The sequence below is a fragment of the Mesorhizobium shangrilense genome, assembly GCF_028826155.1.
Classification (GTDB): Bacteria; Pseudomonadota; Alphaproteobacteria; order Rhizobiales; family Rhizobiaceae; genus Arvimicrobium; species Arvimicrobium flavum.
Map to the genome: position 1 here is coordinate 2,348,242 of NZ_JAQGPN010000001.1, position 111,527 is coordinate 2,459,768.

At 65.2% G+C, this 111,527-nt stretch carries 110 protein-coding genes and 2 other RNA genes (1 of these 112 running past the window's edge); 78 read left to right on the forward strand and 34 right to left on the reverse strand.

Annotation, left to right across the window (positions count from 1 at the left end; all coding sequences use genetic code 11):
* The first annotated feature begins 122 nt into the window (after positions 1 to 122).
* The 4 genes from PD284_RS11380 to PD284_RS11395 all read left to right on the forward strand — a co-directional run bounded on the left by PD284_RS11380 (position 123) and on the right by PD284_RS11395 (position 4,780).
* A complete protein-coding gene (locus tag PD284_RS11380; RefSeq protein WP_274628312.1) occupies positions 123 to 1,205 on the forward strand; it encodes a DUF930 domain-containing protein in 1,083 nt (360 codons plus the stop codon).
* Between the two features lie 138 nt (positions 1,206 to 1,343).
* Complete coding sequence (locus PD284_RS11385) at positions 1,344 to 2,771, forward strand: patatin-like phospholipase family protein (RefSeq protein ID WP_411956265.1); 1,428 nt, start codon at positions 1,344 to 1,346, stop codon at positions 2,769 to 2,771.
* 174 nt (positions 2,772 to 2,945) lie between these two features.
* Entirely contained in the window at positions 2,946 to 4,067 is a 1,122-nt protein-coding gene (locus PD284_RS11390) for a beta-ketoacyl-ACP synthase III (protein ID WP_274628314.1), read from the forward strand.
* Positions 4,068 to 4,147: 80 nt separating this feature from the next.
* Positions 4,148 to 4,780, forward strand: coding sequence for an MOSC domain-containing protein (locus tag PD284_RS11395; RefSeq protein WP_274628315.1), 633 nt, complete (start codon positions 4,148 to 4,150; stop codon positions 4,778 to 4,780).
* Between the two features lie 34 nt (positions 4,781 to 4,814).
* Here the strand turns inward: PD284_RS11395 and PD284_RS11400 are convergent, their stop codons facing one another.
* Both PD284_RS11400 and tsaA read right to left on the reverse strand, forming a co-directional pair.
* Complete coding sequence (locus PD284_RS11400; protein WP_274628316.1) at positions 4,815 to 5,132, reverse strand: DUF2293 domain-containing protein; 318 nt, start codon at positions 5,130 to 5,132, stop codon at positions 4,815 to 4,817.
* Entirely contained in the window at positions 5,129 to 5,626 is a 498-nt protein-coding gene (gene tsaA / locus PD284_RS11405) for a tRNA (N6-threonylcarbamoyladenosine(37)-N6)-methyltransferase TrmO (RefSeq protein ID WP_274628317.1), read from the reverse strand. Before tsaA ends, PD284_RS11400 begins: the two co-directional genes overlap by 4 nt.
* Before the next feature lie 109 nt (positions 5,627 to 5,735).
* Between tsaA and PD284_RS11410 the strand changes: the two genes are divergently transcribed.
* Both PD284_RS11410 and metF read left to right on the forward strand, forming a co-directional pair.
* A complete protein-coding gene (locus tag PD284_RS11410) occupies positions 5,736 to 6,749 on the forward strand; it encodes an ArsR/SmtB family transcription factor (RefSeq protein WP_274628318.1) in 1,014 nt (337 codons plus the stop codon).
* A complete protein-coding gene (gene metF, locus PD284_RS11415; RefSeq protein WP_274628319.1) occupies positions 6,749 to 7,672 on the forward strand; it encodes a methylenetetrahydrofolate reductase [NAD(P)H] in 924 nt (307 codons plus the stop codon). Before PD284_RS11410 ends, metF begins: the two co-directional genes overlap by 1 nt.
* A 445-nt stretch (positions 7,673 to 8,117) precedes the next feature.
* On the opposite strand, the gene PD284_RS11420 is transcribed toward metF, so the two are convergent.
* Positions 8,118 to 9,041 carry a DMT family transporter gene (locus tag PD284_RS11420; protein ID WP_274628320.1) on the reverse strand — a complete coding sequence of 308 codons (924 nt, stop codon included), beginning with the start codon at positions 9,039 to 9,041 and terminating at the stop codon, positions 8,118 to 8,120.
* Between the two features lie 207 nt (positions 9,042 to 9,248).
* On the opposite strand from PD284_RS11420, the gene PD284_RS11425 reads away from it, so the two are divergent.
* Positions 9,249 to 10,472, forward strand: a complete 1,224-nt coding sequence (locus PD284_RS11425) for an alanine racemase (RefSeq protein ID WP_274628321.1) — start codon at positions 9,249 to 9,251, stop codon at positions 10,470 to 10,472.
* 113 nt (positions 10,473 to 10,585) lie between these two features.
* On the opposite strand, the gene PD284_RS11430 is transcribed toward PD284_RS11425, so the two are convergent.
* Together PD284_RS11430 and PD284_RS11435 are read right to left on the reverse strand one after the other, a co-directional pair.
* Entirely contained in the window at positions 10,586 to 11,767 is a 1,182-nt protein-coding gene (locus PD284_RS11430) for a lytic murein transglycosylase (RefSeq protein ID WP_274628322.1), read from the reverse strand.
* Between the two features lie 121 nt (positions 11,768 to 11,888).
* Positions 11,889 to 12,695 (reverse strand): glycoside hydrolase family 25 protein, encoded by an 807-nt coding sequence (locus tag PD284_RS11435; RefSeq protein WP_274628323.1) that lies wholly within the window; start codon positions 12,693 to 12,695, stop codon positions 11,889 to 11,891.
* 208 nt (positions 12,696 to 12,903) lie between these two features.
* Between PD284_RS11435 and PD284_RS11440 the strand changes: the two genes are divergently transcribed.
* The 4 genes from PD284_RS11440 (at position 12,904) to PD284_RS11455 (ending at position 15,699) form a co-directional block, all read left to right on the forward strand.
* Positions 12,904 to 14,283, forward strand: coding sequence for a serine hydrolase domain-containing protein (locus PD284_RS11440; RefSeq protein WP_274628324.1), 1,380 nt, complete (start codon positions 12,904 to 12,906; stop codon positions 14,281 to 14,283).
* 123 nt (positions 14,284 to 14,406) lie between these two features.
* Positions 14,407 to 14,736, forward strand: a complete 330-nt coding sequence (locus PD284_RS11445; RefSeq protein WP_274628325.1) for an ArsR/SmtB family transcription factor — start codon at positions 14,407 to 14,409, stop codon at positions 14,734 to 14,736.
* Positions 14,733 to 15,218 carry an SRPBCC domain-containing protein gene (locus PD284_RS11450; protein ID WP_274628326.1) on the forward strand — a complete coding sequence of 162 codons (486 nt, stop codon included), beginning with the start codon at positions 14,733 to 14,735 and terminating at the stop codon, positions 15,216 to 15,218. Before PD284_RS11445 ends, PD284_RS11450 begins: the two co-directional genes overlap by 4 nt.
* Before the next feature lie 91 nt (positions 15,219 to 15,309).
* Entirely contained in the window at positions 15,310 to 15,699 is a 390-nt protein-coding gene (locus tag PD284_RS11455; protein WP_274628327.1) for a cupin domain-containing protein, read from the forward strand.
* Between the two features lie 12 nt (positions 15,700 to 15,711).
* Here PD284_RS11455 and PD284_RS11460 read toward each other — a convergent pair whose 3' ends face one another.
* Positions 15,712 to 19,440, reverse strand: coding sequence for a hydantoinase B/oxoprolinase family protein (locus PD284_RS11460; protein WP_274628328.1), 3,729 nt, complete (start codon positions 19,438 to 19,440; stop codon positions 15,712 to 15,714).
* 103 nt (positions 19,441 to 19,543) lie between these two features.
* Between PD284_RS11460 and PD284_RS11465 the strand changes: the two genes are divergently transcribed.
* Positions 19,544 to 20,059 (forward strand): winged helix DNA-binding protein, encoded by a 516-nt coding sequence (locus PD284_RS11465; RefSeq protein WP_274628329.1) that lies wholly within the window; start codon positions 19,544 to 19,546, stop codon positions 20,057 to 20,059.
* A 395-nt stretch (positions 20,060 to 20,454) separates the two neighbouring features.
* Here PD284_RS11465 and PD284_RS11470 read toward each other — a convergent pair whose 3' ends face one another.
* Positions 20,455 to 21,399: a DMT family transporter gene (locus tag PD284_RS11470; protein WP_338036647.1), complete on the reverse strand. Its 945-nt coding sequence runs from the start codon at positions 21,397 to 21,399 to the stop codon at positions 20,455 to 20,457.
* 85 nt (positions 21,400 to 21,484) lie between these two features.
* Between PD284_RS11470 and PD284_RS11475 the strand changes: the two genes are divergently transcribed.
* The 4 genes from PD284_RS11475 (at position 21,485) to rnpB (ending at position 24,380) form a co-directional block, all read left to right on the forward strand.
* On the forward strand, positions 21,485 to 22,201 hold the full coding sequence (locus PD284_RS11475; protein WP_274628330.1) for a J domain-containing protein: 717 nt from the start codon (positions 21,485 to 21,487) through the stop codon (positions 22,199 to 22,201).
* Complete coding sequence (locus tag PD284_RS11480; protein WP_274628331.1) at positions 22,198 to 22,962, forward strand: N-acetylmuramoyl-L-alanine amidase; 765 nt, start codon at positions 22,198 to 22,200, stop codon at positions 22,960 to 22,962. Before PD284_RS11475 ends, PD284_RS11480 begins: the two co-directional genes overlap by 4 nt.
* 189 nt (positions 22,963 to 23,151) lie before the next feature.
* Positions 23,152 to 23,838 (forward strand): lytic transglycosylase domain-containing protein, encoded by a 687-nt coding sequence (locus tag PD284_RS11485; protein ID WP_274628332.1) that lies wholly within the window; start codon positions 23,152 to 23,154, stop codon positions 23,836 to 23,838.
* Positions 23,839 to 23,931: 93 nt separating this feature from the next.
* An RNA gene (gene rnpB / locus PD284_RS11490) (RNase P RNA component class A) lies at positions 23,932 to 24,380 on the forward strand.
* Positions 24,381 to 24,567: 187 nt separating this feature from the next.
* On the opposite strand, the gene PD284_RS11495 is transcribed toward rnpB, so the two are convergent.
* On the reverse strand, positions 24,568 to 25,683 hold the full coding sequence (locus PD284_RS11495; protein ID WP_274628333.1) for a cystathionine gamma-lyase: 1,116 nt from the start codon (positions 25,681 to 25,683) through the stop codon (positions 24,568 to 24,570).
* A gap of 378 nt (positions 25,684 to 26,061) precedes the next feature.
* Between PD284_RS11495 and mraZ the strand changes: the two genes are divergently transcribed.
* From mraZ to PD284_RS11615, 24 genes are all read left to right on the forward strand, one after another.
* Positions 26,062 to 26,520 (forward strand): division/cell wall cluster transcriptional repressor MraZ, encoded by a 459-nt coding sequence (mraZ, locus tag PD284_RS11500; RefSeq protein WP_274628334.1) that lies wholly within the window; start codon positions 26,062 to 26,064, stop codon positions 26,518 to 26,520.
* A complete protein-coding gene (rsmH, locus tag PD284_RS11505) occupies positions 26,517 to 27,533 on the forward strand; it encodes a 16S rRNA (cytosine(1402)-N(4))-methyltransferase RsmH (RefSeq protein ID WP_274628335.1) in 1,017 nt (338 codons plus the stop codon). Before mraZ ends, rsmH begins: the two co-directional genes overlap by 4 nt.
* A 4-nt stretch (positions 27,534 to 27,537) precedes the next feature.
* On the forward strand, positions 27,538 to 27,909 hold the full coding sequence (gene ftsL / locus PD284_RS11510; protein WP_274628336.1) for a cell division protein FtsL: 372 nt from the start codon (positions 27,538 to 27,540) through the stop codon (positions 27,907 to 27,909).
* 2 nt (positions 27,910 to 27,911) lie between these two features.
* Positions 27,912 to 29,612 carry a peptidoglycan D,D-transpeptidase FtsI family protein gene (locus PD284_RS11515; RefSeq protein ID WP_411956266.1) on the forward strand — a complete coding sequence of 567 codons (1,701 nt, stop codon included), beginning with the start codon at positions 27,912 to 27,914 and terminating at the stop codon, positions 29,610 to 29,612.
* 56 nt (positions 29,613 to 29,668) lie between these two features.
* Positions 29,669 to 31,117 carry a UDP-N-acetylmuramoyl-L-alanyl-D-glutamate--2,6-diaminopimelate ligase gene (locus tag PD284_RS11520; RefSeq protein ID WP_274628338.1) on the forward strand — a complete coding sequence of 483 codons (1,449 nt, stop codon included), beginning with the start codon at positions 29,669 to 29,671 and terminating at the stop codon, positions 31,115 to 31,117.
* On the forward strand, positions 31,114 to 32,547 hold the full coding sequence (locus tag PD284_RS11525; protein ID WP_274628339.1) for a UDP-N-acetylmuramoylalanyl-D-glutamyl-2,6-diaminopimelate--D-alanyl-D-alanine ligase: 1,434 nt from the start codon (positions 31,114 to 31,116) through the stop codon (positions 32,545 to 32,547). The genes PD284_RS11520 and PD284_RS11525 overlap by 4 nt, the downstream gene beginning before the upstream one ends.
* Positions 32,548 to 32,572: 25 nt before the next feature.
* Positions 32,573 to 33,655, forward strand: coding sequence for a phospho-N-acetylmuramoyl-pentapeptide-transferase (gene mraY, locus PD284_RS11530; RefSeq protein ID WP_274628340.1), 1,083 nt, complete (start codon positions 32,573 to 32,575; stop codon positions 33,653 to 33,655).
* Entirely contained in the window at positions 33,652 to 35,052 is a 1,401-nt protein-coding gene (gene murD, locus PD284_RS11535) for a UDP-N-acetylmuramoyl-L-alanine--D-glutamate ligase (RefSeq protein WP_274628341.1), read from the forward strand. Before mraY ends, murD begins: the two co-directional genes overlap by 4 nt.
* Entirely contained in the window at positions 35,052 to 36,203 is a 1,152-nt protein-coding gene (gene ftsW, locus PD284_RS11540; RefSeq protein ID WP_274628342.1) for a putative lipid II flippase FtsW, read from the forward strand. The genes murD and ftsW overlap by 1 nt, the downstream gene beginning before the upstream one ends.
* 14 nt (positions 36,204 to 36,217) lie before the next feature.
* Positions 36,218 to 37,345 (forward strand): undecaprenyldiphospho-muramoylpentapeptide beta-N-acetylglucosaminyltransferase, encoded by a 1,128-nt coding sequence (murG, locus tag PD284_RS11545; protein WP_274628343.1) that lies wholly within the window; start codon positions 36,218 to 36,220, stop codon positions 37,343 to 37,345.
* Positions 37,342 to 38,748: a UDP-N-acetylmuramate--L-alanine ligase gene (murC, locus tag PD284_RS11550; RefSeq protein WP_274628344.1), complete on the forward strand. Its 1,407-nt coding sequence runs from the start codon at positions 37,342 to 37,344 to the stop codon at positions 38,746 to 38,748. The genes murG and murC overlap by 4 nt, the downstream gene beginning before the upstream one ends.
* Entirely contained in the window at positions 38,745 to 39,710 is a 966-nt protein-coding gene (gene murB / locus PD284_RS11555; RefSeq protein WP_274628345.1) for a UDP-N-acetylmuramate dehydrogenase, read from the forward strand. Before murC ends, murB begins: the two co-directional genes overlap by 4 nt.
* A 300-nt stretch (positions 39,711 to 40,010) precedes the next feature.
* Entirely contained in the window at positions 40,011 to 40,937 is a 927-nt protein-coding gene (locus PD284_RS11560; RefSeq protein ID WP_274628346.1) for a D-alanine--D-alanine ligase, read from the forward strand.
* Complete coding sequence (locus tag PD284_RS11565; protein ID WP_274628347.1) at positions 40,925 to 41,863, forward strand: cell division protein FtsQ/DivIB; 939 nt, start codon at positions 40,925 to 40,927, stop codon at positions 41,861 to 41,863. The genes PD284_RS11560 and PD284_RS11565 overlap by 13 nt, the downstream gene beginning before the upstream one ends.
* Positions 41,860 to 43,167 carry a cell division protein FtsA gene (gene ftsA, locus PD284_RS11570; RefSeq protein WP_274628348.1) on the forward strand — a complete coding sequence of 436 codons (1,308 nt, stop codon included), beginning with the start codon at positions 41,860 to 41,862 and terminating at the stop codon, positions 43,165 to 43,167. The genes PD284_RS11565 and ftsA overlap by 4 nt, the downstream gene beginning before the upstream one ends.
* A 64-nt stretch (positions 43,168 to 43,231) precedes the next feature.
* Complete coding sequence (gene ftsZ, locus PD284_RS11575) at positions 43,232 to 44,887, forward strand: cell division protein FtsZ (RefSeq protein WP_274628349.1); 1,656 nt, start codon at positions 43,232 to 43,234, stop codon at positions 44,885 to 44,887.
* A gap of 272 nt (positions 44,888 to 45,159) precedes the next feature.
* Complete coding sequence (gene lpxC / locus PD284_RS11580) at positions 45,160 to 46,110, forward strand: UDP-3-O-acyl-N-acetylglucosamine deacetylase (protein WP_274628350.1); 951 nt, start codon at positions 45,160 to 45,162, stop codon at positions 46,108 to 46,110.
* 186 nt (positions 46,111 to 46,296) lie between these two features.
* On the forward strand, positions 46,297 to 47,154 hold the full coding sequence (locus tag PD284_RS11585; protein WP_274628351.1) for an outer membrane protein assembly factor BamD: 858 nt from the start codon (positions 46,297 to 46,299) through the stop codon (positions 47,152 to 47,154).
* A 10-nt stretch (positions 47,155 to 47,164) separates the two neighbouring features.
* On the forward strand, positions 47,165 to 48,832 hold the full coding sequence (gene recN / locus PD284_RS11590; protein WP_274628352.1) for a DNA repair protein RecN: 1,668 nt from the start codon (positions 47,165 to 47,167) through the stop codon (positions 48,830 to 48,832).
* Between the two features lie 139 nt (positions 48,833 to 48,971).
* Positions 48,972 to 51,116: an NAD-dependent DNA ligase LigA gene (gene ligA, locus PD284_RS11595; protein ID WP_274630609.1), complete on the forward strand. Its 2,145-nt coding sequence runs from the start codon at positions 48,972 to 48,974 to the stop codon at positions 51,114 to 51,116.
* 108 nt (positions 51,117 to 51,224) lie between these two features.
* Complete coding sequence (locus tag PD284_RS11600; RefSeq protein WP_274628353.1) at positions 51,225 to 51,950, forward strand: AzlC family ABC transporter permease; 726 nt, start codon at positions 51,225 to 51,227, stop codon at positions 51,948 to 51,950.
* Positions 51,947 to 52,243, forward strand: coding sequence for an AzlD family protein (locus tag PD284_RS11605; protein WP_274628354.1), 297 nt, complete (start codon positions 51,947 to 51,949; stop codon positions 52,241 to 52,243). The genes PD284_RS11600 and PD284_RS11605 overlap by 4 nt, the downstream gene beginning before the upstream one ends.
* Positions 52,244 to 52,307: 64 nt before the next feature.
* Positions 52,308 to 52,556: a BrnT family toxin gene (locus tag PD284_RS11610; RefSeq protein ID WP_274628355.1), complete on the forward strand. Its 249-nt coding sequence runs from the start codon at positions 52,308 to 52,310 to the stop codon at positions 52,554 to 52,556.
* A complete protein-coding gene (locus tag PD284_RS11615) occupies positions 52,553 to 52,858 on the forward strand; it encodes a BrnA antitoxin family protein (RefSeq protein ID WP_274628356.1) in 306 nt (101 codons plus the stop codon). The genes PD284_RS11610 and PD284_RS11615 overlap by 4 nt, the downstream gene beginning before the upstream one ends.
* A gap of 10 nt (positions 52,859 to 52,868) precedes the next feature.
* Here PD284_RS11615 and PD284_RS11620 read toward each other — a convergent pair whose 3' ends face one another.
* A complete protein-coding gene (locus tag PD284_RS11620; protein ID WP_274628357.1) occupies positions 52,869 to 54,695 on the reverse strand; it encodes an aminopeptidase P family protein in 1,827 nt (608 codons plus the stop codon).
* A 215-nt stretch (positions 54,696 to 54,910) separates the two neighbouring features.
* Here PD284_RS11620 and PD284_RS11625 point away from each other — a divergent pair, with 215 nt between their 5' ends.
* Positions 54,911 to 55,090, forward strand: a complete 180-nt coding sequence (locus tag PD284_RS11625) for a hypothetical protein (protein ID WP_274628358.1) — start codon at positions 54,911 to 54,913, stop codon at positions 55,088 to 55,090.
* A 6-nt stretch (positions 55,091 to 55,096) separates the two neighbouring features.
* Here the strand turns inward: PD284_RS11625 and PD284_RS11630 are convergent, their stop codons facing one another.
* Genes PD284_RS11630 through PD284_RS11640 form a run of 3 tightly spaced genes read right to left on the reverse strand, consistent with a single transcriptional unit; the run spans position 55,097 to position 56,784 of the window.
* Complete coding sequence (locus tag PD284_RS11630; RefSeq protein ID WP_274628359.1) at positions 55,097 to 55,969, reverse strand: 50S ribosomal protein L11 methyltransferase; 873 nt, start codon at positions 55,967 to 55,969, stop codon at positions 55,097 to 55,099.
* 43 nt (positions 55,970 to 56,012) lie between these two features.
* Positions 56,013 to 56,591 carry an SCO family protein gene (locus PD284_RS11635; protein WP_274628360.1) on the reverse strand — a complete coding sequence of 193 codons (579 nt, stop codon included), beginning with the start codon at positions 56,589 to 56,591 and terminating at the stop codon, positions 56,013 to 56,015.
* A gap of 34 nt (positions 56,592 to 56,625) precedes the next feature.
* A complete protein-coding gene (locus PD284_RS11640) occupies positions 56,626 to 56,784 on the reverse strand; it encodes a hypothetical protein (RefSeq protein WP_274628361.1) in 159 nt (52 codons plus the stop codon).
* A gap of 154 nt (positions 56,785 to 56,938) precedes the next feature.
* Between PD284_RS11640 and PD284_RS11645 the strand changes: the two genes are divergently transcribed.
* On the forward strand, positions 56,939 to 57,430 hold the full coding sequence (locus PD284_RS11645; protein WP_411956195.1) for a CreA family protein: 492 nt from the start codon (positions 56,939 to 56,941) through the stop codon (positions 57,428 to 57,430).
* Between the two features lie 36 nt (positions 57,431 to 57,466).
* Positions 57,467 to 58,099: an LbetaH domain-containing protein gene (locus PD284_RS11650; RefSeq protein ID WP_274628362.1), complete on the forward strand. Its 633-nt coding sequence runs from the start codon at positions 57,467 to 57,469 to the stop codon at positions 58,097 to 58,099.
* Between the two features lie 43 nt (positions 58,100 to 58,142).
* Here the strand turns inward: PD284_RS11650 and PD284_RS11655 are convergent, their stop codons facing one another.
* A complete protein-coding gene (locus PD284_RS11655) occupies positions 58,143 to 59,051 on the reverse strand; it encodes a CPBP family intramembrane glutamic endopeptidase (protein ID WP_274628363.1) in 909 nt (302 codons plus the stop codon).
* Positions 59,052 to 59,167: 116 nt separating this feature from the next.
* A complete protein-coding gene (locus PD284_RS11660; protein WP_274628364.1) occupies positions 59,168 to 61,810 on the reverse strand; it encodes an ATP-dependent helicase in 2,643 nt (880 codons plus the stop codon).
* A 303-nt stretch (positions 61,811 to 62,113) separates the two neighbouring features.
* Between PD284_RS11660 and PD284_RS11665 the strand changes: the two genes are divergently transcribed.
* On the forward strand, positions 62,114 to 62,686 hold the full coding sequence (locus PD284_RS11665; RefSeq protein WP_274628365.1) for a glyoxalase superfamily protein: 573 nt from the start codon (positions 62,114 to 62,116) through the stop codon (positions 62,684 to 62,686).
* A gap of 30 nt (positions 62,687 to 62,716) precedes the next feature.
* Here PD284_RS11665 and PD284_RS11670 read toward each other — a convergent pair whose 3' ends face one another.
* The 3 genes from PD284_RS11670 to PD284_RS11680 form a co-directional block, all read right to left on the reverse strand.
* Complete coding sequence (locus tag PD284_RS11670; protein WP_274628366.1) at positions 62,717 to 63,628, reverse strand: acetamidase/formamidase family protein; 912 nt, start codon at positions 63,626 to 63,628, stop codon at positions 62,717 to 62,719.
* A 157-nt stretch (positions 63,629 to 63,785) separates the two neighbouring features.
* Complete coding sequence (locus tag PD284_RS11675) at positions 63,786 to 64,325, reverse strand: OmpA family protein (RefSeq protein WP_274628367.1); 540 nt, start codon at positions 64,323 to 64,325, stop codon at positions 63,786 to 63,788.
* A complete protein-coding gene (locus tag PD284_RS11680) occupies positions 64,322 to 64,996 on the reverse strand; it encodes a L,D-transpeptidase (RefSeq protein ID WP_274628368.1) in 675 nt (224 codons plus the stop codon). The genes PD284_RS11675 and PD284_RS11680 overlap by 4 nt, the downstream gene beginning before the upstream one ends.
* Positions 64,997 to 65,078: 82 nt before the next feature.
* Here PD284_RS11680 and PD284_RS11685 point away from each other — a divergent pair, with 82 nt between their 5' ends.
* From PD284_RS11685 to PD284_RS11700, 4 genes are all read left to right on the forward strand, one after another.
* Positions 65,079 to 66,293: a DMT family transporter gene (locus tag PD284_RS11685; protein ID WP_274628369.1), complete on the forward strand. Its 1,215-nt coding sequence runs from the start codon at positions 65,079 to 65,081 to the stop codon at positions 66,291 to 66,293.
* Positions 66,294 to 66,418: 125 nt separating this feature from the next.
* The gene (locus tag PD284_RS11690; RefSeq protein ID WP_274628370.1) at positions 66,419 to 67,597 is read left to right on the forward strand and encodes a TMEM43 family protein; all 1,179 of its coding nucleotides are present in this window, start codon (positions 66,419 to 66,421) and stop codon (positions 67,595 to 67,597) included.
* A gap of 104 nt (positions 67,598 to 67,701) precedes the next feature.
* The gene (locus PD284_RS11695) at positions 67,702 to 68,577 is read left to right on the forward strand and encodes a dienelactone hydrolase family protein (protein WP_274628371.1); all 876 of its coding nucleotides are present in this window, start codon (positions 67,702 to 67,704) and stop codon (positions 68,575 to 68,577) included.
* A gap of 17 nt (positions 68,578 to 68,594) precedes the next feature.
* Positions 68,595 to 69,107 carry a cupin domain-containing protein gene (locus PD284_RS11700; RefSeq protein WP_274628372.1) on the forward strand — a complete coding sequence of 171 codons (513 nt, stop codon included), beginning with the start codon at positions 68,595 to 68,597 and terminating at the stop codon, positions 69,105 to 69,107.
* A gap of 15 nt (positions 69,108 to 69,122) precedes the next feature.
* Here PD284_RS11700 and PD284_RS11705 read toward each other — a convergent pair whose 3' ends face one another.
* Together PD284_RS11705 and PD284_RS11710 are read right to left on the reverse strand one after the other, a co-directional pair.
* The gene (locus PD284_RS11705) at positions 69,123 to 70,298 is read right to left on the reverse strand and encodes a hypothetical protein (RefSeq protein WP_274630611.1); all 1,176 of its coding nucleotides are present in this window, start codon (positions 70,296 to 70,298) and stop codon (positions 69,123 to 69,125) included.
* Between the two features lie 24 nt (positions 70,299 to 70,322).
* Positions 70,323 to 70,814, reverse strand: coding sequence for a thioesterase family protein (locus PD284_RS11710; RefSeq protein ID WP_274628373.1), 492 nt, complete (start codon positions 70,812 to 70,814; stop codon positions 70,323 to 70,325).
* 103 nt (positions 70,815 to 70,917) lie between these two features.
* Here PD284_RS11710 and PD284_RS11715 point away from each other — a divergent pair, with 103 nt between their 5' ends.
* From PD284_RS11715 to PD284_RS11725, 3 genes are all read left to right on the forward strand, one after another.
* Entirely contained in the window at positions 70,918 to 72,330 is a 1,413-nt protein-coding gene (locus tag PD284_RS11715; protein ID WP_274628374.1) for an FAD-binding oxidoreductase, read from the forward strand.
* A 93-nt stretch (positions 72,331 to 72,423) separates the two neighbouring features.
* Positions 72,424 to 76,269 (forward strand): AsmA family protein, encoded by a 3,846-nt coding sequence (locus tag PD284_RS11720; protein WP_274628375.1) that lies wholly within the window; start codon positions 72,424 to 72,426, stop codon positions 76,267 to 76,269.
* Between the two features lie 289 nt (positions 76,270 to 76,558).
* Entirely contained in the window at positions 76,559 to 77,038 is a 480-nt protein-coding gene (locus PD284_RS11725; protein WP_274628376.1) for a VOC family protein, read from the forward strand.
* A gap of 81 nt (positions 77,039 to 77,119) precedes the next feature.
* Here the strand turns inward: PD284_RS11725 and PD284_RS11730 are convergent, their stop codons facing one another.
* From PD284_RS11730 to PD284_RS11745, 4 genes are all read right to left on the reverse strand, one after another.
* Entirely contained in the window at positions 77,120 to 77,404 is a 285-nt protein-coding gene (locus PD284_RS11730) for a ribbon-helix-helix domain-containing protein (protein WP_274628377.1), read from the reverse strand.
* Entirely contained in the window at positions 77,401 to 77,592 is a 192-nt protein-coding gene (locus PD284_RS11735; RefSeq protein WP_274628378.1) for a DUF4169 family protein, read from the reverse strand. The genes PD284_RS11730 and PD284_RS11735 overlap by 4 nt, the downstream gene beginning before the upstream one ends.
* Before the next feature lie 3 nt (positions 77,593 to 77,595).
* Positions 77,596 to 78,120 carry an SspB family protein gene (locus PD284_RS11740; RefSeq protein WP_274628379.1) on the reverse strand — a complete coding sequence of 175 codons (525 nt, stop codon included), beginning with the start codon at positions 78,118 to 78,120 and terminating at the stop codon, positions 77,596 to 77,598.
* 133 nt (positions 78,121 to 78,253) lie between these two features.
* Complete coding sequence (locus PD284_RS11745; protein WP_274628380.1) at positions 78,254 to 78,907, reverse strand: TetR/AcrR family transcriptional regulator; 654 nt, start codon at positions 78,905 to 78,907, stop codon at positions 78,254 to 78,256.
* Positions 78,908 to 79,061: 154 nt separating this feature from the next.
* Between PD284_RS11745 and PD284_RS11750 the strand changes: the two genes are divergently transcribed.
* Entirely contained in the window at positions 79,062 to 80,261 is a 1,200-nt protein-coding gene (locus tag PD284_RS11750; protein ID WP_274628381.1) for a multidrug effflux MFS transporter, read from the forward strand.
* A 50-nt stretch (positions 80,262 to 80,311) separates the two neighbouring features.
* Here the strand turns inward: PD284_RS11750 and PD284_RS11755 are convergent, their stop codons facing one another.
* Positions 80,312 to 80,875, reverse strand: coding sequence for an AAA family ATPase (locus tag PD284_RS11755; RefSeq protein WP_274628382.1), 564 nt, complete (start codon positions 80,873 to 80,875; stop codon positions 80,312 to 80,314).
* A 104-nt stretch (positions 80,876 to 80,979) separates the two neighbouring features.
* Positions 80,980 to 81,347: a transfer-messenger RNA gene (ssrA, locus tag PD284_RS11760) on the reverse strand.
* Positions 81,348 to 81,441: 94 nt separating this feature from the next.
* Between ssrA and PD284_RS11765 the strand changes: the two genes are divergently transcribed.
* From PD284_RS11765 to PD284_RS11805, 9 genes are all read left to right on the forward strand, one after another.
* The gene (locus tag PD284_RS11765) at positions 81,442 to 82,416 is read left to right on the forward strand and encodes a glycerophosphodiester phosphodiesterase family protein (RefSeq protein ID WP_274628383.1); all 975 of its coding nucleotides are present in this window, start codon (positions 81,442 to 81,444) and stop codon (positions 82,414 to 82,416) included.
* A 78-nt stretch (positions 82,417 to 82,494) separates the two neighbouring features.
* Positions 82,495 to 83,289 (forward strand): thymidylate synthase, encoded by a 795-nt coding sequence (locus tag PD284_RS11770; RefSeq protein WP_274628384.1) that lies wholly within the window; start codon positions 82,495 to 82,497, stop codon positions 83,287 to 83,289.
* Between the two features lie 24 nt (positions 83,290 to 83,313).
* Positions 83,314 to 83,865, forward strand: coding sequence for a dihydrofolate reductase (locus tag PD284_RS11775; protein ID WP_411956196.1), 552 nt, complete (start codon positions 83,314 to 83,316; stop codon positions 83,863 to 83,865).
* Positions 83,866 to 83,996: 131 nt separating this feature from the next.
* A complete protein-coding gene (gene hflK, locus PD284_RS11780) occupies positions 83,997 to 85,100 on the forward strand; it encodes an FtsH protease activity modulator HflK (protein WP_274628385.1) in 1,104 nt (367 codons plus the stop codon).
* The gene (hflC, locus tag PD284_RS11785; protein ID WP_274628386.1) at positions 85,100 to 86,059 is read left to right on the forward strand and encodes a protease modulator HflC; all 960 of its coding nucleotides are present in this window, start codon (positions 85,100 to 85,102) and stop codon (positions 86,057 to 86,059) included. The genes hflK and hflC overlap by 1 nt, the downstream gene beginning before the upstream one ends.
* 10 nt (positions 86,060 to 86,069) lie before the next feature.
* The gene (locus tag PD284_RS11790) at positions 86,070 to 86,255 is read left to right on the forward strand and encodes a DUF2065 domain-containing protein (RefSeq protein ID WP_274628387.1); all 186 of its coding nucleotides are present in this window, start codon (positions 86,070 to 86,072) and stop codon (positions 86,253 to 86,255) included.
* 113 nt (positions 86,256 to 86,368) lie between these two features.
* Entirely contained in the window at positions 86,369 to 87,871 is a 1,503-nt protein-coding gene (locus PD284_RS11795) for a DegQ family serine endoprotease (RefSeq protein WP_274628388.1), read from the forward strand.
* 154 nt (positions 87,872 to 88,025) lie between these two features.
* Positions 88,026 to 88,355, forward strand: a complete 330-nt coding sequence (locus tag PD284_RS11800; RefSeq protein WP_274628389.1) for a PIN domain-containing protein — start codon at positions 88,026 to 88,028, stop codon at positions 88,353 to 88,355.
* Positions 88,348 to 88,599 (forward strand): type II toxin-antitoxin system HicB family antitoxin, encoded by a 252-nt coding sequence (locus PD284_RS11805; RefSeq protein ID WP_274628390.1) that lies wholly within the window; start codon positions 88,348 to 88,350, stop codon positions 88,597 to 88,599. The genes PD284_RS11800 and PD284_RS11805 overlap by 8 nt, the downstream gene beginning before the upstream one ends.
* Positions 88,600 to 88,623: 24 nt before the next feature.
* Here PD284_RS11805 and PD284_RS11810 read toward each other — a convergent pair whose 3' ends face one another.
* Positions 88,624 to 89,190, reverse strand: coding sequence for a GNAT family N-acetyltransferase (locus tag PD284_RS11810; RefSeq protein WP_274628391.1), 567 nt, complete (start codon positions 89,188 to 89,190; stop codon positions 88,624 to 88,626).
* Complete coding sequence (serB, locus tag PD284_RS11815) at positions 89,187 to 90,074, reverse strand: phosphoserine phosphatase SerB (RefSeq protein ID WP_274628392.1); 888 nt, start codon at positions 90,072 to 90,074, stop codon at positions 89,187 to 89,189. The genes PD284_RS11810 and serB overlap by 4 nt, the downstream gene beginning before the upstream one ends.
* Between serB and miaA the strand changes: the two genes are divergently transcribed.
* Complete coding sequence (miaA, locus tag PD284_RS11820) at positions 90,058 to 90,993, forward strand: tRNA (adenosine(37)-N6)-dimethylallyltransferase MiaA (protein WP_411956197.1); 936 nt, start codon at positions 90,058 to 90,060, stop codon at positions 90,991 to 90,993. The genes serB and miaA overlap by 17 nt on opposite strands.
* 149 nt (positions 90,994 to 91,142) lie before the next feature.
* Positions 91,143 to 91,934 (forward strand): GGDEF domain-containing protein, encoded by a 792-nt coding sequence (locus PD284_RS11825; RefSeq protein WP_274628393.1) that lies wholly within the window; start codon positions 91,143 to 91,145, stop codon positions 91,932 to 91,934.
* 40 nt (positions 91,935 to 91,974) lie between these two features.
* Here the strand turns inward: PD284_RS11825 and PD284_RS11830 are convergent, their stop codons facing one another.
* Together PD284_RS11830 and PD284_RS11835 are read right to left on the reverse strand one after the other, a co-directional pair.
* Positions 91,975 to 93,798 (reverse strand): ATP-binding protein, encoded by a 1,824-nt coding sequence (locus PD284_RS11830; RefSeq protein ID WP_274628394.1) that lies wholly within the window; start codon positions 93,796 to 93,798, stop codon positions 91,975 to 91,977.
* Positions 93,799 to 93,939: 141 nt separating this feature from the next.
* Positions 93,940 to 95,745: an NAD(P)/FAD-dependent oxidoreductase gene (locus PD284_RS11835; protein ID WP_274628395.1), complete on the reverse strand. Its 1,806-nt coding sequence runs from the start codon at positions 95,743 to 95,745 to the stop codon at positions 93,940 to 93,942.
* A 179-nt stretch (positions 95,746 to 95,924) separates the two neighbouring features.
* Between PD284_RS11835 and PD284_RS11840 the strand changes: the two genes are divergently transcribed.
* Positions 95,925 to 96,491: a helix-turn-helix domain-containing protein gene (locus PD284_RS11840; RefSeq protein WP_274628396.1), complete on the forward strand. Its 567-nt coding sequence runs from the start codon at positions 95,925 to 95,927 to the stop codon at positions 96,489 to 96,491.
* A gap of 20 nt (positions 96,492 to 96,511) precedes the next feature.
* Positions 96,512 to 96,802, forward strand: a complete 291-nt coding sequence (locus tag PD284_RS11845) for a hypothetical protein (RefSeq protein ID WP_338036648.1) — start codon at positions 96,512 to 96,514, stop codon at positions 96,800 to 96,802.
* Positions 96,803 to 96,854: 52 nt separating this feature from the next.
* Here the strand turns inward: PD284_RS11845 and PD284_RS11850 are convergent, their stop codons facing one another.
* Entirely contained in the window at positions 96,855 to 97,250 is a 396-nt protein-coding gene (locus PD284_RS11850) for a VOC family protein (RefSeq protein ID WP_274628398.1), read from the reverse strand.
* Positions 97,251 to 97,586: 336 nt separating this feature from the next.
* Between PD284_RS11850 and PD284_RS11855 the strand changes: the two genes are divergently transcribed.
* The 8 genes from PD284_RS11855 to PD284_RS11890 all read left to right on the forward strand — a co-directional run bounded on the left by PD284_RS11855 (position 97,587) and on the right by PD284_RS11890 (position 103,060).
* A complete protein-coding gene (locus PD284_RS11855; protein WP_274628399.1) occupies positions 97,587 to 99,368 on the forward strand; it encodes an acetolactate synthase 3 large subunit in 1,782 nt (593 codons plus the stop codon).
* Positions 99,369 to 99,448: 80 nt separating this feature from the next.
* The gene (gene ilvN, locus PD284_RS11860) at positions 99,449 to 100,021 is read left to right on the forward strand and encodes an acetolactate synthase small subunit (RefSeq protein ID WP_274628400.1); all 573 of its coding nucleotides are present in this window, start codon (positions 99,449 to 99,451) and stop codon (positions 100,019 to 100,021) included.
* Positions 100,022 to 100,083: 62 nt separating this feature from the next.
* Positions 100,084 to 100,392 (forward strand): AbrB/MazE/SpoVT family DNA-binding domain-containing protein, encoded by a 309-nt coding sequence (locus PD284_RS11865; protein WP_274628401.1) that lies wholly within the window; start codon positions 100,084 to 100,086, stop codon positions 100,390 to 100,392.
* The gene (locus PD284_RS11870) at positions 100,370 to 100,708 is read left to right on the forward strand and encodes a type II toxin-antitoxin system PemK/MazF family toxin (protein WP_274628402.1); all 339 of its coding nucleotides are present in this window, start codon (positions 100,370 to 100,372) and stop codon (positions 100,706 to 100,708) included. Before PD284_RS11865 ends, PD284_RS11870 begins: the two co-directional genes overlap by 23 nt.
* Positions 100,709 to 100,780: 72 nt before the next feature.
* Complete coding sequence (locus PD284_RS11875) at positions 100,781 to 101,377, forward strand: LysE family translocator (RefSeq protein ID WP_274628403.1); 597 nt, start codon at positions 100,781 to 100,783, stop codon at positions 101,375 to 101,377.
* Between the two features lie 60 nt (positions 101,378 to 101,437).
* Positions 101,438 to 102,061, forward strand: a complete 624-nt coding sequence (nthA, locus tag PD284_RS11880) for a nitrile hydratase subunit alpha (RefSeq protein ID WP_274628404.1) — start codon at positions 101,438 to 101,440, stop codon at positions 102,059 to 102,061.
* Positions 102,058 to 102,717 carry a nitrile hydratase subunit beta gene (nthB, locus tag PD284_RS11885; RefSeq protein ID WP_274628405.1) on the forward strand — a complete coding sequence of 220 codons (660 nt, stop codon included), beginning with the start codon at positions 102,058 to 102,060 and terminating at the stop codon, positions 102,715 to 102,717. The genes nthA and nthB overlap by 4 nt, the downstream gene beginning before the upstream one ends.
* Positions 102,704 to 103,060, forward strand: a complete 357-nt coding sequence (locus tag PD284_RS11890; RefSeq protein WP_274628406.1) for a nitrile hydratase accessory protein — start codon at positions 102,704 to 102,706, stop codon at positions 103,058 to 103,060. The genes nthB and PD284_RS11890 overlap by 14 nt, the downstream gene beginning before the upstream one ends.
* Positions 103,061 to 103,162: 102 nt before the next feature.
* Here the strand turns inward: PD284_RS11890 and PD284_RS11895 are convergent, their stop codons facing one another.
* From PD284_RS11895 to minC, 4 genes are read right to left on the reverse strand one after another with little or no spacing between them, the layout of a single operon-like run.
* Positions 103,163 to 103,336 carry a hypothetical protein gene (locus PD284_RS11895; RefSeq protein ID WP_274628407.1) on the reverse strand — a complete coding sequence of 58 codons (174 nt, stop codon included), beginning with the start codon at positions 103,334 to 103,336 and terminating at the stop codon, positions 103,163 to 103,165.
* A 58-nt stretch (positions 103,337 to 103,394) separates the two neighbouring features.
* Complete coding sequence (gene minE / locus PD284_RS11900) at positions 103,395 to 103,658, reverse strand: cell division topological specificity factor MinE (protein WP_274628408.1); 264 nt, start codon at positions 103,656 to 103,658, stop codon at positions 103,395 to 103,397.
* Positions 103,655 to 104,470, reverse strand: coding sequence for a septum site-determining protein MinD (gene minD / locus PD284_RS11905; protein WP_274628409.1), 816 nt, complete (start codon positions 104,468 to 104,470; stop codon positions 103,655 to 103,657). Before minD ends, minE begins: the two co-directional genes overlap by 4 nt.
* A gap of 32 nt (positions 104,471 to 104,502) precedes the next feature.
* A complete protein-coding gene (gene minC, locus PD284_RS11910) occupies positions 104,503 to 105,249 on the reverse strand; it encodes a septum site-determining protein MinC (protein WP_274628410.1) in 747 nt (248 codons plus the stop codon).
* A gap of 497 nt (positions 105,250 to 105,746) precedes the next feature.
* Here minC and PD284_RS11915 point away from each other — a divergent pair, with 497 nt between their 5' ends.
* From PD284_RS11915 to PD284_RS11935, 5 genes are all read left to right on the forward strand, one after another.
* Positions 105,747 to 106,874, forward strand: a complete 1,128-nt coding sequence (locus PD284_RS11915; protein WP_274628411.1) for an ATP-dependent DNA helicase — start codon at positions 105,747 to 105,749, stop codon at positions 106,872 to 106,874.
* A gap of 120 nt (positions 106,875 to 106,994) precedes the next feature.
* Positions 106,995 to 107,735, forward strand: a complete 741-nt coding sequence (locus tag PD284_RS11920; protein ID WP_274628412.1) for a pyridoxine 5'-phosphate synthase — start codon at positions 106,995 to 106,997, stop codon at positions 107,733 to 107,735.
* 103 nt (positions 107,736 to 107,838) lie between these two features.
* Positions 107,839 to 109,761 carry a potassium transporter Kup gene (locus tag PD284_RS11925; protein ID WP_411956198.1) on the forward strand — a complete coding sequence of 641 codons (1,923 nt, stop codon included), beginning with the start codon at positions 107,839 to 107,841 and terminating at the stop codon, positions 109,759 to 109,761.
* A 379-nt stretch (positions 109,762 to 110,140) separates the two neighbouring features.
* The gene (locus PD284_RS11930; protein WP_274628413.1) at positions 110,141 to 111,349 is read left to right on the forward strand and encodes an alpha-hydroxy-acid oxidizing protein; all 1,209 of its coding nucleotides are present in this window, start codon (positions 110,141 to 110,143) and stop codon (positions 111,347 to 111,349) included.
* Between the two features lie 118 nt (positions 111,350 to 111,467).
* Positions 111,468 to 111,527: the beginning of a TetR/AcrR family transcriptional regulator gene (locus tag PD284_RS11935; RefSeq protein WP_274628414.1), read on the forward strand. The gene runs 594 nt beyond the window's last position; 60 of the gene's 654 nt are visible here — the first part of the coding sequence; it begins with the start codon at positions 111,468 to 111,470; its stop codon lies beyond the right edge, outside the window.

A 111,527-nucleotide genomic window follows, 5' to 3' on the forward strand; every position in this document is an offset into this window, starting at 1 on the left:
CCGGATGCGAACTCCGGACGCATGGGGGGCGGCATGGTTGAACCGTGCCGGCTGCGGGCGTCGCAAGTGAACGCTTGATGCCGCCGACGATTCGTCCCACATCGGGTCCGATGAAGGATGACATGAGAGACCAGCCTCGGCGGCTCGGAGCGGCATTGCCTGCCTCTCTCGTCCTGCATCTGCTGGTCATCGCATTTCTGCTGTTCGAACTGCCGATATCGCTCCCGCAGCCGCAGCAGGAGGAGACGATATCGGTGGATCTGGTGCCGCCGCCCGAAGCGCCGGAAGAAGCCAAGGCCGAACCGCCGCCTGCGCCGGAACCCGAGGCGGAGAAACCGCCCGAGCCGGAGCCGGAGCCGCAAACGCCGCCGCCGGCGAGCAGCGCCGAGCAGCAGCCCTTGCCGTCCCTGAGACCCGTCTTCCAGTTCGGTGAAAGGGATGCAGGTCCGCGCGAGTCCCTGGAGGGCAACAGCGCGCAGGACGGTTCGGGGCCTCCGGTCCCCGAGCCCGAAGAAGCGGAGCTTGCGGAAGGACCGCCCGACCAGCCTGTCGAAGCCTCCGAGAAACCCGCGGAGACACCCGAGACGCCGGTCAAGGCAGAAGAACAGGCGGCCCAGCCCGAGGAAGCCGAGACGGCGGCATCCGAGTCGGCTGGCGCAACGGCGAACGAGAGCGGTGACGACGGTTCGGCGTCACTGGACGTCTTGCATGACCCGCAACTGGATCCTGCGGCGCAACTGCCAGCCCCCACGGACAACGAAGAGATCGACGTTGCGCTGCCCAAAGAAGCCGAAAGGCCGATGCCGAGGCCGGCGAATCCTGCCGCGCCAAGAGGTGGTTCGAAGCTTCAGGAAGCCGAGAGGCTGTTCTCGCAATCGACAATCCCCGCTCGGATCGCCACGACTGCGATGGGCGGCTTGCCGCGCGAGGTGCGGGGCACGCAGCTCTGCGTCACGGAGTTGCGCGAACAGTTGCGCAACGCGTCGCCCCCCTATTTTCCGGATCTCCTGCCTTCCTATCCATTGGGACCCGGCACCGTGCTTGACGTTTCGGAAGCAGCCTTCCGCGTCAGCGGACAGTGGTTCAATCTGAGCTTTCGCTGCACGGTCGACAAGGACGCCACGAAAGTCGTCTCCTTCGCCTTCCATGTCGGCGAGCCGATTCCGCGCAGCCAATGGGCCCGTCGTGAGCTGCCCTCGCAATAGTAAGGGCACGATCTGGCGCACACGCTGCAACACCGGGCTTGCAGCGCTGCGCAATCCCGCCCACGGTCCGAATCGGCCCTGACGCCGCCCCGATGGCGCGCCATGGCCGAAGGTGCACGAGGGACTTTCGGTTTGCATTTGTGGCGGCACATCTGCGCGGGCATGGTTGGGCTCGCCGTTCTCGCGGGTTGCGCGGCGCGGGACGTCGGGCCGATCAACACCCCCGTGGAACGCGCGCTCGCGGGTTCGCCGGAATTCATCCCCGATCCGGGCGACGACGGGTCCACGCTGGTGGGGCTGGCATTCTCCGGCGGCGGCATGCGAGCGTCGGCGTTCGCCTATGGCGTGCTCCAGGGACTGGACGAGATCGTCATCGACGAAAAACCCTATCGGCGCACCCTGGTGGATGACGTGCGCACCGTTGCCGGCACGTCGGGCGGCTCAGTGGTCGCGGCCTATCTCGGCTACAAGGGCAAGGACGGCTATGGCGATTTCCGCGAGCGCTTCCTGCTGCAGAATCCCGAGGCCTACATGTCGACCTCGCTGCTGTCGCCGGCGGCATTGACTCGGGCGTTTTCCGGCGGAATGAACGACCGCAGCGGCCTGGCGCGCTGGCTGGACGAGCGGCTTTTCGAAGGCGCCACCTTCGAGGCGATGAAGGGCGGAGACCGGCCGATCGTCTGGATCACCGCCTCCGACATCTACAACAACACGCCGTTCCTCTTCACCTACGACACCTTCGCCGCGCTGTGCAGCGATCTCGACCAGCTGAAGGTTGCCGACGCGGTCGCCGCTTCCGCCGCCTTTCCGGTCGCCTTCATGCCGCTGAGGCTCGATACACCGCAGAAAGACTGCGCCTATGAGAGGCCGGTATGGCTGACCGACGCGCTCGGGTCCACAAGGACGCCGCTGCGGCTGCAGGCCTATGCGCGGGCGCTGGAGACCTACCGCAACGGCGAGACGCTGAAACATGTGCGACTGCTCGACGGCGGCCTCACGGACAATATCGGGGTGACGGGATTGGCGCTGGAAAGGGCGTCGGCGACCACGCCATACGGACCGCTGTCGCGCGCAGAGGCGGTGAAGATCCGGAACTTCCTCTTCATCGTGGCCGATGCCGGCCTGTCGACGGACTACGCCTGGGGCGCGAACCGGACCGGTCCCGGCCTGCCGAGCGTCATGCGCGCGGTTTCCGACACCGCGATCTCTGCAGCCACTCGCAACGGGTTTGACGCGCTCGACCTCGCGCTGGAGCAATGGCGGGACGAACTGATCCGCTTCCGCTGCGGCCTGCCGGCGGAAGAGGTACGCCGCCATCGGGGAACGCTGGCGGGCTGGAACTGTCGCGACGTGAAGATCGTGACCGAGCATCTCTCGTTCCGTGATGCTGCACCGGAAGAACGCAAGAAGCTCAACGCGGTGCCGACCCGGCTGCGCCTCGAGCCCGACCAGATCGACCTTGTGGTCGAGGCCGGACGCAGTGCGGTGCTGGGGAACGCGGGGGTACAGGCCGTTTCGAGGGAGACGACGCGACACGCCGGGGTCCGGCGCCAGGCGGATGATTGAAGCCCGGCAACCTGGGTGTGGTAACGCCCGATCGCTCGTGCTGATAGATGTCGTGATGGGCGCGCCCCTTCCCAAGGTTCCCGCGGCGGACTAAACGAGCAGGTGACAAAAACCAGCGTTTGAGCGACCGGCGCTTTCCGCAGGCAGAATGTCACCGCGCGGAAAAGAACGGACATGCATCGCGTCATCATCAGCGGCATAGGCGTGGCGATCCCTGACGCCTCCATTACCAACGAGGAGTTGGTGGAGAGCTTCAACACGTGGGTCGATGACGAGAACATGCGGCGGCGCGACGCCGGCGAGGAGCCGCTGCAGAAGTCGAATTCCGAATTCATCGTCTATGCGTCGGGCGTGAAGCGGCGGCACGTGCTCGAACGCGACGGCATCCTCGATCCTGCCCGTATGGCGCCACGCATCCCCGAAAGGCCCGACGACGAGCTCTCCGTGATGGCGGAGTTCGGTGTCGCCTCGGCGCAGAAGGCGATCGCGGACGCCGGTATCGAGCCTTCGGAAATCGATCTGGTCATCTGCTCGGCCTCGCATCAGCAGCGGCCCTATCCTGCGCTCGCGATCGAAATCCAGAACGCGCTCGGCACGGGCGGCTCGGCCTTCGACATGAGCCTCGGCTGCTCGTCTGCGGCCGCCGCGCTCCACGTCGCCTACAACCTGGTGCGGGCAGGCGCCCACAAGCGCATCCTGATCGTCTCGCCCGAGATCATCACGGGGCACCTCAACTTCCGCGACCGGCAGACGCATTTCATCTTCGGCGACGCCTCCGCCTCGCTCGTCGTCGAGGCGATCGGCGACGACGAGACCCGGCCGGGGAAATTCGAGGTCCTGGGCACCGACACCTGGACCCAGTTTTCCAACAACATCCGCACCAATTTCGGCTTCCTGGTGCGCGCCGGGCAGGAGGACACCTCCGTCGTGCGCATGGAAGGCAACATGATCAAGCAGGTCGGCAACAAGGTGTTCAAGGAAGTGACCGTCGCGGCCCACCGCTTCGTCGTCGATTTCCTCGCCCGCAAGGGGCTCAAGACCGCCGAAATGCGCCGCTTCTGGCTGCATCAGGCGAATGCGCGCATGAACGCCATGATCCTGAAGATGGCGCTCGGGCACGAGGTCGACCACGACCGCGCGCCGATGGTGCTGGAGCGGCTCGGCAACACGGCCGCGGCCGGCGCGGTGATCGCGCTCAAGGAAAACCACGAGGACATGGCCGCCGGCGACCACGGGCTCTTCTGCGCGTTCGGCGCGGGATACTCGATCGGCGCAGCGCTCCTGAAGAAGCACTGACCGACGCTTCAGCCCTGCGCATGGGTTCATCAGACCTTTGGCTGGACCTGCAGACGCGCGCTGGACATGGTGCGGCCCGAATGAAAGGTAACCCCATGGCCGACCAGCTCAGCCTCCTCGGAACAGACACGGAGATCGTGCCGGCCCGCAAGATCGCGGCCCGCGTCGCGGGACTCTATGCGGCGCGATCGAACGATTTCGTGTCCGCAGCGACCGCCGCCCTGACGCTCGGCTTTGACGGCATCGAGGGGGATTTCCACGCCGGGCAGACGCGCAGGTCTGGCGGGAGGGAGCCTTGGTATCCGCGCGGCACTGAGATGCGCAACGAGCGGCAACTCTCCATCATCGCTGCCGATGAGATGGCGCAAGTCGCCCGGCGCATGGAAATTGCCGAGATCAAGCCGGAGTGGATAGGCGCCAATCTCGTGATCGAGGGCGTACCGCGCCTCTCCATGCTGCCTGCCGGCGCGCTGATGTTCTTCAAGGGCGGGGTGACGCTGAAGGTCGACGCGCAGAACGGCCCCTGCCGCCTCGCGGGTCGCTCGGTCGCCGAGCATGCGGGCATGGCGGACGTCGAGGCGGGCGCGCTGCTCTTCCCGAAGGCCGCCAAGCGGTTGCGCGGGCTGGTCGCGTGGGTGGAGAAGCCGGGCCGGATCGTCGCCGGCGAGGAGATTTCCATCCGCGTTCCCGAACAGTGGATCTACAGGGGCTGAATGTCGGAAACGCCGTGCGCATTTCCAAGGCGCGTTAGGCGTCCTCGTCGTCCGCGTCGAGCAGCCGGGTCGCGCGCCAAGTGGTGAGCACGTCGTTGATCTGCTCCAGCACGAAGAAGCGCGCGGCGTCGCGGTCGTAGCCTTCCTCCAAAAGGCGGTCGTATTCGGTGTGCTGGTGGCGGACATGGGCGACGGTCGCCAGCCAGACCGCGATGGAGGGCGGCAGCGTCTTCATGTGCTTCGACCCCGCGTCCTGCCGGATCTGTTCCGCATCGATGAAGGGCGCCATGGGGATGAGCAGCGTCAGCGCCTTGTCGATGGCGCGCCTTCGCTCGGTGGGGGCAGGTTTCATTCGGAGGTCCGCACCGCGTCGGGGAAGGCGTCGGTGGACGCGAAATAGGGTTTCAGGTCGATCACCGGCGTGCCGTCGAGCAGGTCGATGGCGTCGAGCGTCAGCAGGCCCGCCTCCATGTCCAGCGCGACGAGACGCGCAACGTGCAGCCCGATCGGGTTCGGCCTGACGGGCGAGCGCAGCGCGAAAACGCCTTTCGCCTCAGAAGCATGGCGTGGCTTCTGAATAATCAGATTCCGCGCGGCGCGATCGAACCACGACAGCACGATCACGTGGCTGGCGCGCTCGAGCCCGGCGAGACCGGGGCGGAACGCCGGGTCGATCTCGATGGTCGCCTGGGCATCGCGTTCGCGCGCCGCCGTCATGTTCTTCGGGCAGTCCTGACGTGAGAGCCAAGGCGAGCGCACGCGCCCGATGAAGTGGACGCGCCCGTCCTCTGCCGTCGTCGCCGGATCGAAGGGGAGTGCGATCTCTCCTTCCCTGGCTTCGGTCATGGTGCCTCCCGCCGCCCGAGCGGCATTTTCTGTTTTCTGTGCGACATCCTGCGTTGCCTTGGTGCCAATTATCGCATAAAGATATCTTTATATGTCTCTGGAGCAGGCCATGCAGAAGCGGTCTCAGGTTGGACTATCGACACTTGTTGATACATTGAAGGCGGCGGCCGAATCCAGCCGGCTGCGCATCCTCGTGCTGCTCTCCCGCGGCGATCTCACCGTTTCCGACCTGACCGAAATCCTCAACCAGTCTCAGCCGCGCGTCTCCCGGCACCTCAAGCTCCTGCTCGAGGCCGGATTGATCGGCCGCTACCAGGAAGGGTCCTGGGCGTTCTTCAGGCTGGCCGACACCGAGGACGAGCGCGGCTTCATCCACAGCCTTGTCGGCCGCGTGCGGAGTTCCGATCCCCAGGTGGAGCGCGACATGGAGCGCCTCGCGTCGGTCAAGCGGCGAAGGCAGGAGAGGGCTTCGGAGTACTTCCGCGAGAACGCGGCAGGCTGGGACCATGTCCGCTCGCTGCATGCCTCGGAAAGCGCGGTGGAGGCGGCGATGCTTAAGCTGGTCGGCGACCGGCCGTTCCAGGCGATGCTCGACCTCGGCACGGGTACCGGCAGGCTGCTGGAGCTGTTTGCGCCGCTGTACAGGCGCGGCGTCGGCCTCGACATGTCTCGCGAAATGCTGGCCGTGGCGCGCGCCAACCTGGACCATGCCGGCATCGCCCATGCGCAGGTGCGGCTCGGCGACATCTATGCGCCGCCGGTCGAGCGGGACGCCTACGACCTCGTGACGATCCACCAGGTGCTGCACTATCTCGACGATCCCGCGCATGCGATCCGGGAGGCGGCACGGCTGCTGCGGCCGTCGGGGCGGCTGCTGATCGTGGACTTTGCTCCGCACACGCTGGAGGCGCTGCGCGACGAGCATGCGCACCAGCGCCTCGGCTTCTCCGACAGGCAGATCGCCGAATGGTTCGGCGAGGCGGGGATCGAGCTTGAGAAGACGCAGGAATTCGCGCCGGACGCCAGCCAGGGCGGGCTGACGGTGAAATTGTGGATGGGTCGGGACCGGCGGCTGCTCGTCGCCGATCCGAGTACGACAGAGTTTGAGAGGGAGATCGCGTGATGAGTCAGTTCCGTCTGTCGCGCCGGCCTGATATCGGGGACAAGATCCGTGTTTCGTTCGAGTTCTTTCCGCCGAAGTCGGACGAGATGGAGAAGCGCCTGTGGGACACGGTGACCCGGCTGGAACAGCTGCGGCCGCGTTTCGTGTCTGTCACCTACGGCGCAGGCGGCTCGACGCGCGAGCGTACCGCGCGCACCGTAAAGCGCATCCTCAACGAGACGTCGCTCACGCCCGCCGCCCACATGACGTGCGTGGACGCATCGCGGGCCGAGGTTGATGCCGTGATCCGCGAGTTCGCGGAGATGGGCGTGAGCCGCTTCGTGGCGCTCCGCGGCGACCCGGCCGAAGGCGTCGGTGCGGCCTACCAGCCGCACCCGGAAGGCTACGCCAACGGCGCGGAGCTGGTCGGCGCCATGCGCGAGATCGGCGACTTCGACATCTCGGTATCCGCCTACCCGGAGAAGCATCCCGAAAGCCCGGATTTCGCCACCGACATCGACATGCTGAAGCGCAAGGTCGACAACGGGGCGACGCGCGCGATCACCCAGTTCTTCTTCGACAACGACATGTACGAGCGCTACGTGGAGCGCGTACGCCGGGCCGGACTCTACATCCCCATCGTTCCGGGCATCCTGCCGGTTCACAACTTCGCTCAGGTGGCCAACTTCTGCTCGCGCTGCGGGGCGCACGTGCCGGCGTGGCTGGCCGAACGCTTCGAAGGACTGGCGCAGGACCCGCAGACCCACGCGCTGGTGGCGTCCGCGGTCGCGGCCGAGCAGGTGCTCGATCTGGTCGAGCGCGGCGTCAGCGACTTCCATTTCTACACGATGAACCGGGCAGACCTCGTGTTCGCGATCTGCCACATGATCGGAATCAGGGCGCATCCGGTCGAGGAGAATGCGGCGGCGTCCGCTGCGGCCTGAACGGTCGAAGACCACTTCGAAATCGGGCGGCGGATAACAGATGCCACCGCTCACTGACAAAGCAGTCGGGCTGCGAATCAGGAGAAGGGGGCAGGGCCTCCCAGAAACGAAGAAGGCCGGCTTTTGCCGACCTTCTTCAACCCATCGTCATTGCGAGGATCGGTGCTGCTATCGCCAGGCGATCAGGGCAGCACACCCAGTATCAGGGCGCCAATGAAGGCAAACGCAGCACAAATCATGAGAGCGTTGATCGGTCGCGCTAATCCCATAAACATAGCCTCCTCATGGTGACTGGGGCAGAGTCTAGGGGAGTTTGACCGACAGGCAAGCCAAAACTGTGCTGCAATGCGACACGATTGTGGAAATTGCGACCGAATTGCGGCAGCTACAGCGCGGTTTTTTCTGACCAATTTGCCGTCCAGTCGGGCTTAGCAGAAATATTTTATTAACTGGTCAATCTATTTCCGAACAAACGGCCGTCGATCGTCAACAATCCCAATCCAATCAACGCGATACCGGCGAATTCGACCAAACCCATGCGTTCGCCCAGAAACACCGCCCCGAGCAGGATCGCGCTGGCGGGCACGACAAGCGTGACGAGCGACGTGTTGGTCGCGCCGGCAGTGGCTACCAGGTTGAAGAAGAGGATGTAGGCGAAGGCGGTCGAAAGAAGCGCCAGCGCCAGGACGGCTGCCCAGACATGGCCGCTCGCCGCGAACAGACCGGCCGGGCCATGCGTCAAAAGCACAACGGGAGCCATGACGATGGTCGAGCAGGTGAGCTGCGCCGCTGTGATGACGGTCGGCTGGAGCCCGCGGAAGCGCTTCGCGACCATCAGCGCGAGCGCATAGGAGAGCGACGCGCCGATCAGCGCGAACTTCGGCCAGATCGGGCCGCTGAATCCGGCGAACAGGTCCGGGCCGATCATCACGGCGGTGCCGGCTATACCCAGCGCCACCCCGGCGACCTTGTTCCACGATATCTTCTCGTCGGCGGTCAGAGCGTTGGCGAGCACGATCGTCCAGAACGGCGTGGTCGCGTTGAGCACGGACGCTATGCCCGCGCCGAGCTGGGTCTGGCCCGCGAAGATGAGGGAGAAGGGAATGACGTTGTTCAGCAGCGCGAGACCGAAGAAGCCCGCCGCATAGGGCAGGGCGGGCCGGAAGGAAATGCCTCGCACGCGCAGGTAGATGTGGAGGGCGGCCGCCGCGATTGCGACCCGGAAGAGCACGAGTACCAGCGGATGCATCTCGGCGATGGCGATGCGCGCGAAGAAGAACGAGCCGCCCCAGATGGCGCCAAGCAGCAGGAGCTGCGCCCAGGCGGCGGTCGACATGGGTCTGGCGGCTGTGCTCGTCACGGCTGACATGGGATCTCCGGGTGGCCGATGGCGGATCTCCTGGCGGCCGACGGCACCAGCCATACGAAGGGCCGAGGGAAAGGGCCACCCGATTCGCATTCCTGCCGTAGCAGATTTTTCGACCATGGCTCAGGCCGGCAGGGCAACCAAGGCCCGCCGATGTCATTCCGCTTTTGTCTATGTTCGTTTATGCAAAGCCGGGACCGAGGGTTGACGATGCAGCGATTCGAGAATGCGCGGGCAGCCGCCCACAAGCTTCGCCCGGACGATCCGGTCTATTGCTTCCGACCTGCCGTGCTCAAGCAGGACTGCCGGCAGTTCATGGACATGTTCCCCGGCAAGACCGCCTATGCGGTGAAGACCAACGGCGAGCCGATGGTGCTGAAGACGCTGGTCGAGGCCGGCGTGACCGCCTTCGATGTCGCCTCGCCCGGCGAGTTCGAAGCGGTTCGGGCCGTCGCCCCCGACGCCGAGATGCTCTACATGCATCCGGTCAAGGCGCAGTCCGACATCCGGCTGGCGCTGGAGAAGTACGGCATCCGCGTGATTGCGCTCGACCATGAGGACGAGATCACCAAGCTCACCCGCGTGGTGAGGGCGCTGGACATCGATCCGGGCCAGATCACCATTTTCGTACGCATCCAGACGAAGGGCTCGGCGGCGTACGAATTGTCAAAAAAGTTCGGCGCCGGGCCGGCTTACGCCGTGGAACTCGCCGATCGCCTGAACCGCAACGGCTACAAGGTCGGGCTCTGCTTCCATGTCGGCAGCCAGATCGAGGACCCCGACACCTACGAGAGGGCGCTGGCCTCGGCCGACTGGGTGCGCAACCGGGTGAGCTTCGACATCGCCGGGCTCGACGTCGGCGGAGGCTTCCCGGCCGAATACGGCCATGACCCCAGAAGCCGCAAGCCGGACATGCCCTCGCTCGGGCAGATCATGTCGCGGCTGCGCGGAGACATTGCCGAATATGGCTTCGACCAGGTGCCGCTGGTGGCGGAGCCCGGACGCGTCATCGTCGCGCGCGCCTTCTCGCTGATCGTCAGGGTGCTCCTGCGCAAGGGCAGGCGGCTCTACATCAACGACGGCATCTGGGCGTCGCTGTCGGATTCCTGGACCGGCAAGATCACACTGCCGGCGCGCTTCATCCCCGACCCCGCGATCCGCTCGCGCAACGGCAACGAGGCGACCATCGTGCCCTTCAAGGTGTGCGGCGCGACGTGCGATTCCGTCGATATCCTGTCGCGCCCGTTCTGGCTGCCCGAAACGATCGACACCGGCGACTGGATCGAGATCGGCCATATCGGCGCGTACTCGCTGTCGCTGAGGACGCGCTTCAACGGCTTCTATCCGGACACGTTCGTCGAGGTGACGACGCCCTTCGAGGAGGGTGACGCGCCGCCTGAAAGTTTCGCGAGCCTGGAGACGATGGCTGATTAGGGGAGTAGGGGAACAAGGGAGTAGGGGAGTAGGGGAGTAGGGGAGTAGGGAAGCCTGATCTCGTGACCTCTTCCCCTACTCCCTTGTTCCCCTATTCCCTTACCTACTTACGCCTACACCTGAGCCAGCAGTTCCTGCGTCGGCCAGCCGTCGATGGCTAGGCCGAGCCGCTTCTGCTCGCTGCGCACCGCCTCGCGGGTGTTTACGCCGAGGATGCCGTCGACTTTGCCTACGTCGTAGCCCTTGTCCTGCAGCTTCTGCTGGAGAAGCTTCATCTCGTCGAAGGACAGCGGGCTCTCCGGGGCGCGCTTGTCGAAGGCGGGAGCTCCGTCGAAGCGGGCGGCGAGGTTCGCGGCGGTCAGCGTGTAGGTCGCCGACTGGTTCCACTCGAGATAGACGTCGTAGTTGTCGTAGGTGAGGAAAGCGGGTCCCCTGCGGCCCATCGGCAGGACGATGCCGGCCTTGAGCCCATTATCGACGAGCGGGCTGCCGTCTGGACGGGTGACGCCCCAGGCCGCCCACTGCGCCAGCGGCAGCTTGTTGGTGCGGCCGGTTTCCTCCCACGGCATCTCGTCGGGGACGCGGACCTCCTGGATCCATGGCTGGTCGCGCTTCCAGCCGCGCGACAGGATCTTCTTGCCGGTGGTCATGATGACGTCGGCCGGGGTGCCGCGCAGGTCGACCTTGCCGTCGCCGTCTCCATCGACGCCGCGCGCCAGATAGTCGGAGGGCAGGATCTGGGTCTGGCCGATCTCGCCGGCCCACGCGCCCTTGGTGTCGGCCGGAAGCACGCCCTGGTCGATCAGGGTCAGCAAGGGTACGATCTGGGGACGGAAAAGGTCGGGGCGGCGGCAGTCATGCGCCAGCGTCACCAGCGCGTTGAGCGTGTTGAAATCGCCCTGGACAGCGCCGAAATCGGTCTCCAGCGCCCAGAATGCGGCAATGACCGGGGCCTGGACGCCGAACTCCTGGTCGGCGCGCGCGAAGACGTCGGCGTATTTGGCGAGCACGTTCCGTCCCTGCTTGAGACGGTAGTCGGAGATCATGCGGCCCGAGAACTCGATGAAGGTCTGCGTAAAGACGCCCTGGGCGCGGTCGCGCTTGAGCACCTTCTCGTCGATCTGTGCGGCATCGAGGGCTGCCATGCCAGCAGGACCGACGCTGGCGGCGCTCGCCTCCACCCTGATGGCGTCCTTCCAGGGGGCGAAATCCCCGCCGCAGGCCTGCGCGAACGCGTGGACAGGCGTGAGGGTGAGCAACAGGGAAATGGGCGCAGCGCGCAGCAAACTGGGCAAGATCGATCCTTCTTTGGCAACCGGGGCTACTTGGCGCGGCCTTTTGGCAAAATTGAGCCCGCGCGGGAAGGTGGCCCAAGTACAACTCAAGATCACATCTGCGCGGGTGAGGCCAAAAGCCTCAGTGCGCGTTGGCTCTCAGCCATTTGTTCCAGGCCGTGGTGCTACCGTTGAAGACGTTGATGTCAGCGTTGCCCCTGATGCCGGGGATCACGCCGGTGCCTGTGTACTGCCAAAAGGTGAAGGGATGGCTGCCGTACCTGTCATTCGGATGATTGGCGACCGAACGGAGCCAGTAGGGATAGCCGAGGAACGTCGACAGGTTGTTGTCCTCGAAGAAGTCGATCGAGGTGTAGATGATCGGCTTCTTGCCGTAGTGCCGTTCGACGATCTCGAGGAACGTCTTCATCTCGCTGCGCACCTTGGAGGCGGGCGGACGCAGCTTGCAGGTCGGCGAATCCGGGTTCCACTCCATGTCGAGGATGGGCGGCAACGAGCCCTTCTCGCGCGGCACGTTGCGGATGAACCAGGCCGCCTGCTGGTGCGCGGGACGGCAGAAATAGAAGAAATGGTAGGCGCCGCGCGGCACGCCGGCGGCCTTGGCGCCGCGCCAGTGTTCGGCGAAATAGTCGTCGACGCGATCGCCGCCCTCGGTCGCCTTGACGAAGGCGAAGGACACGCCGCTGGCCCTGGCGGTGTGCCAGTCCACGCTGCGCTGGTATTTCGACACATCGGTGCCGTGCACCGCGTATTGTGTCGGCTTGCGGGCTTGCCAATCGTGCGGGTCGTTGTCGTCGAAGCGCGGATAGGCGACGGCCACCTTGGTCGAGATCGTCGTCGTCGTCGAGGACGACATAGGCTCCATGATATCGGCAGTCGTGCAGCCGGCAAGAAAGCCCAACACCGACAGGATGGCCAGAGCACGCATCGTTGTCCCCACTTCACCAGATCCGGCCAGTCCCTCCGCGGCACGCTCCACCGCGGTCCTCTCTTCAAAGCCTGCCGGACTTCAAAACTCCCCTCAGGTATTCACTCAACATAGTTGATTTTCGGTTGATCGGCGCTGGTGCGCCATGTCGAAATGTGTGCCAAATCTCGGCTTTTCCGTGGCCGCAGGCGGCAAAAGGGGGGCGAACGTGAGGATTGTCTCGAAATTCGTGAAGGGGCTGGCGCTCGCCGTGGCGATAGCTGCGGTCGTTCTCGGCGGTTGGCTCTATCTCGCGCCGCCCGAGTTGATCCGCGTCGGCAGCGCCTACTCGGCCAAGATCGTCTGCTCGAACGTCTTCCTTGCCGGACGCGACCCGCAGCAGGTGCTTGCCGACGACGTGCAGGCGCCGGGCCATCCGCTGCTTCGGATCATGCGCGTCGATGTGGACGACGAGGCCAGGACGGTGACGGCCGGGCTGCTCGGCATCTTCGGCACGAGCGTCGCCGTCGCGCGGGACGGGCGCGGCTGCACGTCGGTGCCCGATGGCAGGGCCGAGGCGGTGGAGGCTGTCGCGACCGTGGCGGCCGAACCGCCGGCAGACCCCGGCGCGCCTTGGCCCGAGGGCGAGAACGTCGACGCTCCGAACGATGCCGCTATCGCGGCTATCGCGGCGATCCTGGAGGACCCGGAGCTTGCCGGGCCCGGCATGCGCGCCGTCCTGGTCGCGCACAACGGACGCATCGTCGGCGAGCGGTATGGCGAGGGCTTCTCGCCTGCGACACCGCTGCTCGGCTGGTCGATGACCAAGACGGTGACCGCCGCCATCATCGGCACGCTGGTGAAGGACGGCAGAATGAAGATCGACGAAAGCGGTCTCCTGGATACCTGGCAGGGCGACGGCCGCAAGGCGATCTCGACCGCCGACCTGATGGCGATGTCGAGCGGACTGGAGTTCAACGAGGACTATGGCGACGTCACCGACGTGACGCGCATGCTCTTCCTCGAGCCCGACATGGCAGCTTTCGCCGCGTCCAAGCCGCTCGCCGGCGAGGTCGGCAAGATGTGGAGCTATTCCAGCGGGACGTCGCTGATCCTGTCGCGGATCTGGCAGCATGCAGCCGGCGCGGATGCGCCAGGCTGGCCGCAGAAGGCACTGTTCGGCCCACTCGGCATGAGGAGCGCCGTGCTTGAGGCCGACGAGGCGGGAACGTTCGTTGGGTCGTCCTATCTCTACGCCACCGCACGTGATTGGGCGCGTTTCGCGCAGTTCCTGCTGCAGGACGGGGTATGGAACGGCCAACGGATCCTGCCAGCCGGCTTCGTCGCTTGGATGCGCGAGGCGGCCCCGGCTTCGGACGGCGTCTACGGCAGGGGCCAGCTCTGGCTGCGCGGGCCGGGGCCGAAGGACGATCCGGCGAATGCTGCGCTGCCAGACGACACCTACTGGCTGAGGGGCCATGACGGCCAGACCATCGCGATCATCCCGTCCCGGAAGCTGATCGTGCTGCGCATGGGGCTGACCCCGTCGAAACTCAACTACCGGCCGCAAGCGCTGGTGGCGGCAGTGGCGTCGCGCCTGGCCGACTGAAGCGCTTCACACGTTGACCGCTCCAGATTGCCATCGGCGACGAGCGATGCCGGGGAAGGGGACCGACACCTATTTACATATCAAGGTAGTTATATTAGAGATTTGTTATATAAGGAAATCGTGATGCGCGGCCTCGACGCAACCTTTTCAGCCCTTTCAGATCCGACGCGTCGCGCCATTCTCGCTCGGCTGTCGCTGGGCGAGGCGACCGTGATGGAGCTGGCGCAGCCTTTCGCTATGACGCAGCCGGCGGTGTCGCGCCATCTTAAGGTGCTGGAGAGCGCCGGCCTGATCACGCGCCGGATCGAGGGCAGCAAGCGGCCGTGCCGCATCGCGCCGCACGGCATCGCCGAACTCGACGCGTGGCTGAGCCAGCTCAAGTCGGCGCTGACGAGAAACTACGAGCGGCTGGACCAGTTGCTCGCCGAGATGACAACGGAGGAAGAACGATGAGCAAGCTGACGCTGAAGACCGAGGGCGACCGCTGGGTGGTGGTCACCCGGCGCTTCGCAGCGCCGTCAGAGACCGTGTTCCGCGCCCACACCGAGCCGAAGCTGATCCAGAAATGGCTGCTCGGCCCCGGGGGCTGGACAATGCCGGTCTGCATCAGCGAGGCGAAGCCGGGCGGGAAGATCCGCTTCGAATGGTCGGACGGGCAGGGCAACGGCTTTCACCTCACCGGCGAATATGTCGAGCTCGACCCGTTCAGGCGCATTGTCCATGTCGAGCGCATGCATCTGCCTGATCCGACGCCCGACAATCAGGTCGAGACCCGTTTCGAGCCGGATGGCGACGGCACGCTGATGACGATGCGCATGACGCTGCCCGATGCCGAGACGCGCGCCGCCATGCTCGCTACCGGCATGGACCAGGGCATGGAGGCGAGCTACGCGCGGCTGGAAGAGATGGTCGGCGCCGGGGAGATGGCAGGATAGAGTCATGTCCGCGGAGAGGCGGCTTGCGCCAGCCTGTCGCCTCAACCATCCTCAGGCCTCGGCGGATTCTGCGCCACAACCGGAGCAGCACATGGCCCGACGCGACTTGGATCCGGCAACCGTCGTTCCCGACGGTCGTCCGCCCGCCAAGGCAAGGCTTTTCGATGGCGCGCTCGTGGGCCCTCATCGCGGGTCGGTGAATGGCGAAGTGCTGGGCACCCAGGTGACCGTGCTGACCTATGGCAATGATGAACCGGGCAAGGGGCCGGTGCTGCACGTGCATCCCTATGACGAGATCTTCGTCGTCCAGGAGGGGCGCGCGAGGTTCTTCGTCGGCGAGCAGGTGATCGACGCCGAGGCCGGCGAGACCGTTCTTGGGCCCGCCGGCGTGCCGCACCGGTTCGTCAATCTCGGCCCCGGACGGCTCCAGACTCTCGACATCCACCTGTCACCGCGCTGGATCCAGACGAATCTGGAGTAGGGGACCGGGTTCCTACCCGCGGCCAAAACCTCCCGCCGTCGGCGTGGTGACGATCACGGCCTCGCCGGCGTCCAGAACAGTCTGGTCGCAGGCCTTGAGTGTTTCGATGTTGCCGTCGTTGCGGCGAACCTTGGTCGATCCGACTTCGCCGTCACCGCCGCCCGCGATGCCCTGCGGCGGGCGGTTGCGGTGCGACGAGAGGATCGCGCACTCCATCCGCTCCAGGAAGCGGATCGTGCGCCGGGTGCCGTCGCCGGCGCTCCACTTGCCCTTGCCGCCGGACCCCTCGCGGATGTGGAAATCTTCGAGCAGGACCGGGAAGCGCAGTTCCAGGATCTCGGGATCGGTGAGGCGCGAGTTCGTCATGTGGGTGTGGACGCCTGATGTGCCGGCAAAACCGCGCCCGGAATTCATCTGGCCGGCCGGCGAGCCTGAGCAGATCGTCTCGTAATACTGATACTTTTCATTACCGTAGGTGAGGTTGTTCATGGTGCCCTGCGCATTGGCGAGCGCGCCCATGGCCCCGAACATGGCGTTGGTGACGTGCTGCGACGTCTCGACGTTGCCGGCGACGACGGCGGCCGGGTAGCTCGGCCGCAGCATGCAGCCGTCGGGGATGACGATGTTGATCGGCCTGAGACACCCGGCATTCATCGGGATGTTGTTCTCGACCATCACGCGGAAGGCGTAGAGCACGGCGGCGCGGGCAACCGGCTCAGGCGCGTTGAAGTTGTTCTTCATCACCGGGGAGGTGCCGGTGAAGTCGACCGTCGCCTCGCGGTTCTCGCGATCGACGGTGATCTTCACCTTGATCGCCTGGCCGGTGTCGGTCGGGTACTCGTACTCGGAACTGTCGGGCAGGCGCTCCAGCACGCGGCGCACGCTTTCGGCCGCATTGTCCTGGACGTGCCCCATATAGGCGTTGACGACGTCCAGGCCGAAATGGGCGACCATCTTCCTGAGTTCTGCCACACCCTTCTCGTTGGCGGCGATCTGCGCCTTGAGATCGGCGATGTTCTGGTGCGGGTTGCGTGCCGGGTAGGCGTGGTCGGTGAGAAGGTCGTGCAGTTCCTTCTCCCGGAACCTGCCGCGCTCCACGATGCGGAAGTTGTCGAACAGCACGCCTTCCTCGTCGACGGTGGTCGCAAGCGGCGTCATCGAGCCCGGAGCGGTGCCGCCCACATCGGCGTGATGGCCGCGCGAGGCTGAGTAGAAGAGGATCTCCTTGCCGGCGTCGTCAAACACCGGCGTCACCACCGTAATATCAGGCAGATGGGTGCCGCCGTTGTAGGGTGCATTCAGCGCGAAGACGTCGCCAGGATGGATGTCGCCCTCGTTCAGCCGGATGATCGTCTCGACGGAACGGTCCATGGAGCCCAAATGCACCGGCATGTGCGGGGCGTTTGCGACGAGCGCGCCGTCCCGGTCGAAGACGGCGCAGGAGAAATCCAGCCGCTCCTTGATGTTGACCGAATAGGCGGTGTTCTGGAGCGTCACGCCCATCTGTTCGGCGATCGACATGAAGAGGTTGTTGAAGACCTCCAGCATCACCGGATCGGCCTCGGTGCCGAGCGCCGCCTGCCGGCGCTTCTTCTCGACGCGGCGCAGAAGCACGTGATCCTTGGGCGTGATCTCGGCCTGCCAGCCCGGCTCGACGACGATCGTCTGATGGCTCTCGATGATGAGGGCGGGACCGGCGATGCGGCAACCAGGGTCTAGGTTAGGCGTCCCATCGTCATATCTGCGGAAATACACGCCCGCCTTTTGCCAAGCACCGTCCACAAACACATCAATGTCGCGGTGTGGGGGCCGTGAGTGCGTTACGCCGTCCAAATCACGTTCATCACGGCCCTTGGTGCTGGCGTCAGCGCCCTCGACGCCGACCGCCTCCACGATCATCGGCTTGTTCTCGTAGATGAAGCCGAACTGCGCCTTGTGCGCGGCCTCGAAGTCACGCCTGGCTTCCGCGATCGAGCCGTGGGCGAAGGCAACGGGCAGGGCGGTATCCGTACCGTCGTAGCGGATCTGCAGCACCGGCCGCGTTGACGCCGAGGTCTCCGCGACGCCTTGCGCTGCCAATTCGTCGAGCACGGCGGCGCGCAGCGTGCCGATGAGGTCCTCGATCTGCCCTAACGATTCGCCGGCCAGCGGCTGGAGCAATGCCTGCTGGCGCGAGGCAAAGACCGAGGCCAGCCCGATGCCATAGGCCGAAAGCAGGCCGGAGAAGGGATGGATCAGCACGGCCTCCATGCCGAGAGCGTCGGCCACGAGGCAAGCATGCTGGCCGCCGGCGCCGCCAAAACAGTTCAGCAGGTACTCGGTGACGTCGTAGCCGCGCTGGACGGAGATCTTCTTGATGGCGTTCGCCATGTTCTCCACGGCGATGGTGATGAAGCCCTCGGCCACGGCTTCCGGCGTGCGGCCGTCGCCTATTTCGGCAGCAAGCGCCTCGAATTTCTCGCGCACGACGGCGATGTCGAGGGGCTGGTCCTGTTCGGGTCCGAAGATGGCGGGGAAGAATTCTGGCCTGAGCTTGCCGAGCATCACGTTGGCGTCCGTCACCGCCAGCGGGCCGCCGCGGCGATAGCATGCGGGGCCGGGATTGGCGCCGGCGGAATCAGGACCGGCGCGGAAGCGGCCGGCCTCGAAATGCAGGATCGAGCCGCCGCCAGCCGCCACCGTGTGGATGCGCATCATCGGCGCGCGCACCCGCACGCCGGCGACCTCGGTATCGAAGGCGCGCTCGTATTCGCCGTCATAGTGGGCGACGTCTGTCGATGTGCCGCCCATGTCGAAGCCGATCACCTTGTCGAACCCGGCGAGTTTTGCCGTCTCGACCATGCCGACGACGCCACCGGCTGGACCGGAGAGCAGGGCGTCCTTGCCCTGGAACATGTCGGCTGCGGTGAGGCCGCCGGACGACATCATGAACATCAATCTTGGGCTCACGGCCGCGCGCTCGCTTCGCTCGCTGGCCTCCGCCGGGGCGGCCGACGACGGCCGACGCGCAGTCGCGCTTGCGGGCTTCGCCTGTTCCGATTCGATTCCGAGTTCCTCCGCGACCTGGCCGACGTAGCGCGACAGGATCGGCGACAGGTAGGCGTCGACCACGGTGGTGTCGCCGCGGCCGACGAGCTTTACCAGCGGCGAGACCTCGTGGCTGACGGAAACCTGGCCGAAGCCGAGGTTGCGGCAGGCGCGGGCAACGACCTGCTCGTGCTCGGGGAACTTCCAGGCATGCATGAAGACGATGGCGATGGCGTCGATGCCGTCGGCCTTTGCCTGCGCGATAGCCGGCTGCACGGCAGCCAGGTCGAGCAGCTTCTCGACCGTGCCGTCGGCGCGCACGCGTTCCTCGACCTCGATCACGCGCTCGTAGAGCTGCTCGGGAAGGATGATCTCCTTGGCGAAGATGTCGGGCCGGGCCTGGTAGGCGATGCGCAGGGCGTCCCGAAAACCCTTGGTGATGAGGAGCGCGACCCGGTCGCCCTTGCGCTCCAGCAACGCATTGGTGGCGACTGTCGTGCCCATCTTGATGTCGCCGATCAGCCCCGCAGGGATGGGGGCGCCGGCGGTGACGCCGAGGAGGTCGCGGATGCCCTGGATGGCTGCGTCCCGATAGGCCTCGGGGTTCTCCGAGAGCAGCTTGCGCGGATGCAGGCTGCCGTCCGGCGCGCGCCCGACGATGTCGGTGAAGGTGCCGCCACGATCAATCCAGAAATCCCAGGTCTGCGCGGTCATGGCACTCTCTCCCTGCTGGACAATCGCCTGTTTGGCGACTAAAAAGCAAATCACAGACAAAACGTCAACATTTTATCTATGAAATGGAAGCGAGGCTTCGCGCATGAACCCTGGCTCGCTTGGCCCCGTCGTATCGGCAGCGCATCTCGCAGACGGTGCGCTGCCGGCCCTCTCGGAGATGGAATACGCGCTGACGCTGCTGAACAACGCCTTCCACCGCTGGATCGTGCGCTGCACGACCGCGGCGGGAGTGCCAGGGCTCGCGGCGATCGACGTGCTCGTGCTGCACGCCGCCAATCATCGCGGGCGGGAAAAGACGCAGGCCGACATATGCCTGATGTACAACATCGAGGACACGCACGTTGTCGCCTATGCGGTAAAGAAGCTTGAGGCGCTGAAGCTGCTGGAGACCGGCAAGCGCGGCAAGGAGAAGACGGTAAAGGTTACGAAGGAGGGCGCCGAGGCGTGCCGGCGCTACCGCGAGGTGCGCGAGGAACTGCTAGTGGCGGGCGTCGCCGACATGCAGTTCGGCGACGGCAAGCTCAGCTCGGCGGCCGCATTGTTGCGTGCGCTGTCGGGCCAATACGACCAGGCGGCGAGGAGCGCGGCCAGCCTCTAGGCGCGACGGATTGCCGAGTATTTCGGGAAGTCGTGTGCTGACGCCCTGTTACAGAATGTAAGCGTAAGTGAAGCAACCTCACGCACTTGTGCCCATTTCCTGATCAACCGTCCCGATGAGGGGCTTGTTGAGAAGGAGAGTTGTAGTGAAAAAATTGATTCTTGCGTCGGTTTCCGCTCTCGCCCTGTTTGGCATTGCTGCCTGCAGCGACAGCGGGACCGGGTCGGATGCGACCACGACGCAGAGCACGAACCCGCCGGCTACCGAGCAGCCGACGACTCCGCCGGCCACGACGACCGAGCCCATGAAGCCCGCTGAGCCGGCTCCGACCGCGCCTGCAAACTGAGGGTTCGCGACGGACTGTAGATGGAAGGTGGCCGGGTTTCCCGGCCACGCTATCTCGCGACGCGCGCCTTGCGGCCGAGCATGACCACTGCCACCACCGCCACCGCGAAGACAATCGTGCTGCCGGGGATCGTTTCTCCGAGTAACGCCGCCGAGAAGGTCAGCGTGAAGAAGCTCTGAAGGAGCTGCACCTGGCTAACCCGCGCTATGCCTCCCATCCCCAGGCCGATATTCCAGGCGAAGAATCCCAGAAACATCGAGCCGAAGCCCAGATAGAGGAAGGCGATCATTTGCGAAGCCGTGGCGTTCCCATATTCCGGCTGGACGATGAGCATCGTCGCTGGGATCGAGACCGGCGCTGTCAGGACCAGCGCCCATGAGATGACCTCCCAGCCCGGCATCTTCTGCGAAAGCCTTCCCGATATGACGTAGCCGAGGCTCGCGGCGACGGCAGCGCCCATCAGCCACAGATCGCCGGTCGTCAGGGTGAAGCCGTTGTCGGTGATCGCGAATGTGACGACCAGTGCCGCCCCGGCCACCCCGCACAGCCAGAACAGCGGCGAGGGGCGCTCGCCGGCGATCAGCGCCGCGAAAATGCTGGTCGTCAGGGGCAGGATGCCCAGCACCACGCCGCCGTGCGAGGCCGGCACGGTCTGCATGGCGATGGACGACATGATCGGAAATCCGAACACCAGAAGGACGCCGGCAGCGGCGAGCGCGGGGATGTCGGCGCGCGGCAAACGGCGTCGCAGCAGGAGGAGGAGCACCGCGGCCGCTACGGATGCGACCGCCGCCCGGCCGAACGTGACGAAGGAGGGACTGAAGATCTCCAGCGCCACTCGCGTGGCCGGCAGCGTTCCCCCGAATATGGCGACGCCAAGCAGTCCGAGGGCCAGGCCGGCGGTTTCTCGGGAGCGGGAGGGAGTAGAGCCAGTGGCGGACGCGAGGGTCATGTGCGCCACGTAAACGCTGCGGTCCGCGGCCGTCTTGGCCAATCTATTGGTCCAGAGCCCTGCGCAGGATGACGCTCACCCCATGCTTTCTCTTCAACAGGCGCGCGAAACCTCCTATGGAGGCAAAATGTCAATTTGGACCCGACTCGGCGAATTCGCCCGGCGCGTCGCCTCCACCGCGAATGCCGGGGTGGTGGACGTGGCCGCAGCGCTGCGCAATGCGTTTCTCGGCGACCCGGAACTGCATCGCAAGGTTGCCTTCTCGGTAGCCATGATCGCGCTCTCGGCCAAAATGGCGAAGGCCGACGGGGTGGTGACGCAGGACGAGGTCCGCGCCTTCCAGCAGATTTTTTCCATCCCGCCCGGGGAGGCGCGCAACGTCACGCGGCTTTACACCCTGGCGCAGGCCGACATCGCCGGCTTCGAGAGCTATGCGGCGCAGATGGCGAAGATGTGCGGCTCGGGCAAGCCGAACTGCCGGATGCTCGAGGACATCCTGGACGGGCTGTTCCACATCGCCAAGGCCGACGGCGTACTGCACGAGCGGGAAGGGCGATTCCTTCACACGATCGCGCATATCTTCAAGATCGAGGACACCCACTACGAGACCATCCTGTCGCGGCACGTCAGCCTGGGCTCGGCCGACCCATATGTGGTGCTGGGCATCGAGCGCGGGCGCTCCTTCGACGAGGTGAAGAAGCATTACCGCAAGCTTGTCGCCGAGAACCATCCGGACCGGTTGATCGCGCGCGGCGTGCCGGAGGAGTTCATCGCGATTGCGACGACGCGCATCGCGGCGATCAATGCGGCCTATGAACTGATCGAGAAGGGGCTGCGCCTGTGAGCGGGTTCCTGGCCGACCAGCCTGGCGCCGAGGTGAGGGTCTCGCCGAATTTCGGCCAGCGCCGCGAGAGCATTCGAACGGACATGATCATCCTCCACTACACAGGCATGAAGTCCGGCGCTGCGGCCGAGTCCTGGCTGTGCGACCCGGCGAGCGAGGTTTCGTCCCACTACCTCGTGCACGAGGACGGACGCATCGTGCAGATGGTGCGCGAGAGCGATCGCGCGTGGCATGCCGGCAAGAGCTCGTGGCGCGGCGTCACCGACATCAACTCGTGTTCGGTCGGCGTCGAAATCGTCAACCCCGGCCACGAGTTCGGCTATGTCGACTTCCCCGACGACCAGATCGCGGCCGTCATCGGGCTCTGCAAAGGCATCTCGCAGCGTCATGGCGTGCCCTGTGAAAGGGTGCTTGCGCATTCGGATGTGGCGCCGGGACGCAAGGTCGACCCGGGCGAGCGTTTCCCGTGGGAGAAATTGTTCCGCTCGGGGCTTGGTCATTTCGTCGCGCCGGAGCCGGTCGGCGGGGAGCCGCGACTTGCCCTCGGCGACCAGGGACAAGCCGTGGAAAACCTGCAATCCATGCTCGCCCTGTATGGCTACGGCATCGAAATCACCGGCGTGTACGAGTCGGCCACACGGACGGTAGTGAACGCATTTCAAAGGCATTTTCGCCCCGGACGAATCGACGGGATCGCCGATGGGTCCACGAGCCTGACGCTGAGGAAGCTGCTCGAGGCGCTTCCCGAACCGATCGGCTGATCGGGCGTTTTCTTCGATCACCTAATATATCAATACGTCATGCAACGTGACTTGGTGGGTCACGTTTGACGCCAATTCCGCCTTCAATGGGCCTGCTGTCCACGCCGGGCCTGCATTCGACGGGCCCAGAATCACAGCCCAGCCACTGCCATCCGTAGCAAGTGGCGTTGAGAAAGACACCGGAAAGTAATGAAGAAACTGTGTGTTTTGACGGCGGCCCTTGCCGCCGGCCTGATGAGCTTTGCCGCAAACGCCCAAGACCGCGTTACCGATGCCTCGAAAGCAGGCGCCAAGGTGGTAAGCGACAAGGTCGATCTCGCAGCGGCGTCAAAGCCATCCAAGCCGAACGCGGTGATCGGGGAAAAGTGCCCGTATCTGCTCGGATGCGGCGACACGACCGCGGGCAAGAGCGCCGACAAGGCCGCCAGCAAGGCCATCGACAAGACGAAGACCGCCTCGATCGGCAAGAAGGCAGCCAACACGACGAGGTCGTCGGCCTCCGGCCGTCCCTTCGCTTCCATCGTAGCGAAGTATGCCGCCACCTATGGCGTTCCTGCGGACCTCGCCCATGCGGTGATCCATGTCGAAAGCAGCGGCCGTCCCAACGCCCGCGGCAGCGCCGGCGAGATCGGCCTGATGCAGATCAAGCCCGCCACGGCGCGCATGATGGGCTACTCGGGGTCGGCCAGCGGCCTGTTCCACCCGGAGACCAATATCAAGTTCGGCATGAAGTACCTTTCCAAGGCGCACGAGCTTGGCGGAGGCACCACCTGCGGCACCATCCTGAAGTACAACGCCGGACACGCCGCCAAGCGGATGAACAAGATCTCGTCCGCCTACTGCGCCAAGGTACAGCGCCTGCTCGGCAGCATCTGAGCCGACGGGACCAAAGCGGCCCCGCCGACGAAAACGCCCGCTCCGGCGGGCTTTTCTGTTGCATTCGCCGACGGCGTTGCATAACTGCGCTTGCCAGCTGGCTGGGCGGCCGCACCCATCAACGCCGAAAGGTGGTGGGTGAGGAAAGTCCGGGCTCCATGGAAACACGGTGCCGGCCAATGGCCGGCGGGGGCAACCCCAGGGAAAGTGCCACAGAAAGCAGACCGCCCCGCCTTTAGTTCGGCTGGCCTCCGTGGCCTGCATCCAGCGATGGAGCCGAAGTAACGGCGGGGTAAGGGTGAAAGGGTGGGGTAAGAGCCCACCGCGCGACCGGCAACGGAAGCGGCACGGTAAACCCCACCGGGAGCAAGACCGAATAGGGACGGTGCGAAGGGAAACCTTCGGGGGCGGTTTTCAGCCCACTGTCCGGGTAGGTTGCGTGAGGCATCCGGCAACGGATGCCCAAGATGAATGGCCGCCACGTTCCGCCGCCGCAAGGCGACGGGGCCATACAGAACCCGGCTTACAGGCCAGCTGGCACACTCTTCACGAAAAGTCTGGGAATCGAATGGCTTGCCGGCAACGGCTGCGATTCCGATTCCGCGTCTTCATGGATCGAATCAGGGCGACGAGCCGGCAGCCCTGCTTCGAAGGCGATCATTTCTCACCATGCGCATCCGGACGTGCTTCGCGACAAGTGTGGGGGAGCCTGGAGCACGAGGAAGTCGGCTAGTCCTGGTCCGCCCCATCCAGCGCCGTCTCCAGCGCCTTCCAAAGTTCCTCTGTCGGTTCGCAGCCGACCGAGAGCCGTACGAAGCCCGGCGCGACGGCGTCGCCCCAACGGGCGCGGCGTTCAGCCGAAGTGTGGACGCCGCCGAAGGATGTCGCCGGCTGGATGAGTGCGCACTCGTTGATGAAGCGCTCGGCGGCGCTTTCGGAGGCAAGCGTCAGCCCGATGAGGAAGCCGAATCGCTTCATCTGCGTGCGGGCGAGATCGTGCGAGGCGTCCGTCGGCAGTCCGGGGAAGCGGATGTTCCTGACGGCGGGATGTGCAGAAAGCCGCGGCGCGATCGTCTCGGCGGTCCGGCACATGCGGTCGAAGCGGACGTCGAGCGTCTCTAGCCCGCGATGGACCAGCCATGCCTCGAAGGGACCCGGTATCGAGCCGGACAGTTTTCGCCACTCGCGGACCGCGGCGACGATGGTCGGGTCGTTGCTGGCGACGTGTCCGAACAGCGTGTCCGAATGGCCGTTGGGCGCCTTGGTGTCGGCCGAGACGACAACGTCGACCCGGAATTCCAGCGGCCGCTGGCCGTAGGGGGTCATCGTCGTGTTGTCGGCGACGACGAGCGCGCCGGCCTCATGGGCGGCCGAGGTCACCGCAGAGAGATCGCACAGGTCGAGCCCGGGATTGGATGGGGTTTCCACATAGACCAGCCGGTAGCCGTCGAAGCCACCCTCCATGAAGCTGGCGGTGGGCCGCAGGTCGGTCGTCACGCCGAAGGATTTCAGGAAGCGTTCTGCCAGTACGCGGGGCGTATAATAGGCGTCGGATGGCAGCAGGACGCGGTCGCCCGCACGCAATAGGCCGAAGAGCACCGCGGAGATGGCCGCCATGCCGGACGGGAAGGCCACGGCCTCGGCATCCTCGAGATGCGACAGCATTTCCTCGACCGCCTCCCAGGTCGGATTCTCCGAGCGCCCGTACTGGTGGAAATTGCCTGGTTCGCCCGGGAGGTGGAACATCGCAGCCATGGTGAGCGGAGGCGGGACGGGGTCCCCTTTGGCGAGGTGCCGACGGCGGATGTGCGCGACTTCCGCGGCGCGCTGCTGGAGATCGGTCATGTGGCCATCCTGATTTGGTGGATCAGGTCTACGACCGCGCCGGCGCCGCACGCAATGGGCCATGACGCACGGCTTCATAACCCTTCGTTAGGCTTAATGGATCATAAATGCCGGCAGGGCGGGAAAACCCTGTCCCTCCCGCGATTTACGCCTGTTGTGAAGGCTTCTCCCGTTGACGCCCATGCCGCCCCATGATACCCCATCTGCCTAATCAATATCTTGTTGCAGTAGCGGGTGACGCGTTCGCCGAACTTCCGGTCTCGAGGGGCGGAGGGTCAGGCGCATTCTTCTGTGGCGGGGCAGTGCGGGGACCGCGCCAAAGCGGTGCGGCACGACAAATGGAACGGGGCATGGCGGCACTCGAGGCCGTCGCGGCGCATGGATCGTTTTCTGTCGAGTGCGGTGAACAGGATAGACGCGAAGGGCAGGGTTTCCGTGCCCTCCGGCTTCCGCGCGGTCGTCCAGAAGCGCGGCTATTCCGACCTCTACGCGATACGGCAGCTGGACCTGCCGGCCCTGGATGTCGGCGGGCCGGATCTGCTCGACAGTTTCGAGCAGCGGATCGCGCAGGAGGACCCGCTGCTACAGGCGTCGGACGACCTGGCCTATTTCTACTACGGAGACGGCGCCTTCCTGAAGCTCGACCAGGACGGGCGGATCACGGTCACCGATTTCATCAGGGAGCATACCGGCATCACCACGGACGTCGCTTTCGTTGGCAAAGGCAAGGTCTTCCAGATGTGGGAGCCGGAACGGTTTCGCGCCTATGGCGCAGAAGTGAGGGCGAGACTGCTGAAGCGTCGGCAGGACGCTGCAGGCTCGGGGAGATCGGAATGATGGCGGGCCACGGCGACGAACACCTCGCCGTTGGCGGACCGGCTCGCCACATTCCGGTTCTCCTGAACGAGGTGATGGATGCGCTTGCGCCCAAACCGGGCGATCTTGTCGTGGACGGCACGTTCGGCGCCGGCGGCTACACGAGCGCGATCCTGAAGACCGGCGCCTCCGTCGTCGCCATCGACCGCGACCCCGATGCGATCGCTGCTGGCGCGCCGATGGTCGCTGCGTCGGCCGGACGTCTGCGACTGGTGCACGGCGCCTTCTCGCATCTCGATGAGGCGGCCGATGCGGTCGACGGCGTCGTTCTGGATATAGGGGTCTCGTCGATGCAACTCGACGAGGCGGAGCGGGGCTTTTCCTTCCGCGCCGACGGACCGCTCGACATGCGCATGGCGCAGGCCGGGCCGACCGCGGCCGACGTCGTCAACCGGCTTAAGCCGCAAGACCTGACGCGCATCTTCGGGCTGCTCGGCGAGGAACGTCATGCGGGCCGCATCGCCCGCATGATCGAGAGGCGCCGGGCGTCGAAGCCGTTCACACGGACGTTGGAACTCGCCGACGCGATAGAGACTCATATCGGGCGCAATCCCAAGGACAAGATCCATCCCGCCACGCGCGTGTTCCAGGCGCTGCGCATCTTCGTCAACGACGAACTCGGCGAACTGGCGCGCGCGCTGTTTTCAGCCGAACGCGCGCTGAAGCCCGGCGGGCGACTGGTCGTCGTCACCTTCCATTCGCTGGAGGACCGGATCGTCAAGCGGTTCATCGCCGACCGATCGGCAAACCCGGCCGGTTCGCGCTACCTGCCCGAGGTGAAGGTCAACGCGCCCACCTTCGAGAAAAAGGGCGGCGCGGTGGGCCCGACTGAAGCCGAGGTGGAAACCAACCCCCGCTCGCGTTCCGCCAAGCTGCGGGCGGCCGTGCGCACGGCCGCGCCGGCGCGGGCGGGCGATCCAGCGATATTCGGCCTGCCAAGGCTTCCCGAACTCTTGCGTCCGGAAGAGAGGTAACAGCGTGTTCCGCACCAGCGACATGATCATGCTCGCCGTCATCGTGGCGTCGGCTGCGTTCACCTACAAGACCAAGCACGAAGCCGAGAACCGCTTGTCCGAGATTCGCAAGATCGAAGCGCAGATCCGCTTCGAGGAGGACACGATCGACGTGCTGAAGGCCGATTGGAGCCTCCTCACGCAGCCGGTGCGGCTGGAGCGGCTGGTGAAGGCCTATGAAACGGAGCTCGGCCTCAAGACGGTCGAAGCCACCCAGATCGTGCGGCTCAGTGACCTTCCGGAGCGGCCGCTCACCATCGAGGACCTGGTGAGTGATCCCGCCGCCATGGCCGGTCTTGAGACGGATCCGGTCGTGACGGGGACGGTTGCGCAATGAAGATGTTCTGGAAGAGATCGAAGTCGACGGCCGGGGCCGAGGCGATCGTCATGGAAGGCGCCCGCAAGACCAGCGGCGGCCGACCGAAGAACCGCGTGCTCATGACGATGGCTGTGTTCTTCGGCATCTATGCCGCGATCGGGGGCCGTCTCGTCTATCTCGGCGTCCTGAGCCCCGAGGAGGGCCGTGGGCCGGCCGCGCGCGTCACCGCTGCGCGCCCCGACATCGTCGATCGCAACGGCGAGGTGCTGGCTACCGACATCAACACGGCGTCGCTCTTCGCCGAGCCACGCCGCATCGTCGACGCCGACGAGGCGATCGAGAAGTTGTCGACGGTGCTGCCGGACCTCGATGTCGAGCAGACCTACAACAAGCTGAAAAGCGGCACCGGCTTCGTCTGGCTCAAGCGGCAGCTGTCGCCGCGCCAGCAAGCCGACATCATGGCGCTTGGCATCCCCGGGGTCGGCTTCCGCACGGAGAAACGCCGCTTCTATCCGGGCGGCGAGACAGCTTCCCATATCCTTGGCCTGGTGAACATCGACAACCAGGGCATTGCCGGCCTCGAGAAGTACGTCGACGGTCAGGGTCTTGCGGACCTGCAGGCTTCCGGCCTCGCGCTGGAGCGTGATCTCAAGCCGGTAAAGCTCTCTATCGACCTGCGCGTCCAGCACATCGTGCGCGACGAGATCGTTGCGGCGCTCGATCGCTACCACGCCATCGCTGCAGGCGCGGTCGTGCTCAACGCCAAGACAGGGGAGGTCGTGGCGATGGCTTCGGTCCCGGATTTCGATCCGAACAATCCCCACAATGCGCACGACAAGGACCGCCTCAACCGCATGTCGGCAGGCGTCTACGAGATGGGCTCGACGATCAAGAGCTTCACCACGGCGATGGCGCTGGATTCCGGCAAGGTGACGCTGCAGAGCACCTTCGACGCGACGCGCCCGATCACCATCGGCCGCCAGACGATCCGTGACTTCCACGGCAAGGGCCGCGTGCTGACGGTGCCCGAGGTGTTCATCTATTCGTCCAACATCGGCTCGGCGCGCGAGGCCGACGTGGTCGGCATCGAGGGCCATCGCGAGTTCCTGCATCGCATCGGGCTGCTCGAGCGGATGACGACGGAACTTCCGGAGGTCGCGCGGCCGACGGAACCCAAGGTTTGGAAGAAGGTCCACTCGATCACCGCGTCGTTCGGCCACGGCTTCACGACCACCCCGCTCCAGACCGCGGTCGCCGCTGCAGCGCTGATGAACGGCGGCTACCTCATGCAGGCGACGTTCCTTCCCCGGACCGTGGAAGAAGCGGTGGCGGGCGCGACCAAGGTCGTCAATGAAAAGACCTCGGCGGACATGCGCTATCTCTACCGTCTCAATGCGGAGAAGGGCTCCGGCAAGCGCGCCGAAGTTCCCGGCTACAGGGTCGGCGGCAAGACGGGAACTGCCGAGAAGGTCGTCAACGGCCGCTACTCCACCGACAAGCGGTTCAACGCCTTCCTCGCCGCATTCCCGATGGACGATCCCCAGTACATAGTCCTGTCGATCGTGGACGAGCCGAAGCCTGAAAAGCCGGGTTTGCCGGCGACATCGGGCATGAACGCTGCGCCGATCGTGGCCAACATCATCCGCCGCTCGGCCTCGATGCTTGGCGTGAAGCCAGAATTCGGCCATGAAAATGAGGCAACGGTGGCGTCCTACGAGTGATTCTCAACGGCGCGCCCGCAAGAAGCGCGCCATTTTGTTGCGACGATCGGAGTTCGATGAAACTTAGGGAACTTGCCGGCCTGCTGCCTCTCGACGGAGATGCTTCCGCGGAGGTCGAGGTGGCTGGCGTGACATCCGATTCCCGGCAGGTGAAGCCCGGGATGGTCTTCGTTGCCGTGCCGGGAACGAAGGCGGACGGTTCCGCGTACGCGGCGGATGCCGCGGCCAAGGGAGCCGTTCTGGTGGTCGCCGGACGCGCGCTCGACAAGGTCGATGCGCCGAGCATCGTGGTGGACGATCCGCGCCGCACGCTTGCGCTGCTCGCGGCGGCCCTGCACCCAGGGCAGCCGGAGACCATGGTGGCCGTCACCGGGACCAGCGGAAAGACGTCCGTTGCGTCCTTCACCCGCCAGATCTGGGAACATGCTGGGTTTGCGGCCGCCAGCATCGGGACAACCGGAGTCATTGCGCCGGGCCGAAACGACTATGGCTCGCTGACCACTCCGGATCCGGTGGCGCTGCATGTGCTGTTGTCGGAACTCGCCGCAACGGGCGTGATTCACGGCGCCATGGAGGCATCGAGCCACGGTCTCGACCAGCGGCGTCTGGACGGCGTGAAGCTCAGCGCCGGCGCCTTCACCAATCTCGGCCGCGACCATATGGATTATCACCCGACCTTCGAGCACTACCATCACGCGAAGCTCCGCCTGTTCGACACGCTGCTGCCCAAGGGCGCGCCCGCGGTCATCTTCGCCGACGATCCGTGGTCGGCGGCCACCAGCGCGGCGGCGCGCGATGCGGGCCTGGACGTGCGCATGGTCGGACGTCAGGGCGACTTCCTGACGCTGAAGCGGGTCGAGCATGAGCGCTTCCGGCAGCGCGCCGAGATCGACGCAGGCGGGGTTATCTACGAGATCGACCTGCCGCTTGCTGGAGACTTCCAGATTTCCAACGCCCTCGTGGCCGCGGGCCTCGCCATCGCGACGGGCACGCCGGCGGAAGTCGCGCTCAAGGCGCTCGAGAAACTGAAGGGCGCGTCCGGCCGGCTCGAACTGGTCGGGACGACGGAAAATGGCGCGCCGATCTACGTCGACTACGCCCACAAGCCGGATGCGCTGGAGAACGTGCTCGCCGCGGTGCGGCCCTTCACCACCGGCCGCGTGGTCGTCGTGTTCGGATGCGGTGGCGACAGGGACCGGGGCAAGCGACCGATCATGGGCGAGATCGCGAGCCGGCTGGCGGATGTGGCGATCGTCACCGACGACAACCCGCGCAGCGAGGTTCCGCAGCATATCCGCGCAGCGATCATGGCCGCCGCGCCCGGCGCCATCGAGATCGGCGATCGTCGCGAGGCGATCCACACCGCGATCGGCATGCTCAAGGCAGGCGATACCCTCGTGGTTGCAGGCAAGGGGCACGAGGAAGGCCAGACGGTCGGAGCCGAGACGCTTCCCTTCTCCGATCATGCTGAGGTGCGCAGCGCGCTTCGGGAATCGGCGGCATGACCTGTCTTTGGACCTCGGACGAGCTGGTCGCGGCCATCGACGGCCGTCCCATCGGACATGGGCCGGCGGAAATCACCGGCATTTCGATCGACAGCCGCACGCTGAAGCCCGGCGACGCATTCTTCGCCATCAAGGGCGATACCATGGACGGCCACGATTTTGCGACCGCCGCCATGAAGGCGGGCGCGAGCGTGCTGGTGGTTGCCGAAGGCAAGCTGCCGGCGCTCGGCCGCCTGGCCGTGCCGATGATCGTTGTCGACGATGTGCTTGCCGCGCTGGAGAAAGCGGGCGTCGCCGCGCGCCGCCGCACGCGGGCCAAGATCATCGCGGTCACCGGATCGGTCGGCAAGACCAGCACCAAGGAGGCGCTTCGCCATGTGCTCTCGGCCGTGGGCACGGTGCATGCGTCCGACAAGTCGTTCAACAATCATTGGGGCGTGCCGCTGACCCTAGCCCGGATGCCGGCGGATTGTGACTACGCCGTCTTCGAGATCGGCATGAACCATCCCGGGGAGATCCGGCCGCTGGTCAGGATGGTGAAGCCGCATGTTGCGCTGATCACGCTCATCGCCGCAGCGCATCTCGGGCACTTCCGCAACCTGGACGAAATCGCCCAGGCGAAGGCGGAGATATTCGAAGGCCTCGATCGCGAGGGGGTGGCGCTGCTCAATCGTGACGACCAGCGCTTCAAGATGCTGAGCAAGCTGGCGCGGCAGGCCCACGTCACCACGGTCAGGAGTTTCGGCGAGGGCGAGGAGGCCGATTACCGGCTTCTCAAATCGAAGCTCAATGCCGACAGCTCTTCAATCTCGGCGAACATCGGCGATAACGAGGTCGTGGCGAGGATCGGCGTGCCGGGCCGCCATGTCGTTCAGAACGCGCTTGCCGTGCTGGGCGCAGCGGACCTCGTCGGCGCCGACATCGCCAAGGTAGCGCTTGCGCTGTCCACGCTGTCGGCCGAAAGCGGCCGCGGCAAGAGGCATGTGCTGCATCATGGCGACGGCCCGTTCCTGCTGATCGACGAGAGCTACAACGCCAATCCGGCATCCATGCGTGTCGCCCTCGAACTGCTCCGCGCCGCGCCGCTCGGCGAGGGCGGACGGCGCATCGCGGTGCTCGGCGACATGCTCGAACTCGGGACGCAGGCGCCAAAGCTGCACGCCGCGCTGGCCGACCTGGTGACGGGGGCGAAGGTCGATGTGGCACTGCTGGCGGGGCCCGAGATGAGCGCTCTGCGCGACCGGCTCGGCGACAATCTGGCGACCGAATACAGGGCCGACGTCGAGCAACTGAAGCCCGTGCTTCTGGCGACGATCCGTCCGGGGGATGCGGTGATGGTCAAGTCGTCGAAGAGTATCGGCTTCGTGAAGCTGGTGGACGCTCTACTTCATGAGTTTTCCGCACCCAAGGCAAAGCAGAAGCGGGCATGAATATTGAAGAGGGGATTGAATTCGCATGCTGACCCTGCTCGTCGACTTCGCCGACAAGGTGCAGTTGTTCAACGTATTCCGTTACATCACTTTCCGCACCGGCGGAGCGCTGATCACGTCGGCGCTGATCGTGTTCATGTTCGGACCGGCCATCATCGACTCGCTGCGGTTGCGGCAGGGCAAGGGACAGCCGATCCGCGCCGATGGCCCGCAGACGCATTTCAAGAAGGCCGGCACGCCCACCATGGGTGGGCTGATGATCATGACGGGCATCATCGTCTCGACGCTGCTGTGGGCAAACCTGTCCAGCGTCTATGTCTGGGTCACGCTGCTTGTGGCGGTGGGGTTCGGCGCGATCGGCTTTTATGACGACTACCTGAAGGTCACGAAGCAGTCGCATCTCGGCCTTTCCGGGAAGGCGCGACTCGCCATCGAATTCGTCATCGCCGGCATCGCCGTGTTCTTCATCATGCGCGCCGGCCAGGCGCCCTTCTCCTCTTCCCTGACATTCCCGTTCATCAAGGACCTGCTGCTCAATCTCGGCTGGTTCTTCATCCCGTTCGGCGCGTTCGTCGTCGTCGGCGCGGGCAACGCGGTCAACTTCACCGACGGGCTGGACGGTCTTGCCATCGTGCCGATCATGATCGCCGCCGCGTCCTTCGGCGTCATCGCCTATCTCTCGGGCAACGCGGTGTTCGCCGAGTACCTGCAGATCCATTTCGTGCCGGGCACCGGCGAGCTCGCGGTCATCCTCGGCGCCGTCATCGGGGCGGGCCTGGGCTTCCTGTGGTTCAACGCGCCGCCGGCGGCGATTTTCATGGGCGACACCGGCTCGCTGGCGCTCGGGGGCCTGATCGGCACCGTCGCCGTCGCCACCAAGCACGAGATCGTCATGGCGATCATAGGCGGCCTGTTCGTCATGGAGGCGCTGTCGGTCATCATCCAGGTCGCAGTCTTCAAGACCACCGGCAAGCGCGTGTTCCTGATGGCGCCTATCCACCATCATTTTGAGAAACTCGGCTGGACCGAAAGCCAGGTCGTGATACGATTCTGGATCGTCGCCGTCATCCTGGCGCTGATCGGCCTTTCTACGTTGAAACTCAGATGATTCCGGCCACAACCTTTGGCGGTAAGCGCGTCGCGCTCTTCGGGCTCGGCGGGTCGGGTATTGCGACTGCGCGAGCCCTCCTCGAAGGCGGCGCGAACGTCGTCGCCTGGGACGACAATCCCGAAAGCGTCGCCCGCGCCGAGGCCGAGGGGATCCCTGCGGCCAACCTCAGGCAGGAGGACTGGAGCGCGTTCACCTCGCTGGTGCTGTCGCCAGGCGTTCCGCTGACGCATCCGAAGCCGCACTGGTCGGTCGAGCTGGCGCGCGCGGCCGGCGTCGAGGTCATCGGCGACGTCGAACTTTTCGTGCGCGAGCGCAATGCAGTGGCGCCCGATGCGCCATTCATCGCCATCACGGGGACCAACGGCAAGTCGACCACGACGGCGCTGACCGCGCACATCCTGAATTCCGCCGGTCGCGACACCCAGATGGGCGGCAATATCGGGCGGGCGGTGATGACGCTCGACCCGCTGCGATCCGACCGTTTCTACGTCGTCGAGTGCTCGTCCTACCAGGTCGATCTCACGCCCTCCATCAATCCGACGGCCGGCATCCTGCTCAACCTGACGCCCGATCACCTCGATCGGCACGGCACCATGCAGCATTACGCAACGATCAAGGAGCGCCTCGTCGCCGGCAGCGAGACCGCGATCGTCGGCGTCGACGACGCCTATTGCGCGCAGATCGCAGACCGGCTGGAGCGAGCGGGCAAGACCGTGGTGCGCCTGTCGAAGCGGCTGCCGCTGACCGACGGCTTCTTCGCCGACGGCACCAACCTGATGGAAGCCTCCAACGGTCGCTATGAGCGCATCGCGTTCCTGGAGGGTATTGGCTCGCTGCGCGGCCAGCACAACGCGCAGAACGCGCTGGCGGCGGTCGCGGCCTGCCTCAAGGTCGGACTAGAACTCGGCGAGATCCAGTCCGGACTGGAGAGTTTTCCCGGGCTGGCGCATCGTATGGAACAGGTCGGCCGCAAGGATCGCGTGCTGTTCGTCAATGATTCCAAGGCCACGAACGCGGATGCCTCGGCGCCCGCCCTGTCCAGCTTCCCCCGCATCTACTGGATCGTCGGAGGCCTGCCCAAGGAAGGCGGCATCGAGCCCCTGCGCGGCTTCTTCCCACGGATCGCCAAGGCCTATCTCATCGGCGAGGCCGCGCCCGCCTTCTCGGCGACGCTTGGCGAGGCGGTGCCCTACGAGATTTCCGGGACGCTTGACGCGGCGGTCGCCAATGCCGCGCGCGACGCCGCCGAGGACGCCGAGGGCGAGCCGGTGGTGCTCTTGTCGCCGGCCTGCGCGAGCTTCGACCAGTTCAAGAATTTCGAGGTCCGCGGAGACGCCTTCCGGGCGGCGGTCGCGGCGATCGACGGTATCCAGGTCATCGGGGGAGGACGATAGTGCTGAGCCGCATCGACAAGAGTCCGGTCGCCACCTGGTGGTGGACGATCGACCGCTGGTTCCTGGCCGCGTTCCTTTCGCTGATGGTGCTCGGGGTGGTCCTTTCCTTCGCGGCCAGCCCCGCCGTCGCCGAACGCATCGGCCTCGACACATTCCACTTCGCCGTCCGGCAGATCGTCTTCATGATCCCGGCCCTCGTCGCGATGATCGCCGTGTCCTTCCTCGATGCGCGCGAGGTGAGGCGGATGTCGCTGGTGATGCTCTGCGTCATGCTGCTGATGATGATTGCGGTGCTGTTCATCGGCATCGAGGTGAAAGGCGCGCGGCGCTGGCTGTCGATCGCAGGCCTGTCCATCCAGCCCTCGGAGTTCCTCAAGCCGGCATTCGTCATCATCAGCGCATGGCTGTTCGCCGAGCACGCCCGCCAGCCCGACATCCCGGGCAATTTCTTCGCGATCGTGCTGCTCGCCGTCGTGCTCGTGTTGCTGATCGCGCAGCCGGACTTCGGCCAGACGATGCTGGTTCTGGCGACGTGGGGAATCATGTTCTTCATGGCGGGTATGTCGTGGTTCTGGATCATCCTGCTCGGGGCTGTCGGCACCGCCGGCGCCACGGCCGCCTACACGTTCCTGCCGCACGTGGCTGGCCGCATCGACCGCTTCATCACCGGGGAAGGCGACACGTTCCAGGTCGACATGGGGCGCGACGCGGTCATCAACGGCGGCTGGTTCGGCGTCGGGCCGGGCGAGGGGACGATCAAGCGCGTCATCCCCGACAGCCATGCCGACTTCATCTTCGCAGTCGCGGGTGAGGAGTTCGGCATCGTCCTTTGCCTCGCGATCATGGCGATCTTCGCCTTCATCGTGCTCAGGGGCCTCAACACCGCACTGAAGGAACGCGACGACTTCACACGCTATGCCGTCGCCGGGCTGGTGGTGGTCTTCGGCCTGCAGTCGATCATCAACATGGGCGTCAACTTGCAGATGATGCCGGCCAAGGGCATGACTTTGCCCTTCATCTCGTACGGTGGTTCGTCACTCATCGCCATCGCCATCTCCATGGGTATGGTGCTGGCGCTCACCAGGCAGCGGCCGGAAAAACGCCAGCAGATCGGCTTCCACGCCTATCCGCGCCACGTGCCGGCGGAATGAGGCGAATCTGCTGAATGGCGAAGGGTACGATCCTACTGGCGGCGGGCGGTACAGGAGGACACCTGTTTCCTGCCGAGGCGCTTGCGCATGAGCTCGTTTCGCGCGGCTGGAAAGTGCACCTTGCGACCGATGACCGTGTCGAGCGATTTTCGGGGAACTTTCCGGCGACGGCGATTCATCACATTCCGTCGGCTACCCCCGGGGGGCGCAATCCGCTCGCACTTGCCAGGGCGTTCTGGTCGATCTGGAAGGGCGTCCGGCAGTCTTCGGAGCTGATCCGCCGCATCGACGCCCAGGCGGTCGTCGGCTTCGGCGGCTATCCCACGCTGCCGCCGCTCTATGCCGCGACGCGGCGCGGCGTGCCCAGCGCCATCCACGAAGCAAACATCGTCATGGGCCGCGCCAACAAGGCGCTGGCCGGCCGCGTCACTGCCATCGCCGGCGGCTTCCTCACCGAGCAGGCGAGCGGGCATCCGGAAAAATACGTCTTCACGGGCAATCCCGTGCGGCAGCCGATACTCGATGCCTTGCAGACGCCGTATGCGGCGCCGTGGCCCTTCGAGACCTTTCGCCTGCTGGTCTTCGGCGGAAGCCAGGGCGCGCAGTTCTTCTCCGATGCGGTTCCCGCGGCCATCGCGCTGCTGCCCGATCTGGAGCGGCGGCGGTTGAAGGTGACGCAGCAGGCGCGGGCCGAGGACGTGGCGCGCGTCAAGGCGGCCTATGCGCAGCTCGGCATCGAGGCCGAGGTACTTCCCTTCTTTTCGGACCTCGCGCAGCGCATGGCGGCGGCCCATCTCGTTATCTCGCGGGCGGGCGCCTCGACCGTTACCGAGATCTCGGTGATCGGCCGTCCGGCGCTGCTGGTTCCCTATCCGCACGCGCTCGATCACGACCAGGCCGCCAACGCGGCGGCGCTTGCGGCGGCGGGCGGAGCCGAAGTCCATCACCAATCTACGCTGTCGATCGAGAAGCTCGCGGAACGGCTCGGCGTGCTGATGGGCGATCAGGAGAAGCTCGAGGCAATGGCGACCGCCGCGCGGTCGACCGGCAAGCCGGATGCCGCGCTGTTGCTCGCAAACCTCACAGAAGCTATTGCGTGGCGCAAGCCATTAACGGAATTCAGGAAGGAAACGCCGCGATGAAAATGACACGGACGATCGGCCGCGTTCATTTCGTCGGCATTGGCGGTATCGGCATGAGCGGCATCGCCGAGGTGCTGCACAGCCTCGGCTACGAGGTGCAGGGCTCCGACCAGGCCGACAGCGCCAACGTCCAGCGTCTTTCCGCCAAGGGCATCAAGTGCTTTGTCGGCCACCGCGCCGAGAACCTTGGGCAGGCGGAGGTCGTCGTCGTCTCGACCGCGATCAAGAAGTCCAATCCAGAGTTCGTCGCCGCCCGCGAGCGGCTGCTGCCGATCGTGCGCCGCGCCGAGATGCTGGCCGAACTGATGCGCTTCAAGCAGGCCATCGCCATCGGCGGCACGCACGGCAAGACGACCACGACATCGCTGGTGGCCACGCTCCTCGAAACGCTGGACCCGACGGTGATCAACGGCGGCATCATCAACGCCTATGGCACCAATGCACGGATCGGCCGCGGCGACTGGATGGTGGTCGAGGCGGACGAGAGCGACGGCACCTTCCTCAAGCTGCCGGCTGACATCGCCGTCGTCACCAACATCGATCCGGAGCATCTCGACCATTACGGCAGCTTCGACCGGGTGCGGGACGCTTTCAGGCAATTCGTCGAGAACGTGCCGTTCTACGGGTTCGGCGTCATGTGCACCGACCATCCCGAAGTCCAGGCGCTCGTCTCGCGCATCGAGGACCGGCGGGTGATCACCTATGGCGAGAACGCGCAGGCCGACGTGCGCTTCGAGAACCTCCGCGTGGATGGCGCAGCCTCGATCTTCGACGTCGTCATCCGCAACCGCAAATCGGGCGAGCAACAGGCGATACGCGATCTCCGTTTGCCCATGGCCGGCCGGCATAACGTGTCCAACGCGACCGCTGCGATTGCCGTTGCACATGAGCTGGAGATCTCTGCGGACGCAATCCGAACGGCGCTGTCGTCGTTCGGCGGCGTCAAGCGTCGCTTCACGCCGACCGGAAGCTGGAACGACGTGCAGGTGTTCGACGACTATGGGCACCATCCGGTTGAGATAAAGGCAGTGCTGAGGGCTGCCCGGGAATCGACCAAGGGTCGGGTCATCGCCATCGCTCAGCCGCATCGCTACACGCGCCTGCACGATCTGTTCGACGACTTCTCCGCCTGCTTCAACGATGCCGACACCGTACTGGTGGCGCCGGTCTATGCAGCCGGAGAGGAGCCCATGGAGGGCGTCACGTCGGAGGCGCTGGTCGAGCGCATCCGGGCCGGCGGGCATCGGGACGCCCGTTATGTCGACGGCGCCGCCGCCGTCGCGCCGGCAATCCGCGCATTCGCCAAGCCCGGCGACTTCGTGGTGTTCCTGGGAGCTGGCAACATTACCCAATGGGCCTACGCACTGCCGCGGGAACTGACTGCCGGAGACGCCGCAGCATGAGCCGTGGCGAGCAACTCCTGGCGTCGCTCGGCGACAGGCTCTCGGGCCTGCGCGGGCGCATCTCGCCCAACGCCGAGATGGAGAAGATCACCTGGTTTCGTGCGGGCGGAGTCGCCGACGCGCTGTTCCAGCCGGCGGATGAAGAAGACCTGGCCGCGTTCCTCAAGGCGGTGCCTGCCGACATACCAGTGACGGTGGTGGGCATCGGCTCGAACCTCCTGGTTCGCGAGGGTGGCATCCGCGGCTTTGTCGTGCGGCTGTCTGCAAAGGGTTTTGGCGAGGCGGAGGCGGTTTCCGAGACGCAGATACGCGCGGGCGCGGCGACACCCGACAAGCGGCTCGCCGCGGTTGCGCTCGAGGCGGGCATCGGCGGCTTCCACTTCTACCACGGCATTCCGGGAGGGGTCGGCGGCGCGCTCAGGATGAATGCCGGCGCCAACGGTGTGGAGACGCGCGAACGCGTCGTGGAGGTGCGGGCGCTGGACCGCCAGGGCAATCTGCACACCTTCTCAAACGAGCAGATGGGCTATTCCTACCGGCACTCGACCGTGCCGGCCGGCATGATCTTCACCTCGGCTGTGTTCGAAGGCTATCGCGAGGAGCCGGAGGCGATCCGGGCGGCGATGAACGCGGTGCAGGAACATCGCGAGACGGTGCAGCCCATCCGCGAGAAAACCGGCGGCTCGACGTTCAAGAACCCTCCAGGCACATCCGCCTGGAAGGAGATCGACAAGGCGGGCTGCCGTGGCCTGATGATCGGCGGCGCGCAGATGTCGCCGATGCACTGCAACTTCATGATCAACACCGGAACCGCCACCGGATACGATCTCGAATATCTGGGCGAGGCGGTCCGCGCGCGCGTTCTCGAAAACGCCGGCATCCGCCTCGAGTGGGAGATCAAGCGCATCGGCGAGTTCAAGCCGGGCCGCGAGGTTCAGGAGTTTCTCGGGCAACTGCTCTGAGACTTGCGCCGGGCGTCTCGAGCCCGCTTCGCAAGGGCCTCCCGCGACCATTTGCGCGATGCAAATATGTCGCAGAAACAACGGTTTTCGGCCTTCCGGAATCGAAAGCGGAAGCCCGTGCAAATTAATTCAAATTGAGTTCTTGCCACGGAATCCAGTCTCTGATTCTTTGGGCCTGTAAGCGTTCCTGATTTGAGTCGTTCACGCGGAGCACGCGTTTCGGGCTGGGGGGAAACCTGCCGGAGACGGTCGAGTCATGAGCATGGATTCATGGTCCCGATGTCGAGGGAATGAGAGGGTATGACCGGTAAGCATGTGGCCGTACTGATGGGCGGATTCTCGTCGGAGCGGCCAGTCTCCCTCTCTTCCGGAGGCGCTTGCGCCGATGCGCTCGAAGCTGAGGGGTATAGGGTCACAAGGATCGATGTCGATCGCGATGTTGCTGCTGTGCTCGATAGGCTCCGGCCGGACGTTGCCTTCAATGCGCTGCATGGGCCGTTCGGCGAGGATGGCACGATCCAGGGCATTCTCGAGTATCTCGCGATCCCGTACACCCATTCCGGCGTGCTGGCTTCGGCGCTTGCTATGAACAAGGAAAAGGCCAAGTGCGTCGTCAAGGCGGTCGGCGTTCCGGTCGCCCAGTCGCGGATCATGGATCGTCGCAAGATCGTCGGCGATCATCCGATGAAGCCTCCCTATGTGGTGAAGCCCGTCAATGAGGGGTCGAGCTTTGGCGTCGTCATCGTCAAGGAGGGGCAGTCGCATGCGCCGCAGATCATTGCGTCGGACGATTGGCGCTACGGCGACGAAGTCATGGTCGAGCGCTACATCTACGGGCGTGAACTGACCTGCACGGTGATGGGCGACGTCGCGCTTGGCGTCTGCGAGATCATTCCGGTCGGTCACAATTTCTACGATTACGACTCGAAGTATGTGCCTGGAGGCTCAAATCATGAGGTTCCGGCGAAAATTTCACCGAATATTTACCAAAAAATACAGACACTGGCGCTGAAGGCTCACCAAGCAATCGGCTGTCGCGGCGTTTCCAGGTCTGATTTCCGTTACGACGACCGTCATTCGGAAAACGGGGAAGTTGTCTGGCTGGAGATCAACACCCAGCCGGGCATGACGCCCACCTCCTTGGTGCCCGAGATCGCCGCTGAAGCAGGTCACACGTTCGGCGAGCTCCTGAGTTGGATGGTGGAGGACGCCTCGTGTTTGCGTTGAGGACGGGACAGGATGACAGGGCCGGTGCGCGCTTCGCGGGCGTCGGGCCGGTTGCTGCGCTGCGTGAGCGCATGGTCCTGCCCAAGTGGCTGCGGCGGCCGGCGCGCCTCCTCAAGAGGCTGAATGACGGCGAGATCGCGCCGCCGCCCTATGCGGCGACGATGCTGACGGTCGGCTTCTTCGCGATCACCGGTGTTTATGGCGCCTATGTTGGCGGACGCATGCCGGACTACGCGCAGGCCGTTACGGCCCGCACCGGCTTCGCCGTCGACGAGGTGCGTGTGATCGGACATCAGCATACCTCCGAGATCGATATTCTCGACCAGCTCGGCCTGGATGGCTGGACCTCGCTGATCGGCTTCAATGCCGAGACGGCGCGCGAGCGTGTGGCGTCGCTGCCCTGGGTCGAGGTGGCTTCGGTGCGGAAGGTCTATCCGGACGAGATCGAAGTGCAGATCAAGGAGCGCGAGCCCTTCGCGATCTGGCAGCGCGGCAGCGAACTCTCGGTGATCGAGGAAAACGGACGGGTCATCGCGCCGTTCGCCGGCGGGGCTCTTTCCGGGCTGCCGCAGGTCATCGGTCTGGGCGCCGACCGCGATGCCGCGGGCTTCATCGCAAAGATGGCGAAGCACCCCGAGGTCGCCTCGCGGGTGCGGGCCTATGTGCGCGTCGCCGAGCGCCGGTGGGACCTGAAGCTGAACAACGGCATGACCGTGAAGCTGCCCGAGTACGGCGAGGAAGAGGCGATCGTAAGCCTGATCGCCTTCGACAAGCAGGGCGGGTTGCTGTCACGCGACGTTTCCGCGGTCGACATGCGCATCCCCGACCGCCTGGTGCTGCAGCTTACGCCTGACGCAATGGAGCGCCGTACGGCGGAACTGGATGCGCAGGCAAAGGCGCGCAAGAAGGCGGGGAAAAGGACATGAACTGGCTCGGTGGGCAATCGGCTGACCAGTCGCTTCGATCGGGCATTGTCACCGTTCTCGACGTGGGGTCGAGCAAGGTGTGCTGCATGATCGCCAAGCTCAAGCCGCGCGAGGGCAGCAACCTGCTGAAGCGGCGTACGCATCAGATCCAGGTGATCGGCATCGGGCACCAGAAGTCGCAAGGCGTGAAGTCGGGCGTCGTCGTCGACCTGAATCGCGCCGAGCAGGCGATCCGCCTAGCGGTCGATGCAGCGGAACGCATGGCGGGGCTGACGGTCGACTCGCTGTTCGTCAATCTGAGTGCAGGGCGGCTGAAGAGCGAGGTTTTTTCCGCGACCATCAATCTGGGCGGCCATGAGGTCGAGGCGGCGGACGTGAAGCGCGTGCTGGCCGCAGGCGCCAAGCAGGCGCTCAAGGTGCAGCGCCAGGTCGTGCATTCGCTGCCGGTCGCCTTCTCGCTCGACGGCGAACGCGGCGTGCGCGATCCCCGCGGCATGATCGGCGACACGCTTGGCGTCGACATGCATGTTCTGACGGGCGATGCTGCCCCGCTGCGCAACCTGGAGCTTTGCGTCAATCGCGCGCATCTCTCGGTCGAGCGCATGGTGGCGACGCCTTACGCCAGTGGCCTTTCCGCATTGGTCGACGACGAACTCGAGATGGGCGCCGCCTGCGTCGACATGGGCGGCGGCACGACGACGATCTCCATCTTTGCAGACGGCAAGTTCGCGCATTGCGATTCGATCCCGATCGGCGGCAACCACGTGACGCTCGATCTCGCAAAGGGTCTGTCCACGCGGCTCGAAGACGCCGAGCGGCTGAAGGTCATGCACGGATCGGCGCTGCCGAGCGGCGCCGACGACCGTGACGTCGTTTCGGTGCAGCCGATCGGCGACGACAGCGATATGGCGATGCAGGTTCCGCGCGCGGCGATGACGCGCATCATCCGCGCCCGCGTCGAAGAGACGCTGGAGATCCTGCGCGACCGACTCAACGCTTCCGGGTACGGCAACGCCGTCGGCAAGCGAGTGATTCTGACTGGCGGCGCCAGCCAACTCGGCGGACTTCCCGAGGCGGCGCGGCGGGTGCTGGGACGCAACGTACGCATCGGACGACCGCTCGGCGTTGCCGGCCTGCCGGAAGCGGCAAAGGGCCCGGCCTTCGCGACGGCGGTCGGCCTGCTGATCTATCCGCAGGCAGCCGGCTTTGAAGGGCGGCAGCCGAAGGCAGGCCCGCTGCTGCGGGCGACAGGCACCAATGGCAGGCTCTACCGGGTCGGCCAGTGGTTCAGGGACAGTTTTTAGTCGGGCGGGGACAGCCCCATAGGCAGCCGCAGCGGCGAGCGGCGAAAGGCGAAGGAAACGACAGATGACCATCAATCTCAAGAAACCCGATATTACCGAACTGAAGCCTCGGATTACCGTATTCGGTGTCGGCGGCGGCGGCGGCAACGCGGTGAACAACATGATCACCGCCGGCCTGCGCGGTGTCGATTTCGTGGTCGCGAACACTGACGCGCAGGCGCTGACCATGTCGAAGGCCGAGCGCCTGATCCAGCTCGGCGCGCATGTGACCGAGGGCCTGGGGGCGGGCTCGCAGCCGGAAGTGGGGCGCGCGGCTGCCGAGGAATGCATCGATGAGATCATCGACCATCTGTCGAACACCCACATGTGCTTCGTCACGGCCGGCATGGGCGGCGGCACCGGCACGGGCGCAGCCCCGGTGGTTGCCCGCGCGGCTCGCGAAAAGGGCATCCTCACCGTCGGCGTGGTGACCAAGCCGTTCCACTTCGAAGGCCAGCGCCGCATGAAGACGGCCGACTTCGGCATCGAGGAACTGCAGAAGAGCGTCGACACGCTGATCGTCATTCCGAACCAGAACCTGTTCCGGATCGCCAATGACAAGACCACCTTTGCCGACGCCTTCGCGATGGCGGACCAGGTTCTCTACTCCGGCGTCGCCTGCATCACCGACCTGATGGTCAAGGAAGGCCTGATCAACCTCGACTTCGCCGACGTGCGCTCGGTGATGCGCGAGATGGGCAAGGCGATGATGGGCACCGGCGAAGCGTCCGGCGAGGGCCGCGCCATGGCGGCCGCCGAGGCAGCGATCGCCAATCCGCTGCTCGACGAGAGCTCGATGAAGGGCGCCAAGGGCCTGCTGATCTCGATCACCGGGGGTCGCGACCTGACCCTGTTCGAGGTCGACGAAGCCGCGACCCGCATCCGCGAGGAAGTTGATCCCGAAGCCAACATCATCCTCGGCGCGACTTTCGACGAGGGCCTCGAGGGCGTCATCCGCGTGTCGGTGGTGGCCACGGGCATCGACAAGACGGCGGCGGAGATCGCTGCTGCGCCGATTTCGGTGCGCCAGCCGATGAAGCCGGTCCAGCAGCGTCCGGTCGATCCCCGCCAGCAGCCGCAGGTCGCGGAAGCGCGCGTCGAGACGCGTGCGGCGGATCCGATCGCCGACGTCATCCGCAGCGCGGACATGGGAGGGGATACCATCCAGACGCGCCCTTTAGCCGTGGCTCCGGCGGATGATTTCCGCCCGCAGAGCAAGCTTTTCCAGGCGCCTCCGGCCGCCCCGCTGCCCGTTCAGCAGGTAGCGCCGCAGCCGCAGCCCGCGGTCGTTCGCGAGATGGCGCAGCCGGCGGCGGTCCAGCAGACGCGGATGCCGCGCGTCGAGGACTTTCCTCCGGTGGTGAAGGCCGAGCTCGAGGCGAAGGCACGCCCGCAGGCGCCTGAGGACCGCGGTCCGATGGGGCTTCTGAAGCGCCTGACCAACGGCCTGGCGCGCAAGGAAGAAGAGCCTGCGCGGCTGCAGCCGGCCGCCCAGCCGCGCGAGCCGAAGCTGCGCCAGCCCGCGCCCGAGGCGCGCCGCCTGGCCAGCCAGGACCCGCAACTCTATGCACCGCGACGCGGACAGCTGGACGATCACGGCCGGCTCAACCCGCAACCGCGCACGGACCATGACGACGACCAGCTGGAGATTCCCGCGTTCCTTCGCCGGCAAGCCAACTGACGTCTCACTGGGGCTCAGGCAGCGTTTCGGGGTGGGCACCACGGTGCCCACCCCGATTCGTTAAAGATACGTTACTCCAATGGTTTACCTGTGCATCTGAATGTGCAGTGGCCGTTACACGGAGTAAGAAACAGTGATTTGGAGTCTTTCCCGCCGGAGACTATGTTCCGTGCCGAAACAAGCGGCGTTGCAGACGGCCTGTCGGCTGCACGCCCTGCAAGAAAGTCCGCAGCCAAGGGGCTGGCGAAGCGGGCGTCTCGATCGGACGGGCCATGGGGTTTGGTTTGCAAGAATATCAAACGAGCTTGGCGGCGCGCGCCACGCTGTCAGGAATAGGCGTCCATAGCGGGAAGCCGGTGACGGTGCACTTCCATCCCGCGGACGCGGATAGCGGCGTGATTTTCCAGGTGACGGGCGCTGACGGCTCCGTTCGCGAATTGCGCGCGCTGCATTCGGAGGTCGGCTCCACCGATCTGTGCACGGTGCTCGGTGATCCCGGTGGTCCGCATGTCGCGACCGTCGAACATCTGATGGCGGCGCTGTTCGGCCTCGGCATCGACAATGTGCTGATCGAACTGGACGGCGGCGAAGTGCCGATTCTCGATGGAAGCGCCGCGCCGTTCGTCGAGGCGTTCGAGCAGGCCGGTATCGAAGAGCTTTCCGTCAAGCGCCGCTATCTGCGCATCATCAAGCCGATTCGCGTCGAGAACGGGCCTTCATGGGCGGAGTTCCGGCCCTACAACGGCACGCGATTCGAGGTTGAGATCGATTTCTCAAGCCCGGCCATCGGCCGCCAGATCTTTGCCGGAGACTTGTCCGCCAGCATGTTCAGGCGCGATATCGCGCGGGCCCGCACCTTCGGCTTCATGAAGGATGTCGAGCGCCTGTGGGCGGCCGGCTATGCGCTCGGCTCCTCGCTGGAGAATTCCGTGGTCATCGGCGACGACAACCGCGTCATCAACATGGGCGGACTTCGCTACGACAACGAGTTTGCGCGCCACAAGGTGCTCGACGCGATGGGCGATCTGGCGCTTGCGGGAGCGCGTTTCATCGGCTGTTTCAGGTCCTATCGCGGCGGCCACAAGCTGAACGCGACGGCGCTGCGCCGCCTGCTGGCCGATCCTACGGCCTTCGAGATCGTCGAGACGTCGCGCCGCCAGCGCGGACGCGCCGTCGAAATGATGGCGGTGAACAGCCCGGCCTACGCTCCCTGGACGCTCTGACGGTTGCGCGACGTCCGTTCTCGTTGCATTAAGCATTTTTTGGCGCGTGTTGCGGGAAGGTGACGCCGGATTGCGTCGCGCGCCACAAAAATGCGCCATTGCAAGAGCATGGCGTTGCCCGGTGGGGGCGGTTGTGTTTTATGGCGCGATGCTCGAAGCAGCGACGCCGAAGGGGCGGACTTCAGTATGCATGTGATAACAGGTGCAAGGTCGAAAGCTCGCGCTCTGACCGCGGTGCTTGCACTGGCGGCGCCGCTGGCGCTGTCGGCCTGCCAGTCGAGCGACGACATCGATCTGGCGACCTATGTCGAACAGACCGATCCTGCGGACCAGCTCTACAATGAAGGCCTCGCCAACCTGAATGCCGGGCGTCTCAAGGAGGCGGGCCGCAAGTTTGCAGCCATCGACCGACAGCATCCGTATTCGGAGTATGCGCGCAAGGCGATGGTGATGAGCGCATTCACCAACTATCGCGAGGGCAACTACGAGGAAGCGATCAACTCCGGGAAGCGCTACGTGCAGCTTTATCCGTCGAGTGAAGACGCCGCCTATGCCCAGTACATCGTGGGCCTGTCCTACTTCCGCCAGATCCGCGACGTGACACAGGACCAGAAGGAATCGCGCCGCGCCATCGAGGCGATGGACGAGGTGGTGCAGCGCTGGCCCGACTCCGAATATGTGGATGACGCCCAGTCGAAGATTCGCTTTGCCCGCGACCAGCTCGCCGGCAAGGAGATGCAGATCGGCCGCTATTATCTCGAGCGGCGGGAATACATCGCCTCGATCAAGCGCTTCCGCTACGTCGTGGAGAACTATTCCAACACCCGCCACGTGGAAGAGGCGCTGGCGCGCCTGACCGAGGCCTACTACGCGATGGGTCTGGCCCAGGAAGCGCAGGCGGCGGCGGCAGTGCTCGGGCAGAACTTCCCGGACAGCCAGTGGTACAAGGACTCCTACAAGCTGCTGCAATCCGGCGGGCTGGAGCCGCGCCAGAGCGCGGGCTCGTGGCTGTCCAATGCCAGCAAGCTGATCATAGGCGGCTGACGATCCCTAAATGCTGTCACAGCTCTCGATCCGCGACATCGTTCTGATCGAGCGGCTCGATATCGAGTTCGCGTCCGGCCTGTCGGTGCTTACCGGCGAGACGGGCGCCGGAAAATCCATCCTTCTCGACGCGCTGTCACTGGCGCTGGGCGCCCGGGGCGATGCGTCCCTGGTGCGCCACGGCGCCAACCAGGGGCAGGTGACCGCCGCGTTCGACGTGCCGCGCAATCATCCGGCGCGCGCCATCCTGGCCGACAATGCGATCGACGACGACGGCGACATCCTGCTGCGCCGCGTGCAGACCGCGGACGGCCGAACCCGCGTCTTCGTCAACGACCAGCCGGCGAGCGTCTCGCTGATGCGCGACATCGGGCGCGCGCTGGTCGAGATCCACGGCCAGCACGACGACCGCGCGCTGGTCGACGCCTCCGCGCACCGCGAACTGCTCGACGCTTTCGGCGGCCACCTCGGCGCTGCCCGCGAGGTTGCCCAGGCCTGGCGTCTGTGGCGGGAGGCGGAGCAGCAACTGTCGCGGCACCGCGCCAAGGTGGAAGCGGCGGCGCGCGAGGCCGATTACCTGCGGGCCTCCGTAGACGAACTGTCCAAGCTCGATCCGCAACCGGGCGAGGAAACCGAACTCGCCGAAAGGCGGACCGCCATGATGCGCGCCGAAAAGATTGCGACGGACATCAAGGATGCGGAGGACGTGCTCGCCGGCTCATCCTCGCCGCTGCCGGCGCTGGCGGCGCTGCTGAGGCGGCTGCAGCGCAAGCAGGCCGACGCGCCGGGCTTGCTGGACGAGATCATCCGCACGCTGGACGAGGCGCTGATTTCGCTCGATGAGGCGCAATCGGCAGTCGATGCCGCAATGCGCGCGTCCGAGTTCGACCCGCATGCGCTGGAAAAATCCGAGGAGCGGCTATTTGCGCTGCGCGCGGCGTCGCGAAAATTCTCCGTACCGGTCGACGACCTCGCCCAACTGCGCGACACCATGTCGGCAGACGTGGCGGAGCTCGACGCCGGGGCGGAGCGGCTGCAGGCGCTGGAGAAGCAGGTGGTGACGGCGCGGGAGGCCTATGACCGTCTTGCCGAGGCCCTGTCCGCCCTGCGCGGCGCCGCAGCGCAACACCTCGTCAAGGTCGTCATGGCCGAACTCCCGGCTTTGAAGCTGGAGCGGGCGGAGTTCATCGTCGAAACTTCGACGGAGACGGAAAACCGGCAGGAAGCCGGCATTGACGAGATCGAGTTCTGGGTCCGGACCAATCCGGGGACGCGCGCCGGACCGATGATGAAGGTCGCGTCAGGCGGCGAGCTGTCGCGCTTCCTGCTGGCGCTCAAGGTCGCGCTGGCCGATCGCGGCTCTGCGCCGACGCTGGTTTTCGACGAGATCGACACCGGCGTGGGCGGCGCGGTGGCCGACGCGATCGGACAACGGCTGGCGCGGCTCGCCAAAGGCGTGCAGGTGCTCTCGGTCACGCACGCGCCGCAGGTCGCCGCCCGGGCCAACACGCACCTGCTGATCGCGAAATCCGGCAACGCCGAGCGCGTGGCTACGGGAATCAGCCAGATCGACCCGCTCCAGCGGCGTGAGGAAATCGCGCGTATGCTGGCAGGCGCAACCATTACCGACGAGGCGCGGGCCGCCGCTGCGCGGCTGCTCAGCGAGAATGCTGGATAGTCGTTCCGGCTGGCGCATGTCAGTTGGCTGAACGCCCCTCGGGCAATTCGGTTTACATTTTTGCGGTATTCGCCAGAACTTGTGGGGCCCGGCGAAGCCGCGGCGCTCGTTTCATCCGCGCCGGAGTTCGATCATGTCCTTGTCCCCGAAAGCCGTCGATTCGCTCAGCGCGGAGGAAGCCGCCGCCGAACTGGCGCGGCTGGCGGCCGAGATCGCCGAGCACGATCTGCGCTATCATGCGGAAGACGCGCCCACGATTTCGGACGCCGACTACGATGCGCTGCGCCGCCGCAATCTCGCGATCGAGCAGCGGTTTCCCGACCTGGTTCGTGATGATTCGCCGTCGCGGAAGGTGGGCGCGGCGGTATCGGAAAAGTTCGGCAAGGTCGTCCATGCCGTTCCGATGCTGTCGCTGGACAATGCGTTTGCCGACGAGGATGTCACGGAATGGGTGGCGCGCATGCGCCGCTTCCTGCGCATGGATGGCGGCGAACTGCCGATCACGGCCGAGCCCAAGATTGACGGGCTCTCTCTTTCACTGCGCTACGAGAACGGGCGCCTCGTGACGGCGGCGACCCGGGGCGACGGCGCCGTCGGCGAGAACGTGACCGCGAACGCGCGCACCATCGCCGACATCCCGAACGTGCTCTCGGGCGATTTCCCCGATGTGCTGGAGGTGCGCGGCGAAGTCTACATGGGCCATGTCGATTTCGCCGAACTCAACCGGCGCAACGCAGACGCCGGCAAGCAGACCTTCGCCAATCCGCGAAACGCCGCGGCCGGCTCGCTGCGCCAGCTCGACACCTCGATTACCGCCAGCCGTCCGCTACGCTTCTTCGCCTATGCCTGGGGCGAGGTGTCGAAGATGCCGGCGGAGACCCAGACGGGCATGGTCGAGATGCTCGGCCGCTACGGCTTTCGCACCAACCCGCTGATGAAGAAGTTTGCGGACGTCGAGGGCCTGCTGTCGCAGTACCATTCGATCGAGGAGAACCGCGCCACGCTCGGCTACGACATCGACGGCGTCGTCTACAAGGTGGACAGCCTGGAACTGCAGCAGCGCCTCGGCTTCGTGTCGCGCAGCCCGCGCTGGGCGATCGCGCACAAGTTCGCCGCCGAGAAGGCGATGACGATCCTCAACGGCATCGACATCCAGGTCGGCCGCACCGGCGCGATGACGCCGGTGGCGCGGCTGACGCCGGTGACGGTCGGCGGCGTGGTGGTGACCAACGCCACCCTGCACAACGAGGACTACATCAGGGGCATCGGCAACAGCGGCCAGCCGATCCGCGAGGGCAGGGACATCCGCATCGGCGACACCGTCGTCGTGCAGCGCGCCGGCGACGTCATCCCGCAGATCCTCGACATCGTACCGGACAAGCGTCCGGCGGGTTCGGTCCCGTACCGGTTTCCCGAGACCTGCCCCGCCTGTGGGAGCCACGCCGTGCGGGAGGACGGGGAGGCAGTGCGCCGCTGCACCGGCGGCCTGATCTGCCCGGCGCAGGCGGTGGAGCGGCTTCGGCACTTCGTGTCGCGCAATGCGCTGGACATCGAGGGTCTGGGCGAAAAGCAGATCGAGTTCTTCTTCCATGTCGATGACCCGTCGCTCCGGATCCGCTCGCCGGCAGACATCTTCACCCTGAAGGGGCGGCAGGAGAAGTCGCTGACCAAGCTCGAGAACATCGAAGGCTTCGGGGCGCTTTCGGCGCGCAAGCTCTACGCGGCGATCGACGAGCGCCGTCGGGTCGAGTTCTGGCGCTTCCTGCACGCGCTCGGCATCCGCCACGTCGGCGAGACGAACGCCAAGCGGCTGGCCAGGCACTTCCATTCGTTCAAGGCGTTGCGCGAGGTCGGCGAACAGGCGGTCATGCCGGAGGGCAAGGGCGACCCGGGCAACGCGGCCTGGCAGGAACTTCGCGCGGTCGGCGGCATCGGAGACATCGTGGCGGAGGCTATCGTCGACTTCTTCGACGAGGAGCACAACCTCGCGGTCGTGGACGCACTGCTGGCGGAGGTCACTCCATTGGACGAACAGCCCGTTGAGGTCACCTCATCGCCGGTCGCCGGCAAGACGGTGGTGTTCACCGGCTCGCTGGAAAAGATGTCGCGCGACGAGGCCAAGGCCATGGCCGAAAAGCTCGGCGCGAAAGTTGCGGGCTCGGTGTCGAAGAAAACGGACCTGGTTGTCGCCGGTCCCGGCGCTGGCTCGAAGCTCAAGCAGGCGACGCAACTCGGCATCGAAGTGATCGACGAGGACCAATGGTTCGAACGTGTGAAGCAATAGCGATCCGGCGTCGCCGTGCTTCACTGCCGTTGATCACTGCCTCAACCGAATTCGTGTGACACGACAGCCTGGCTCGCCTAGGTATCGCGGCGTCCGCAGGAGTTTCTTTTGGCCACCGAAGCGATACCCCAGCGCAGCCGCGCGTCCGAGTTTCTCGAAGGCGTGCGCATGGGGATGCCCGTCGTCATCGCATCGGCGCCGTTCGCGCTGTTGTTCGGCGCGGTCGCCGTGGACAACGGCTTCACCGTCGCCGAAGTGGTCATCATGAGCGCGGCCATCTTCGGCGGCGCCAGCCAGATGGTCGGCATCGAGCTGTTCGGACAGCACATCGCGCCATGGCTGGTGGTGCTCTCGATCTTCGCCGTCAACTTCCGCCACGTGCTCTATTCGGCGACCATCGGCCGGCATCTCACCCACTGGCCGCTGGGCCAGCAGGCGATCGCCTATTTCCTCCTGACGGATCCGCAGTTCGCGGAAACCGAACGCAAGGCCGAGACGGGCAGGCCCGTCAGCTTCGTCTGGTACATGGGCATGGGGCTCGTCATGTATGTCAACTGGACGGTCCAGAGCGGCCTGGGCGCGCTGTTCGGGCGGCTGATCCCCGACACCCGCGCACTCGGCATAGACTTCCTGCTGCCCATCTACTTCCTCGGGCTCGTGATGAGCTTCCGCAAGCGGCCGCTCTGGCTGCCCGTGGTGATCGCCAGCGGCATCGCGTCGATCGTGGCCTACAAGACGATCGGATCTCCCTGGCACGTCTCGATCGGCGCTCTGGTCGGCGTGATCCTCGGCGCCATCGCCGCGCCGGACAAGCAAGAAAGCCCGACGGCATGAGCACCACCCTCTGGATCATCTTCTTCGCCGCCATACTGACCTACCTGACGCGCGTCGGCGGGCACCTCGTCCTGTCGCGCTTCGAAAAGGTCCATCCCCGCGTCCTGGCCGGCTTGAACGCGGTTCCGGCCGCCGTTCTCACCACGCTGGTGGCGCCGGCCATCCTCACCGCGGGACCGGCGGAGTTCGTCGCCATGCTGGTCGCCGGGTTCGTATCGCTGCGCTACGGCCTGCTGCCGATGTTCCTGATCGGCGCCGCCGTGCTGATCGCCATGCGGCAGGTGGTGGGGTAGGGGCAGTCTATATTAAGTACACGAAAATAATTGACTGCCAGCGATTTTCGTGTACGGATAATGCGTGGAAATCGTCTGGGACGAACGCAAAAGGCGGGCGAATCTCGAGAAGCATGGTCTCGATTTTGCCGCTCTATCCCTCGACTTCTTTCTGACCTCGCTGGTTCGTCCCGCGAAGCAAAACCGGATGCAGGCCATTGGCCGCATCGAGGACGCCTGCATCGTCGTGATCTTCGTGCCGCTCGGATCGGAGGCGCTGTCCCTGATCTCAATGCGACCGGCCAGTCACGAGGAACGAAAGCTACTGCCATGACCAAGATACCCAAGAGGCAATCCGAATTCGTTGAAGGCCGTGGATACGGAATAGAGGATTGGAACGACGTCTCCGACAATCCAGAGTTCAGCGCCGACGATCTAAAGAAAGCAAAGCCATTTGCCGAAGCCTTTCCCGAATTGGCGGAGAACATCCGCCGCGGACGGGGGCGTCCGCGTGTCGATTCACCGAAGCAAGCGGTAACCCTGCGCCTCAGTCCGGATACCCTTGCCAAGTTCAAGGCGGGCGGCAGGGATTGGCGCGCGAGGATGAGCGAGATCCTCGATAAGGCGAACGTTTAGGGCGGCCCGCTCAAATCTCCGCCGTCGCCGCCTCCAGCCATGCAAGCGTTTCGCCGTCGACCATCGGGCCGATCTCGGCCAGCACGCGGGCGTGATAGGCGTTGAGCCAGCCGCGTTCGGCTTCGCTGAGAAGCTCGGCCTTGATCAGCCGGCGGTCGATCGGCACGAGGGTGAGCGTCTCGAAGGCGTGCATGGGAATATCACCGCCTTCGATGGGCTCTTCAGGCGTGACGAGGATGAGGTTTTCGATGCGGATGCCGTAGTGGCCTTCCTTGTAGTAGCCGGGTTCGTTGGACAGCATCATGCCGGACAGCAGCGTCTGCGTTCCCGTCCTGGCGATACGCTGGGGCCCTTCATGCACGGAGAGGTAGGAGCCGACGCCGTGGCCCGTGCCGTGGGCGAAGTCGCAGCCCCGCCTCCATAGCGCGATGCGGGCAAAGGCGTCGATGTCCATGCCGCGCGTGCCCGGCGGGAAACGCAGTGTCGAAATCCCGATCATTCCCTTCAGGACGAGGGTGAAGCGCTCGCGCATCTCCTCGGTCGGCGCGCCGATGGGCACCGTGCGGGTGATGTCCGTGGTGCCATCCTGGTACTGTGCGCCGGAATCGACCAGATAGAGCTCGCCGCGTGCAAGCCGGCGGTTGGTGCCGCGCGACACCTTGTAGTGCATCATAGCGCCGTTCGGACCTGCGCCGGAGATCGTCGCGAACGACACGTCGCGCAACGGCATCTGGGTTTCCTCGCCGGTCGTGCGACGGCACTCTTCGAGCTTCGTCACGGTGGCGATCTCGTCCAGCGTGTCGGGATCGGTACGGTCCAGCCAGCACAGGAACTTCGTCACTGCAGCGCCGTCGCGGCGATGCGCGGCGCGGCTGCCGTCGATCTCGGCGCGGTTCTTCGTCGCGCGCGGGATGCGCGCCGGATCCGGCGCCTCGACCACCGTGCCGCCGTTGTCCACCACGATCATCCTGAGCTTCTCGGCGGCGAGAACAGGGTCGAGCGAAATGCGCGCCCCGCCCCGGGCGAGGGCGGCAAGCGCCGGCTCAAGGTCGCCGGGCGCGCGGAGATCGCAGAGCTGGGTAAGATATGCCTCCGGCTCGATCGGCAGCTTGCGCTTGTCCATGAAGAGCAGGTGCTTGCCGTCGGCCGCAAGTATCGCGAAACCGAGCGCAAGCGGCGTGTGTGGTACGTCCGATCCACGGATGTTGAAGGCCCAGGCGATCGACGACGGATCGGTGAGCACGACGTGCGTGGCGCCATCCTTTGCGACGGCCTGAGCCAGTCGCTGCAACTTCTGCTTCGCCAGTTCCCCGGCAAACTTGGCCGGGTGGATCTCGACGCGCCCGAGCGGCGGCGACGGCTGATCCTGCCACAGCTGATCGATCGGGTTGCTCGGCACGGGAACGAGAGTCGAGCCGATCTTCTCGGCGGAAGCGGCCAGCGCTTTCACGTCGCCGATGGTGAGCAGCCACGGATCGAAGCCGATGCGAAGGCCCTTGCCGAGGTTTTCCTGGATCCAGGCGGCGGGTGGCGTGTCGATCAGGCTGGCGACCGTGAACACGTTCATATCCACCTGCTGGCGGACCTGCAGTTGGTAGCGCCCGTCGACGAAGATGACCGCGCGGCCGGCGAGCACGATGGCGACGCCAGCGGAGCCCGAAAAGCCCGTCAGCCATTTCAGCCGCTCCGAGCGCGCCGCCACATATTCTCCCTGATGCTCGTCCGACCGCGGCACAACGAACGCGTCGAGGCCATTGGCCACCATCCAGTCGCGCAAGGCCGCAACGCGGGGTGCGCCGACCGACGGATCGCCCTCGGAATCGAATGTCTGGAACATGGGTAGAGCCTCGTGAAATTGTGCGCGGGACGGTAGCGTTGCGGGTGCACGGATGCAATCGGTTCGCACCGCCTGTGGACGGCTTGCTACGCGCCCCGGAGGGCCATGCAAAATCGCAGGAGCGGGCATGCACAACCCTGACTTCAAATCAGGGTGCGAATGCTTACTCTATGGTTGTGGAGGAGATCATCTTTGATCCTGACAACGAGATCGAAATGTCCACCAAGAACCGCTTCTTCCGTAACGCCCTCAATGCCTTCATAGCCGTCCGTGAGCGTCAGGCGGCAGCCTATGTCAACGGCGTGCTGCTGTCGCTCGACGACGAGACGCTTGCCCAGCATGGCTATGTGCGCTCCGAGCTTGCGCGCCGTCCGACGCGCTATTCGATGTACTGAGACCCGTCACCGTTTCAGGTGGATCGTCACCCAGCCTTCGCGGTGATCGGTCCTGACGTGGCGGAAACGCTGGCCGACATAGGCCGATACCACCGCATCGCGCTGCCGATCGAGGATGCCTGACAGGATCAGCGATCCGCCGCCGGACAGGTGGCGCGACATGTCCGGCGCCAGCCCCATCAAGGGGCGCGCCAGGATGTTGGCGACGATGAGGTCGAAGGGCGCGCTGGCGGCGAAGGCTGGATGATGGAAGCCGGGCGCCGTGACGGCGCGCACCAGATCCGTCACGCCGTTCAGCGCCACGTTCTCGGCCGCGACCCGGGTGGCAACCGGATCGATGTCGGTGGCGAGCACCGGAATGCGGGCCAGCTTGGCGACGGCGATCGCCAGGACCGCGCTGCCGGTGCCGAGGTCGAGGGCGTTGCGCGGATTTTCGCGCTTCATCACCCTTGAGAGCATGTCGAGGCAACCGGCGGTGGTGCCGTGATGCCCGGTTCCGAAGGCCAGGCCGGCCTCGATCTCGATCCCGATGTCGCCGATGCGGCGCTTGTCGCGGTCATGCGCGCCGTGAACGAGGAAACGACCCGCACGGACAGGCTTCAGCCCTTCGAGTGATTTCGTCACCCAGTCGATGTCTTCCAGGATTTCGCGGTCGATGTCCTGCGGCAGACCTATCTCGCGCAGCGTCCGCTGCATCCGCTCTTCGATGTCGTGAGTCCCGCCAGGATCGTAGATCGAGACCTCGTGCAGATCGCCTGCCTCATCGATCTCGTGGATGAGCAGCGGCAGCCCGTCCTCTTCGAAGACCTGCTCAAGTGCGTCAAAGGCGCGCCGGGCATCGGCGCCCTTCAGGGCGAGGAACAATCGCGTCTGCGGCATCATATGAAATCCAGGCGGAACGGCCGGCGGCGTTTTGCGGCCTTCAGCCTTTTGCCGCGAGGCGCTTCAACTTTGCAACGGCCGTGTCGCGGTTTTCCTCATAGGCGATGGTGCCGGCGAAGTCGCCTGCGCCATTGAGGAGCACGACGGACGCAGTGTGGTCCATGTTGTATTCGCCGCCGCCGAGATCGACCTTGCGCCAGAATATGCCGAAGGATTTCGCCATGGCGAAGACCTTGTCCGGTTCGCCGGTGATGCCGGTGATGCGGTCGGAGACGTTGGTGACGTAGTTCTTCATCACCTCCGGCGTGTCGCGCTCGGGGTCGATGGTCACGAAATAGGCGCGGATGTCCTTGCCCTCGTCGCCGAGCTGCTTCAGCCAGCCATCCATCTCGACGAGCGTCGTCGGGCAGACTTCCGGGCAATGGGTGAAGCCGAAGAAGATCGCGCTCGGCTTGCCGCGAAAGGCCGCTTCCGTGATCGGCGCATTGGTATGGTCGGTCAGCGTGAAGGCTGCGCCATAGGGCTCGCCGCTGTTCTGCCGGCGATACCAGTCGAAAGTCAGGAAGCCGACGCCTACCGCCATAAGGACGAGAATGCCGATGAGGATCGATCGCATCATGAAAATAGGTTCCGACTTGCGCTTCGGCGGGGTTCTAGAAGCACCAGGACAGGCCGGATTCGATCAAGGCGCGGAAGATGCCGGCGTCGTTGTCGATCCAGGCGGCAAAGGTCGCACCCGTGGCGGCCGCAAGGACGACAACGGCAAGGATGATCCGGGAGACAGTCTGTGCCGGTGTGCTGGTGCCCAACATGCCTTCTATCTAGCCCGTCTGGGTTCTTTGCAAAAGTAGCCACTCTGTCGCGAGGACTGCACATTGTCGTGGGCGCGGGGCGGCGGATCGGTATCGCATTGCGGCCGTTGTTCCCAATCACCAAGTGAGATGCATGCAAATTCTGGAGACGCAGATGCGCCGAATCGCTTCATCCTTCGCCTTCGCGGGCCTTTTCGCCGCCGCGATCATGCCGGCCGCGGCCCAGGAGGTCGGCAAGGTCGGCGTCGACTGGCTCGGCAACGACATCATCATCGAGGCGGTCAAGGATCCGGAAGTGGAGGGCGTCACCTGCCACGTTTCCTATTTCGATCGCGGAGTGATCGACCGGCTGCAGAAGGGGAACTGGTTCGAGGACCCCTCCGATTCCTCCATTTCCTGCCGGCAGACTGGGCCGATCTCGATCGGCGACATCGACCTCAGCGAAGAAGGCGAAGAGGTCTTCAAGCAGGGGATCAGCCTGATCTGGAAGAAGCAGGTCGTGAACCGCATCTACGACAAGGCCAACGAAACGCTCATCTACCTCTCGCATTCGCGGCAGGTGCAGGACGGCTCGGCGAAAATGTCGATCACCACCGTGCCGCTCTATGGGCAGCAGGTGAACTGGAAGAACGGCAAGCCGGGCTGACTTGCCGCGTCGATGCCGGCGGCGTAAAGCCGGCGCATGGACGATCCCGCCGATCTGAGGTTCAAGGACCCCGAGCCGCGCGCGCATCCCACGGCGGAGCTGAAGTCCTGCCGGCTGGGAAGATTTGCCGCGATCGGCGAGCGCGTCATCCTGCGCGAGGTGACGGTCGGCGATTTTACCTATTTCGAGCGCCACGCCGAAGCCATCTACACGACCATCGGAAAATTCTGCTCGATTGCCGCAGACACGCGCATCAACGCGCTCGAACACCCGGTGGAACGGCTGACCACACACAAGGTGAGCTATCGGCCGAACGAATATTTTCGCTATCTCGGCGTCGACCAGGGCTTCAGGCAGCGGCGGCAGGCGAAGGCGGTTGTCATCGGTCACGACGTGTGGATCGGGCATGGCGCCGTCATCCTGCCCGGCGTCACCATCGGCAACGGTGCGATCGTTGGTGCCAATGCCGTCGTCCGGCGCGATGTGCCGGCGTATACGATTGTCGCGGGTGTGCCTGCGCGCGCGGTGCGAAGACGGTTTTCGGAGGAAATCAGCGCCAGGATTGAGGCGCTGGCCTGGTGGGACTGGCCGCTGGACAGACTGGCGGACGCCATCCCAGACATGCAGGCCTTGCCGATCGAGGCTTTTCTGGACCGCTGGGGCGAATAACCGCCGCGGGGAACCTTGGAGGTCTGCCGGCTGCGAACGACCGTCAGTTCCGGGTAGTCGAGGTCCGGTCGGTTGTCGCCCTGCCGGGCTTGTCCCAATCGGCGATGGCGGGCTCGATATAAAAATGCTTCCGCAACTGGTGGCGCGTGGCCCAGGTGATCGCCGCGATGAGGATCATCAGCAGCCAGCTGATCGGCGCCATGCGGATGTCCTCGGTGCCGCCGAGCCACCAGACGTCGGGCTGGTAGACGAGCAGGTCGGTGCGGCGCAGGAAAACCTTGAACCCGAGCAGGCCTGCATGAACGCCCATGGAGCAGGCGATGGAGCCGGTCGCGATGTAGGTGATCGCAAACAGTGAGCCCAGCAGCCATAGCCCGAACAGCAGCCCGCCGACATCCCAGAGCGTCCACGCGTCCTTGTAGGAGATCAGATGGGTCACGGAGAAGATCGCCGACCCGATGACCACCGCCCAGAAGCCGACCCAGAACGTGCCGTTGTATCTCAGGTGGCGCATGACGAAGGCGCGGAAGATCATCTCCTCGGTATAGGCGAGGACCACGACCACCAGCAGCGCGGTGATCGTCTTGCGGAGCAGAGTGAGCGAGAAATTCGCCCAGGCTTCCTGCGACCACGAGACATAGCCCATCCAGCTGAGAAGGGCATAGGCAATGATCATCAGCAGGACGGCCTGGACCCACATCGCCGCGAAACCGGCCAGGGCGCGGCCGAAATTGGCGTTGTAGGGCTTCATGAAGACGAGTGGCCCGCCGCCGCGCCTAGCCGCGAAACCGATCAGGAACGGGATGATGATGACGAACAGCCCGACCTGTCCGACGCCCCTCGTGTCCGTCAGTGACACGCCGGCGCCGGACCAGCGCAGCACGAGTTCGACTGCGGCGCAGACGACGAAGATGAGGGCGAGAAGGCCGAAAATACTGCGATAGCGCGACAAAGGAGGGTCCGGGGGAAATGTCCAGATGGATGTTTGCCGGGGTTGGCTAACCGATGGCGTCCCCAAAGTCCACTCACGCGGATGTGTGCGGAGCGACGTGACGACGGGGAGAAAGTTCACACGGCGGTGACGAACCCGTCGAGCACCTTCTTCTGGCCGGCCTTGTCGAAGTCGATGGTGAGCTTGTTGCCTTCGATGGCCGATATGTTGCCGTTTCCGAACTTCTGGTGGAACACGCGGTCGCCGACATGGAAGGCGGACGGAGTGTCGGAGACGGATTTCGCGACCAGCTCGCCATCGATGGTGCGGCCCTTCACCGAGCCGCGGCCGGCGCCGTAGCCGGAATCGGTTTCGCCATAGCCGATGCGCTCGACTTGGTGGCCGGAGCGCGAGCCCCAGTTGCGGTCGGTCGCCTCCGTGCGGTTCGCCTGGGCGCGAGCCCAGCCGGGCGTCGAATAGCTGTTCGAGAAGGACTTTTCGCCGACCGAATCGAAGCGCGAGGCCCCGTAGGGGTTCTGGCGGCCCGGTTCGCGGAAGCCGCCGCGGCCAGATCCGCCATAGGAATTGCCGTAGCCACCGTAGGAGGAGCCGCCCTCGCTGATTTCGACATGGGCCTCGGGAAGCTCATCGAGGAAGCGCGACGGGATGGTCGACTGCCAGAGCCCGTGGATGCGGCGATTGGAGACGAACCAGAGGTGCAGGTTCTTCTTGGCCCGGGTGAGGCCAACATAGGCGAGGCGGCGTTCCTCCTCCAGACCCGAACGGCCGCCTTCGTCCAATGCGCGCTGGTGGGGAAACAGGCCTTCCTCCCAGCCGGGCAGGAAGACCGTCTCGAATTCCAGGCCCTTGGCCGAATGCAGCGTCATGATGGACACGGCGTCCATATCCTCGTTCTGCTCGGCGTCCATGACCAGCGCGACGTGCTCGAGGAAGGAGCGCAGCGACTCGTATTCCTCCATGGAGCGGATCAGCTCCTTGAGGTTTTCGAGCCGGCCCGGCGCCTCGGCCGAGCGGTCGTTCTTCCACATGTCGGTGTAGCCGGACTCCTCCAGGATGATCTCGGCGAGCTCGGTGTGGGGTTTGGTGTCCAGCATCTCCTGCCAGCGGGCGAAGTTGGCCGCGACCTCGCGCAGTGCTGCGCGCGGCTTCGGCTTCAGTTCGTCGCTCTCGGCGAGGTTGGCGGCAGCGGCCAGCATGGGGATGCGCATGGCGCGCGCGGTATCGTGGATCTGGCGGATGGTCGCTTCGCCGAGGCCGCGCTTCGGGACATTCACGATGCGCTCGAAGGCGAGGTCGTCCGCGCCTTGCGCGACCACGCGGAAATAGGCCATCGCGTCGCGGATCTCCTGCCGCTCATAGAAGCGGGGGCCGCCGATGACGCGGTAGTTGAGGCCCATGGTGACGAAGCGGTCTTCGAACTCGCGCATCTGGAACGAGGCGCGCACCAGGATCGCCATGTCGTTCAGATTGTGCCCGCTGCGCTGCAGCGCCTCGATCTCCTCGCCGACCGCGCGCGCCTCCTCCTCCGAATCCCAGGCGGCGTGGACATTGACTTTCGGGTCGTCAGGCGAGGGGTGCTCGGTGAACAGCGTCTTGCCGAGACGGCCCTCGTTGTGGGCGATGAGATGCGAGGCCGCGCCCAGGATATGGGCGGTCGAGCGATAGTTGCGCTCCAGCCGGACGACGGTGGCGCCCGGAAAATCCTTGTCGAAGCGCAGGATGTTGTCGACCTCGGCTCCGCGCCAGCCGTAGATCGACTGGTCGTCGTCCCCGACGCAGCAGATATTTACGCTCACGGCCGAGCGCTTGCTTCGCTCGCTGGCCTCCGCGGGGGCGGGCGAAACATCGCCCGGCGCGCGGTCGCGCGCTCGGCCTTCGGCCTGGGAGTTGGCGCCGCCCGCCGATTTCGATCGCTGCGCGAGCAGCCGCAGCCACATGTACTGCGCGGTGTTGGTGTCCTGGTACTCGTCGACCAGGATGTACTTGAACTTGCGGTGGTACTCGGCGAGCACGTCCGGTTGCGCGCGGAAAATTCGGATCGGGTGGCAGAGCAGGTCGCCGAAGTCGCAGGCGTTCAGCGTCTGCAGGCGGTCCTGGTAGGCGGCGTAGAGTTCGCGGCCCTTGCCGTTGGCGAAGGAGCGGGCGTCGCCCTCGGGGATCTCCTTGGGCCCCAGGCCCTTGTTCTTCCAGCCGTCGATCATGTTGGCGAAGGTGCGGGCCGGCCAGCGCTTGTCGTCCAGCCCCTCAGCCTGGATGAGCTGCTTCAGCAGGCGAATGACGTCGTCGGTGTCGAGGATGGTGAAGCCCGACTTCAGGCCGGCTAGTTCGGCATGGCGGCGCAGGAGTTTTACACCGATCGAGTGGAAGGTGCCGAGCCACGGCATCCCCTCGACCTGCTCGCCGACCAGCAGGCCAATGCGCTGTTTCATCTCGCGCGCCGCCTTGTTGGTGAAGGTGACGGCCAGGATCTGGCTCGGATAGGCGCGACCGGTGGCGAGGATGTGGGCGATGCGGGTGGTGAGCACGCGCGTCTTGCCGGTGCCGGCTCCGGCGAGCACGAGCACCGGGCCTTCCGTCGTCTCGACTGCGAGCCGCTGCTCGGGATTGAGGCCCTTCAGGTAGTCGGGCGGAGTGTTGTGGCCCTGCCGCGCGGCGAGCGCTCGGGCGGCTATGCCGGACGCGGGCGCGCGCGGAGCCTCGCCGCCGCGGGGCGCGGGCTCCTCGTCGAAGAAGGGCATATCGTTGGGGAATCCGGACATCTCTCGCGAATGTAGTGATTCGAGGTCAAAAGGCCAGCTTCGTCTATGGTTTGTTCTCGAAGTCAATGCGAGCCTGTGGATCGTTGCACGATCACCGCCGGGCGGGTCCGCGCCTTGACGCGGCCGGGCGGCAGTGCGAGTTTTCCGGCGACGGCCGGATGCGGCCGGCAGCCCGCGCTCCCAAAGAGCATGGCGAACGCATCCAGATGACCACGTCTTTCCCCGATCCATCCGGACCGATGGGCGCGACGGCAATGCGGGCGCTGTGCGGCACGTCCATCGGCGGCGAAGGATTGGAACGACATGCGGACTTTTCGGGACGCGAAGGCGATGGCGAAAGCCATGCGCGAGGCCTTGGGCATCAAGGGACTGACCGTCTCGCACAGCGAGGCGCTGGAGGTCGTGGCGCGGCAGTTCGGCACGGAGAGCTGGAACGTGCTGGCGGCGAAGATCGAGAGTGAGGAAGCGGACGGGCAGGAGAGGGCGGCACACGGCGCGGAGCCCGCAATCGCCTTCACGCAGCCGGTGCCGATCCTGCGCATCTTCGACGAGGACAAGGCGCGGGAATTCTACGTCGGCTGGCTAGGCATGGAGATCGACTGGGAGCACCGCTTTGCTCCCCAGATGCCGCTCTACTGCCAGGTTTCGCTCGGAGGCATGAAGCTGCACCTCAGCGAGCATTCAGGCGACGCCAGTCCGGGCGCAACCTGCCTGGTCTACATGGAGGGCGTCGAGGCCTGGCAGAAGCAGCTGGTCGGCAAGCCCTACAAATACAACCGGCCGGGGCTCGAGCGGCAGGACTGGGGGCTCGAATGCACCGTGATCGACCCGTTCGGCAACCGGATCAGGTTTCTGGAGGCAAGGACCGGCGATTAGGGCGGGAAAGCGCCGAGACGGCCCGGGCCGTCAGCGCTTCGGCAGCCATTTCTTCTCGATGCGGCACGCCATCGTGTAGGCCGGATCGAAGACGTTGCCGACGTCGTAACGGACGACCTGTCCCATGAGATGGCTGGCGGCTGCAGGGCTCAGGCCGTAGTCGCCCGTCAACCAGTTGAACATGTCGGTCGTGGCGTGCTGCAGCGCCTGGTCGAGCGGCCTCGCATTGCCGATCGAGAAAATGTCGGTGGCGTTTTCGCCGCGCGGCCACACGAGATTGCGGCCCTTCTCGACCGTCAGGCGCACCTCGACCTCGAAGCAGGTCTCGATGCCGGTCCCGACGATCTCGCCGTCGCCCTGGGTGGCGTGGCAGTCACCGAGGAAGAACAGCGCGCCGGGCACGGCGACGGGGAACCAGACCGTCGCGCCGGGGCAGAAGCCCCGGTAGTCCATGTTGCCGCCGTTCTCGGCGCTGGTCGCGGTGGAGAACGCCTGCCCATAGGCGGGCGCGACGCCGAAGCAGCCGATCATCGGCTCGAGCGGCAGCACGAATTCCTCGAGGCCCGGCACCGCCGGATCCGGCGTCACCGTCAGCGCCTGCCGGTCGATCCGCCAATTCACCTTGTCGCGCGGCGGGAGGCCTCGAACGAACTCCGGATCGACGACGTTGGCGGCCAGCGAGGCGCGGGTCCAGCCCGTAGCCCGGATCGGCGTCATTCGGACGATCTCGACCTTCAGCGCGTCGCCCGGCTCGGCCCCGGTCACGAAGATCGGGCCGTTCATCGGGTTCGGCTCCGGGGCGCGCTGCACGCCGTCCTTGTCGAAGCCGTGGGCGTCGATTGTCTCGGTGATGACGGTGTCGCCCGAAGCGATGGTGAGGGCGGGGGGCAGGGTGCCCAGTACATTCGACCAGGCGGTGGCGGTGAAGCTGTGCGTTGTCATGGCGCAAGGCGTAGCCGAGCACCTGCGACCCGACAAGGCTTCATGGCGCTCCGTTGGTAGTCCAGGCAAGACAAAAGATACTGGCTCACCAACGCGGTCGCCCAGATCGGTGCGGCACCAGGGCCCGGGCAAAGTGATGCCCGAGCCCGTAAGGCCCTCAGGTGTCGCGGACCGTGCGCAGGTTGGCGACGACGCGCCTGTTCTGCACCTTGCACGACCGTTCGCTGCAGTTGCGGACCTCGCGGTCCTTGCCGTAGCCCTTCGCCCACATGCGGGCCGGATCAACGCCGGCGGTGGCGAGATAGCTCATCACCGCGTCTGCGCGCTTCTGGGACAGCGCGACCTGAGAGCCCGATCCGCCGGAATCGTCAGCGAAACCCTGCAGTTTGATGAGCCATTTCGGGTTCTGGTTGAGCCACGCGGCCTGGCTGTCGAGCGTCGCCTTGGCGACCGAGTCGAGGGCAGCCGAGTCCGCGGTGAAGTAGATGCGGCGGCCGACATTGAGGATGAAGTCTTCCTCGGTGCCCGCCTGCATCTTCTCGAAGCCGGGGGCGGGCTGGTTGGTCTCGTTCGGTGTGGTGGAAACCGGGGGTGGCGGTTCCTCCGCCGACGGATTCATGGCGGTGGTCGTCGAACAGGCAGCGACAAGGGCGAGCAGCCCGGCGGTTGCGAGAAGGCGGAGCGCGGCGAACCTCATTGCGGGGCTCCCGCATCCAGATCGGCCAGCGCCTGCGAGCGGTCGGCCTGGTCGGCGATGTGCGGGAGCACCTGGGTCGCGGTGCCGATGGGGCAACGCTGGTAAAGGTCGATCACGTCCTCGTTGAACATGCGGATGCAGCCGCTGGAGGCGTCCGTGCCGATGCTCCAGGGCTGGATGGTGCCGTGGAAGCGATAGCCGGTGTCGGCGCCGTCACGGTGCAGATAGAGCGCGCGTGGACCAAGCGGGTTGCTGGGCGACCCGCCCGCGACCGATTCCGGAAGATCGGGATTGCGCTGTCGCATCGCCGGCGGCGGCGTCCATTTCGGCCACAGCGCCTTGCGGTCGACGGTGGAGCGGCCGAACCACTTGAAGCCTTCCTTGCCGACGCCGACGCCGTAGCGGATAGCCGTCTTGTTCTCCATGATCAGGTAGAGGAAGTGGTGGCGGGTATCGACGACGACGGTTCCGACCGGTTCGCTCGAGTAATACTTGACCACCTGCCGGCGCCATTTCGGGTTGACCTTGGAAAAATTGGTCTTCCTGTAGGTGAAGCCGTTGTCGGCGGCTGTACCGCTAAACCAGTCCTTGGCGGCGGCGCTCGCTTCACCTGCATGCAAGACGGCAGCCGCAATCCCGCCAAGCACGACTTCCCTGCGCGACAACAACATCGGATTTTCCCCTCAATCTGGTGCAGACCATAAATGAGCCGATTGCGAGATCAAGCGCCGCGACAAAACTCTCGACAGGAAGGTGCGGCCGCTCGCGGTCGCACAGACATCTGCACCATTCGAAAGCGTTTCTTGTTCATTAAAAGCGCGGGCGAGAAAGGGTATCCGTGGCAAAGTCAAACGGCAGATCGATACTGGGCGACGCAAGGCGGGCGACCCGAATCAGCTTGTCGAGGGTGATCCGGTCGATGATCCGTCTTGCGAAATGCGGCTCCGGGGCGTCCCGCCAGCGGAAGCCGAACGGCTGGATCGACCGCACTCCATCGCTGGCGCTATCGGGCCGGGCCGCCGGATGCTGGAAGGCAGCGCGCGGTTGGAACTCTCCGGCTGGCGCTTGTACTTGGAGCACGCTTCGACATTGCATATTGCGCATGATGGATTGAGGTCCGCCTGGCTCGGCATTGGCCTGATGGCAGTGGTTTCGCTGGTCGTTCCCTCGGTCGACGGCATCGCCAAGCACCTCAGCGCCGACCATTCGCCGCTGTACGTCAGCTGGGCCCGCTACTCGGTGGCCTGCGCCATCGTGCTGCCGCTGGTCGCAGCGCGCTTCGGGTGGAGGGTGTTTCCGGGGGAGCAGCTCGGCGTGCATGTCTTGCGCACGGTGCTGATGATTACCGCGATGACCTTCTATTTCCTCGCCATCTCCTTGATTCCCCTGGGAAATGCGATCACCGCGTTTTTCGTGGGGCCGATCGTGGCCATGGCGCTCGCGGTGGTGTTCCTGCGGGAGCCATTGACGCTGGTGAAGGTCGCAAGCCTTGCGCTGGCTGTCTTCGGCACCCTGGTCATCGTCGGGCCCAGCGGCGGTGCGGTCGATCTCGGCCTCGTGCTCGCTCTGGTTTCTGGCGCTTGCTTCGGGCTCTACATGATCGCAGCGAGGCTTGCGTCGCAGGCCAGCGATCCGTTGAAGACGCTGGCCTTCCAATGCGCGCTCGGCACGCTGATCCTGACACCGCAGGCGGTTTGGACGTGGTCCACACCCGGCCTGGACGAACTCGGGCTCTTCCTGGCGCTGGGCATCATTTCGGCCGCCTGCCACATCCTCGGCATCCTGGCCTTCCGCTATGCCGAGGCGTCGACGCTGGCCCCACTGGTCTATCTTGAACTGATCGGCTCGGTCGCCATCGGCTATCTCGTGTTTGGAGACGTTCCGGGCGTCGCCGTCTGGATCGGCGCGGCGGCCATCGTGCTGGCCGGGCTGATCCTGCTGAAGCAAAACCGGCGCAAGACCGCCTAGCTTTCAGGTTGAAGCACACGGCGCAGGCGCGATCGCGGAATTGCCCGCCTGACGCCTTTTCCCCAAAACGCTTTCGTGTCTATTGGCGTGGGGGCCGCCGAGGCGAAGGCTGGTTGGGGAAACAGATGGGCGACACATTCACCGTGACCACGCGGACGTCGTGGTTCGCACGGCTCAAGGATTCGGTGATAGGCGTTCTGGTGGGGCTGCTGCTCCTCGCCGGAATGGTCTTCCTGCTGTTCTGGAACGAGGGCAGGGCGGTGCAGACAGCGCGGTCGCTGGCCGAGGGAGCCGGCGTCGTCGTTTCGGTCACGGCCGATAGCGTGGACGCTGCGAACGACGACAGGCTGGTGCATGTGTCCGGCAGCGTCACCACCGACCACACGCCGGCCGATCCCACCTTCGCCATCGCAGCCGAAGGGCTGAGGCTCGAGCGCCGCGTCGAGATGTACCAGTGGCAGGAAAAATCCCAGTCGAAGACCGAGGACAAGCTGGGTGGCAGCCAAGAGACCGTGACGACCTATTCCTACTCCAAGGGATGGGACGATTCGCCGGTGGATTCCTCCGATTTCCAGAAGCCCTCTGGCCACGAGAACCCGCCGATGGAGATCATCGGCCAGGATTTCCAGGTGCCGGCGGCGCGGCTCGGCGCCTTCGAACTTGATCAGGGCATCATTGCGATGATCGGCGGCGACAAGCCGCTGGCGATCGCGCCCGACCGGTCGGCCGCGATCGATGCCGCATTCGCCGGGGACAAGCGCGTCAGCGTCCTCGAAAACCGCATATATCTGGGCAGTGATCCGGCCTCGCCGGCGGTCGGCGACTACCGCATCTCGTACCGGCTCGTGCCGGCGGGACCCGCTAGCCTGATCGGCAGGCAACAGGGCGACGGCTTCGGCACCTACCAGACGGAGGCCGGCGACGAACTGCTGATGGTCGAGGCCGGCACGGCATCGCCCGCGCAGATGTTCGCCGACGCCCAATCCGCAAACAACCTGATCACGTGGGTGATACGGACGGCAGGGCTGATCTTCCTGTGGGTCGGGTTCGCGATGATCATGGGCCCGCTCGGGGTGGTGGCGGCGGTCATTCCGCCGCTCGGGAAACTGATCGACTTTGGCGCCGGTCTCGTGGCGCTGCTCCTCGCGATCCTTGTCGGGACCGTCACCATCGGGATGGCGTGGTTCTGGTATCGTCCGCTGCTCGGCGCAGCGATCATGGCTGGCGGGCTGGCCGTCGCCTACGGGCTCGGCCGGCTCCGGCGCGCGCGGGGAAATGCGCCGGCGGCAGCGCCGGCCGCCTGAGCGCGAAAAACACGTCGCGGTGGGGGCGCGGCATTCACCCTTGTGTGATTGGACCGGGCAGCATCGCTCCCTATCCTCCCCGAGGGCCAAACCGGAGGAGTGACATGACGCGACCTCAGATCACCCAGGCGATGATCGACGCCTATGACGAATACACCCATCTGACGCTCGACCGCCGCGGGTTCATGGAGAAGCTGAGCAAACTGGCCGGCTCGGGCGCGGCCGCCGCGGTGATCGCGCCGATGCTTGCGGCCAACAGCGCCCAGGCCGCGATCGTGGCGGAGGACGACGCGCGCGTGAAGGCGGAAGACGTCACCTATGCCGGCGGAGAGGGCGAGATGAAGGGGTATCTCGTCACGCCCGCCGACGCGACGGGCAAGCTCGGCGCTGTGATCGTCATCCACGAGAACCGCGGACTGAACGCGCACATACGCGATGTCGCGCGGCGGATGGCGCTGGAGGGCTTCGTCGCGCTCGCTCCGGACTTTCTCTCGCCGCTGGGCGGCACCCCTGCCGACGAGGAGAAGGCGCGCGAGATGTTCCAGCAACTCGATGCCGCCAAGACGGCGGCGAACGGCGTCGCGACGATCGCGTTCCTGAAGGGGCTCGACGCCTCCAACGGCAAGGTCGGCGCGGTCGGTTTCTGCTGGGGCGGCGGTACGGTGAACGCGCTTGCGGTCGCGTCGCCGGATCTCGCGGCCGGCGTCGCCTATTACGGGCGGCAGGCAAATACCGACGATGTGCCGAAGATCGAGGCGGCGCTGCTGTTGCACTATGCCGGGCAGGACGAGCGTATCAACGCCGGTATCGAGGCGTATCGCAAGGCGCTGGAGGAGGACGGAAAGGAATTCACCATCCACATCTATGACGGCGCGCAGCACGCCTTCAACAATGACACCTCCGAAGCGCGCTACAACAAGGAGGCAGCCGACCTCGCCTGGGAGCGCAGCGTGGCGTTCTTCAAGGAAAAGCTCGGGTAGAAGGTCCGAGACCGATCTTGTCCAGCCCCCAGCTTCATCACTTCCGGCCCTCGAACGGCATGCCCAACAACAATCTTCCGCTGATTGTGTGGAAGGGCGGGTTACCGGTCGAGGCGCGCAACGGCCAAGCCGCGTGCGCGCTCTACCAGATGAACGGATGGGGAGGCACGTGGGTGTACACCGTCTACCCATTCTGGCATTTCCACGCCAAGGGACACGAAGTGCTGTCGTGTGTCTCGGGGACGGCGAGGATCGGGTTCGGCGGCGACGACGGGATCGTCGCCGATGTCTCGGTCGGCGACGTGGCCATTGTGCCGGCCGGCGTGGGGCACAAGAAGCTGTCGGCGTCGCCCGGATTCCAGATGGCCGGGGGCTATCCGCCAGGGCAGCAGGGCGACATCGTGAGGCCGGGCGAGATGTCGGACGCCGAGATCGCAGCGGCAATCGGCAAGCTGGCCCTGCCGGAGACCGACCCGATCAGCGGGAAGGAGGACGGGGTGGTCGAGTTCTGGCGACGGGCGGCGGGCTGAGCCGCGCGCCTGTTGCTACAGCGACAGCGTCGCCTGCCTGATCCATTGCAGCCGCTTGGCCGGCACCAGTCCGAAGTTGTAGTAGTTGACGCCGGTGGCGCCCGCGTCGATCGCGGTCTCGCTGACTTCGGCGAGTTCTTCCGGACCTGTCATCTCCGGATGAAAGAGCCTGAAGCCCGCGCCGAGAAATTTTTTGGGACCGATGGCGCGGCGCATGTCGGCGATGCCGGCGACGGTGGACGTCGGTGCGCCGTAGAGGCACAAGAGCAGCCCGTCGCAGGCTCTGGCGACTTCCTCGAGGTCGAGGCCGGCATACCAGGTGGAAGCGTCGCTGATCACAACCACCTTGGTGTCGGGATGCGCTTCGGCGCGGATCTCCCCGACGAGGCTGGTCACAACGGTTTCGCGCCAGCGCAGATAGTCGTGAAGCGCCGGGATCGAACGGAATGCCTCGATGCCCTGGTCGGGAAAGGCCGGAAAAGTCCGTTCGGGACGCTCGCGCTCAAGCGCTTCCACCATGGCCGCCTCGACCCAGCGGCGGGCTGCCTTGGCATCGACGCGATCGGCGGCCGCACGGTTGCGGCAATGCTCGCAGAAGCAGATGGAAAGGAAGAAATCCTCTTCCGGGGTGAGGCCGACGCCATCCTTTTCGTGGTGGTAGCCGTGGGTAAAACCCATGAAGCTCGGCGTCTCGAGCTCGATCATGTCGGGGCGGTAGCCTTGCGAGATGTCCTTCGCCAGCGTGCGCGCGTAGGCGCGGGCGGCCGGGGAGGAGGGGCAGAGGCTGTAAAAGCTCGGGTCGCCGAAGGCGTTGCGGGCCACATGGTCGGGATGCAGCATGCCGAGCCGCGTGTTGTGCAGGCAAACCGTCCAGCAGGAGGTGCGCACGCCGGACGCGGCGCGGGCATCGACGAGCGCGCGCAACATGTCGCCGTCGCGCTCGACCTGTTCGGCCATTTTCGGCCGGATGACCGCATCCGTCCAGAGATCGGCGGATGGGCGGAAGTAGACGGTGCCGTCCTCGGGAAAGTAGCTCTTTCGGCTCCTTCCGCGCGGCTGCACGAAGCGCCCGGCATGGTAGGAGGTGGCGAGGCTCACCGTGTTGAGGCCGAGGCCGCGCACCTCCTCGATGACAGGCTCGACGCTCTGGTCGGCTACGTCCCACGGGTAGGTCCAGAGGGAAAGCTGCAGGTCGCTCACGGCCAGGTCCTCCGTTCAGCTTGATTTCGACTTGCGCGCGATGCCGATCGAGCGGCCGGCGCGAGCGGGCATGGCAAGATGCGCGTGCGCGCCGCGCATCGCCTCTACCTTCGGCATGATGTCGGCGGGGAAGGGGGCGACCTTGGGGCCGGACATGTCGATATGCAGCGAGAGCGATTCCGAGGTCGCGGCCAGCCAGCCGTCGACATGGCGGATCTCCTGGTAGGCCCGCAGGCGCTTCTCGTCGTGGTCGAGCAGGTGGAAGGTGACGGTGACCTTGTCACCGAGGTGCAACTCCCGCACGTAGCAGACGTGTACCTCGGCCGAGTAGATGGTCAGACCCCGCTCTTTCGCGTAGTCGGGGCCGAGCCCCATAACTTCGAAAGCCTCGTCGGAAGCGCGGTCGAAGAGCACGTTGTAATAGGCCATGTTGAGGTGGCCGTTGTAGTCGATCCAGTCCTTTTCGACTTCCATCACGCGCGACACGAAGGGGGCGGCCTTGGTCATCAAACGGCTCCTGCATGCTGGCTTGCCTTGAGGCGGCCGAAACCTGCTATAGGCGAACGATGCGAACAACAAGGGCCGCACTGGTCCATCGAGGGAGGAAATCATGGCGCTGAGCGACCTGATCAAGGTGGAGCGCAACGAAGCCGGCATTGCCGCCGCTCTCGGCATCCTCAAGCAGCGCCTGGGCGACCGCTTCCAGACCGGGCAGGACATTCGCAGGCAGCACGCGCACACGACGACCTACATCCCCAACCAGGCGCCGGACGGCGTGGCTTTCCCGCGCTCCACGGAAGAGGTGCAGGAGATCGTGCGCGTCTGCGCCGAGCATCGCGTGCCGGTCATCCCGTTCGGTACGGGAACCTCGCTCGAAGGCCAGACGAATGCGCCGGGCGGCGGCATCTCGGTCGACCTGATGCAGTTGGACAGGGTGCTGGCGGTCAATCCGGAGGACCTCGACTGCACGGTTGAGCCCGGCGTCACCCGCGAGGCGCTGAACACGTATATACGCGACACCGGGTTGTTCTTCCCGATCGACCCCGGCGCCAACGCCAGCCTGGGCGGCATGGCGGCGACCCGGGCATCCGGCACCAATGCCGTGCGCTACGGCACCATGCGCGAGAACGTGCTGGCGGTGACGGCGGTGATGGCGGACGGGCGCGCGATCACCACCGCGCGGCGCGCCAAGAAGACGTCGGCGGGCTACGACCTCACCCGCCTGCTGGTCGGTTCAGAGGGCACGCTCGGCATCATCACGTCCATGACATTGAAGCTCTATGGCATTCCGCAGGCGATCTCCGGCGGGGTGTGTCCGTTCCCGACCGTCGAGGACGCCTGCAACGCGGTGATCGCGACCATCCAGATGGGCATTCCGGTTGCCCGCATAGAGCTGGTGAACGCCCTGCAGATGCGTGCGCTGAAGAACTACTCCAAGCTTGAATACCCGGAGAGCCCCTGCCTCTTCGTCGAGTTCCACGGCAGCGAGGCGGGCGTCGCCGAGCAGGCCGAGAGTTTTGGCGAGATCGCGGCCGAATTCGGCGGCGGGCCGTTCCTGTGGACCAAGGTCGCCGAGGAGCGCGCCAAGCTCTGGAAGGCGCGCCACGACGCCTACTGGGCCTCGCAGACGTTGCGCCCCGGCGCCAAGGGCCTCTCGACGGACGTCTGCGTGCCGATCTCACGTCTCGCAGAGTGCATCGCGGAGACCGAGGCCGACATCGCGCGGATGGGCCTGATCGCGCCCATCGTCGGGCATGTCGGCGACGGAAATTTCCACGTCCTGGTGCTGATGGACATGGAGAATGCACAGGAGATCGCCAAGTCGGAGGAATTTGTGGCAAGGCTGAACATGCGCGCCATCGGCATGAACGGCACCTGCACCGGCGAGCACGGGATCGGCCAGGGCAAGCTGGCATTCCTGGAGAGCGAACTCGGCGAGAGCGTCGACTTCATGCGCATGATCAAGGTCGCGCTCGATCCCCAGAACATCATGAATCCGGGGAAGATCTTCCCGCTTGCCTGAACCAGGCATCGACGCGGGGGGCTCGCCACTTTATCGTCAGACTGATCCCGCTAAGCTGCAAGGGGCTTGGGAGATTCCTTTGGGCGAGGAGCGATGCTTGGCCGTCTATTTGTCCTGATCGGAGGTTTGCTGGTGCTGGCCCTCACGGCGGCGCTGGTGGGCCCCTATTTCATCGACTGGACGAACTACCGTGCGGACTTCGAGCGCGAGGCGAGCGCGATCCTGGGTCGCAAGGTGACGGTTCGCGGCGAGGCGACGGCGCGCCTGTTGCCGTTCCCCTCCGTGACGTTCTCGGACGTGACGGTGGGCGGCAACGCCGACACACCCGCAATGACGGTCGAAACCTTCTCCATGGACGCCGAACTCGCCCCCTTCATGCGGGGCGAGTTCCTGATCTTCGACATGCGCCTGGTGAGACCGAAGGCAACCGTCACGGTCGCCGCGGACGGCACCATCGACTGGGCGGTGCGTCCCTCGGCGCCATTCGGCGCACGCGACATCTCGCTGGAGAAGCTGACGATCACGGACGGGGAGGTGGTCGTGCGCCATACGGCGGGCGGACGCGAGCACGTGCTGTCGGAAATCAATCTCGACGGGTCGGCGCGTTCGCTGGTCGGGCCGTGGCACATCGAGGGGATGCTGCGCGCCGACGGACGGCAGGCGGCGCTGTCGGTGTCCACCGGGGCCGTCGACGACGCTGGCGGGATGCGGCTGCGGATCCGAACCAACCCGGCGATCTACCCGGTGATCGTCGAGGCCGACGGCACCGCGCGCATGGACAAGGGGATACCGACCTATGCCGGCGCTTTCCGCGTCGTCGCCAAGGAAGACGTCAAGGACGAGCTGCGCGGCAGCGAGGGAACGCCGCGTGCGGCGGCCAAGGGCGACCGCGCGCCCGCACCGCCGGCAAACCGGCTGGGCGGCGCGTTCAGCGTCACTCATGAGCGCCTCTCGATCGACGAGTTCCGTTTCGAGACAGGGCCGGTCAATGACCCGTATGTGGCAGAGGGCAAGGCGTCCGTCGATCTCGGCGCTGAACCGCGCTTCTCGATCACGGCCGACGGCGCGCAGGTGCGCCTGGACGAGGAGGGCGGCAGCGGCGGGGCGGGCCAATCGGTCGAAGCGCGCCTGGCGGGCCTGCAGAGCCTGTTGTCGGGTCTGCCCATGCCCGCAATTCCTGGCTCGGTCCAGGTCAACCTGCCGGCGATCGTCGCCGGCGACACCATGATCCGGGACGTCAGGCTGTCGGCCGAGCCGAAGGCAGGCAACTGGGACATCGAATCGCTCGCCGCCACATTGCCCGGACGCACAACCGTGGAAGCCCGTGGCACACTCGCGACTGTCGGGGAGATAGGCTTCAAGGGCAACCTGCTTCTGGCCATCGCGCAGCCCTCGGGGTTCATGGCCTGGCTGTCGAAGGATGTTGACGAGGCGATCCGGCGACTGCCGGCGGCGGGGTTCAGTTCGTCCGTGGACCTGACGGCGACGCAGCAATCGTTCCGCGACCTCGAGCTGCAGCTCGGCGCGGCAAAGTTCCGCGGCGAGGTCGACAGCCGGCGGCCAGCAGACGCGCGGCCCTCGATCAAGGTGCATCTCGACGGCGGCGCACTCGACTTCGACGGGCTGTCGGCCTTCGCGTCGCTGTTCGTGAGCGAGAAGGGGACCAACCGCTTCTCAGATACCGACCTGGACATCGCGGTGAGGGCCGGCCCGGTGACGGCGGCGGGGATGACGGCGGGCACGCTCGACACGGCGCTCCGCCTGCGCGACGGAACGATCGAGGTCGACAAGCTGGCGATCGGCGATCTTGCAGGCGCCACGATCGGCGCCACGGCGAGCGTGAAGAATTTTCCGGTGAAGCCGACGGGCGAACTCGACGCCACGCTCGTCGCCGTCGATCTGCAGCCGCTGCTGGACGTCCTCGCGGCGCAATATCCCGGCCAGCCCTGGCTGACCGCGCTGCGCGAACGCGGGGCGTCCCATGCCGGGCTCTACGCCGACAGTGAAATCAGCCTGGTCGCTGAGGCGTCCGTCGACGAGGGTGACGAGACGATCTATTCACTCGACGCGAAGGGCGTGTCCGGCGGTACGGATTTCACCGGAAACTACCGTGGAGCGATCGCAAAGCCCGAAGCCAGGATCTCGCTCGCCTTCAACGGCAAGAACGCCGACGCAACGGCGCTCATGTCGCTGCTCGGGGTGGAGACGCTGCCTCTCGGATTGACCGGTCCGGGCTCGGTTGAGCTTTCGGCGGAAGGCGCATTGCGGGACGGGCTCGCGACGAAGTTGCGCTTCACCGGCGACCACGCCGCAGCCGGTTTCGAGGGGAGCGTCGGCGCCGCCGAAGACGGGCCTTCTGCGAAGGGGTCCATCACGCTGGAAGCCACCGACATCGAGCCTTGGATGATGACGGCGGGGCTAGCGCTGCCCGGGATGGGAACGGGAACCGCCGTCGCCCTCAAGGCCGAGGCCGACTACGGCAACGGGCTGCTGGTATTGAGCGGCCTGGACGGCACGGTTGCGGAAGGTGCGGTCGCCGGCGACGTCAACCTGGAGGTCAAGGACGGGTTGCCGCATCTTTCCGGACAGCTCGCGATGGATGAACTGGACGTCTACCCGATCGCCAAGGCGATTCTGGGCGAGGCCACCCTCGAAGGCGCGGATGCGGACTGGGCCACCACGCCTTTCCAGCCGAAGTCGCTGGCCCCGCTTGCCGCCGACGTCGATCTCACGGCGGGCAGCTTCTCGGTCGGGCCGATCGCGACGGTGAGCAACGCGAGTCTGTCGCTGCGGCTGAGCCAGGAGGGCCTGCGGATCAGCGACCTGACCGGCAAGCTGGCGGACGGGGAACTGAGCGGGCTGCTGGAGCTCAAGAACAATGACGGGTCGGGCCTGGTCTCGACCCAGCTCAAGCTGGAGAACGCGGACATCTCGCAGCTCCTGCGGAGTTCGGCCATCGACGGGCGGGGGGATATCTCCGCCGCGCTGTCGGGCAGCGGCAAGTCGATCGAAGGGATCGTGGCGGCGCTTTCCGGCTCGGGGACGTCGTCGCTGCACGACGTGGTTCTGCGGGGCATCAACCCGGATGCATTCCCGGCCCTGATCGCCGAGGCGGACAGGATCGGACGCGACATCGACGGACCGAAGACCGCGGCGTTCGCGCCGGCGCTGGTTGGCGGCGGCTCCTATGCCGCGGGCAACGTCGACCTCGCCTTCTCGGTCGCCGGCGGGGTGCTGCGCGCGCCGCCGATTACGCTCGACAACCCTCACGCGAAGATTTCCGTCGAGGTGCGCGGCGACGCCAACGACCGGACGGTGGCGGCCGATGGCGCCATAACCTATGCGCCGGGCGAGGAGGCGCTTGTCGGCTCGGAGCCCACGGTGCGCTTCGCGCTTTCGGGAACGCCCGGCGCGGCGAACCTCACCTTCGACACCGATCCGCTCGCTCAGTTCCTGACCCAGAGGGCGCTGGAAATCGAGCAGGCGCGGGTCGAGGCCATGCAGGCCGACCTCCTGGAGAAGCAGCGGCTGCGCCGGGAAGCCCGCTACTACGCTGCCCTCCAGAAGGAACGCGACCGACTTGCCGAGGAGCAGCGCAGGGCCGAGGAGGACGCCCGCCGCAAGGCCGACGACGCCGCACAGATCAAGGCCGAGGAGGAAGCGCGCATCAAGGCGGAAGAGGAGGCCAGGCGGCAGGCCGAAGAACAGGCGCGGCTGGATGCCGAAGCTGAGGCAAAACGCGCCGCGGAACAGGCCCGGCGCGAGGCCGACGAGGAGGCGGCGCGCGCAGCGACGCAGGGTGAGTTCCCGCCGCCCCCGACCGAGCAGGCGGCGCCTGTGCCTTCCGATCGGGATTCCTCGGACGCGTTCGAAGAGCCGACAAGGAAGCGCCGCAACCCGTTCTCGCTGAAGGAAATCCTGGAATCGCTGGGGAACTGATCCGGTGCGGCTATCGCCCTCAACCGGCCACGATGATAATCCTGTCCAGCGGTTGACGCCCTGAAAAACGCACATCGCTGTGGTTCATACCCCAATCGGAGCGCTGGCCGGCCATCGAACGCGTCGACAGGCGTTGTCCGCAACATGCGACGCGCGGCGGCAATCCGGTCGCGGAACGTCATGCGCACGAGCACATTCTAGATGCGGGGGCAATCGTCGATGCCAACCGCGAGTTGCCCCGATGCTGGGACATCTGGCCGAAGCTGCTCCAGAAGCGAAAGGACGAACAATGGCAATTGCCAAGAACACGATCTGCCTTTGGTATGACGGGGACGCAGAAGGCGCGGCCCGCTTCTACGCCGAGACTTTTCCGAACAGTTCGGTGAATGCCGTTCACCGTGCGCCGAGCGACTACCCGTCCGGCAAGGCGGGAGACGTCCTGACGGTGGAGTTCACCGTCGCGGGTATTCCCTGCCTCGGCCTCAATGGCGGCCCCAGGTTCAAGCACAACGAGGCCTTCTCGTTCCAGATCGCCACTGACGACCAGCAGGAGACCGACCGCTACTGGAACGCCATCGTCGGCAATGGCGGCCAGGAGAGCGCGTGCGGCTGGTGCAAGGACCGATGGGGCGTCTCCTGGCAGATCACGCCGCGCGTGCTGACCGAGGCTATGGCTGCCGGCGGCAGCGAAGCAAAACGCGCTTTCGACGCCATGATGGACATGAAGAAGATCGATGTCGCCGCGATCGAAGCGGCGCGGCGCGGTTGACGGTCCCGGGCTGATCCCGCAGCAGGTGCAGCCTGCGACGATGGTCGACAAGTAAGACATTCGCCGGCCGTCCGGGCCGTTCTATACGCTCACGTCCTTCGCGGACGTGCCGCGGTCGACGCCCATGCCCGGCTTCGACGGGTCCTCCACGTGGCCAGATTTCGCCCACTCCAGGACATGAAGCCGGATGGCCGACGACAGGTTGGCGCCGGAAGGGCGGTTGCCATCGATCTCGGCGACGAGGGCGGCCAGCGGCATGCCGCGGGCAGTGGCGATCCGCGCCAGGTCGTCGAAGAAGGGCTGCTCAAGGGAAAAGCTCGTGCGATGACCGCGGATCGAGATGGATCGCTTGACGACGAGGCTCAATCCGGGTCGTCCCGGCGTTCACGCTGATGGCCGTCGAGGTCCGCCGCGGCACGCGCTGCAGCCACTTCGTCACGCTGGCGCTCGGCCTTGCTGCGCCCGTGGAGCGCGCGGTTCTCGGCAGCCACACGATCGCGGTCCGCACGCTCCTTGCGCTTGCGGGCCTGGCGCAGGTTGACGATTTCGGCCACGGGTTACTTCTTGCGGAAGGCGTCGAGGGAGACGACGTCGGCGCCCTTGGTGTCGGGCTTTGCTGCGTCGGTGTCCTTCTTGGCGTCGGACTTGGCAGCCGGCGCCGCTGCCTTCGGAACGGCCTCCAGCTTGGCCGGCGGCTCGACAGGCAGGGCGGCAGCGCTTTCCTCCGCCCTTGCGTCGAACTCCAGCTCGAAATTGGTCGACGGGTCGTAGAAGCCGCGTACTGCCGAGAAAGGTATCTCCAGCTTTTCCGGCACGTCGGAGAAGGAAAGGCCCACCTCGAATCCCGCTTCGGAGACCTTCAGGTCCCAGTACTGGAATTGCAGGACGATGGTCATCTGCTCCGGATAGCGCTCACGCAGCCGGCTCGAGATGCGAACGCCGGGAGCCCCCGTCAGGAAGGTGATGAAGAAGTGATGATTGCCCGGCAGGCCGGTGCGCGACACTTCCGTCAGCACCTTGCGCATAACGCCGCGCAGGGCCTCCTGGACCAGAATGTCATAGCGTAAATGGTCTTCGGCCATAGGTGTCCGGTCAGCCTGCTTCGTGAGTCACATCTTACGTCTAACCAAGCTTCTTGGCGAGGTAAACCGCAGATAGTGCACTGCGGCAGGATGAGCAGCCCGGCGGCGCCTCATGCCGGACCGGAGTGGCGGGTCAGGGTCGGTCCGCGCGCGCATAGGCGCGCAGGAAAGTAGTGACGGCGGCAGAGGCGGAGGTCTGCAGTTCCGACTCCGTGGGCGTGACGCCGAGCATCATGCCCATCTCCAGGTCGACCCGCACCAGGGCAAGAAACTGCCGCGCGGCGAGATCGGGGTCGTCGAGTTGCAGATGGCCGGCGAGCGCCAGCCGGGCGAAACGGGCCGCGAGCGCGGACCAGGTGCGGCCCGGGCCGTCCTTCAGCCAGGTCGCGAAGAGCTCCGGATAGCGATCGCCCTCGCTCTGGATGAGCTTGCGGAGGAACCGGCCGTCGCGGCTGCAGATGCAGTTGCGAACCATGCGGATGCCGAAGGCCGTGAGGTCGGCGTGCAGGTCCCCGGGCTTGTCGGGGAAGGTGGAGAGCGTGTCGAAGATCCCGGCGTTGATGCGCTCGGTCACCTCCCGGACGACCGCCAGGAACAGTTTTTCCTTGTCGCCGTGGTGGTTGTAGATGGTCTGACGCGAGACGCCAGCCTCCATCGCCACCATATCGATGTTCGCGCCGCCGTAGCCTTCCCGGCAAAACACATGGGCTGCCGCGTCGAGAATCGAGAGCCGCTTGGCGGCGTGGCCTCTTAGGGAGCCGATGTCAGGAGCAATGACAGGTATCATTGAGATTTTTTATACATGCGGTTGATCAGTTGGACAAGCCTGTCTAAAAGAATGGACATTACCCGACGGTAAGCTTCGCGAAATGACGGGCCCGCCCGTCGTTTTTTTCGACGGGCCGGCAGGGGGTTCCGACGACAACCCAAAGAGAATTGGCATGCGTACGAATTACTTCCGCTACGCGATCGTGCTCGGCCTCGTTTCGGCCATCGGACCGTTCGCAATCGACATGTACCTGCCGGCGCTGCCGACCATCGGCGCTGATCTCGGCGCCAGCGACATGGCCGTCCAGATGAGCCTCGTTGTGATGTTCCTCGCCCTGGCAGTCGCTCCGCTGGTGGTCGGTCCGCTGGCCGACATCCATGGGCGCAAGCCGGTGCTCTACGGCGGCCTCGTCGTCTTCGCGCTGTCCAGCGTGGGTGCGGCGCTGGCGCCCGACGTCGGCTGGCTGATCTTCTTCCGGCTGCTGCAGGGACTTGGCGCGAGCGCCGGCATGGTCGTGCCGCGCGCGGTCGTGCGCGACCTCCACACAGGGCCGGAGGCAGCGCGGCTGATGTCGCTGCTGATGCTGGTGTTCAGCATCTCGCCGATCCTGGCGCCGCTCACGGGCAGCTTCATCATCGACGCCTTCGGATGGCGCGCCGTGTTCTGGGCCGTCACCATCGCCGCGCTGCTCGGCTTTCTCCTCATGATGGTCGGGCTCGAGGAGACGCGCCCGGCGGAGGCCCGCAAGGGTGGGTCGTTCGGCGCAGCCTGGAAAGGGTATCGGCAACTGTCGGTCGACCGGAATTTTGTCGGCCTCTCGCTGATCGGCGGCTTCGGTGTCGCCAGCTTCTTCGTCTACCTGGCCAACTCGTCCTTCGTCGGCATGTCGCCCTCGGCCTACAGCCTGTTCTTCTCGGTGAACGCGGTGTCGTTCTTCACGGTCTCGCAGTTCAGCGGGTGGGCGACGGCAAAATACGGGCTGGGCCGCGTCGTGCGCTTCGCGGTGTTCGGATACGCGGCCGTGATGATCGCCATGTTCGCGGCGACGGTCTCCGGGGTGGAGTCGCTGTACTTCATCGCAGCGATGCTGTTCGTCGGCTACGGCTTCCTTGGTCTCGTCATTCCGACCACGTCGGTGCTGGCGATGGAGGAGCATGGCGAGAATGCCGGCACCGCATCCGCGCTCATGGGCACGCTTCACATGGTCACGGGCGTCGCCGCGATGATGGTGACCGGCATATTCGCCGACGGCAGGCCGATGCCGATGGTGACGGGCATTGCAGCGTGCGCGACCATCGCGCTGCTGCTCACGCTGGTGACGCTGCGTTCGCGCCGCCCAGCCAGGAACCTCGAAATGACTCCTGCCGAATAGCCATCGGAAGAAAAGGAAGTCGGCCCGCCCTTTCGGCGCGCCGCTTCATTTCAGATTGCGGCCGAGTTCAGGCCGACGCTCTGGAGGATGAAGGCGGCGCGCTGGGGCGGCGGTGCGGGCGGCACCTCGACGCACGCATAGCCGAGGTCGAGGTAGGCGCCGCGCACTGCCTCGAAGGTTCGCTCGGCCTCGGCGAAATCCTGCTTGCGTTCGGCGTCCTGGCCGAAGATCGCCCGCCACGGGGGGAAGACGAAAACCCTCGGACTGTAGCGAAAGACATGGGCGGCCCGCTCGACATGGGGCGGAACGGGCAGGCCGCTCAGCCGCAGGTAGCCGATGACATCGGGCACGCCACGGTCGAAGAAGGTGACGCCGGCGGTCCCGGCGGCGAGCGCGTGGGAGCGCATTTCCCAGGCAAGCATATGTTCGGCGAACAGGGCCGGATCGCGCCAAGGCAGGGCCGGGCCGTCGATCGCCTGCTGGTCCTTGATGATTGCGCGCCCGGCTTCGACAGTTCCGCTGTATCCGGCCGCCTTCAGCAGGTCGAGGGTGGTCGTCTTGCCTGCACCGGGGCCTCCCGTGAGCACGATGTAGCGACTGCTCGCAGATGGCATATCGAGGAGTCTCCTGGAACGGCGAATCGGTGCCGATGCGCGGCCTCGTTGCGGACCACTGCAAGTCGTCGCTCGGCGATCGAAAGGGAGAATAAGGGGAGGGAAGTGGAGGCTTCTGTTGCCAGGCGCCTCCGAGCCCCGCCTAGAGGTGCTAACCCCTAGGGCTTGATTCGAGACTATCGCGCCGCATTAAGCAGCGAGACGTGCCTCAGCATAGTTGTCGTTGGCAACTATAAGGTTAGCCCGATAACGGTGGTACAATGCCGGGCAAAAGTCCGATCTTTACACCCTCGTCGATCCTATTTCGCCCCCATCAGAAGCCGCCGATCCTCTCGCAAGGTCGCGGCGGCTTGTGGTGGAGGCGCCGGGTACCGCCCCCGGGTCCGAATGGCTTATTTCATCGGCCGTTTATCGCCATAGTCAGCAAGCTGACAGGGCGAATATAGGCATGCCGGCCGACAATGTGAAGCGTCTTGTGACGAATGCGTTCGTATGCGGCTTGCCGCCACAGTTGTGCCACCTGCCAAAAGCACAACCCCGACGCGGGGGCGCAGGCAGGGGAGCCAATGCGCAAGATCCTTATCGTTTTCGCGGCGATCGTGGCCGCAGTCTACGTCTGGAACGCGTCGTGGCGGGTTTCGCCGCCGGCCAACGCGTCGGTCCGGCTGATCGCCCACCGCGGCGTGCACCAGACCTACAGCCGCGAGGGACTGACCAACGACACCTGCACTGCGGAGAGGATCTTTGCGCCGACGCACACGTTCCTCGAAAACACCATCCCTTCGATGCAGGCTGCCTTCGATGCCGGGGCTGACATTGTCGAACTCGACGTGCATCCCACGACCGACGGTCAACTCGCCGTGCTGCACGACTGGACTGTCGATTGCCGCACCAACGGGAAGGGCGTGACCCGTGAGCAGACGATGGCGGTGCTCAAGGCGCTCGACATCGGCCACGGCTACACCGCAGACGGCGGCAGGACGTTCCCGTTTCGCGGCAAGGGTGTTGGGCTGATGCCGACGCTGCCGGAGGTGCTTGTCGCCGTTCCGGGCCGCCTGCTCGTCAATTTCAAGAGCAATGAGGCACGGGAAGGCGACATGCTGGCGGCGGTGGCGGCCGAAAATCTTGGCTGGCAGGAGGCCGTCTGGGGCGTCTATGGCGGCGATGCGCCGACCGCGCGGGCCGCAAGCCTCATCCCGGGGGCCAGGAGCTGGACGAGGCGCGGCCTGGTGCACTGCATGACGCGCTACATGGCGCTGGGCTGGACCGGCTATGTGCCCGAAGCCTGCCGCGACACCATGGTGATGGTGCCGGTCAACATCGCGCCATGGCTTTGGGGCTGGCCGAACCTCTTCCAGCAGCGCATGCGCGGCGCAGGCAGCGACATCATCCTGCTCGGGCCCTATGGCGCCGGCGATCCGGGGACGGCCGGCATCGACAGCGCCGAGGAGTTCGCGCGTGTGCCGGCTGCCTTCGACGGATATGTGTGGACAAACAGGATCGAACTCATCGGCCCGCTGGCGCGGCGCGGCTCGCACTAGTGTAGGCAGGGACACGGACTGTGGTCCGGCTGACCGCCGTCCTATATGATTGCTCCCTACAGAATCGATCAGGCGGCCATGCGGCAGTATCTAGACCTCCTTCGACACGTCCTCGATCACGGTTCCGACCGTAGCGACCGCACGGGGACCGGTACGCGCGGCGTGTTCGGCTACCAGATGCGCTTCGACCTGTCGGACGGTTTTCCCGTTACGACGACCAAGAAGCTGCACCTGAAGTCGATCATCCACGAGCTGCTGTGGTTCCTGGCCGGCGACACCAACATTAAGTATCTGAACGATCACGGCGTCACGATCTGGGACGAATGGGCCGACGAGAACGGCGAGCTCGGCCCGGTCTACGGCAAACAGTGGCGCTCGTGGCCGACGAAGGACGGCGGCGAGATCGACCAGATCGCGAATCTTCTCATCCAGTTGCGCAAGAATCCTCATTCGCGACGTTTGATCGTCTCGGCCTGGAATCCCGAGGAAGTAGACCAAATGGCGCTGCCGCCGTGCCATTGCCTCTTCCAGTTCTACGTCGCGGACGGAAAGCTGTCGTGCCAGCTCTACCAGCGGTCGGCCGACATCTTCCTTGGCGTTCCCTTCAACATCGCGTCCTATGCGCTGCTGACCATGATGGTGGCGCAGGTGACCGGCCTCAAGGCCGGCGAGTTCATCCATACCCTCGGCGATGCGCATCTCTACTCCAACCATTTCGAGCAGGCGCGCGAGCAGCTGAAGCGCACGCCGAAGCCGCTGCCGACCATGTGGATCAACCCCGCGGTGACTGACCTCTTCGCGTTCCGCTATGAGGATTTCAGGCTGGAGAACTATGTCGCCGACGCCACGATCAAGGCGCCGATCGCGGTATGAGGATCGCAGCGTGTGGAACCAGCCATGGATGAGGGCGCCCTGAACATCTCCATCCATGTGGCGATTGCCGAGAATGGCGTGATCGGACGCGACAACGGTTTGCCCTGGCGGCTGTCGTCGGACATGAAGCGCTTCAAGGCGGATACGATGGGCAATCCAATCGTCATGGGCCGCAAGACGTGGGAGAGTTTCCCCAAGCGCCCGCTGCCCGGACGGCTGAACGTTGTGGTGACGCGGGACAGAACCTTCCGGGCAGACGGCGCGGAGGTCGTGCATTCGCTCGACGACGCCATCACACTGGCGCGGGTGCGCGGACGCTGCATGCCCGAAGCCGATGAAATCTGCGTGATCGGCGGCGGCGAGATCTACGCGCAGGCGCTGCCCATCGCAGATGAGTTGCACATTACCCATGTGCTGGCAGCGCCCGACGGAGACACGCGATTTCCGCCTATCGACCCGGAGGTCTGGGAACCTGTCGCATCGGAGAATGTGCCTGCGGGCGAGCGGGATACGCACGAAACCCGGCACACCGTGTACAAGAGACGCAGTTTGTCGCGCAGAAATACACTTGTATGAGCGTTTCCGAACCGGCAAATGAAGCCGGCGCGGTTGAGGTGCGTTGAAAGCGCGATGGCGCGTCCCTATAGAGAAGCGGTTGGCGGGTCCGCGCTACAGATGCGGACGGGAGTTTATCCGAAAGGACTTTTATGCCCTGGAACAATCAGAGCGGCGGTGGCGGCGGCCCATGGGGCGGCGGCAACGGCCAGGGACCATGGGGCCAGGGGCCACGCGGCCCGAGGGGCCCACAAGGCACACCGCCAGGGCTCGAAGACATCATCAAGAGCGGCCAGGATCGGCTGAAGCGCGTGCTGCCCGGCGGCAGCGGGGGCGGAGGCGCCGGGAGCCCGGCGTTCTTCGGGCTCATTGCGCTCGCCGTCGTGGCTCTGTGGGTGTTCCAGTCGGTGTACACGGTCCAGCCGGATGAGATCGCGGTCGAGCTTCGCTTTGGCAAGCCGAAGCAGGAGCTGTCGCAGCCAGGCCTGCACTTCCACTGGTGGCCGATCGAGACGGTGGAAAAGGCCAACACGGCCGAAAAACTGGTCAATATCGGCGAGACGCGCGGCAATTCCTCGACCGGCCTGATGCTGTCGGGCGACCAGAACATCGTCGACGTTAAATTCTCCGTCGCCTACCAGGTGGCCGATCCGGTCGCCTATCTCTTCAACGTGTCGCAGCCCGACGAGATGGTGCGCCAGATCGCTGAAAGCGCGATGCGCGAATCCGTCGGCCGCCGTCCGGCGCAGGACATCTTCCGTGACGACCGTCAGGGCATCGCGGAAGACGTGCGCGGCATCGTGCAGGCGACCCTCGACCAGTATGGCGCGGGCCTGAATATCAACGCGATCTCGATCGAAGACGTGGCGCCGCCGCGCGAAGTGGCGGACGCGTTCGACGAGGTGCAGCGTGCCGAGCAGGATGAGGACCGCTTCGTGGAGGAGTCCAATCAATACTCCAACCAGAAGCTCGGCCAGGCGCGCGGACAGGCCGCGCAGATCCGCGAAGAGGCGGCAGCCTACAAGAACCGGGTCGTGCAGGAGGCGCAGGGTGAGGCGCAGCGCTTCATCTCCGTCTACGACGAGTACGCGAAGGCGCCTGACGTGACGCGCCAGCGCCTCTACCTCGAAACGATGGAGCGCGTGCTGCGCGACTCCAACAAGGTGATCGTCCAGCAGGGCAACGGCCAGGGGGTGGTGCCCTATCTGCCGCTGCCCGAGCTGCAGAAGCGCGCTCCGGCGGAAGGAAACAACTGATGTCCAACCGTCTGCCCATCATCGGCGTCATCGCCGCCGTCATCCTGTTCCTGATCTACTCGGCCGTGTTCGTCGTGAACGAGCGGGAGCAGGCGATCGTGCTCCGCTTCGGCGAGATCGTCGACGTCAAGTCCGAGCCGGGAATCTACTTCAAGGCGCCGTTCGCCATGTTCGACGCCGACAACGTCCAGATCATCGAGGACCGCGTCATGCGCTTCGACCTGGATGACATCCGCGTTCAGGTGTCAGGCGGCAAGTTCTACGAAGTGGACGCTTTCGTCGCCTACCGCATCAGCGATCCGCGGGTGTTCCGACAGACCGTGTCGGGTAGCGTCGATCTGGCCGAACAGCGGCTGCGCACCCGCTTCGACGCGGCGCTTCGCCGGGTTTACGGCGTGCGTGGTTTCGAGGCGGCGCTTTCGGAAGAGCGCGCCGCCATGATGCGCGAGGTACGCGACCAGCTGCGGCCCGACGCGACGTCGCTTGGCCTCGAGATCGAGGACGTGCGCATCCGCCGGACCGACCTGACCGCCGAGGTTTCGCAGCAGACCTACGACCGCATGAAGGCCGAGCGCCTGGCCGAGGCCGAGCGCCTGCGGGCTCGCGGCCGCGAGGCGGCGCAGCGCATCCGCGCCCGCGCCGACCGCGAGGTCGTGGAGATCGTCGCCGAGGCGCAGCGCGATTCCGAGATCCAGCGAGGCGAGGGCGAAGCCGAGCGCAGCCGGATCTTCGCCGACGCCTTCCAGCGCGACGAGAAGTTCTTCGAATTCTATCGCTCGATGAACGCCTACAATCAGGCGCTGGAAGGGACCGGTACGACGATGGTGCTGTCGCCGGATTCGGAATTCTTCCGCTTCTTCAGCGATCCCGCCGGCGGCGCCGGAACGGGCGGCGGCACGCCGCAGGCGCCGGCCGCCGCGGCGACCCCGCCAGCCGCCTCCGCGGCGCCAGCGCAATAAAGCTGCGCAGGTGAGCGACTTTCTGGCGGCCCTCGGACTGGTGATGGTGTTCGAGGGCCTCGTCTATGGCGGGTTCCCCAGCCTTGCCAAGCGGCTTGCCGCAGATGTCATCGACATGCCCGAACATCGGCTGCGCAGCATCGGCCTCGCCGTCATCGCTGCCGGCGTAGCGGTCGTCTGGCTTGTTCGCGGATAACCCGGCATTTATCCACGACCCGCATGGCGTGGGCCGCAAACACGCCCTATTTTGAGCCAACAAGACGGTTGCGCTGAACCGGCGCTGATCCAGATTCAACGGGAGCCTGACCGATGACGCCGAAAATCCTGACCGCATTGCGCCGGTCGCTGGTCAGCTTCACGGCAGCGAGCATGATCGCCGCGGCGTCCGCGCCGGCATTCGTCGCGCCCGCCTCCGCACAGGGACCCGCGTCAGTCGCCGACCTTGCCGAAGGGCTGCTCGAATCGGTGGTGAACATCTCGACCACGCAAAAGGTGGCGGGATCGGAAACGCCAGACGCAGTGCCGATGCCGCAGCTTCCCGAAGGCTCGCCGTTCCAGGATTTCTTCGACGACTTCTTCAACGACAGGCAGGGCGAAGACGGAGGCGGCGACCGCAAGGTGCAGTCGCTCGGCTCGGGCTTCGTGATCGATGCGGAAAAAGGCATCGTGGTCACCAACAATCATGTGATTGCGGATTCGGATGAGATCGAGGTCAACTTCTCCGACGGCTCCAAGCTGAAGGCCGAACTCGTCGGCACCGACACCAAGACCGACATTGCGGTACTTAAGGTCGATCCGAAGCTGAAGAAGCTGAAAGCCGTAAAATTCGGGGATTCGAGCAAGCTCAGGATCGGCGACTGGGTGATGGCGATCGGCAACCCGTTCGGCCTCGGCGGCACGGTGACCGTGGGCATTGTGTCGGCGCGCAACCGCGACATCAATTCCGGCCCCTATGACGACTTCATCCAGACCGATGCGGCGATCAACCGGGGCAATTCCGGTGGCCCGCTGTTCAACATGAACGGCGAGGTGGTCGGCATCAACACGGCCATCATCTCGCCGTCGGGCGGCTCGATCGGCATCGGCTTCTCCATCCCGTCCGCACTCGCGGTCGGTGTTGTCCAGCAGCTTGCAGAGTTCGGCGAGACGCGCCGCGGCTGGCTGGGCGTTCGCATCCAGCCGGTGACGGACGACATTGCTGAAAGCCTCGGCATGAAGGTGGCCAAAGGAGCGCTCGTCGCAGGCGTCATCAAGGGCGGTCCGGTTGACAACGGGATCGTCCAGCCGGGCGACGTCATCATCAAGTTCGACGGTAAGGAAGTCGACGAGATGCGCGACCTTCCCCGGGTTGTCGCGGAGAGCCCGGTCGGCAAGGCGGTCGACGTCGTGATCGTGCGCAAGAGCGTCGAGCAGACCGTGAAGGTCACGCTGGGCCGTCTCGAAGATGGCGAGAAGCTCGCCGACAGCGCCGAGGCCGCCGCGCCCTCCGGCGAAGAGCAAGGCGAGGTCTCGACCGCCACGGTGCTCGGGATGACGGTCGGCGAGCTCAACGACGAGGCGCGCAAGAAATTCGGCATTGCCGCGGACGTGTCCGGCGTCGTCATCAACGAGGTGGCGAAGGATTCGGCCGCGGCGGAGCGCGGCATCGTCGCCGGCGAGGTGATCACCGAGATCGCACAGGAGTCCGTCGCCCAACCGAAGGACGTTCTCGACCGTATCAACGGCCTGAAGGATCAGGGCCGCAAGAACGCCTTGCTCATGCTTGCTTCGAAGACGGGCGAGTTGCGGTTCGTGACGATCCGGATGGATTGACGGGCGGTCATCGTCAGTGCACCGTACATCCCATGGGATGTACGGTGAGGCCAAATGAAGCGAGTTGTGCTCGACACAAACGTCTTGGTCGCAGGGTTGCGAAGCCGCCAAGGTGGCGTCGTTCCAAGTTCTAGGACTGGTCGCGCGGCATAGAATGACGCCGCTGGTGTCAACCGCATTGTTCCTCGAATATGAGTCGGTGCTGAAGCGGCCCGAGCAAATTGCTGCGCACGGTTTTGCAGTGAATGAGATTGATCAGTTCCTCGCTGAACTTGCAGCCTTGGCCGAGCCCGTGGAAACACATTTCCTGTGGCGTCCTCAACTGGCGGACATCACAGACGAGCTTGTTTTGGAGACTGCGGTCAACGGCCGGGCAGATGCATTGATTTCGCACAATGTGCGAGACTTCGCCGGAGTGCCCGCGCGGTTCGGCGTGAAGCTCATGAGGCCGGCCGATTGCTTGGGAGGATTGCAGGATGAGTAAAGCAACATACCCCTTGAAGCTGCCTTCATCCATCAAGGAGGCTGCCACGCGGCTGGCCAAGAAGGACGGCGTTTCGCTCAATCAGTGGATCGCGTCTGCGGTCGCACAGAAAGTGGGCTCCGTGGACACGGCCGAGGAATTCCTCAAGCGGAAAGCTGGTGATGCGGACGGAAGTGGAATGCTCCGCTTCCTGGATCTGGTTGCCGACAGGCCGCCGCTACCGGACGACGAAATACGCCGTTGAGGGTCCGCGCGTTCGAGGTTGCACCTATTCGATCGCGCTCCGCTTTCTCGCCCAGTCGTCCCGCGACAGCCGGTAGAGAATGTGCCGGCGGAACTGCGGGTGCGTGTCGGGGACGTGCGGATGGTCGAACGCGCCGTCGAGCCGCATGCCGAGCCGCTGCATCACCGCGAGCGAGCGACGGTTGTTCCAGACAGCGAATGACGCGACCTCAGGCGCATCGAGCTCCTCGAAGGCGAAGTCGAGCCAGCGGCGTGAGGCTTCCGTGACGTAACCCTTGCCCCAGAACTCCGGGGCCAGCCGCCAACCGATTTCCAGGCGGCCTTTCGGCACGAACGGGGCGAGGTCCGTTTCCTTGATCCCTACGAAACCGATGCATTCGCCAGTCTCTGCAATCTCGGCTGCGGTGAAGCCGTAGCCGCATGCGGCAATCCCGGCGCGAAGGTGGTCCATGAAGGCGTTGGCCTCGGCGCGGTCGCGCCGGAACGGGAAGAACTCCATCACGCGGTCTTCGGAGTTAATGCGAAAGAACAGCTCGCGGTCGCGATCCTCCCAATTGCGCAAGATCAGCCTTTCCGTGCGCATGGGCTTCATGCGACGAACTCCGACTGACGATATCCCTGAAGATAGAGAAGGGCCGTCAGGTCGCCATGGTCGATACGGATGCGCGCCTCGGCGGCGACCACCGGCTTGGCGTGCAGGGCAACGCCGGTGCCGGCGAGCCTGATCATGTCGAGATCGTTGGCGCCGTCGCCGACGGCGATGGCGTCGGCAGGTGTGAGGCCGAGCCGCGCGGAGATCTCTTCAAGCGCGTGCGCCTTGGCCTCGCGGCCGAGGATCGGCTCCACCACCAGGCCGGCAAGCTTGCCGGCCTCTTCCACGAGCACATTCGCGCGATGTTCGTCGAAGCCGAACATCGCGCCAATGCGACCGGTGAACAGGTCGAAGCCGCCGGAAACGAGCGCCGTCCAGGCCTTGTTCGCTCGCATCGTGGCGATGAGGGTCCGGCCGCCGGATGCCAGAGTAATGCGGTTCTCGACAATGCGGTCAACGACGGTGGTCTCAAGGCCCTTCAGCAATGCGACCCGCTGGCGCAGCGCAGCCTCGAAAGGAAGCTCGCCGTTCATGGAACGCCGTGTGATGTCGGCGACGTGCTCCTTGAGACCTACCTCGTCGGCCAGTTCGTCGATGCACTCCTGGTCGATCATGGTGGAATCCATGTCCGCCAGGAGAAGGCGCTTGCGCCGGGTGGAGGCTTCCTGCACGGCGACGTCGAGAGGGGCGTCGACAAGCGCCTCGCGCAAGGTGGCTTCCGCAGTGGCGGCATCGGGGCCATCCGGAAGCGCGAGATCGCAGGCAATGCCGTCGGCGAGCCAGTCGACAGCTCTTGCGTGGACGCACCGAGAGGCCATATCCGCTAGCGATGGCGTCAGCGCGCGGCGGTTGGGAGCGGAAATAAGGGTGGCGACAAGTGACATTGAGAATCCAGCCGGACCGAAGCCGGGGCGCGTGAAGAATGCGATCCTGATAGCCGGGCCGACCGCGAGCGGCAAGTCGGCGCTGGCGATCGAGCTTGCCGTCAAGCATGGCGGCGCCATCATCAATGCGGATTCCATGCAGGTGTATGCCGGTCTGCGGGTGCTGACGGCGCGGCCTGACGATCGGGATCTTTCGATAGCGCCGCATCACCTCTACGGTCATGTCGATCCGGCAGACGACTATTCGACCGGGGCCTGGCTACGCGACGTGAAGGCGCTGCTCGACGGGGACGCGCTCGAGGGCAGAAGGCCGATATTCGTCGGAGGCACCGGGCTCTACTTTCGCGCCCTTACCGAAGGGCTCTCCCAGATGCCCGACATCCCGAGTCAGGTGCGCGACCGATGGCGCTACCATATCATCGAGGATGGGGTGGCGCGTCTGCATGAAATCCTGTTCCGTCGCGACCCGGCCGCGGCCCTGCGCATCGACAAGACCGACAGCCAGCGCGTGGTGCGAGCGCTCGAAGTGCTCGACGCGTCCGGACGCTCGATCCTGGAGTGGCAGGCGATGCGCGACGAGCCGCTTGTGGACCTGCCGAGCGCGCATGCCGCCGCGCTCGAAATTCCGCGCGAGCTGCTGGTGAAGCGGATCGACGCGCGGTTCGACCGGATGGTCGAGGAGGGTGCGCTGGACGAGGTGAAAGACCTGCTCGCCAGGCGAATTGGCGTAGACAAGCCAGCGATGAAGGCGATCGGGGTGCGGGAGTTCAGCGACGCGATCGAAGGCAGGCTCACCATGGCCGAGGCGATCGAGCGGGCAAAAATCGCCACCCGGCAATATGCCAAACGCCAAACGACCTGGTTCCGCCATCAGTTCGGCCCGCAATGGAAGCGGATAAATCCTCAGCAAGCCAGCTGAGATAGGCGCTCGCTAACGCATTCTTTATCAAAAGTGCATCCGCAGGTCCCGCGGTTGTGCCGGCTGGCGCGCTGGCGGCGACAAACCGTTAACATTCCATAAGCCCCGCCGTGACATAACGTTGCGTTGAGCGGGCCTAGCAGGCGGCAATGCATTTTCACAAATCCGAATCTGCCTTTTTTGTCTTTATCGGCGTCATCCTGGCGGTGGGCGTCGTTACGTTTCATGCCTACAGCGTCATCAGTGCAGGCCCGCATGTGTTTTCGGAGGCGGCGCGGACGGAGGAAGTCCAGTATCTGCGCCGATTGCTGCTCGCCACGGGCGTACTTCTCGGTACGGCGCTCTTCTTCGGCATGTTCTTCATCTATCCGTTGATCCGCAGGCAGGTGGTCGAGGAGGACAAGCTGCGGCAGATGACGGCTTCGCTCAGCGCGCGCTCGCTGACGCTGGAGCAGGCAGCGCTGACGGACGCGCTCACGGGCATCCAGAACCGGCGCTACTTCGACGACGCTCTCAGGGAGTACCTGACCGAGTTCGATCGGATAGAGAAACCGGTCGGCCTGATGATCCTGGACCTCGACCATTTCAAGCAGATCAACGATACGCACGGTCACAATATCGGCGACGAAGTTCTCAGGGAGGTCGCCAAATGCCTCAAGGACATGACCCGCTATCATGACGTCGTCGCCCGGCTCGGAGGCGAGGAGTTCGCCGTGGTGGCGCCGAACATGGATGCAGAGCTGCTGCTCAAGCTGGCCGAGCGGATAAGACGAGCGATCGCAGCGCTCGTCGTCCTGTCGGGGAACGCGCGGCTGAAGATCACCACCAGCGTCGGGCTTGCGATCTGGGATCAGGGCGAGTCCGCCGACCAGTTCTTCACCAGGGCCGACAAGATGCTTTACGAAGCTAAACGCCTCGGCAGAAATCGCGTCTGCGCCTGATTGGCGCGCGGCCGGTGGCCAGCCCCTGCAAAGGGAACCGTCAGTCCTGCCTCAGCCGGTTGCCGAAGCGCCCGCCGCTCAGCGCAGGACCGGAAGTCGTCTCGCCGAGGGTCGGGGTCGGGCGGCGGAAGTCGCTTTCACCCGCCTGTTTCAACGGGGCAACGGCCGCCCCCGAAAGGCCCCCCTGTGGTTGGGGCTTGGGGACGTTGCGCAGCCGATCGACGATCTCGACAAGGTCGACGTCGCGGTCGTCGGCGCCGCGCCCGTGGCGCTCCTGCGCCTTGCCTCGTCCGGGAATGCGGGACAGGTCGAGGCGCTCGAACTTCATGCGCATCGTCGTAGCGACGCCCTCGCCGAACACGATCGCCTCGCGCTGGCCCATGGAGGACAGGAACGACAGGGTGGACGCCGATGAGTCCGAGATCGCCGACTTGATGATGGCCTGGTCGATCTCGTTGGCCAGCCGCATGGTGAAGACGGTGGAGCACTGCGAGAGGATGGTCGGGTCAAGCTCGCCCGGACGCTGGGTAACCACGCCGAGATAGCAGCCGTACTTGCGGCCTTCCTTGGCGATGCGCGAGAGCGCGTGCCGGGTCGGCGCGAATCCGAGACGGGAATCCGAGGGCAGGTAGCGGTGCGCCTCCTCGCACATCAGCAGCAGCTTCAACTTGCCGTCGCTGTAGAGCGCCAGGTCAAAGGCCATGCGGGCGAGGACCGAACAGACTGCGTTGACCACTTCCGAAGGCAGGCCCGCCATCTCGAAGCAGGTGATCGGCTTGCCTTCGTGCGGCACACGGAAGATGTGGCCGATCGCCCGGTGGATGTTGTCGTCGATCATCCGCGAGTTGAACATGAAGCGATAGCGCGGATCGTTGACCGCCGCCTCGATGCGCGTGCGCAGCGCCTTCAGCGCCGGGCGGTCCTCCTTGGCGTCGAGCTGCCCCATGCGGTCGTCGATGAACTTCAAAAGGTCGGCGATCCGGTAGGGAACCGGCGTGTCGGCGGTGAGCGCGTCGGCGGTGCGTCGGATGTAGGCGCCGCCGCCGGGACTGCGGAACAGGTGCTTGGCCTGCGGGATGAAGTCGCGCAGCAGGTCGACCTCGTCCGTCTCGATCTCACGTCCGCGGAACAGAACCTCGGCGAACTCCTCGAGCCGGAACAGCCAGAAGGGGAGGTCGAGCGTATTGGTGTCGATACGAACGGCGAGCTCGGGCAAAGCCGCCGCGAATTCGTTGTGCGGATCCATCACCAGGATGCGCAGGTCGGGTCGCGCCTCGACGGCCTTGCGCATCAGCAAGGAGACCGCGGTGGATTTGCCGACGCCGGTGGTGCCGACGACGGCGAAGTGGCGGCTCAGCGTGTCGTCGATGGCGATGTTCGCGTCGATGGCCTCATCCTGTGCGAGAGTGCCGATGGTGACGCCGGAGCGGCCACCCAGGTCGTAGATGGCGGCGAGGTCGCGGGCGCGGATGCGGTGAGAGATCGCGCCAATATGGGGATAGACCGTGATGCCGCGGTCGAACATCGGCTTGCGGGTTTCGGGATGGTCCTTGACCTCGCCGACCAACTCCACCGAGATTTCGATCGCCTTGTGCGAACTGCCCTCCCACAGGCGGTCGGCCTTGCTGACATCGTAGACGATGCCGACGGTGCGCGTCTGCTCCAGGTTGATGGAGATCATCTTGCCGACAGTCCAGTAACTCGTCGGGCTGTCGCCATCGTTGTTGTCGGGGTCGATAAGGGCGCTGATGACGGCGCGCGAGCCGTCGCATTGGACGACGTGGCCCAGCACCCGGCGGTCGGGCTGATCCAGATCACGCCGTTCTTGTGAAGTCGTCTCGCCTGTTCCGCGATCCGTGAACATGGTCCGCCAAGCCCTCGTAGCAAATCGGTCGAAGGCTAGCAGGGTCCGGTTAAAGTCGCGTGTGACCGCGTGGTTGAGCGGCAATTAACGGAAACGCTCCAAGTCTCCGTATTCTTCCGCCCCTCGCACCTCGGCCGGATGCTATTTTTTGTGATGGACATCCTGCAGTCCGTAGACGGGCGTCGGGATGCCCTCGAGCCGCGCCTTGAGCTGCAAGGCGAGGAACAGCGAATTGTGGCGCGACTGATGCAGGTTGCCGCCGTGGAACCAGAGCGCCTCCTGTTGCGTCGGCTTCCACATGTTGCGTGGTTCGCCCTCCCATGGGCCGGGGTCGTTGGTGGTGCCCGAGCCGAGGCCCCAGACCCTGCCGACCTTGTCGGCGGTCTCTTGGTCGACGAGGTCGGCGACCCATCCGTTCATGGAGGAGAAGCCTGTCGCGTAGACGACCAGATCGGCAGGGATCTCCTTGCCGTCCGCCAGCACGACCCCGTTCTCGGTCAACTGCTCGACCTGGCCGTAGGCATGCTTGATCTTGCCGTCGATGATCATCTGGCTGGCGCCGATGTCGATATAGTAGCCGGAGCCGCGGCGCATGTATTTCATGAAGAGACCGGACTCGTCGTCGCCCCAGTCGATGACGAAGCCGGCGCCGGTCAGCTTCTCGTAGAAGTCGGCATCCTGCTCGCGCATCTTGGCGTAGAGCGGCTTCTGGGCGGCGCCCATCAGCTTGTATGGCATGCTGGCCCCCATGTAGTCGGCCTTCTCGACGTCGATGCCGGCCGCGACGGCCTTTTCTGAATAGAGGACACCGGTGGCGATCTCGTGCAGCGGCTCGATGCCGACAACGAGCGTCGGCGAGCGCTGGACCATTGTGACGTCCGCGCCAAGTTCGGCCAGCGCCCCGCAGATGTCGTGGGCGGAGGTGTTGGAGCCGATCACCACCGTCTTCTTGTCGACATAGCCGTCCGGGCCGGGGTGCTGCGAGGAGTGCTGCTGCTCGCCCTTGAAGGTATCGCGTCCGGGGAAGTTGGGGACGACGGCGCGGCTCGCCTGTCCGGTGGCGAAGACGAGATGCTTCGGCCGCAGGACGATCTCCTTGCCTTCGCGCTCGACGACGACGGTCCATTCCTGGGCCTTCTCGTCGTATTTCGCGCTCTTGCAGAGCGTCGAGCCCCAGAAGTTGAGCTCCATCACCTTGGCGTACATCTCCAGCCAGTCGCCGATCTTGTCCTTCGGCGAATAGACCGGCCAGTTGGGCGGGAAGGGGATGTAGGGCATATGGTCGTACCAGACCGGGTCGTGCAGGCAGAGCGACTTGTAGCGCACCCGCCAGCTGTCGCCGGGGCGTGGGTTCTTCTCGACGATGATGGTCGGCACGTCGAGCTGCCGGAGCCGTGCGCCGAGACCCAACGCGCCCTGACCGCCGCCGATGATGACCACGTAGGGCTGGCGGGAATGGCCGAGCTCGGCGGCTTCCTCATCACGCCTTTGCGTCCACGGCTTGCCCGAGCGTCCGTTGCCCTGTGGCTTGGGGTGGCCGTTTGGCCGGCGCACGCCGGACGGCTCCTCGTGCCCCTTTAGCTCGTCCATCGCGGTCAGCAGGGTCCAGATGCGCCCGCTGCGCGCTCGGATATGGCCGCGGCAGCGGGCGACCTCGGTCTCGAAGGTGAACCACCCCTCGAGCACGCCGTCCGCTTCGGTGGCGTCCTCCTGCGCGGAGATCGCCCAGCCGGAAGGTTTTGTCCGGCCAAGCTGGCTCTTCAGCATGTCGCGGACCTGGTCGCGGCCTTCAAGGGTCTTGATGTTCCAGGTGAAGGCGACGAGGTCGCGCCAGTAGCAGTCGTCCTCGAAGCACTCGACCGCCTTGTCGATCTCGCCTGCCGTCAGGGCGGCGCCCAACCTGTCGAGGAGATCGGAAAGCTTCTTGTTGGGCGCCTTGTCGAGCATTGCGTGCCTCCTCCCTGAGACGACTTCCTGCCAAATCTCGCGTCACGACAACGTTTGCGCACATTGTCGAACGGCCTCCGGGGGCATGTTCGGCCGAAACCGCCCGCGGTTTCAAGCCCTCCCATTTGCCAAATGAGTGATCCACTTGCGAATCAAAGAACGGCCGATATATTGGACACATGGCTGATATGGAAGACGATACATCCGCTGGCATTTCCCGCCGCATCCGGGCGGAGCGGACGGCGCGCGAATGGTCGCTGGCCGAACTTGCGGAACGCTCCGGCGTGTCGAAGGCCATGCTGAGCGCGATCGAGCGCGGCGACACGAGCCCGACGGCCGCGCTTCTGGTGCGGATCGCCTCTGCGTTCGACCTCACGCTTTCAGCACTCATCGCGCGCGCCGAGGTGCAGCATGGACGGTTGTTGCGCGCGGCCGAGCAGATGTCCTGGCGCGATCCTGCGACAGGCTACGTGCGCCGGCACGTCTCGCCGCCTTCGGACGGCCCGCTGGAACTGATCAGGGTGGAGATGCCGCCCGGGCAGTCGGTGCACTTGCCGGCTTCGTCCTACGTCTTCATCCGCCAGATGATCTGGCTGATGGAGGGCAGGCTCGACTTTATCGAAGGCGGCTTCACGCACGAACTCCAGCCGGGCGACTGCCTGGAGCTCGGGCCGCCCTCGGACTGCACGTTCCACACGCCGGGACCCGCGCCGGCGGTCTATCTCGTTGCGGTGATGAGGCGTTAAGCATGGCAAGGCGCAGGCGCATGGGCGACAACGGCGGCCCGCCGCTCGACGACTACGCGGGGCCGCCGTGGAAAGGCGGCGACCCGCACCGTTTCCTCCACTGGAAGCGCGCGCACACTGCGGCCTGGAAGCCAAAGTCTCGCGACATCGCGTTGTTCCGGCTGGCGAAGGCGGAGGCGGTCGGCCTGACCTACGAGGAATACACGCTCGAACTGCTCGAACGCGGCCGTCACCTGGGCGCGGCGGATGCGGACCGCGTGGCCGAAATCAAACGCAAGCGGAGACGCCGAAGCGTTTCGCAAGCCGGATAGTAGGACCAAGTCTGCCGAGGTGCGGCCAGCCTGCGCTATATTTCCGCGAGCGCTATTTGAAGCGCCCGTGCCGCTGCAGGACCTCGATCTTGTAGCCGTCGGGGTCTTCCACGAAGAAGAAGCGGGCGAGCAGGATGCCGTCTCGATTGAATTCGACGATCTTTTTCGGATTGAAGCCTGCGCTCTGGAAGCGGGCGTGCTCGGCATCGAGGTCGTCGACGCTCACCGCCAGGTGGCCGTAGCCGTCGCCCAGCGCATAAGGCTCGGTGCGACCCTTGTTGATCGTCAGCTCGAGCTCGAAATCGCTCTCACGATTGCTCAGATAGACCAGCGTGAATGTCTCGAAGTCGAGCCTGTCGGCGATCTCCAGGGCAAACGCATTGCGATAAAACGAGACCGATCGCTGTTCGTCGAGTACGCGGATCATGCTGTGAATGGCTTTGGCCAAGATGGATCTCCGATGTCTGCCGTGCGCCGTTCGACGCGAACTGGTTGCAGCCCGTTACCATGTTTGGGCGCGGGCGTTACTACCCCATGCCGCGTTCCGGACAAAACTGCGTGGAAGGCCGTTGACAGCTGCGTCATGCTGACACTAATGTCCGCGCCCATGAAGCAGACCCTCATTCTCGTAGTAGGAAGGCGCATGGGCAAGGCGGTGTAACCGCCGGGCAGAACCACCCATGCGCTAAGACACAGGCTCCCTCGGGGGCCTTTTTTGTTGGCTTTTTTCAGATTAGACGATCAGCGAAACCGCCGAGACGGCCCGAAAGACGGAATTGAAGCGATGACCGAAGCACAGCACGAGCCCAACGAAATGACGGGCGCCGAAATGGTTGTCCAGGCGCTGAAGGACAACGGGGTCAAGCATCTTTTCGGATATCCGGGCGGCGCGGTTCTGCCGATCTACGACGAACTCTTCCAGCAGGACGACATCCAGCACATCCTCGTCCGCCATGAGCAGGGAGCGGGTCATGCCGCAGAAGGCTATGCGCGTTCGACGGGCAAGGCGGGCGTCCTCCTGGTTACCTCCGGACCCGGCGCCACGAACGCCGTCACGGCGCTGCAGGATGCATTGATGGATTCGATCCCGCTGGTCTGCATCACCGGCCAGGTGCCGACGACGCTGATCGGATCCGACGCCTTCCAGGAGTGCGACACGATTGGCATCACGCGACCCTGCACCAAGCACAACTGGCTGGTGAGGGACGTCAACGAACTGGCCGCGACCCTCCATCAGGCTTTCCATGTCGCGACGACGGGACGGCCGGGGCCGGTCGTCGTTGACATTCCGAAGGACGTGCAGTTCGCCAGGGGGCACTATGTGTCGCCCGAGACGGCGCCGCGCACGAGCTACCAGCCCAAGGTTCAGGGTGACCTGGAGAAGATCAGAGCGGCGGTGGCGCTGATGGCGGGCGCCAAGCGGCCGATCCTCTATACAGGCGGTGGCGTCATCAATTCCGGCGCGGAAGCCAGCCACCTGCTGCGCGAATTGGTCGATCTCACCGGCTTCCCGATCACCTCGACTCTGATGGGACTCGGTGCCTATCCCGCGAGCGGCAAGAACTGGGTCGGCATGCTCGGCATGCACGGCACCTACGAGGCCAACATGGCCATGCACGACTGCGACGTGATGGTGTGCATCGGCGCGCGCTTCGACGACCGCATCACCGGTCGCCTCAACGCCTTCTCGCCGAATTCGAAGAAGATCCACATCGACATCGATCCGTCCTCGATCAACAAGAACGTGCATGCCGACATCGGCATCCTCGGCGACGTCGGTCGAGTGCTGGAGGATATCGTGCGGCTGTGGCGGGCCGGGCCGAAGCACGACAAGAAGACGCTCTATCCCTGGTGGGAGCAGATCGAGAAGTGGCGGGCGCGCGACTCGCTCGCCTACAAGAACAGCAACGACTTCATCATGCCGCAATACGCGATCCAACGGCTCTACGAACTGACTAAGGACCGCGACACCTACATCACCACCGAGGTCGGCCAGCACCAGATGTGGGCCGCGCAGCACTATCATTTCGAGAAGCCCAACCGCTGGATGACCAGCGGCGGCCTCGGCACGATGGGCTATGGCCTGCCGGCGGCGCTGGGCGTGCAGATCGCCCATCCGGACGCGCTGGTCATCGACATCGCCGGCGACGCCTCCGTGCAGATGACGATGCAGGAGATGAGCGCGGCGGTGCAATACGAGGCGCCGATCAAGATCTTCATCCTGAACAACCAGTACATGGGCATGGTGCGCCAGTGGCAGCAACTGCTGCACGGCAACCGGCTGTCCCACTCCTACACGGAAGCGATGCCGGATTTCGTCAAGCTTGCCGAGGCCTATGGCGGCCACGGCATCCGCTGCGAGAAGCCCGGAGATCTCGATGACGCGATCAGGGAGATGATCGACGTCAAGAAGCCGGTGCTGTTCGACTGCCGCGTGGCGAACCTCGCCAACTGCTTCCCGATGATCCCTTCGGGCAAGGCGCACAACGAGATGCTTCTGCCCGACGAGGCGACTGACGAGGCGGTGGCAAACGCGATCGACGCCAAGGGCAGGGAGCTGGTGTAGTCCGCGCGTTTGAGACGCGCGCAGGACGAAACCGCGCCTTGTCGAGCATGACGTAGATCCCCAGAGGCAAAAGAGACATCATGAACGCCCATCTACAACCCACCGGCTCCGCTTACTTCATCGCCAAGGAGACCCAGAAGCCGGAGAGGCACACGCTTTCCGTGCTGGTCGACAACGAGCCGGGCGTGCTTGCCCGGGTCATCGGCCTTTTCTCGGGCCGCGGCTACAACATCGAAAGCCTCACGGTTTCCGAAACCGAGCACGAGAAGCATCTCTCCCGCATCACCATCGTCACCAGCGGGACAGCTCACGTACTGGAGCAGATCAAGCATCAGCTCGAGCGGCTGGTCCCCGTCCACCGCGTGGTCGACCTGACGGTGCGCGCCGACGAACTGGGCGAGGGTGGGCCCCTGTCGCGCGAGCTGGCGCTGGTCAAGGTGACCGGCACGGGCGAGGCTCGCGTCGAGGCGCTCCGCCTGGCGGACGCATTTCGCGCCAAGGTGATCGACGCCAACACCGAGCACTTCATCTTCGAGATCACCGGCAAGGATTCGAAGATCGACCAGTTCATCGCCATCATGAAGCCTCTGGGCCTGACCGAGATCTGCCGCACCGGCGTTGCCGCGATGAATCGCGGTCCGCAGGGCATGTAGCGGTGGTTTGAAGTCCGGGCGCGCCCAATGTATATACGTGGGATATACATTGGGAGCCCGGCATGACCCAGGTCCAGATTTCGAAGTGGGGCAACAGTTCCGCGATCCGGCTGCCGAAAGAGGTGCTGGACGAACTCGGCCTCAAGCCAGGCCAGACGGTCGAGCTGACGGTAAAGGACGGCAAGGGCATCATCGAACCCGCCCGGCCGAAGAAGTACTCTCTCGAGTGGATTATCTCAGAAATGGATCGCCTCGGTCCGGAAAACGCACCTGAGACCGTCGAGTGGGGACCGGACGTCGGCGAGGAAATCATCGACGACGAGTACTCGAGGGGAGAGATCACGCTCGATGACATCCTTCGAGGCCGGTGACATTGTGTGGACTGACCTCGATCCGGTTGTTGGTACGGAGCAAGGCGGACGCAGACCGGCAATCGTTCTGACTGATCGCGCCTTCAATATACGTGATCAGAGGTCAGTCATTTGCCCTATCACGCGGAACTTGACCCCTTGGCCTACCAAGGTTGTCCTGCCCGCCGGAATGCAAACCCGTGGCGCGGTCCTGGTGGACCAAATACGCAGCGTGCATCGTGACCTTCGGGGCTTCCGCTTCGTCGAGCGCGCCCCGGTCGAGGTATTGGCCAACGTCCGCGCCATCGTCGGCTCCATCCTTGGCATAAGCACCTGAACGCCCATGGCGCGAGCGAGCGATCGAGCGTTGTGAAATATATGTCAGCAAAGCTGACATATATGGACGACCATGGCTTCCGACACGTTTCTTGCCCTGCTGGCTTACGCTTTCGTGACGTCCATCACGCCGGGACCGAACAACTTCATGCTGCTCGCCTCGGGCGTGAATTTCGGCTTCGCCCGCACCGTCCCCCATATGCTGGGGATCGGCATCGGCTTTCTCGTCCTGCTGCTGGCGGTGGGACTTGGGCTCGGCGCAGCTTTGACGGCGTTTCCGATGCTGCATACGGCCTTGAAGATCGTCGGCGGCGCCTATCTCCTCTACCTCGCGTGGAAAATAGCGATGTCACGCTCGATGTCGGAGAGCGGCAACGCCGATGCGCGGCCGATGCGCTTCATCGAGGCCGCCGCCTTTCAGTGGGTCAACCCGAAGGCCTGGGTGATGGCGATCACCGCAATGGCCGTCTACACGGATGCCGAGCGGCCGTTTCTTTCCGTCCTGCTGATTTCGACGGCATTTGCCGCCGTCAACCTGCCGAGCGTCTCGACGTGGGCGGGATTCGGCATGGCGATGCGCAGCTTCCTTTCCGATCCTGTACGGCTGAAATGGTTCAACATCGCGATGGGCATCCTGCTCGCGGCGACGCTGTGGCCGATGATCCGCTGAGCGTTGGGCCAGCGGCGCGGTCTGCTTGTGCGGGGAGAGGGGCAGGCGTAGATTTGCCTTATGCCGCACGATCATGATCACGATCATCATCACGACAACGACCTGGATCCCATGGCGGCGCGCGTGCGTGCCCTTGAAACGATCCTTGTCGGGAAGGGGCTGATCGATCCGGCGGCGATCGACGTCATCGTCGACACCTACGAGACGAAGGTGGGGCCACGGAACGGGGCGCGCGTGGTCGCCAGATCGTGGGTCGACAAGGATTTCGAGGATTGGCTGAGGCGTGACGCGACGGCGGCCATCGCCTCGCTCGGCTACACGGGCCGCCAGGGCGAGCACATGCAGGCGGTGTTCAACACGACCGACACGCACAATCTGGTCGTTTGCACACTATGCTCCTGCTATCCGTGGTCGGTGCTGGGCCTGCCGCCGGTGTGGTACAAGGCGCCGCCCTATCGCAGCCGGGCCGTCATCGAGCCGCGCGGCGTGCTTGAGGAATTCGGGCTGCGTCTTCCGAGCGAGACGAAGATTCGGGTCTGGGATTCGACGGCGGAGCTGCGTTATCTCGTCGTTCCCTTGCGCCCGGCCGGGACCGAGGGCTGGAGCGAGGAGCGCCTTGCGGAACTGGTCAGCCGCGACTCGATGATCGGCACCGCCGTCGCGAAGTTGCCGGAGGCGGCATGAACGGGCCGCAGGATCTTGGCGGACAGATGGGTTTCGGCCCGGTCGCGCCAGAGCGGAACGAGCCGGTCTTCCATTCCGATTGGGAAAAGCGCGCACTCGGCGTCACGCTGACTGCCGGCGCGATGGGCCATTGGAACATCGATGAGAGCCGCCACGCGCGGGAATCGCTCCACCCTGCCGATTACTATTCGTCGAGTTGCTACGAAATCTGGATCAAGGCGCTCGAAACGCTGCTGAAGCGGCACGAATTTGTCTCTCCCGACGAACTGACCCGGGGCAAGGCGCTGGAGCCGGGCACGACGCCGAAGCGAAAGCTGGCGGCAGCCGACGTGCCGGCAGTGCTGGCCCGCGGCGGGCCCTGCAACCGGCCGGTTCCATCGCCGCAGCGATTCAAGGCGGGCGACCGGGTGCGCGCGAAGAATTTCAATCCGTCGGGCCACACGCGCCTGCCGCGATACGCGCGGGGCAAGCTGGGCGTCATCGACGCCGTGCGGGAGGGCTTCGTGCTGCCGGACACCAATGCGCACGGCAAGGGCGAGAACCCTGAGTGGGTCTACACCGTGGTGTTCGACGGCCTGGAAATCTGGGGCGAGGGCGCCGACCCGACGCTCACCGTGTCGATCGACGCCTGGGAGAGCTATCTTGAACCAGCCTGACCTGGGGACGGCTGCCGGCGTCCGGCCGGACCTGGACGAACCTGTATTCTCGGAGCCATGGCAGGCTGAGGCGTTCGCGCTGACAGTGGCGCTGGCTGACCGCGGCATCTTCACCTGGGCGGAATGGGCCGATGCGCTATCAGCCGAGGTCCATAGACCGGACGCTGCGCCGGACGGCCACGATTACTACCACCACTGGCTGCGGGCGCTGGAAACGCTTCTCGCCGGCAAAGGGGTGGCGAAATCGGCCGAGGTGGACGATCTGGCGGCAGCCTGGCAGCGCGCGGCCCATGCGACGCCGCATGGCAAGCCGATCCTGCTGGAGAGCGACCCACAGCGATAGCAACTACCGCGCCGCGTATGACGCGGCGCTATTTGGAAGCGGCTGGGCCGGCCGTCCCCCAAGCCGGCGACGTGGACAGGGCAACCGCCTGTGGCCGCAGGATCAGGCGTTCGATGCCTCCCGGCTCGATGCGCCGGCGGCGGCCTCACAGACTTCCACGTGCTTGGCCAGAGCCTCGATGGACATCATCGCGCTGATCGTACGGATGTCGCGGTTCTGGAACTTCGGCATCTGCTGGAGTTCCTTGAGGCGTTCAAGAAGTGCGACGCGCGTCATGCTTGTCTCCTTTCCTTCAATCTGGCGGCGGGGATTGCCGCGGTTGGGGGCGGCCGCGTCAGGCCGCCTTTACACCCGCGTTCAGCGGGATCTCTATGTCGACCTCCAGCGTCGAGACCTTTTCGCCGCGGTCCATCTTCACGTTCACCTTGTCGCGATCAATCTGCACGTGCTTGGCGATGACGGCGAGGATTTCCTCCCGCAGCTGCGCCACGAGGTCGGAATGGCCGACCGTCGACCGTTCGTGCGCGAGCAGCACCTGCAGGCGCTCGCGCGCCATAGGCGCCGAGGTTTTCTTGTTGAAGAAGCCGAACAGACTCATGCCGCCCTCCGTCCGAATATCTTGCTGAACAGGCCGCGCTTCTCACCTGGGATGCTCATGGGCACGGTTTCGCCGGCCAGACGGCGCGCCGCGTCGAGATAGGCGAGGGCCGGCGCGCTGCGGTTGTCGGCGAGCGTGACCGGCGCGCCGATGTTGGAAGCACGCAGCACGTCCATGCTCTCCGGGATGATGCCCAGCAGCGGGATCGACAGGATCTCGAGCACGTCGTCGACCTTGAGCATGTCGCCGCGCTCGGCGCGATTGGGGTCGTAGCGGGTGAGCAGCAGGTGCTTCTCCACGCGCTCGCCGCGCTCGGCCTTGGCTGTCTTGGCGTCGAGCAGACCGATGATGCGATCGGAATCGCGGACCGACGAAACTTCAGGATTGGTCACGACCACGGCGATGTCGGCGTGGCGCATTGCCAGCGTGGCGCCTTTTTCGATGCCCGCGGGGCTGTCGCATATGATCCAGTCGAACGACTTCCTCAGTTCGTTGATCACCCGTTCCACGCCCGACGGCGTGAGATTGTCCTTGTCGCGGGTCTGCGAGGCCGGCAGCAGGTGCAGCGTCTCCACGCGCTTGTCCCGGATCAGCGCCTGCGACAGCTTGGCGTCGCCCTGGATGACGTTGACCAGATCGTAGACGACCCTTCGCTCGGCCCCCATGACGAGATCGAGATTGCGCAGCCCGACGTCAAAATCCACGACGACCGTCTTTTCGTTGCGCTGCGCGAGCGCTGCACCAAGGGCGGCGCTCGACGTCGTCTTTCCAACGCCCCCCTTTCCTGACGTAACCACTATTACTTTCGCCATGTCGCTCTCCTGTCCTCCGGTCTGCCGCCGGCTCAGCCTAGTGTTTCCGCCATGATGGTGTCGCCCTCCAGCCAGAACTGGACGGCCTGCCCGCGCAGCTTGCGGTCCATGTCCTCGGCCGTCTTGTAGAGGCCGTCGATCGCCAGCAGTTCCGCTTCCAGCTTGCGGCAGAAGATGCGGGCGGAGGCGTTGCCGACCGATCCGGCCAGCGCCCGGCCGCGCAGCGTCCCGTAAACATGGATCGAGCCGCCGGCGACGATCTCCGCGCCTGATGCGACCGATCCGACAATGGTGACGTCGCCTTCGGGGAAGATCACGGATTGTCCGGAGCGCACCGGCTCCTTGATGATGATCGATGCCGTTGCCCGGACCGGCGACGTAACGGCGAGAGCGGCAGGCTCGGCCGCGTCCTCGGTGGCAGGCGCGGTCTCGCGCGCGTCAACCGCCGGGGCCTCGAAGTCGGGCGCCGCCTGGCCACCCTTGAGGGCAGGGGGCATTCCCGGGCCGACCTGCGAGGGACGAGCGCCTTCGACGCCCATGATCCACACGTTGCGCTGCGCGAGCGCGGCGATCAGTTCGGCGAGCTGCGACCGGTTGACGTCGAGGTTCTCGATGTCGAGCACAACCGGTCGTCCGAGAAAAAAGCCAGCGGAACGCGCCGCCAGGTCGTCGAGGCGGGCCAGCCATCCATCGAAGGGCAGGTCCGGAGAAAGCACCAGAGCGAGGAAGGAGCGACCCTTCAGCCGGATCGCACGCGTGTCGGTTAACGCTTTGGTCATCTAGGTTAATTTTCCGTTGCTTAGATCCCTTCGCATCCGATGGTTAACCAATGGTTAACGCCAGCGTCAGACTCAGGATTGAGAAGTGATTTTAATCGGATGAAGGGGTCGTCTCTGTCGAATCGCGCATCGCTCGGCCGAGCGGCCGCTGGCAAGGCACCTTGTGGTTGGTCGAAGCCAGGATAGCTGAGTCGTTCGGTTTGGAGCAGAGTCTTTGCCGCCACGCAGGGCTTTGCGTCACAAATGATCGTGAATCGCGTATCGCGCGGGAGGTTGTGACCCCTCCCGAAGCAGTGACGGCTGAAGCTACCGGAGCGGGGTCAGCGAGACCTCGGCTGGCTTGAACATATCGGAACCTTGATGGAAGCATCCCCGCTGCGAATCGATATCGGACAAGAGTTGTCCGCAAACATGGCGTCGAAGAGGCGCGGCAATCTTCCTGTCGAGCAGGCCGGCACGGCCTTGCCCTTCGCGACCGAATCCTGTCAGTCGGAACCATGGACTTCTCTCCGCAGCAGGATGACGCGCTGAAGGCTGTTGCGCGCTGGCTGAAATCCGGCCGGCCGCAGGTGTTTCGCCTTTTCGGCTATGCAGGCACCGGCAAGACGACGCTGGCGCGTCATTTCGCCGAGCACGTCGACGGTCAGGTGCAGTTCGCCGCCTTCACCGGCAAAGCGGCTCAGGTGCTGCGTTCGAAAGGGGCGACCAACGCCCGCACCATACACTCGCTGATCTACCGACCGCGCGGCGAGGAGGCAGTGGAGGACGAGTCGACCGGCAAGACGTCCATGTCGCCCACCTTCTCGCTCAACCGCCAGAGCCCGGTCGCCCGGGCCAAGCTCATCATCATCGACGAGTGCTCGATGGTGGACGAGCAACTCGGCCGCGACCTCATGACGTTCGGCACGCCTATCCTCGTTCTCGGCGATCCGGGGCAGCTGCCGCCGATTTCCGGCGGCGGCTTCTTCACCGATCACGAACCGGACTTCCTGCTGACCGAGATCCACCGCCAGGCGCGCGACAATCCCATCATCCGCCTCGCCCTCGACGTGCGCGAGGGGCGGGAGTTCATGAAGGGCGACTACGGCGCCGCACAGGTGATCGGCAAGGAAGACGTGACCCAGGACCTGGTGCTGAAGGCCGATCAGGTGCTGGTCGGCACCAACCGCACGCGGCGGCGCTACAACACGCGTCTGCGCGAGCTGAAGGGGTTCACCGCGAGCTATCCACAGGCCGGCGACAAGCTGGTCTGCCTGCGCAACGATCCTGCCAAGGGCCTGCTCAACGGATCGCTCTGGAAGGTCATGACCTCCTCGCGCGAGACCGTGAAGCCGGGGATAAACCTGCTCGTTTCCCCGGAAGAGGACGATCCGGACCGCGGCGTGGCGAAGATCAAGCTGCTCAAGGCGGCGTTCGACGATCCTGACGCCGACATTCCCTGGCAGCAGAAGAAGCGTTTTGACGATTTCGACTACGGCTACGCGCTGACGGTCCACAAGGCGCAGGGCTCGCAGTGGAACGACGTGGTGCTGTTCGACGAGAGCTGGGCGTTCAAGGATACGCGGCAGCGCTGGCTCTATACGGCGGTGACGCGGGCGGCGGAGCGTCTCACGGTTGTGAGGTAGGCGTCACGGGGAGGCACGCCGCGGTGGCACTGCTGGACTCGCGGGAACCACGCACAGGCATATGCACGGCAGATGCAATCGGGGTATAGCTGCACGCCCTCGTACCCCGGAATGCCAGACATGCCCGCAAAACTCTCCGTCAACCTCAACGCCATCGCCCTGCTGCGCAACCGGCGGGACCTGCCGTGGCCGAGCGTCATCGGCCTCGGCCGCATCGCGCTTGCAGCGGGCGGGCACGGGTTGACGGTGCACCCCCGACCCGATGAGCGTCATACGCGTAATTCCGACCTGCCCGAGATCCGGGCGCTGATCGACGACGAGTTCCCGCACACGGAATTCAACATTGAGGGCTATCCTTCCGAGGAATTTCTGCGGCTGGTGGAGAAGAACCAGCCCGACCAGGTGACGCTGGTGCCCGACGATCCTTCACAGCCGACCTCGGACCATGGCTGGAACTTCGCCGAAAGCGCGGCGTTTCTGACACCGATCGTCCAACGACTGAAGAAGGGCGGCATGCGCGTGTCCCTGTTCTCGGACCCGGACCCTGTGGGGATGGCGGCTGCGGCCGATACCGGCGCAGACCGGATCGAACTCTACACAGGCCCCTACGGCTCCTGCCACGCCGATTCCGGAAAGGCCGCGAAGGAGTTGGATAAATTGGCGAAAACGGCTGAGGCCGCGCGCGCGAAGGGATTGGATGTCAATGCAGGGCATGACCTTACGGTCGACAACCTGCCCGCGCTGATGCGCGCCGTTCCCTTCCTTGCCGAGGTCTCGATCGGTCACGGTCTCACGGCCGACGCGCTCGAGTTCGGAATGGCGGGTACGGTGCGGCGGTTCCTGAAGGCGAGCGGCTGGTAGCAATGTTCCGCGTGCACGGCATGGCGGTCAGCCATACCAAAGCAGCAATTGCTATTGCAGTGCAGCAAGCGTAGAGCACCGCCCGCTCTGGTGGAGTTTCTGCATGGCCCGTGCCCATGTCGGTCCTGAGGCTAAGCCTGCGCGGCCCGCTGTTCAGGTGGAGCCCGACGCCTCCCACAACACGAAGGCGCTGATGCTTGCCGCCCTCGGCGTCGTCTACGGCGACATCGGGACGAGCCCCATCTACGCCTTCCGCGAGGCCCTCCACGCCTCGTCCGCCGGCGGCGTAGCCAGCCGGGCCGATGTTCTGGGGGTTTTGTCGCTCATCATCTGGGCGCTGACGCTGATCGTCACCATCAAATACGTCGTCTTCGTGCTGCGCGCCGACAACCGCGGCGAGGGTGGCACGCTTTCGCTGATGGCGCTGGCGCGCGCCAGCTATCCCAAGCGAGCGCGAGCGATCCTCGCGATCGGCCTGTGCGGCGCGGCGCTGTTCTTCGGCGACGCCATCATCACGCCAGCCATTTCCGTGCTGTCGGCGGTCGAGGGCCTGAGCGTGGTCACTCCCGCCTTCGATCCCTTCGTGGTGCCGACCACGCTCGTCATCCTCGCGCTGCTCTTCGCTGTACAGCGTTTCGGGACCGCAAGCGTCGCGCGCGTGTTTGGTCCCGTCATGGCGCTCTGGTTCGCGGCGCTCGGCGGATTCGGCATCTACCATATCGCCGACGATCCGACCGTGCTGTTCGCGGTCAACCCCTACTATGCGTTCGCCTATCTCACCGGCCAGCCCGAAGTCTCCTTCATCACCATCGGCGCTGTGTTCCTGGCAGTCACGGGTGCGGAAGCCCTTTATGTCGATCTCGGTCATTTCGGCCGCAAGCCGATCGTGCTTGCCTGGGTGGTGGCTGTCTTTCCCTGCCTGCTGCTGAACTATTTCGGGCAGGGGGCGTTCGTCCTCGCCCACGGGGGTACGCCGCACAATCCGTTCTTCGAGATGCTGCCTGAATGGGGGCTGCTGCCGGTCGTGCTCCTTGCGACCGCCGCCACCGTCATCGCCAGTCAGGCGGTCATCACCGGCGCGTATTCGCTGACCCGCCAGGCGGTGCAGCTCAACCTGCTGCCGCGCTTCGAAATCCAGCATACGTCGCAGACCCAGTCCGGCCAGATCTACCTGCCGCGGGTCAATCTTCTGCTCGCGCTGGGCGTCATGCTTCTGGTTGTCGGCTTCGGCGAGTCGAGCGGACTGGCGTCTGCCTATGGCATTTCAGTCACCGGCGAGATGCTGATGACCACGATCCTCTTGTTCGTGGTCATGCGGCATCGCTGGAAGTGGCCGCTCGCAGCGGCAGTTGCGCTGACGATCGCCTTCGGCATCCTCGATATCGGCTTCTTCCTCGCCAATGCGGCGAAGGTGCTCGACGGCGGCTGGGTCTCGATCTGCGTGGCCGGAATGATGGGCGTCATCATGTTCACCTGGGTGCGGGGCACGAACTTCCTTTTCGAGAAGACGCGCAAGAACGAAGTCCCGCTCGACTTCCTCGCCAACAACCTGGTCAGCAAGACGCCCCAACTGGTAGAGGGAACCGCGGTTTTCCTCACCAGCGATCCACTCAGCGCGCCGACCGCGCTCATGCACAGCCTCAAGCACTACAAGGTTCTGCACCAACAGAACGTCGTCCTTTCGGTGGTGACGGCGCAGCAGCCGACAGTGCCTGAAAGCGAGCGCGTCAGCATGGAGAGGATCAACGATCTCTTCATGCGGGTGCGGCTGACCTTCGGCTATATGGAGCACCCGAACATCCCGAAGGCGCTGGCGATCTGCCGCAAGATGGGATGGAAGTTCGACATCATGACCACGTCGTTCTTCCTGTCGCGGCGTTCGCTGAAGGCGTCGCCAAACTCGGGCATGCCGGTCTGGCAGGACAAGCTTTTCATCGGGCTTGCCCGCACCGCGGCCGACGCGACCGAGTATTTCCAGATTCCGACCGGACGGGTGGTCGAGGTCGGCACCCAGGTGGCGATCTGAGGGCTGCGCCGGCATATTGAACATTGGCAACGCGCGCCCGCGTGACCGGGTGCTGGGAATAAATGGAACCGGCTGGGCGTCGTCCTTGTTATGGACGACTACGGCACTGGCTGAAAGACGCCGGATGCACCGAGGCGCAAAGGTTCGTCCTCGGTCGGCCTCGACCACATTTTCAGCTCGCAGCGCTCGTCCAGCGCGAAACTCGCCGACCAACGACTGCGGTGCTGTGCGGGCGGGGGCGAGCTACAGTCGCAGATACCGCTCGCGAAGCAGATCCGGCGTGCATCACAACCACCAACCTATCGACGCAATCCTGCTTCTTGAATAGTGTTGAGCAGCTGCGAACGGGGCGGCGGGGGCTTCATGCAAGGAGCTCGACATGACATCCCGGCGCGATTTCCTGATCGGTGGTTTCGGTGCTGCGGCCGCAGTGACCGTGGCAGGACGAGGCGGAGTGGCGGTCGCCCAGAATACGGCGCCCGCCGCCTCCCAGCAGGGAGACATCGCCGCCGCGCCCTATGTCGCGGGAACGGCGGAGCGGTCGCTCGACATCATCAATCTCTTCGACCTCGAGGCAGAAGCTGAAAAGCTTATCCCGAGGGGGCCGTTCGGCTACATCTCCGGCGGGGCGGGGGACCAGTGGACGCTCAAGGAAAATGTCCGCGCCTTCGACGATTGGCAGATCCTGCCGCGCTACCTCGCAGGCGTGGAAACCCCAGACACCCAGACGGAGCTTCTGGGCTCGAAAGTGGGCATCCCCATATTCGTGCCGCCGATGGCCGCGCATGGGCTTGCCCACGCCAGCGCGGAGAAGGGGAGCTCCAAGGGAGCGGGCGATGCGGGGGCGCTGTTCTGTGCGCAGACGCTTGCCAACACGCCGCTGGAGGAGATTGCGAAGGCGGATCCCGGCCCAAAATGGTTCCAGCTCTACTATACCAAGGATGCCGGCGTGAACCGCGAGCTCATGCAAAGAGCCAAGTCGACCGGCTGCACGGCGATCGTCTTCACCGTCGACCTGGAATGGGCGGGAAACCGCGAGGCCGACCGGCGCAACGGGTTTGCGTTTCCCGCTTCGCTTCCGTTTCCCAACATTCCCAATGCCCCGACGGGCGTAAGCCTGGCCGAGCTCTTCCAGATCTTTAAGCGCGATCTCACCTTCAGCGACATCGACTTCATCGCAAAGGAGTCCGGATTGCCGGTAGTCGTGAAGGGGCCGCTCACGGCGGAGAACGCCAAGGAGTGCATTGCCCATGGCGCGGCCGCCATCGAGGTGTCCAACCATGGCGGGCGGCAGCTCGATACCGTGCCCGCGGCAATTGTTGCCCTGCCGGGGATCGTCGATGCAGTGGGCCCCGACATTCCCGTGTTCCTTGACGGCGGCGTGCGTCGCGGCGTGCATGTGTTCAAGGCGCTCGCGCTCGGCGCCCGGGCGGTCGCGGTCGGACGGCCGACGCTCTACAGCCTCGCCCTCGGCGGAGCGCCTGGCGTGACCTCAATGCTTCAGACCCTGACCGCGGAGCTCCAGCTGGCGATGAAGCTCGCGGGCTGCGCCAAGGTCGACGACATCACGCGGAAGTTCGTGACCTGACGTGCCTCTGGGACCGACGGTCAATGCCAAGGAGAAGATTGCGCTTGCATTCGCGGCGGCACCAACGCATAAACCGAACCGTAACGTACGGTACGGTTCGCATGCGCGAGGTTCGCCGTTGAACGAGAGTAGGCCTCTGGAGGAGACTGCCCTGACGCCCCGCCAGGAGGCGGTGCTC

What these genes read in the sequence shown, in the direction of transcription:
- PD284_RS11380 (WP_274628312.1), top strand. Translation starts at nt 123, where the DNA reads ATGAGAGACCAGCCTCGGCGGCTCGGAGCGGCATTGCCTGCCTCTCTC.
- PD284_RS11390 (WP_274628314.1), top strand. Translation starts at nt 2,946, where the DNA reads ATGCATCGCGTCATCATCAGCGGCATAGGCGTGGCGATCCCTGACGCC.
- PD284_RS11395 (WP_274628315.1), top strand. Translation starts at nt 4,148, where the DNA reads ATGAAAGGTAACCCCATGGCCGACCAGCTCAGCCTCCTCGGAACAGAC.
- PD284_RS11400 (WP_274628316.1), bottom strand. Translation starts at nt 5,132, where the DNA reads ATGAAACCTGCCCCCACCGAGCGAAGGCGCGCCATCGACAAGGCGCTG.
- tsaA (WP_274628317.1), bottom strand. Translation starts at nt 5,626, where the DNA reads ATGACCGAAGCCAGGGAAGGAGAGATCGCACTCCCCTTCGATCCGGCG.
- PD284_RS11410 (WP_274628318.1), top strand. Translation starts at nt 5,736, where the DNA reads ATGCAGAAGCGGTCTCAGGTTGGACTATCGACACTTGTTGATACATTG.
- metF (WP_274628319.1), top strand. Translation starts at nt 6,749, where the DNA reads ATGAGTCAGTTCCGTCTGTCGCGCCGGCCTGATATCGGGGACAAGATC.
- PD284_RS11420 (WP_274628320.1), bottom strand. Translation starts at nt 9,041, where the DNA reads ATGTCAGCCGTGACGAGCACAGCCGCCAGACCCATGTCGACCGCCGCC.
- PD284_RS11425 (WP_274628321.1), top strand. Translation starts at nt 9,249, where the DNA reads ATGCAGCGATTCGAGAATGCGCGGGCAGCCGCCCACAAGCTTCGCCCG.
- PD284_RS11435 (WP_274628323.1), bottom strand. Translation starts at nt 12,695, where the DNA reads ATGCGTGCTCTGGCCATCCTGTCGGTGTTGGGCTTTCTTGCCGGCTGC.
- PD284_RS11445 (WP_274628325.1), top strand. Translation starts at nt 14,407, where the DNA reads ATGCGCGGCCTCGACGCAACCTTTTCAGCCCTTTCAGATCCGACGCGT.
- PD284_RS11450 (WP_274628326.1), top strand. Translation starts at nt 14,733, where the DNA reads ATGAGCAAGCTGACGCTGAAGACCGAGGGCGACCGCTGGGTGGTGGTC.
- PD284_RS11455 (WP_274628327.1), top strand. Translation starts at nt 15,310, where the DNA reads ATGGCCCGACGCGACTTGGATCCGGCAACCGTCGTTCCCGACGGTCGT.
- PD284_RS11460 (WP_274628328.1), bottom strand. Translation starts at nt 19,440, where the DNA reads ATGACCGCGCAGACCTGGGATTTCTGGATTGATCGTGGCGGCACCTTC.
- PD284_RS11465 (WP_274628329.1), top strand. Translation starts at nt 19,544, where the DNA reads ATGAACCCTGGCTCGCTTGGCCCCGTCGTATCGGCAGCGCATCTCGCA.
- PD284_RS11475 (WP_274628330.1), top strand. Translation starts at nt 21,485, where the DNA reads ATGTCAATTTGGACCCGACTCGGCGAATTCGCCCGGCGCGTCGCCTCC.
- PD284_RS11485 (WP_274628332.1), top strand. Translation starts at nt 23,152, where the DNA reads ATGAAGAAACTGTGTGTTTTGACGGCGGCCCTTGCCGCCGGCCTGATG.
- PD284_RS11495 (WP_274628333.1), bottom strand. Translation starts at nt 25,683, where the DNA reads ATGACCGATCTCCAGCAGCGCGCCGCGGAAGTCGCGCACATCCGCCGT.
- mraZ (WP_274628334.1), top strand. Translation starts at nt 26,062, where the DNA reads ATGGATCGTTTTCTGTCGAGTGCGGTGAACAGGATAGACGCGAAGGGC.
- rsmH (WP_274628335.1), top strand. Translation starts at nt 26,517, where the DNA reads ATGATGGCGGGCCACGGCGACGAACACCTCGCCGTTGGCGGACCGGCT.
- PD284_RS11515 (WP_411956266.1), top strand. Translation starts at nt 27,912, where the DNA reads ATGTTCTGGAAGAGATCGAAGTCGACGGCCGGGGCCGAGGCGATCGTC.
- PD284_RS11520 (WP_274628338.1), top strand. Translation starts at nt 29,669, where the DNA reads ATGAAACTTAGGGAACTTGCCGGCCTGCTGCCTCTCGACGGAGATGCT.
- PD284_RS11525 (WP_274628339.1), top strand. Translation starts at nt 31,114, where the DNA reads ATGACCTGTCTTTGGACCTCGGACGAGCTGGTCGCGGCCATCGACGGC.
- mraY (WP_274628340.1), top strand. Translation starts at nt 32,573, where the DNA reads ATGCTGACCCTGCTCGTCGACTTCGCCGACAAGGTGCAGTTGTTCAAC.
- murD (WP_274628341.1), top strand. Translation starts at nt 33,652, where the DNA reads ATGATTCCGGCCACAACCTTTGGCGGTAAGCGCGTCGCGCTCTTCGGG.
- murG (WP_274628343.1), top strand. Translation starts at nt 36,218, where the DNA reads ATGGCGAAGGGTACGATCCTACTGGCGGCGGGCGGTACAGGAGGACAC.
- murC (WP_274628344.1), top strand. Translation starts at nt 37,342, where the DNA reads ATGAAAATGACACGGACGATCGGCCGCGTTCATTTCGTCGGCATTGGC.
- murB (WP_274628345.1), top strand. Translation starts at nt 38,745, where the DNA reads ATGAGCCGTGGCGAGCAACTCCTGGCGTCGCTCGGCGACAGGCTCTCG.
- PD284_RS11560 (WP_274628346.1), top strand. Translation starts at nt 40,011, where the DNA reads ATGACCGGTAAGCATGTGGCCGTACTGATGGGCGGATTCTCGTCGGAG.
- ftsA (WP_274628348.1), top strand. Translation starts at nt 41,860, where the DNA reads ATGAACTGGCTCGGTGGGCAATCGGCTGACCAGTCGCTTCGATCGGGC.
- ftsZ (WP_274628349.1), top strand. Translation starts at nt 43,232, where the DNA reads ATGACCATCAATCTCAAGAAACCCGATATTACCGAACTGAAGCCTCGG.
- lpxC (WP_274628350.1), top strand. Translation starts at nt 45,160, where the DNA reads ATGGGGTTTGGTTTGCAAGAATATCAAACGAGCTTGGCGGCGCGCGCC.
- PD284_RS11585 (WP_274628351.1), top strand. Translation starts at nt 46,297, where the DNA reads ATGCATGTGATAACAGGTGCAAGGTCGAAAGCTCGCGCTCTGACCGCG.
- recN (WP_274628352.1), top strand. Translation starts at nt 47,165, where the DNA reads ATGCTGTCACAGCTCTCGATCCGCGACATCGTTCTGATCGAGCGGCTC.
- PD284_RS11605 (WP_274628354.1), top strand. Translation starts at nt 51,947, where the DNA reads ATGAGCACCACCCTCTGGATCATCTTCTTCGCCGCCATACTGACCTAC.
- PD284_RS11615 (WP_274628356.1), top strand. Translation starts at nt 52,553, where the DNA reads ATGACCAAGATACCCAAGAGGCAATCCGAATTCGTTGAAGGCCGTGGA.
- PD284_RS11620 (WP_274628357.1), bottom strand. Translation starts at nt 54,695, where the DNA reads ATGTTCCAGACATTCGATTCCGAGGGCGATCCGTCGGTCGGCGCACCC.
- PD284_RS11625 (WP_274628358.1), top strand. Translation starts at nt 54,911, where the DNA reads ATGTCCACCAAGAACCGCTTCTTCCGTAACGCCCTCAATGCCTTCATA.
- PD284_RS11630 (WP_274628359.1), bottom strand. Translation starts at nt 55,969, where the DNA reads ATGCCGCAGACGCGATTGTTCCTCGCCCTGAAGGGCGCCGATGCCCGG.
- PD284_RS11635 (WP_274628360.1), bottom strand. Translation starts at nt 56,591, where the DNA reads ATGATGCGATCGATCCTCATCGGCATTCTCGTCCTTATGGCGGTAGGC.
- PD284_RS11640 (WP_274628361.1), bottom strand. Translation starts at nt 56,784, where the DNA reads ATGTTGGGCACCAGCACACCGGCACAGACTGTCTCCCGGATCATCCTT.
- PD284_RS11645 (WP_411956195.1), top strand. Translation starts at nt 56,939, where the DNA reads ATGCGCCGAATCGCTTCATCCTTCGCCTTCGCGGGCCTTTTCGCCGCC.
- PD284_RS11650 (WP_274628362.1), top strand. Translation starts at nt 57,467, where the DNA reads ATGGACGATCCCGCCGATCTGAGGTTCAAGGACCCCGAGCCGCGCGCG.
- PD284_RS11660 (WP_274628364.1), bottom strand. Translation starts at nt 61,810, where the DNA reads ATGTCCGGATTCCCCAACGATATGCCCTTCTTCGACGAGGAGCCCGCG.
- PD284_RS11665 (WP_274628365.1), top strand. Translation starts at nt 62,114, where the DNA reads ATGCGGACTTTTCGGGACGCGAAGGCGATGGCGAAAGCCATGCGCGAG.
- PD284_RS11670 (WP_274628366.1), bottom strand. Translation starts at nt 63,628, where the DNA reads ATGACAACGCACAGCTTCACCGCCACCGCCTGGTCGAATGTACTGGGC.
- PD284_RS11675 (WP_274628367.1), bottom strand. Translation starts at nt 64,325, where the DNA reads ATGAGGTTCGCCGCGCTCCGCCTTCTCGCAACCGCCGGGCTGCTCGCC.
- PD284_RS11680 (WP_274628368.1), bottom strand. Translation starts at nt 64,996, where the DNA reads ATGTTGTTGTCGCGCAGGGAAGTCGTGCTTGGCGGGATTGCGGCTGCC.
- PD284_RS11690 (WP_274628370.1), top strand. Translation starts at nt 66,419, where the DNA reads ATGGGCGACACATTCACCGTGACCACGCGGACGTCGTGGTTCGCACGG.
- PD284_RS11695 (WP_274628371.1), top strand. Translation starts at nt 67,702, where the DNA reads ATGACGCGACCTCAGATCACCCAGGCGATGATCGACGCCTATGACGAA.
- PD284_RS11710 (WP_274628373.1), bottom strand. Translation starts at nt 70,814, where the DNA reads ATGACCAAGGCCGCCCCCTTCGTGTCGCGCGTGATGGAAGTCGAAAAG.
- PD284_RS11715 (WP_274628374.1), top strand. Translation starts at nt 70,918, where the DNA reads ATGGCGCTGAGCGACCTGATCAAGGTGGAGCGCAACGAAGCCGGCATT.
- PD284_RS11720 (WP_274628375.1), top strand. Translation starts at nt 72,424, where the DNA reads ATGCTTGGCCGTCTATTTGTCCTGATCGGAGGTTTGCTGGTGCTGGCC.
- PD284_RS11725 (WP_274628376.1), top strand. Translation starts at nt 76,559, where the DNA reads ATGGCAATTGCCAAGAACACGATCTGCCTTTGGTATGACGGGGACGCA.
- PD284_RS11740 (WP_274628379.1), bottom strand. Translation starts at nt 78,120, where the DNA reads ATGGCCGAAGACCATTTACGCTATGACATTCTGGTCCAGGAGGCCCTG.
- PD284_RS11745 (WP_274628380.1), bottom strand. Translation starts at nt 78,907, where the DNA reads ATGATACCTGTCATTGCTCCTGACATCGGCTCCCTAAGAGGCCACGCC.
- PD284_RS11750 (WP_274628381.1), top strand. Translation starts at nt 79,062, where the DNA reads ATGCGTACGAATTACTTCCGCTACGCGATCGTGCTCGGCCTCGTTTCG.
- PD284_RS11755 (WP_274628382.1), bottom strand. Translation starts at nt 80,875, where the DNA reads ATGCCATCTGCGAGCAGTCGCTACATCGTGCTCACGGGAGGCCCCGGT.
- PD284_RS11765 (WP_274628383.1), top strand. Translation starts at nt 81,442, where the DNA reads ATGCGCAAGATCCTTATCGTTTTCGCGGCGATCGTGGCCGCAGTCTAC.
- PD284_RS11770 (WP_274628384.1), top strand. Translation starts at nt 82,495, where the DNA reads ATGCGGCAGTATCTAGACCTCCTTCGACACGTCCTCGATCACGGTTCC.
- PD284_RS11775 (WP_411956196.1), top strand. Translation starts at nt 83,314, where the DNA reads ATGGATGAGGGCGCCCTGAACATCTCCATCCATGTGGCGATTGCCGAG.
- hflK (WP_274628385.1), top strand. Translation starts at nt 83,997, where the DNA reads ATGCCCTGGAACAATCAGAGCGGCGGTGGCGGCGGCCCATGGGGCGGC.
- hflC (WP_274628386.1), top strand. Translation starts at nt 85,100, where the DNA reads ATGTCCAACCGTCTGCCCATCATCGGCGTCATCGCCGCCGTCATCCTG.
- PD284_RS11795 (WP_274628388.1), top strand. Translation starts at nt 86,369, where the DNA reads ATGACGCCGAAAATCCTGACCGCATTGCGCCGGTCGCTGGTCAGCTTC.
- PD284_RS11800 (WP_274628389.1), top strand. Translation starts at nt 88,026, where the DNA reads ATGACGCCGCTGGTGTCAACCGCATTGTTCCTCGAATATGAGTCGGTG.
- PD284_RS11805 (WP_274628390.1), top strand. Translation starts at nt 88,348, where the DNA reads ATGAGTAAAGCAACATACCCCTTGAAGCTGCCTTCATCCATCAAGGAG.
- PD284_RS11810 (WP_274628391.1), bottom strand. Translation starts at nt 89,190, where the DNA reads ATGAAGCCCATGCGCACGGAAAGGCTGATCTTGCGCAATTGGGAGGAT.
- serB (WP_274628392.1), bottom strand. Translation starts at nt 90,074, where the DNA reads ATGTCACTTGTCGCCACCCTTATTTCCGCTCCCAACCGCCGCGCGCTG.
- PD284_RS11825 (WP_274628393.1), top strand. Translation starts at nt 91,143, where the DNA reads ATGCATTTTCACAAATCCGAATCTGCCTTTTTTGTCTTTATCGGCGTC.
- PD284_RS11830 (WP_274628394.1), bottom strand. Translation starts at nt 93,798, where the DNA reads ATGTTCACGGATCGCGGAACAGGCGAGACGACTTCACAAGAACGGCGT.
- PD284_RS11835 (WP_274628395.1), bottom strand. Translation starts at nt 95,745, where the DNA reads ATGCTCGACAAGGCGCCCAACAAGAAGCTTTCCGATCTCCTCGACAGG.
- PD284_RS11840 (WP_274628396.1), top strand. Translation starts at nt 95,925, where the DNA reads ATGGCTGATATGGAAGACGATACATCCGCTGGCATTTCCCGCCGCATC.
- PD284_RS11845 (WP_338036648.1), top strand. Translation starts at nt 96,512, where the DNA reads ATGGGCGACAACGGCGGCCCGCCGCTCGACGACTACGCGGGGCCGCCG.
- PD284_RS11855 (WP_274628399.1), top strand. Translation starts at nt 97,587, where the DNA reads ATGACCGAAGCACAGCACGAGCCCAACGAAATGACGGGCGCCGAAATG.
- ilvN (WP_274628400.1), top strand. Translation starts at nt 99,449, where the DNA reads ATGAACGCCCATCTACAACCCACCGGCTCCGCTTACTTCATCGCCAAG.
- PD284_RS11865 (WP_274628401.1), top strand. Translation starts at nt 100,084, where the DNA reads ATGACCCAGGTCCAGATTTCGAAGTGGGGCAACAGTTCCGCGATCCGG.
- PD284_RS11870 (WP_274628402.1), top strand. Translation starts at nt 100,370, where the DNA reads ATGACATCCTTCGAGGCCGGTGACATTGTGTGGACTGACCTCGATCCG.
- PD284_RS11875 (WP_274628403.1), top strand. Translation starts at nt 100,781, where the DNA reads ATGGCTTCCGACACGTTTCTTGCCCTGCTGGCTTACGCTTTCGTGACG.
- nthA (WP_274628404.1), top strand. Translation starts at nt 101,438, where the DNA reads ATGCCGCACGATCATGATCACGATCATCATCACGACAACGACCTGGAT.
- nthB (WP_274628405.1), top strand. Translation starts at nt 102,058, where the DNA reads ATGAACGGGCCGCAGGATCTTGGCGGACAGATGGGTTTCGGCCCGGTC.
- PD284_RS11895 (WP_274628407.1), bottom strand. Translation starts at nt 103,336, where the DNA reads ATGACGCGCGTCGCACTTCTTGAACGCCTCAAGGAACTCCAGCAGATG.
- minE (WP_274628408.1), bottom strand. Translation starts at nt 103,658, where the DNA reads ATGAGTCTGTTCGGCTTCTTCAACAAGAAAACCTCGGCGCCTATGGCG.
- minD (WP_274628409.1), bottom strand. Translation starts at nt 104,470, where the DNA reads ATGGCGAAAGTAATAGTGGTTACGTCAGGAAAGGGGGGCGTTGGAAAG.
- minC (WP_274628410.1), bottom strand. Translation starts at nt 105,249, where the DNA reads ATGACCAAAGCGTTAACCGACACGCGTGCGATCCGGCTGAAGGGTCGC.
- PD284_RS11915 (WP_274628411.1), top strand. Translation starts at nt 105,747, where the DNA reads ATGGACTTCTCTCCGCAGCAGGATGACGCGCTGAAGGCTGTTGCGCGC.
- PD284_RS11920 (WP_274628412.1), top strand. Translation starts at nt 106,995, where the DNA reads ATGCCCGCAAAACTCTCCGTCAACCTCAACGCCATCGCCCTGCTGCGC.
- PD284_RS11925 (WP_411956198.1), top strand. Translation starts at nt 107,839, where the DNA reads ATGGCCCGTGCCCATGTCGGTCCTGAGGCTAAGCCTGCGCGGCCCGCT.
- PD284_RS11930 (WP_274628413.1), top strand. Translation starts at nt 110,141, where the DNA reads ATGACATCCCGGCGCGATTTCCTGATCGGTGGTTTCGGTGCTGCGGCC.